This window comes from Bradyrhizobium sp. USDA 4510, assembly GCF_054059095.1.
Map to the genome: position 1 here is coordinate 9,162,761 of NZ_JBSSBT010000001.1, position 112,335 is coordinate 9,275,095.

The window sequence follows — 112,335 nt, forward strand, 5'->3', positions numbered from 1 at the left end:
GAGATGTATGTCATCGATGGCCTCGAGAACGGCCAGGTCGCGTTCTACACCAAGGCGCATCACAGCGGCGTCGACGGCAAGGCCGGTGTGGAGCTCGCCAAGGTGCTCTATGATGTCTCGCCCAAGATGCGCGAGGTGCCGCCGCCACGGCGCAAGCGCGCCTCCGGGCAATACCAGCTCGGCGTGACCGAGCTACTGCAGGCGGCGGCCAACAATGCGGCCCAGCAATACCGCAAGCTCGCGGAGCTGCTGCCGACGGCGGCCAAGGCGCTCGGCACCGCCGCCACCGTGATGGCCAGCCAGCGCTCACAGAAGGGGGAGCGCTCGCTCAGCCTTGGACTGGCTCCGAAGACGGTGTTCAACGATTCCATCACCAACCAGCGCTCCTACAGCACGATGTCGCTGCCACTTGCCGACATCAAGGTCCTGGGCAAACGTGTCGGCGGCACCGTCAACACCATCGTCATGGCGATGTGCAGCATCGCGCTGCAACGCTTTCTCGCCGAGCGCGGCCTGCTGCCCAAGGAAGCCCTGATCGCGATGGTGCCAGTCAGCCTGCGTGCCGAAGGCGACAAGGCGATGAACAACCAGGTCTCGGCGGTACGCGTCGACCTGGCGACCGATATCGATGACCTGCCGACCCGGTTCAAGGCAATCCACGCGTCATCCGAGGCGGCCAAGGCAGTCGTGCGCGAGCTCAAGCCGGTGCTCGGCGTCGATGTGCCGATCACGGGGTCGCCGTGGCTGATGACGGGGCTCGCCTCGCTGCTTGGCCGCTCCAACCTCGCCAGCCGCATGCCGGCAGCGGGCAACGTGCTGATCTCCAACGTGCCGGGACCGGGGCAGCACCTCTACATGGCCGGCGCACGGATGGTGCATTATTTCCCGGTTTCGATCCCCTATCACGGCAGCGCGCTGAACATCACGGTGCACAGCTATGCGGGACTGCTTGAGTTCGGTCTGACCGCATGCCGGCGCGTGCTCTCGCAGGACGAGTCCTACGAGATGATCGAGCACCTGCGCGCCGCCCTGCGCGAGATCGAGGCTCTGCCGTCGGTCGAGGCCGAGATCGTCGAGCTGCAACCTGCGGCTCAAGCGAAGGCGCCATCCGCGACCGCGGCGTCGGTGACGGTCATCCAGACCGACGAGGTGCCACCGGCCGCCGCAAACGACAAGGCGAGCCGGGCCAGCTAGGCGCGGAGGCCTTCAACGCTTCACATCGCCGGAGCCGGGACGCCACCGCGGTCTCCCGCCCGGCGCCGGAATCAAAAGAACATTTGGAGGAAACTAGGATGCACCCACCCGCCGCAAAGGGATCGCTGTCGGTATTGGAAAGTCCGGCGCATAAATCCCTGTTCTCGAAGATCGATTGGCGCCTGATCCCGCTTCTGCTGATCGCCTACATGATCGCCTATCTCGATCGCATCAATATCGGCTACGCGCAGCTGCAGATGAAGCAGACATTACCGTTCGACGATGCGGTCTACGGTCTCGGCGCGGGCATCTTCTTCGTCGGATATTTTCTGTTCGAGGTGCCGAGCAACCTGCTGCTGGAGAGGATCGGCGCGCGCAAGACCCTGCTGCGCATCATGGTGCTGTGGGGACTCGCGGCATCCGCCATGATGTTCGTGTCGACGCCGTTCCAGTTCTATGTCGTCCGGTTCCTGCTCGGCGTGTTCGAGGCCGGCTTCTTTCCCGGCGTAATCCTGTACTTCACCTATTGGTATCCGTCGGCGCGGCGCGGGCAGGTGATCGCCACCTTCATGTCGGCGACAACGATCGTGTCCGTGATCGCCGGTCCCTTGTGCGGCTCGATCCTGAAGTATTTCGACGGTGCCGGCGGCCTTCATGGCTGGCAGTGGCTGTTCCTCGTCCAGGGTCTGCCGGCGCTGATACTCGGCATCCTGGTCTACGTCCTGCTCGAGGACAAGCCCGCGCAGGCCGCGTGGCTCTCGAAGGACGAGAAAGCCCTGCTCGAGGACACCTTCCAGCACGATGAGAAGGACATCGAGAGCGAACCCTCGGGAACGTTCGGGCAGATGCTCAGGGACCCCAAGGTCTATGTGTTGTCGTTCGTCTATCTGCTGCTGCTCGGCGCGACCTACACGATGGTGTTCTGGATGCCGACCCTGATCCAGAGCTGGGGCGTCAAGGATTTGTTCCTTGTCGGTGTTTATGCCGCGATCCCGAATGCCGCCGGCGTCATCGGCATGATCCTGATCGGCCGTCACTCCGACAAGTGGCACGAGCGCCGCTGGCACTATGCCGCCTGCGTCGCGATCGCCGCGTTCGGCCTGTTCGTCACGACGATGCTGCAGGGCAACCTCGTCGGATCGATCCTTGCGCTGTCCTTTGCGGTGATCGGCATTGCGTCGGCGACGCCGCTGTTCTTCGCGCTGACCAGCGAATACCTCTCCACCGGTGCCGCCGCCGGCGGGCTTGCACTGATCAGCAGCCTTGGAAACCTAGGCCCGGCCATCAGCCCCTCGATCAACGGCCTGATCGTGCGGAGTACCGGCGACAACATCTACAGCATGTACTTCGTGATGGCGCTCTACGTGCTGTCGGGATTGCTGTTGCTGCTGTCGATGCGGCCTGCGCCCAGTGCGCGCCTGGCGATGGCGTGAGGACGAAACGAGCGGCCCGGCCCGCACGGAGCCGGGTCGCTCGACGCTCCGCGGGAATGCTGCCGGTGATCGAGCGAATATTGGGACACATGCGATGAGGATCGTTCTGCTGGGGCCGCCTGGCGCGGGCAAGGGAACACAGGCGAAGCACCTGGTCGAGGAGTACGACATACCGCACCTTTCGACCGGCGACATGCTGCGTGCTGCGGTTGACGCGGACACCAGTATCGGACGGAAAGTCAAGGATACCATGGTGAGGGGTGGGCTCGTTCCCGATCAGCTCGTGATCGCCGCGGTGATCGAACGCATCTCGCAAGCCGATGCCAAGCATGGCTTTGTGCTCGACGGCTTCCCGCGAACGATGGCCCAGGCGGTCGGCCTCGACGATCTGCTCGATACCGAGGGTCTTGCGATCGACCATGTCGTCGAGCTCAAGGCCGACGAGACGGTGTTGCTGGACCGGATCGAGACGCGGGCCCGCGAGGCGAGAGCGCAAGGTGGCGCGGTGCGCGCCGACGACAATCACGAGACGCTCAAGCTGCGTATCGATGCCTATAACGAGCAGACCGCGCCGCTGGTCGACTACTACCGATCGCGAAACATCCTTCGAACCGTCGACGGACTGCAGCCGGTCGATGCGGTCGCCTTCGCCGTCGTCAAGGCGATCGGCCAAGATCGGTCGGTGATGTGATGCCGACGACGCAAAGTCGCGACCCTCGGCTGTCCGGCTATCCCGACCGGATCGAGGTGCTGGAGCCATTGCGCAAGTCGCTTGGCGAGGTGAAGGAGACGGCCGACCAGTTCGAGCAGGCCCAGCTGTTGTTGCGGGCGATCGAACGGTTCTCGCGCAGATATGCTGCCGACCGGAACTGCGGCGGTGCACCCGCCGAGCTGGCGCGGCGGCGGCTTGTCGCACGCGCCGTTCGTGGATTGCGCAGAACCGTTCTGGCAACGAAGGGAGGCGCCTCATGTCGGCGAGCGGAAATGAAGGTCAATGCGCGCTGGTGACCGGAGCATCGGGCGGCATTGGGCTCGAGCTCGCGCGCGTGCTCGCGGCCAATGGCCTCAGCCTCGTGCTGCTGGCGCGCAGCCGCGACAAGCTGCAGAAGCTCGCGCGCGAGCTCGAGGCAAGTTATGGCGCCAAGGTGACCATCGTGGCCGCCGATCTGAGCGAGCCGGCGGCGCCGCAGGCGGTGTTCGATTCGCTTGACGACGCCGGCGTGCGGGTCGACCTGCTGGTGAACAATGCCGGTCTCTTGCTCGAAGGACGCGTCGGCACAATCGGCCTCGACGATCAGTTGCGGCTGCTGCAGGTCAATGTCGTGGCCATGACGGCATTGACCCGTCTGTTCCTCGCGCCGATGCTCGAGCGCAACAGTGGACGGATCCTGAACGTTGCGTCGGTCGCGGCCTTCATGCCGGTGCCGAATCTTGCGGTCTATGCCGCGTCAAAGGCCTATGTGCTGTCGTTCGGCGAGGCGTTGTCGCAGGAGTTGAGCGGCAGCAAGATCACGCTGACGACATTGTGTCCCGGCGTGACGGACACCGGAATGGTCCAGGGCACCAATCTCGGCAACATGCCAAGCATGATGATCATGGATGCGAAGACCGTCGCACAGGAGGGCTACCGCGCCTGCATGGCAGGCAAGCCGGTGCATGTCGCAGGGCTTGCCAACGAGCTGGCGGTCCAATGGATCAAGTATCAGCCGAGTTGGCTGCTGCGGGCCATCGGCGGTGTGTTCGGAAAGGCCGCACCGCCGAACTGACGTTTCGTGCTCGCCGGCAATGCACGGCTGCACGGGCCATTCTTGACCATCAACAACGGACGCTACCCATGGGACGTGACGAGCAGACCGTCGAACCACCCTCGCTCGCGCTGCTTGCCGCGGAAGGGCGCGGCTTTCTCGACATCCCGGCGCTGATTGCCGTGGCGGCGCCGCTTCTGGCGACCGCGCCGCGGGGGCAACGCCATCCGGTGATGGTTCTGCCCGGGTTGGGCGCCGATGACCGGTCGACCTTGGCCATCCGCTCGTTCCTCGAGTTCCTCGGCTATCAGGTTCATGGATGGGGCCGCGGCCGCAATGTGCGCGCGCCGGATGCTGACCTCGCCGCCGTGGTGGCGCGAGTCCTCGAACTCGAAAAGCAGGGCGGCTCGAAGGTCAGCCTGGTCGGCTGGAGCCGTGGCGGCATCATTGCGCGCGAGGTTGCCCGGCAAATCCCGGCGGCGGTGCGGATGGTCATCACGCTCGGCAGTCCTTTCGCGGCGCCGGGGGCGAGCAATGTTCGCGCGATCTGGCGGCTTCTGACCGGCCAGAAATACCAGCCGCCGACGGCCGAACGGATCAGCCGCCTCGCGCAACCGATTCCCGTGCCGTCAACATCGATCTATACCCGCACCGATGGCGTGGTGGCGTGGCGCGCCTGCCTGGAGCAGGAGGGCGGAGAGCGCGAGAACGTCGAAGTGAACACGACGCATTTGGGGCTTGGCTTTCACGCGCCGGCGCTGTGGGTGATTGCCGATCGCCTCGCCCAGCCGGCGGGAACCTGGAAGCCGTTTCGTGCGCCTCCGCAGGTCGGAATCTGGTTTCCGACAGCGACGCGCCGCGATTGAGATCGAAAGGGCGCAGCTGCCTGAGGCTACCGCGCAGCGCTTCCCGGTGACCGCATCTCGGCGACCATCATCCGCAGCAGCTGCATTGCGGCGGGCGGCAGCGTGCGTCCCTGACGGGAGACCACGTGGGTGCGGCCACGATGCAGCAGCGCGTTCTTCATCGGGAGCGCCACCACCTTGGCGGCATCAGCCTCCGTCATCGCAAGGCGCGACGCCAGCGCATAACCAAGTCCGGCGGTCACGTAATGGGCGAGCGCATCGAACGAGGCGGTCGTGAACGCGAAATTGAGGCGAACGCCTTCGCTGATCTCGGCGGCCTGGACATGCTGGCGCAGGCCGAAATTCGGATGCATCGCGGCGCCTGGGTAAGGCGCGAGGTCGGCGAGCCTGAGCGGCCGGCCCAGCTGGGTCAGCGGGTGCCCGCGCGGTACGATAGCCTTGATCGGGTGCGGCTGCGAATGATGCGAGCGCAGCCGATCGTCGCGAGGCGGATTGAACAGGACGCCGATATGCGCGCGTTCTCCCACGACTTGCTGGACGATCTCGTCGGTACTGCCGATGTCGAGGCTGATCGTGATCTTCGGGTGGCTTTGCATGAAGCGGCACAGGCTGCTCTTGGCCAGCCAGTCGACATAACCTTCGCCCGTCACGAGATCGATATGACCCGACTCAACTTTGCGAATGCTGTCTATCTGCGCCAGCAGCGCCTGTCGTTCGCCCTGCTGGCGCTGCAGGTAGGCGGCCAGCAGTTGGCCGGCGTCGGTCGGCGCGACGCCGCGGCCCCGTCGTTCGAGCAGGCGCGCGCCACATTCCTTCTCGAGCAGGCCTAGCGCCCGGCTGACCGCAGAGGCGTCCATGCCGAGCGCGCCGGCGGTGCCGCGCACGGAGCCGCTATTGAGCACTTCCATGAAATAGTGCAGTCGGCGCGGCTCCAGCTTCGCATTCATCGGCATGTCCTGATCGTTGCAAGTCGCGCAACGAATATTCAATGGCATGGCCATTTATGCAAGTACGTGAATGTGGGCGCGCGACAACGGATCAGCGTCGGAAATCGTATTCGCGATCCGGGATTGGCCGGCTCGCTCGCGCCCGCAGGTTTCGGCGAACTTCAAGGCGATCCTGCCGTGGCGGACCGTTGAGCCTTGGCGGTTTGGCATGGCGTCGAGACAGGATCGTCTGGATTTTTTCCCAGACGCTTCCAGCCTTCGGAACAGCGAAAACTCGAAGATTCGAACGTGTCGCCTGAAGTCCTGCCAAGCTTTCCGACGTGACCGGCGGCGGCCCCTCCCTCGTCGAACCAGGATCGTCTCTTCAAGTCCGTTGCATAAGCAATGTGTCGCTTGGCGCAGTATCTGTCCGGACTTCGTCCGCAGATCAGCCGCTTGCTCCAATCTGGCGGAACATCTCATGTCGCGCAATCGTGCCTTGACTCACTGAGTGCGGCGAGCAGGGTGCTCCACGCAAAGGTGATAGAAAAGTTGTCCATAACAACACAGACAGATTGTCCGTTGTCGTTCGATGCTCCTTCTGGATCGCCGGCATTGTTGCACACCGGAAATGGTCCATCTATTGCTCGGAACGCTTTCGATCGCTTCACGAAGTTGATTGTTTTGCGATGACAGATATTCGAATACTCACCGCAGAGCCAGGAGCGATCGAAGTGGCTATCTGCGCGCGTTGGCGCGTCAATTCATTTTCAATGCTTCGTACTTCCTTCGAGGAAGAGCTAGGATCATTGCAACAATTTGCTGCCGATCGGAGCCTTGGCGTGCTGCTCGTCGCGAAAGCAGATGGTGCGCCGATAGGCGCCTGCCTTTTGGTTGAGTCCGAGTTCGAGCCGAATCACGATGTCGCACCATGGCTCACAGGTCTGTTCGTTGTCCCCGAACATCGCAATGAAGGAGTGGGCACCATCTTGGTGCGGGCGATTGAGGATCAAGCGCGGCAGCGCGGATTTTCGCGGCTAAACCTCTATACGTCAGAGGCAACCGGCTTCTATGCGCGGCTCGGATGGTCGACCGCCGATCGCACCAATTGGAGGGGCGTCGATGCAACTCTCATGGTTCGAGATCTATGAAGCGACCTCACGGGCTTTGGGTTCGGCAGTCGCGCCACCCTCCTCGAGGCATCGACAATCCGCCGACGGTAGGTGCCTCGGAGAGGCCCCTGGTCCCAACTTGTCCGCCGCAAGGGACAAAATGTCTGCCTTAAAGGCGGCCATCGCGCTCTAATTCATTGAATTTGCGTCGTCTTGGGATTTGGCGTGCTCTTTGCTCTGGGAGTGATCGGGTCAATGATCGTATGGCCGCTCGGTCCGGGTTGATCCGGGCGCGACCATCGTTTGAGGACTGTCAAATGGCGCTCGCGCGAGATCCCGATGGTCAGTATGAGGTTCACCGTCATGGAATCTTTTTCGTGATGTACAAGGATAATTCCGAGGTCACGTGCATGATCGCGCGCAGAGCTCTCAACGTGATGCGCGTTCGGTTTCATCCCATTCCAAGCGCGGAGGAATTCTTCCTTATGCGTCGAGCGCGAATCGAACGCGCCGCCAGCGACAAGTTTGAAAACCGTCAGTCCAGCGCCACCCGCGTGGTTTCGCTCGATCGGTTCGACGTGGATTTCTGAGCCAAACTCAGCTTTATAAATGATGCTACAACTCGACAAAGCGGCCGCGTTCCCTGCTCCGTCACAGGGAAGTCCTCCCGGATACAAAGCATCGATGTCCACAGCGATCAGGTCCGGTTGTTGGACACTCGGCGTGCTCTCGGGCATTTCCCGAGCCAATCCAATTGTTCGATGGTCAAAGTATCTGCTCCGGCCTGCCCGAGGCAGCGAAACTCGGACTAGCGCAGCTTTGCAGTCCGGGCATGAGAAGCAGCCCCGGATGTCGGGGAGGCTGCAATGATCGTGCGCTCCAAGCCCGGCTTCTGGGACGTTGCGTTTGCCGTCAATGGATCGATCTTGCCGCGGATCGCGCCGCATCTGGTCGCGATTGCTCTGATCAGTGTGTTGGCGATTTTTGCTGCCATGGAGCATCCGGGCATCTTCGCGCGCATCAGTGCGGTTCCGTTCACGCTGATCGGCATAGCGCTGTCGGTCTTCATGAGCTTCCGAAACAGCACATGTTACGCCCGCTGGTGGGAGGGACGCGAACTCTGGGGCAAGCTGATCATCGCCAGCCGCTCGTTCGCGCGTCAGATCTCCACCCTCGAAGACGACGACCGGCGCGTCCTGCTCCGCGGCCTGTGCGGCTTTTGCTGCGGGCTAACGGCACGCCTTCGGGGTGAAGACGAAGTGGCGGCAATCAAACCGTGGAGTGAGATCGACGCTGCTTCAGGCGGTCCCAACCCCACCAATGCCGTGCTCAACCAGATCGGGCTGCATTGTTTGATGCTGATGAAGCGGGATCGGATCGAGCCGATCCACTACGCCGTTCTGGAAAGGCAACTCACCGCGCTTTCCGACGTCCAGGGCGGTTGCGAGCGCATCGCGTCCACCCCGGTGCCATTCGCCTATTCGCTGCTGCTGCATCGGACCGCGCTGATCTTCTGCGTGACGTTGCCGTTCGCGCTTGCCGGATCGCTCGATTGGTGGACGCTGCTGCCCGTCCTGCTCGTCGCCTACACCTTCTTCGGTCTCGACGCGCTTGGCCATCAGCTTGAGGCGCCCTTCGGGTTGGAGCCGAATGCGCTCCCGCTTGACGCAATGAGACGAGCCCTCGAGCGCGAGCTGCTCGCTCTGCTCGGTGAGCGCGATCTGCCCGCTCCCATGGAGCCTGTTCAGAATGTGCTGATGTAATGCTAAACAAGTGGCATAGCGCATGCTGACGGCGCGGTGGCGTCAGGGCTAGTCGCGCAGACGGACGCGACATGCCTCGCGTGGAGGGCGCGACCCCGGCCTGGGGTAGTCTAAGGGTGGCCGGGGCCGCGCTTACTCCGCGCTGGCGTACCGAATGTCATTCAATGCTCAACGGCACGGAAGGTGCCGAAAGTAACGCTCCCGCCGGAAAGGGCGAAGTGCGCTCTAATCGCTCCAACGATTCAGTGTGGGGTGGCGGCGGGTCGCCAGGAAAGATCATTGGACCAGACGTAGATGGCTATGGCTGCCAGACATAAGGCGATACCGATCCAGAAAATGGGAGAATGATGGATTGGTCGCCGATCTCTCAAGGCGCGCTTCATCTCGATCCCTCATTGGCGCGAACAATCAACGAGTTTCAACTCACGTGAGGTTAAACGAAAGCGGCGTTGAAGTCATTTGTCATCACGTGGCTCACGTCGTTCATTGCGTCAGGCAAATGTCTGTCGGCGCTGAACCCATCCCACGCCCAATAGTAACGCGTTCAGGCTGGTTGGCATCGGCGCCGCGCCGGCGCGGCAGTTCTCGGTGGACAACTTGGCCAAATCTGTCGTGACAAATTGTCCATTGCCGGTAGCCAAGACCGCCTAACTCATTGATATGACGATGCGCTCAGACTGGCACGCCTGTTGCTAACCTTTCCTCGATGCACGTTTCACGGTTGGGCAAAAGAAGGAGATGAAAATGAACTGGGATCGCATCGAAGGAAACTGGAAGGCTGCAAAGGGTGCGCTCAAGGCAACATGGGGAAGCTGACCGACAACGACATTGATGTCATCAACGGTGACAGAGAGCGGTTGGAGGGCAAGCTGCAAGATCTCTACGGCATTGACAAAAACCAGGTCCGCAAAGAGGTCGACAAGTGGGCCAAGGAAGCAAATTGGGATTGATCCCGATTGATTGACCCCGGCGGATCCACGGCTGCTGCGAAGCAGTATCGATGCCCGATTGTTCGTAGAGCTCGCGCGCAATTGGACGCCGAACGCCATCACAACAGGTCGCTGCGCAGCGCTGATCGGCGGAGTGCGGCTTCAAGACTCTCTTGGACTGCGGAGATCTGCGCCTCGACGAGTGTGCCAAGCTACGACAGGATACATGAGGAGATACAATGTCGAAGGACCACGACAAGGCGTCGCACGGATCGCAGGACGCGCGACGTCACAAGATCGATCATCAAACGCGAAACGAGTGGCTTCACAGAGACGCGGGCCTTCAGGATGCGTGGCGTGCTTCCGGCATGACGCGCGACGACTTCATCCGGCACAACGAAGGTCTGATCGACAAGGTGATCGTCGCCAACCTCGATGAGGATCGATAAAGCGAGCCGGAAACGCGGCCCAGCGTGCTGCGGGTGATCTTATTCAGGTCACTCAGCTGAAGACCCTACTGAAGATCTGGCAATTGCGGAGTTGATTTATGTTGGACGGTAAGCCGCGCTTCAAGACGTATCATCATCCCGCCGGCGGTTGGGGTGCCGCCGCAGCGACTGCAAAGATTCTTCTCGAGCAGAGTGTGGTGACGAAGGGATCGCGCGCGCTTCTGTCGATGAACCAACCCGGCGGATTCAAGTGCTCGAGTTGCGCGTTTCCCGACGCGGAATGCAAGAAAACGCTCGATTTCTGCGAGAACGGCGCCAAGGCGTTGGCGTTTGAGGCAACGAAGTTTCGGGTCACACGAGAGTTCTTTGAACGGCACACCGTGTCCGAACTCATGGAGCGGCCGGACTACTGGCTCGAGATGCAAGGACGTTTGACGGAGCCGATGCGCTATGATTCATCGTCGGATCGCTACGTGCCTTGCAGCTGGGACGACGCGTTCGCCCTGATCGGCAAGCATTTGCGGGCTCTTGAAAGTCCGCACCAGGCCGAATTCTATACATCCGGCCGCACACCCAACGAAGCGGCGTTTCTCTACTCGATATTTGTCCGGGAGTTCGGAACCAACAATTTCCCCGACTGCTCGAACATGTGCCACGAGCCGACCAGCCGGGGCTTGCCGCCCTCGATCGGTGTCGGGAAGGGCACCGTTATCCTCGATGATTTCGAGCACGCCGAAGCGATTTTCGTCATCGGGCAGAACACCGGAACGAATTCGCCGCGGATGATGAGCAATCTGGTCGAAGCGAGCAAGCGCGGGGTTCCGATCGTGGCCGTCAATCCGATGCCCGAACGTGCGTTGGTGCGCTTCGCCGATCCGCAGGATGTCATTCAGATGGCAACGTTCGGTTCGACCAAGATTGCCAGCGAGTTCGTTCATGTCCGCATCGGCGGTGACCTCGCCTTCCTCAAGGGGGTCATGAAGGTCATTTTCGAACGCGAGGAATCCGGCGAGAAGATCGTCGACTGGAAGTTTATCCGCGAGCATACCGTCGGCCTCGATGCGGTCCGGGACGACGCGATGGCGGAGACATGGCCGGAATTGGAGAGGGCCTCCGGGCTTGAGGAATCGCAGATTCGGCGATGCGCCGAAATCTACATTCGCTCGCGCGCGACGATCATCTGCTACGGGATGGGGATCACGCAGCATCAGGAGGGGTCGCGGCTGGTGCAGCAGCTGGTCAATCTGCTCCTGCTCAAGGGCAATTTCGGCAAGCCGGGCGCCGGAATATCGCCCATTCGCGGTCATTCCAATGTGCAGGGAGATCGCACCGTCGGCATCGATGAACAGCCGAGCCAGGACTATCTCGATCGTGTTCGCGATGTCTTTGGGTTCGAGCCGCCCCGCGAACATGGTCATCACACGATCGAGTCCGTCGCGGCGATGCAGGCGGGCACGGCGAAGGTATTCATCGGCCTCGGCGGCAATTTCGTTCGTGCCGTGCCCGATACCGAACGGTCGTACGCGGCGATGCGAAAGCTCGCGCTGACGGTCGCCATTACCACCAAGCTGAATCGCGGACATTTGGTTCATGGTCGTGACGCCTTGATGCTGCCCGTTATCGCGCGCTCGGAGATCATCCGGACGGCAGCCGGTGAGCAGTTCGTGACAATCGAGGACTCGATGTCGAACGTCACCGCGTCTCGCGGCGTGTTGCAACCGGCGAGCCCGCATCTCCTGCCCGAGGTGGAAATCGTCTGCCGGATCGCGCAAGCGACGTTGCCGAACAGCAAGGTCGACTGGAGAAGCTACAGCGAGGATTACTGCTTGATCCGCGACAAGATCGCGGAGGTCTATCCGGCGATCTACAGCGACTTCTCCGAGCGGATCGAAAGCCCGAGAGGCTTTCACCTCGACGTGCCGCCGCGCGAACTGGTCTGGCCGACGCCGAACGGCAAGGCGAACTTTCTGCTTCTGCCGGGTCTGGAAGTGAACGCATCCGTTTCAGATCCCGACATGCTGCGACTGGCAACCATTCGCTCGCACGATCAATTCAACACGACGATCTACAGCAACAACGACCGCTATCGCGGTGTCTACAATGACCGAATGGTTCTGTTCATGAACGCCGAGGACCGCGCGGCGCGAGGGCTCGAGGACGGCTCGGGCATTGCGCTCGAGACGATCAGCGATGATGGCATACAGCGGCGCGTGAGCGGACTGAGGGTATTGGACTATCCGATGCCGCGCGGATCGGTTGCGGGATATTACCCCGAGCTCAATCCGCTGCTGCCTCTCGACTACTACGACAAGATCAGCGGGACGCCGGCAGCCAAGTCCATTCCGGTGCGAGTTGTTGCCGCTTGTCGGCCGGATGCCGGAGACGAAGTGCCGGGACGCATATCCTGAGGCAAGGAGGGGACATTGCTGGACAATCTCGATGCGGTGATTCTGGCACGTGCCCAGTTTGCGTTCACCGTCTCGTTCCATTTCATATTTCCATCTTTCTCGATCGGGCTTGCGAGTTATCTGATGGTGCTCGAGGCGTTGTGGCTCAAGACGGGGCAAGGCGTTTATGCCAACCTGTTCCGCTACTGGCTGAAGATCTTCGCCGTTGTGTTCGGCATGGGCGTCGTCTCGGGGGTGGTGCTCTCATATCAATTCGGTACGAATTGGTCGGTATTCTCCACGCGAGCCGGGCCGATCATCGGGCCGCTGATGGCGTATGAGGTGATGACGGCCTTCTTTCTGGAGGCCGGCTTCCTCGGCGTCATGCTGTTCGGCATGAGCAAGGTCGGGAAAGGCCTTCATTTCTTCGCAACGTGCATGGTCGCGCTTGGCACACTGATCTCGGCAACCTGGATCATCGCCGTGAACAGCTGGATGCAGACGCCGGCGGGTTTCGCGATCAATGCGAAGGACCAGTTTGTGCCCGCCGGATCGTGGATGCCGATCATCTTCACCGCCAGTTTTCCGTATCGCCTCGTTCACACCGTGATCGCGGCCTATCTGACGACGGCGTTCGTGGTTGGCGGTGTGGGCGCCTGGCATCTGCTGCGAGACCGCAGCAATGCCGGCGCACGCAAGATGTTTTCGATGGCGATGTGGATGGCCGCGATCGTGACTCCGATCCAAATTCTCGCGGGTGATGCCCATGGCCTCAACACGCTGGAACACCAGCCCGCCAAGGTTCTCGCCATGGAAGGGCACTACGAACCCAGCCCCGATGGCGCGTCGCTTATCCTCTTCGGCTTCCCCAGCAACGAGACAGCGCAGGTCCATCATAAGCTCGAAGTGCCTCGCCTGGGGTCACTGATCCTCAAACACGATCCGGATGCACCTTTACCGGGACTCAGCGACTTTCCGCGGGATCAATGGCCGCCGGTACCGATTGTGTTCTGGTCGTTCCGGATCATGGTCGGCCTTGGATTTGCGATGCTCGCTGTCGGTATCTGGAGCCTGCTCGCGCGCTTCCGGGGAATGCTCTACGACTGGGCCTGGTTGCATCGCGCGTGCGTCGTCCTCGGACCGGCCGGCCTTGTCGCTGTGATCGCTGGATGGGTGACGACGGAGGTCGGTCGGCAACCTTTCACGGTCTATGGACTGTTACGAACGGCGGAATCACATTCGCCGCTGGCTGCGCCGGCTGTGGCGGCCTCGCTTGTCGCTTTCGTGCTGGTGTACTTCGCCGCGTTCGGCGCCGGCACCTATTATCTCCTGCGACTGATGGCGAAGCCGCCCGCGCCGGGCGAGAAGGAGCCGCCCAAGGTGCCGCAGCGCGCCGCAGGCATTACGCCGGCGGGCAGTGTCGGCGTGCCTCTGACTGCGGCGGAGTGAGGCCATGTCCAGCATCGACCTTACGACCTTCTGGGCTGCGATCATCGGATTTGCGGTGATGGCCTACGTCGTCATGGACGGGTTCGACCTTGGCATCGGAATTCTGTTCCCGAGCTTTGCGGTCGGCGACGAGCGCGACCAGGCCATGAATTCGATCGCGCCGGTCTGGGATGGCAACGAGACGTGGCTGGTGATGGGCGGCGGCGGTCTGCTGGCGGCGTTTCCGCTCGCCTATGCGATCATCCTTCCAGCCACCTATCCGTTGATGATCGCCATGCTGCTTGGGCTCGTCTTCCGCGGCGTCGCCTTTGAGTTCCGCTGGCGCGATCCAGGGCATCGGCCATTATGGGACATTGCGTTCTGGTTGGGCTCCCTGGTGGCCGCCTTTGCGCAAGGTGTTACTCTCGGGGCAATTCTGCAGGGTATCCACGTTGTCAATGATGCCTATGCCGGCGGCTGGCTCGACTGGCTAAGCCAATTCAGCATCCTGACCGGCGTCGCGGTTGTGATCGGCTATGCGCTGCTCGGCGCAACGTGGCTGATCTGGAAGACGGAGGGGACGAGCCAACGTCACGCGCGCCGTGCCGCCTTCTGGCTCGGCGCCGGCACGCTTTTGGCGCTGGGGGCCGTCAGCGCGGTGACGCCGTTTCTCGATTATGACTACTGGCGGCGGTGGTTCGCAATGCCCGGCGTCTTGTTGACGGCCCAGGTGCCGCTGTTGGTGCTGATCTCCGCGGTAACCTTCTTCTGGAGTCTGAAGCGAGAGTTCGAGCGGTTGCCGTTCCTCATGGCGCTGGCACTTTTCCTGCTGAGCTTCATCGGGCTCGGAATCAGCATCTATCCTTACGCCGTTCCACGCGCGATTACGATCTGGGATGCCGCGGCACCGGTCGAAAGCCAGTTGTTCATGCTGGTGGGCGCCTGCGTGATTATTCCGCTCATCCTCGCATACACAGGCTGGGCGTACTGGGTGTTTCGCGGCAAGGCCGGCACCGCAGGGTATCACTGATGCAGGCCCGGCTTCCGCTATGGCAACGGCTCGCGTGGATGGCCGCGATCTGGATCGCAAGCGTTGTGGCGGTCGGCCTCGTCTCGGGCGTGATCAGACAGTGGTTACGTTAAATCAGTTCCGGTCAGCCGGGTCATTTGACCGCCTCGTTTGTCGCGGAGCCGCAGGTTCCGTCGGAAAGCACCGCAGTCTCTGGCACGTTCCTGCATGACACATGCTCCGAATAGCGAACTGACCGCGCTCTGGACAATCGTGCTTTCGTTCTGGCAGCGAAGCGTCTTGGACCTAACCGTCGGACACTTCATGGTTTCGATCGTCATTCTCGCGATCGCAGTGCTGATCCGGCGGCTTTTCAGCCGCTTTATCGTCTCCCGTATCCACTCCTGGTCGTCGAGCAAGGTCGGCCTCAACCGCACGATCGTCGAGGCACTTGCTCCGCCGATTCAGTTTATTCCGATCGTCCTGGCCGTATTTATTATCGGCGAATGCGTGCTGACCAATCAGAGGCTCAAGGAGGGGCTCCTCCAGATTGATCGTTCGTTGACCGCATTCACAATCTTCTGGGCACTGTTCGAGGTGATCGGGCCCCTATGCGCGGTTCTGGATGGCCGGACGCCGATCTTCAGTCAGGCCATGATCGGCTGGACGGTCAGGGTCGGACGCGCCATCATCGTGGCGCTCGGTGCGACCGCCGTCCTGGAGGTCTGGGGCATTCACGTCGGGCCCGTACTGGCGAGCTTCGGCCTCGTCGGCGTCGCGGTGGCGCTGGGCGCCCAGAATCTGTTCAAGAATCTGATCTCCGGAATCTTCATCATTGGCGAGCAGCGCTTTCGGAACGGCGATTGGATCCTCGCCGAGGGCATCGTCGAGGGAACGGTGGAAACCATTGGTCTGCGGACAACGAAAGTCCGCCGGTTCGATCAAGCACCCGTATTCGTTCCGAATTCGTATTTGGCGGACAATGCCGTCACCAACTTCTCGCAGATGAGGTTTCGCCGCATTTCCTGGATCATCGGCCTCGATTACAGCACGACGATCGGCCAGCTCCGCGATGTCCGTGATGCAATCGAGGAGTACATCCTCGGCAGTCAAGATTTCGTTCATCCTCCTGAAGCCGTCGCGTTCGTACGTGTCGACAAGTTCAATGAATCGTCGATCGATGTCATGGTCTATTGCTTCACCCGCACCACGGTCTGGGGTGACTGGCTGAAGATCAAGGAGGAGCTGGCGTATGCCATCAAGGCGATCGTGAAAAAGGCGGGATCTGATTTCGCCTTTCCAAGTCAGTCGCTCTACGTGGAGGCCGTCCCGACAGGGATCGAGCTTTTTCCTCACAATACGGCGCCGAGCAGTGATCCGACGAACGGGACGGGGGTGGTGGGCAAGGCCGTTCCGAAAGGCGGCGTGGCATGAATCCCAGCAACATTCTTGCTTCGTGGACGCTCGTGCCGGCGAATTAGCCTTTCGGCGCTTCGGTCATTTTGTCCCAACGATTCCGGACAAAATGACCTTTCAGCGACATCGATTGCCATAACTGATTGAAATCACGTCGATTGCGGTCTGGCACGTCGATTGCGTTGTCGTCAGTTGCGAGAATGTCGTCGTCTGCATCGCGGGGCACGGCCCATGTGCAGCGAGTCACCAACAACTCAATCTCTGGGCAATTCATCATGGCGCAAACAATTGGAATGCCGGAACCGAGGCGGGCGTTCACGGGATTGATGACCGAAGCGCGAGGGAAGTGGGGTTGGTTCGTCGCCCTGGGCATTCTCTTTATTGTGCTGGGCTTCGGAGCTCTCAGCAATCTGCTGTTGGCGACCATCGCAACGATCTTCTACATCGGCGTCTTGATGATCATCGCGGGCGCCTTTCAGATCGTCCATGCGTTTAGGGTCAAAAACTGGCGCGGGTTCTTTCTTTGGGGTCTGGGAGGCTTTTTCTATGCTGCGGCCGGTACGACAATCGTTCTGGATCCAGCAATCGCTTCACTTGTTTTGACTCTCATATTGGCCGTTTGCACGATCGCGTCCGGCGTCATGCGCCTGTTGCTCAGCTTTAGAGCAAAGGGAGATCGCGGCTGGGGCTGGCTATTTGCCTCTGGACTGCTCACCGCGATCGCAGGATTGGCGTTTCTGTTAGGTTGGCCACTCAACAGTCTCTGGCTGCTTGGCCTGTTGTTGTCGATCGACCTGGTTTTCCAGGGCTGCACGCTGCTTGGTCTGGGCCTGCAGCTCCGCGGTACGCGGTAGACGGCCGGCTCGGGCGAGCGAAGAACGCCGCTTGTCCGGCCGACCTTCAAACGTCATATCAACGGCGAGATAAGAGAGCTGCCATGACTAATAACGGCCCGCCCAACGATCCTCATCACAGCAGACAGATTCACTCACACCGCCCTCAAGGAGGGACTCATCAGGCGGAGCAAGGTGTAGAGAAGGTGATGCCTGAGGGCTCTGCAAGGGAAACAACCTCCGGATCGCCAGATGCTGCGGACACGCCGCCAAGCGCCGCAGAAGACGTGCATGAGGCCATTGCGCGACTCGTGGCGGAGAATGTCGATCTCAAAGACCGGCTGCTTCGGGCGCTCGCGGATGCCGAAAATGTACGCCGGCGCTCCGAGCGTGAGTTGAACGACATGCGGCAATACGCCGTAACCAAGTTCGCGGGCGATATGGTCAATGTCGCGGACAATCTGGAACGTGCGATGTCCAGTCTTCCTGCGGAGCTGCGCGACAATGCCGGCCCCTTCAAGACGTTTGTCGAGGGGGTGGAGCTTACCGAAAAGGAGCTGTTGCGATCGCTGGAAGCGCACGGCGTCAAGAGGCTCGATCCGGCCGGAAGCCGGTTTGATCCTCACTTTCACGAGGCCATGTTCCAGGTCAAAGATCCGTCAGTGCCAAGCGGCACCGTCACGACGGTCGTGCAGGCCGGTTACGCGATCGGATCGCGTTCGTTGAGGTCCGCGAAAGTCGGCGTCGCGAGCTGAAATGCCCGCTCGCCTCCGGGCGTGCCGCGCGATGGCCTCGATGGCTTTAGCAGTGTCGGCTCGGATCGACTACCTGTGCTTGGGAAACGTCACGGTCATCACGCCGTCGTCGAAATACGCGTTTATCTTATGAGCATCGACCGAACTGGGTAATAGCATCGAGCTCAAGACTCTGATTGTCCGTTCGGCACCACGGCCGTCGTTCACCTGCCGCTCAGCGATGATGGTGAGTACACCACGCTCAACGGACACGTCTATGTCGTTTGCCGTTAGACCATGCAGCTCTGCAACGATTTGGAGTTCGTCATCTGTCTCGTTCACGTCAACATTCAGCATCGTGAACCATCCTGGTCGTACATGCGACGGCATAGCCCATCGACCGGATCAACCGGCAGCAATACGCGTGCCATCCGCGCGGCAAGTCATATCAACGGCTTAAGGTGTTGATCAGTGAGCCCGCAGACACTTTGTCAAAGTCGATCGGACAAGTTGTCTGATGCAAGTCTGGCGCGATCGCCACTTGTACGCTCTGGACGTCTCCAAAAATGGCGCTAGCATTGATCATGCAGGCTGGGGAGGTGTCGAGTGTCGAGCAACATCGAACAGGCCGCGTCCGAGATCGCTGACGTCCGACTTCTTGTGGAGCGATTGCGTCGCGTTGAGGCGTGGCGACGGAAGCGTTTCGAGCGTGCAATTCAGGGATCTAGACCAAGAAATGGTATTTGACCGATCGAACGTGATCAGGATTTCGCAGCTATACACAGCGGTTTCAGTTCGTCGAAGAGCTCTCGAAGCGGGGGGCGTCAAGCCTTGGCGTGGCTTGCAATAGGCGAATGATGGCTTTCGGCTTTCCATGCGTTGAACGGTTGATCGAGCCCGCCATGATCAGATCTTGTCTTGAAGCCAAGGCGCAAATTCTCCCCCGCCAACAACTGTGCGAGGACATGCCATGAATACCGGCCAGTCATCTTCCAATGCTCCTTCTGGCGATCTTTGGCCGGCTCTGTCCTGCCAGGCCTTCGAGCAGACGCGACATCTTCTCCACATGGTGTTGCAGGCGGTTGGCAAGCTCAAGCTGGCCGGACCTTTCCAGGCGCAATGGGCTGGGGTTCCGCTGTGGCTCGGCGCGAGAGGCCCGACCACAGGTCCGATCCCTTGCGCTGGCGGCGTCTACGAGGTCCGCGCCGACTTCGTCTCGCACGAGTTGCAGTGGTTCACGAGTTCGGGCGGATCGGGACAACTGCCGCTGGGCCCGACATCGGTCGCAGTGCTGGTCGACACATTCCTCGACCGGCTACGTCATGCGGGAATAGATGCTGCCATTACGCTCATGCCGCAGGAAGTGTCCAACCCGATCCCGTTCGACGAGGATAGGCAACAACGCCCATACGACCGCGACATGGTCAACGCCTGGTGGCGCATTCTTCTCAGTACGCAACGCGTCATGCAGGTCTTTCAGGGAAGGTTCACGGGCAAGACGCAACCCATCGGTCTGATGTGGGGGACGTTCGACATTCGTTTGCCGCTATAACGGCAAACCTGCATCACCGGCGCCGAACGCCGGTTTTGTCCGGCGCAATACAATGAATGCGGAGTTGATGGAGATGGGGTGGTGGCCGGGTGATCCCTCGTGTCCCAGACCCGCATTCTAGTCCTTCACCTATCCGCAGCCACAAAGTATCGAGAGTGCGAAGATCGGGCCAAGCGCTGCGCGATGGGACGCCGGCCTGGGCGAGTTTCTCCTCGATTACGACGACCTGCGCCAGTCCGGCGATCCTGACGGCGATCTGCTTGCCTTCCTGGAATCGACCTACAACGCCGGTGCGACCGCGGCGGGCTGGGAGTCCGCCCTGCTGGGCAGCGGTCATCCGGAGTAGATCTCCGATGGATGCATGCACGACGGCGGATGCATTGTCCATGGATGTGCACAGGCTTCCTTACGAGATGTTTCGGTGCACGTCGCAAACGATCAGGGCGGAGTCCGGGCGAGCCAGTGCGACGAGCGTGAGTCCCGCTTGCTCTGCGCGTTCGACCGCAAGGCTCGTAGGTGCTGAAATGGTGACGAGCATCGGACAGCCCGCGCGAACGGCCTTCTCAACAAGTTCATAGCTGCATCTGGCAGAGAGCAGCAGAAAACCACCGGACGCCGGGATGTCGGACAGCGCCAGCGCGCCGATCAGTTTGTCGAGCGCATTATGTCGACCGACGTCCTCCCGAACACACAGGATTGATCCGTCGGGGCGGCAGAATGCCGCCGCATGTGTTCCGCCGGTGGATCGGCCGAGCGTCTGATGGTGTTGTAGGGCGTTTAGCGCGTCAGCGATGGCTTCCCGGCTCGTGGTGATGAGCCCACGTATCGGCGGCAACGGGCGCAGCACCTGCTGGATATTTTCCAATCCGCACAGCCCGCAGCTGCTCTCCGAAACGCGCCTGCGAGCGCGCTCCAGTGCGATTGCCGTGCCTTCTGCAGGCAAGGTGAGCCGGATGATCCAGCCGCCTTCCGTCTCGTGGACGATGATGTCGCTGAGGTCCCGGACATGCTTGACAAGGCCCTCGGCCAACGCGAATCCCGCCGCGTAGTCGCGAAGGTCGGACGGCGTTGCCATCATCACGGCATAGCCTATCCCACAGACCTCGATTGCGACGGGCGTTTCAACGGGAACAGCACGAACGAGATCGCCGTCATTGCGATCGTTGAACGCAAGGCGTCGTGCCGAAATACTCAGGGTTTGGTTGGTCATGTCATTGCTCGCGCTAGCCGACGATCTGGACCGTTCGGGTGAACGTTATCGGAAGTCCCGTCGCAACATCCGTGCCACCCGGCTGACTGAACGACGTCAGTAGCTTACGACGCGGCTTCGGTGGATCGACGAACAACCCGTCCAGCGATAATCGACGATCTTTCCATAGCGTCGGTTGCAGCAGGACAGACCGAGGCCCGTCACGCGTGCCTAAGCCAATAGACACTTTGTCCGAGGCGCTCCGGACAAAATGTCCGACGTGTCGTGATCTCGCGGCGTAAGTCGTTGAAATCACGCGAGCTGTGATGTGGCACATCTGTTGCTCAACGGTATTGGCGCAGGGACGCAAACCGCACATTGTCGATCAATTAAAAAGTAGAGGAGCGCGACGTGGCAAAGGTGATCGGAATCGACCTCGGAACGACCAATTCTTGCGTCGCGGTCATGGACGGCAAGAACACGCGCATCATCGAGAACGCGGAGGGGGCGCGCACCACACCTTCCGTCGTGGCGTTCACGTCCGATGGCGAACGTCTGGTCGGGCAGCCGGCCCGGCGGCAGGCGGTGACCAACCCGACCAACACCATTTTTGCCGTGAAGCGCCTGATCGGCCGCCGCTACGATGATCCGACGGTCGAGAAAGACAAGACGCTCGTACCCTACAAGATCATCAAGGCGTCCAATGGCGACGCCTGGGTCGAGGCTGAGGGCAAGCCGTATTCGCCCTCCCAGATATCGGCTTTTATCCTGCAGAAGATGAAGGAAACAGCCGAGGCCAATCTCGGTGAGAAGATCACGCAGGCCGTCATCACTGTTCCCGCCTATTTCAACGATGCGCAGCGCCAGGCTACCAAGGACGCCGGCAAGATCGCTGGTCTCGAGGTCCTGCGCATTATCAACGAACCCACCGCGGCGGCACTTGCCTACGGTCTCGACAAGAAGAAGCAGGCCAAGATCGCCGTCTACGATCTCGGCGGCGGCACCTTCGATATCTCCGTTCTCGATATCGGCGATGGGGTGTTTGAGGTGAAGGCGACCAACGGCGACACTTTCCTGGGTGGCGAAGACTTCGACATGCGGCTGGTCAACTACCTCGCCGACGAGTTCCAGAAGCAACAAGGCATTGATCTGCGCAACGACAAGCTCGCCCTTCAGCGCCTCAAGGAAGCGGCCGAAAAGGCGAAGATCGAGCTTTCCACCGTCACCCAGACGGAGGTCAACCTGCCGTTCATCACGGCGGACGCCTCCGGCCCAAAGCATCTTCAGGTCAAGATCACGCGCGCCAAATTCGAGTCCCTGGTCGAGGACCTCGTTCAGCGGACGATCGAGCCGTGCCTCAACGCCCTGAAGGACGCCGGGCTCACGGCCACGGACATTGACGAAGTCGTGCTCGTCGGCGGCCAGACCCGTATGCCGAAGATCCAGGAGGTCGTGCAGAAGATCTTCGGCAAGGAGCCGCACAAGGGCGTCAATCCCGACGAGGTCGTCGCCGTCGGCGCGGCAATCCAGGCCGGCGTCCTGCAGGGCGACGTCAAGGACGTGCTGCTGCTCGACGTGACGCCGCTTTCACTCGGCCTCGAGACGCTGGGGGGCGTGTTCACCCGGCTGATCGAGCGGAATACGACGGTTCCGGCGAAGAAGAGCCAGGTCTTCTCCACCGCCGAGGACAACCAGAGCGCGGTGACGATCCGCGTCTTCCAGGGCGAGCGCGAGATGGCCTCCGACAACAAGTTTCTCGGCCAGTTCGATCTCGTCGGCATTGCTCCGGCGCCGCGCGGCGTACCGCAGATCGAGGTGACGTTCGACATCGATGCCAACGGCATCGTCAACGTTTCGGCCAAGGACAAGGGCACCGGCAAGGAACAGAACATTCAGATTCAGGCATCCGGCGGCCTGTCCGAGAGCGACATCGAAAAGATGGTCAAGGATGCCGAGGCGCATGCTGCGGAGGACAAGAAGAGAAAGGAAGCAGTCGAGGCGAAGAACGCCGCCGAGGCGCTGCTGCATGCAACGGAGAAAACGGTTGCCGAGCATGGCTCAAAACTCGCGGCATCAGATCGTAGCGCAGTCGAGAGTGCCATGTCCGATTTGCGCGAAGCGTTGAAGGGCGACGATGCCACGACGATCACCACGAAAGTGAATGCCTTGCAGCAGCACTCGATGAAGCTTGCGGAAGCCATGCAGAGTTCCTCGCACGCGGCTCCTGGTTCTGCACCGAGTTCAGGCGGCGACAATGTCGTCGACGCCGAATTCACGGAAATCGGCGACGACAAGAAGAATTCGAAATAGCACGCCCCCTGCAAGTGCGGGCGCGAGCTCGCGGCTACCAGTCGTGCTTTGCGCCGCCGTCGGGACGAAACTCCGGCTCTCAAGTGCTGGGATGCAATCCCGGTAACTTCCTTTTACTCCATCAGCAGAAGTCTTGAAGGCATCCCGCCTTCATTTTGTAGGAGCTTTCTTATGCGACGACGTTCGACGGTCCTCACTGGCTTTGCCGGAGCAATGCTGGCCGCCCTGGTATCAAGCGCGCAAGGCCAGCAGCCGGCCCAAAAGGTGCAAGTCGGCGTACTTGAATGCAAGGGTGGACCGAGCATTGGCTTTATCGTCGGCGCGGTAACCAATCTGGCGTGCGTCTTGCGGATCAACGGACTGCCCGAGGACTACTATATCGCCACGATTCAGAAGGTTGGTCTCGATATCGGCATTACCGAGAGCACCGCGCTTGCCTGGTCGGTGTTCGCGCCCGTTTCCCAGCCTGGCCGCGGCGATATCGCCGGGACTTATGTCGGCGTCGACGCGATGGCTGCGGCAATCGTCGGTGTGGGCGGCAATGTGCTGCTGGGCGGTTCGAACAACAGCATCGCGCTGCAACCCCTGAGCGTGCAGGCGGAAACCGGCCTGATCGTCGCAGCAGGATTGGAGAGCATGACGCTGCAGCCGGGTCGCTAGGGGTACCGAAATTGACACCGTTCGCCGCCGCGAACGGTGTCGTCATCACGCGAATAGCAACGCTTTCTCGCGAAGGTTCTCATATGTTGAAGCGACTGTTGACGACGACATCTCCCGTAGTTCTCGCCGTATTGCTGCTTGGAAGCGCATGCGTAATGCCGGCGGCCGCGTTGTCCCAGGAAGCAGCTTGCTCTCAAGTCACGGCGGTGGAAACGCCGCCGCCGCCGTTGCCTCGATACGAACAGCCCCCTGTGCCTGCGCCGGGCTATCTCTGGTCTCCGGGATATTGGTCGTGGGATGAGGATGCCGGTGACTACTATTGGGTGCCGGGAACCTGGGTGCAACCACCGCGACCGGGCCTGTTATGGACCCCGGGCTACTGGGGGCGGCTTGCGGGAGCCTACATTTTCCACCCGGGCTATTGGGGTGAGCGCGTCGGCTTTTATGGCGGCGTCAACTATGGCTTCGGCTATTCGGGCATTGGCTACGAAGGTGGCCGCTGGGATCGTGGCCAATTCTTCTACAACAGCACGGTCAACAACGTGCGGAGTGTGACGATTAGAAACGTCTATCAGAAAACCGTCGTCGTCAATGAGACGGTGAACAACGTCAGCTACAATGGCGGACGAGGCGGCGTCGAGGCTCGTCCGACCGCTGCGGACAGAGCCGTCGCCAAGGAACAACATTTCGCACCCACGCCGTTGCAACGCAAACACGTCGAGGTCGCGAGCCACGACACCCGTCTGTTTAACAGAGCAAACGCTGGCGCACCGCCCGTGATGGCTACGCCACGCCCATCGATCCTGAACGGGCGGGACATTGTTCGACCACACGCGCCCGCCGAGGTGATGCCGTCGAATACGGAAAAACATCGACCCGAAGAGCTGAAGGGCGCGCGTCCCCAGGACCCCTCGCGGCAGCGGCTCGAAGACGCTCGACGTCCAGCGGAGGGGTCCGCGCCGGCGCGCAAGTCGCCAGCGGATGAAGCCGGAAAAGCCGCACCTCGCGAACTTGAGCGTGAACGAACGCCGCGGCCCGAGGCGGCCCCAGGACCTCTTCCTCCGGAAGAACGAAAGCGTGAGGACATCCGCGTGCCGGAAGCACGGCCAGAGTCCACACCGAGGCCGGAGCCTCGCCCCGAACCCATGGCTCGTCCGGCGGCGCGGCCGGAAATCGAAGCCAGACCTGCCGCACCCGCTGCGAGAACAGAACCGCAGAGGGAGGAAATGGGAGCGCCTCCGCGCCGCGGGCCCCCGGAACAGCAGCGTTCCGGTGAAAGACCCGAGGAGCGGCGGCCCGAGCAACGCTAGGCGTGACGCGGACGATTGGAAGGCGATGACAACGAGTCTCGGAGGCAATGGACAACTCGACGACGGCAAGCCGCGTCTAACGGAAGACGACATCGTGCGGGCGCAGCTAGGTCCGCGCGGTGTTCCTGGAGCACCGGATCCCGCACGAATGACGCCTCAGCAACTGAAGAATTACCCCAAATACGTGGATCCCGGTCATGTTGAATAATCGGGACCCGGCTCGCGGCCGTTCCCCGCTACGGGAAAGGCCGATCTCTGCCATCTTCAAGTCGGGAGCGGCAATTGGCTAAGAACCCGTACGATGTGTTGGGAGTGTCCTCCTCAGCTTCGGCTGCCGAGATACAAAAGGCCTATCGCAAGCTTGCGAAGAAGCTGCATCCTGACCTCAACCCCGGCGACAAGGCTGCGGAGGAAAAGTTCAAAGAGGCGGCCGGCGCCTATGACCTGCTTAGCGATGCCGACAAGCGCAAGCGCTTCGATAATGGTGAGATCGACGCGACGGGAGCTGAGCGGCCGCAGCATCACTTCTATCGCGACTACGCCGATGCTGGAGACCCGCATGCTTACACGAGCGGGGCCGGCTTTGCCGACTTCATGAATTCGGACGATGCGCTTGCCGAGCTGCTAAGGCGCGGGCAGCGCGCACGCGCAAACCGGCGCGGTGAAGATCTCCATTATCGCCTGCCTATCGAGTTCGTCGAATCGATCAGCGGTGCAACCAAGCGAATCACACTGCCGGATGGCGGGACGCTGGAAGTGAAAATTCCCCCGGGCCTGGTAGATGGGCAGGTTTTGCGCTTGAAGGGCAAGGGAGCTCCCGGTGCCGGCAAAGGCGGACCAGGCGATGCCCTCATCGAAGTCGAGGTCATGCCGGATCGGCGCTTCATGCGGGACGGCGACAACATTCTGCTCGAAGTGCCGATCTCGTTGACCGAGGCGGTTCTGGGCGGTCAAATCCGGGTGCCGACACCGACCGGTGATGTTACGATGGCGGTGCCGAAGGGATCGAACACAGGCACGACACTGCGCCTCAGAGGAAAGGGCGCCCCGCGCCGAGGGGGAAGTGCCGGAGACGAATTGGTGAAGCTGACGATCGTCCTGCCGAAATCGCCGGATCCGGAATTGGAAGCGTTCGTCGAGAACTGGGCCAAGGGGAGAGAGTTCGATCCGCGCGAAGGCACCTTGTGATGACCCTCAACAAACAGGAATTTCTGATCTCGTCGGGACTGCGGGTGCAGACACTCGAGTTCTGGCTGGAGCAACGATGGCTGATTCCAACCGAGGCGGCTTCAGGCGCGCAATTCTCTGACGCGGACGTCGCCCGCGCGCACCTGATCCGCGATCTCAAGAGCGATCTAGGTGTCAACGATGAGGGGATCCACGTCATCCTCCATCTCATCGATCAGCTGCATGGTGTTCGACAGGCTTTCGCGCTGATGCGTACCGCACTTGACGACGATTCACGAACGGTTTGACAGAACGGGTGACCACGGTCGATCGGGGGACAGGCATTAGGGAGCAGCTATTCGATGGAACGCACGCTCGGCAACGGACCGATTGTTGGCTTGGTGCTTGAGGCCCTGGTCCGGCACGCTCCTCGTGAAGAACGTCTTGTCGTCCGATGACGTGTGGGCCTTGCTCCTTGAGGCGGCGACGCGCCTTGACGTTGACGGGGACCCGCAAACGCCGCAGGCAGCGAAGATCATGGTCGATGAGGATCTGGCACCCGTCTTCCTTGGTGACGACAAGAAAGCGTCGATCGATCCGCACTTCGGGAAGTCCTCGTTCATCTCGACACCGACCGAAGAAAAGTAACCCGCGCGCGAGCGTTAACGCGAGCGCGCCGTCGCCTTGGAGAACAACCCCAGCGATGGGTGGGGAACACTATGCCAACGTCAGGGCGTTTTCTCTATCGCCGAATTGACGGTCGCCGACAACGGCTTCAAGCGCTGGCTTGGGCATCCTGCGATGTTCGCGATCCAGCCGAGGAGCGGAATGGCTTATGGCCTGGCGTGGCCTGTGGTAGGCATATTGTTTTGCCTTCGCTTTTTTCATGGCGCTGGAGAAGGCCATCGCCCTGCGTTGAGATGGTGGTCGTCAAGAGCGGTGTCGGGAGAGATATGAATGTCTGAGGAAACCCCGCGTGACGTTGCCGAACCGGTGGTCGACCCGGAATTTGGACCTTGGCTTGCGCAAGCCTCGATTCTTGTCGTTGACGACGAACCCGGCATACGCAATTTCCTCGTCAAGCTCCTGCGACCTCGCTGCAGGCTGATCGAGGAGTCCGCGGACGCCAGGGATGCGTCGCGGAAACTCGATGGGCAGCATTTCGACGTCGTCATCCTTGACAATGTCATGCCTGGAAAGAGTGGCCTGGACTGGCTTGCGGAGCAGCGAGCGATCGGGTTCTTCACCGATGTCATCCTTATGACAGCCTATGCTGATCTGGATACAGCAATTGGCGCACTGCGCATCGGCGTCATCGATTTTGTGATCAAGCCATTTCGATCCAATCAATTGCTGAATGCGGTTGCGCGTTGCCTTGACCGGGCGAGACTGCAGCGGGAGAATTTCGTACTGCGCCATGAGCTGAAGTCGTCCTCGCAGCAGCTGTATCTGCGAAACAAGCTCCTCGGAGCATCCGCAGCAATTCAAAAGGCACGGGAGACTATCGCCCGGGTGGCGCCGTTGCCGACGCCGGTTCTGTTTACTGGCGAGTCCGGAACAGGCAAGGAGGTTGCCGCTCGATCGCTCCATTCGCTGTCCAACCGAGCGGACAAGCTGTTCGTGCCGGTCAACTGCGGCGCAATCCCTTCAGAAATGATCGAAAGCGAACTCTTCGGCCATGTGAGGGGGGCATTCACCGGCGCAGGGAAGACCCGAGAGGGTCTTTTTATGTTCGCGCAAGGCGGCACTCTTTTCCTGGACGAGATTGGCGAGCTCCCCTACCATCTGCAAAGCAAGCTGTTGCGTGTGCTTGAGGATCGTCGGGTGCGTCCCGTCGGCTCGGAGCGAGAGGTGCCGATCGACGCCCGGTATGTCTTCGCGACCAACGCCGATCTGCAGAAGCGGGTTGCAGCCGGCACCTTTCGCGCGGATCTCTATTTTCGCATCAACGTCATGCAGATCGATCTTCCGTCCCTTCGGGAGCGCGATCAGGATGTGCTCGAGCTCGCCGATATCTTCATGCGTGAGATTTCCGATCAGCTTGGTATGCCGCGCGTTCCAATCGACGTCGGAATGCGTACCTTCCTTTTGCAGTACGATTGGCCAGGCAACATACGGGAGCTGCGCAATCTGATTGAGCGGACGGTGATCCTCGGTGAATTCCGGGAGGACTATCTCAAGTCACGAGCCGAAAGATCGACCAGTGATGTCACACTCGCCGATGTGGAGCGGCGACACATCCTTTTTGTGCTTCGCGAGTCGAGAGGCGACCGTGAGGAAGCGGCACGCCGTCTCGGCATCTCGCGCAAAACGATCGATCGCAAATGCGCAAGTTGGCAACTCTGATAACGAGTTTTTCTCCAAGGGCCTCCGTGCGGTATCGCCTGCTGGCGATGGCACTCTTGCCGATGCTCGTCATTCTTCCGTTGCTTCTTGCGATCAGCATTTATCGCTGGAACGTGAGGTTCGACGCAGTATTGACGTCCAAGGTCCATGACGACCTGACGATCGCCAGGCAATATCTCGGACGAATTTTCGAGAACACGGAGGACTATCTGGTATCGTCGGTGAATTCCGCGCTCTTTCAGTCGATTGTGCAAACCCCGGGCTATGAGCGTGGAGCCCTGAGCGATTATCTCAAGGACATCGCGCAGGCTCGCGGCTTCGATTTTCTCTACATTATCGCTGACGATGGCGCGGTGATCGCGAGTGAATATCAGATGGCGGCCGCGCCACGATGGAATTGGCCCGTCATCAGCTCGGCGCTTGAGGGACGGGCACGAACCGCGATTGATGTGTTTCAATCCATGGAGCTCGCGGCGATCTCCGCCGATCTTGCGAAGCGCGCTCAGATCGACATCGTCGCGACACCCGGAAGCGCGCCGACCACGCGGACGCAGGAGAGCCGGGGGCTGGTACTGCAATCGGCGACGCCGGTTTCGCTGCCGAACGGACGAAAGGCCGCGTTGGTCGGTGGAATGCTGCTCAATCAGAACCTCGCCTTTGTCGACACGATCAATGATCTGATCTACTTCGGGGCGGGTTTGCCGGAAGGCAGTCGCGGGACCGTGACGCTCTTCCTCGATGATGTGCGTATCAGTACCAATGTGAGGATGTTCGAGGGGCAGCGTGCAATTGGCACGCGCGTCTCTGCGGAAGTTCGAGATGCGGTTCTCGATCGTGGCCAGACCTGGCTCGATGGCGCATTCGTCGTCAACGACTGGTACATCTCTGCCTATGAGCCGATCCGTGACAGCTATGATCGTCGCGTCGGAATGCTCTACGCCGGCTATCTTCGGCAACCGTTCACCGCAGCGAAGCGCGGTACGGTTCTGGAAATCGCGCTGGCATTTGCCGTCGCGGTTGCACTGACTGTTCCACTGTTCTTGACGTGGGCGGCAAGTATCTTCCGGCCTCTTGAGCGGATGACGACGACGATTTCGAAAGTGGAAAGCGGCGAACTAGGCGCACGAACGGGACCCGTCGATGGGCGCGACGAGATCGAGCAGGTTGCGGTTCATCTGGATCGACTGCTCGATCAGATCCACGAGCGCGACGCCCAGCTGCGGCAATGGAACCAGGAGCTCAACCAGCGCGTCGAGGAGCGCACAAACAAGCTCCTGCATGCGAACCAGCAGCTCGAAGCAACAACCAGGCAGTTGATCATGTCCGAAAAGCTCGCTGCAATTGGCGAAATCACCGCTGGTGTAGCCCATGAGATCAACAATCCCATCGCGGTGATGCAGGGCAACCTGGAGATCATCAGGGATATGATGGGCGCCAAGGCCGACGAAGCAAAAACGGAGTTTCGGCTCATCGACGAGCAGATGCATCGCGTCAGTGAAATTGTGACGAGGCTTCTGCAATTCGCCAAGCCGCAGGAGTATGCCGGCTTTACCGATCAATATGATCCAGCCGTCGTCGTCACCGACACGTTGCCACTCGTTCAACATCTGCTGAACAAGACAACGATCAGCATCGAAACGGAATATCACGCCTCACGCCTGGTCTCAATGAATCGCACTGAATTGCAGCAGGTGCTGGTCAATCTCCTTGTCAACGCAATTCACGCGACGTCCGGAGGCGGGCGTTTGACGATTCGAACCTTTGATCGGGATGAGGGCAGGCGCCGTGGCGTCATGATCGATGTGACGGACACCGGCGGCGGTATGACGCCGGACGTAATTCAGCGGATCTTCGATCCATTCTTCACCACCAAGAGGCGGGAGGGAACCGGCTTGGGGCTGTCCATCAGCCAGATGCTTGTAACCCGCCAGGGTGGTAAGATTTCCGTTGAGAGCGAACCCGGCAAGGGTACGACATTTACGGTCTGGCTGCCTGCGGAGGACTGATGGCGACCGAAGAGCCGGTGACATTTCGTCCCGCTGCAAAGACAAATTGTCCATCGGCCCCTGGCCGCGGTCATCAAGCGATTGATATCGCGTGAAGCCTCGCTTGGCATGGCTGTTGCTGGAATCGCCAAGGGCGGCAGGAGCTTCAACCGCGTGCAACAATGAGTCTGAGGTCAAGGAGACGCAGCGATGCCACGTCATCATGGGAAGATGCCCCCTGTTCCGCCGGCCAACCGTAGCCCGAAGGGCACCGGCGGTGACCCCGAAGTCAAGAAAGATACGTCGTCGAAGAAGCGCGAAGACAACTACGCGGAACAGGGTGATACAGCAAACATCCGCGAGAACACCACCAACGAGGGCTACTTCCAGGGACGCCGCATCAAATGATGCCAGGCAGGCCGATGTTTTCCGGCCGTTGGTGACACCTCCCAGCCTGGTGTGAAGAGCGAGGAGCTCCAGAAATGACCGTTGTGTCCAACCAGCAGCTATCGAAAGATATGCAGGCCAAGGCGCATCTGCTCATCAATCAGGTCGGTCTCATGCCGCAGGCACAGGATCGGCCGTTGGAAGCGGACGACCTGCTCTTTTATATCAGTGAGACGACGATGCCGATGGCGGCCTTTTTGCAAAACCACGGGCTGTTCATGGACGATCAGGGGCTGCACTTCGACTTTTCGCAATTCGATGCCATCCGCGAGGTCGCCGTCAAAGTCGTTGCTGAGCATGACGCTGGAAAGCTGGACGGCGTGTGGAAGCAATTCGATCTCTCTACCGACGATGACGCCGACTACAATGGCGAGTACATCCTGCTTGCCCTTGCCGCCCTCGCGATCATGTATGGTCAGGGGAACTAGGCGAGCTGGGCGCCCCGCTGTACCAGCGGCAGGGCGAGATCGCGAACGAGGGGATGCGTGATGACGCTGAATGAACTGGCTGATGCGCTGGAAAAGGTTGACGAGGAGGCGTTTGCCTCAATGCTGTTGGAGTACGAGCTCAATCACGATGATGAGCCCAAGGTCGTGAAGACGATGATCGTCGAGGCGCTACGTTTTGCGGACGCGCACGGATTTCGTGCAGCCCGGCCGTCACTCGATGAGGCCGACTAGCCGCGCCGTCGTCTCGATGTGTTGTTCCGAAACGCTTCCAGAGCTCGCTTAAAGAGCTCATACCGGAACTTTGCGTCCCTTAGCCCAATCTAGCGAAATAGCCGGCCATGGCTGACGTAGGTGAATGATCGACGCAGCCTGATCTGGGCGTGCCGGTTCTTGGAAGGCTAGACGTTCTCGAGGGTTATCGCCGATCGCCCTCATCGATTTCGACCATATCGGACGGTAGTTTTGACAGGCAATCTTTCACCCTCAGTTTGGTGAGTAGTGCCCCAAAGCGACACGCAGGACATTTTGTCCGTTTTGCTTTCGACAAGTTGTCCGATAGCGCTTCCCTCCTACGACGCAACTGATTGATATCGTAGAGCTTCCGATGTGGCACATGAGTTGCTCAGGATCAGGATTGGGGGCCGCAGCGGCAACGACTATCCGTCACGTACTGCCGGCCTCCGGCCCGATATCGGCAAGGATCGCATTTTGGCACCGCCGTTCACCCCCGAGAGAGGACCCCATGGCGTTTCATCCGTTGCATGACTGCATTCTGCTCGGAAGAACCGAGGTCGAAGAGAAAACAGCCGGTGACATCTGAACCACGAGATCCACGGCGACGCGCGTTTGTCGCAAGCACCAGGCGGTGCACCGTCGCGAATGTTCTCTCCAGAGGAGATGTCCATGTCCTTCACGCTTCCTGATCTGCCCTACGCGCATGACGCGCTCGCTCCCTACATGTCCGGGGAAACGCTGGAATATCACCACACGACAAGCACCACGCCGCGTATGTCAATGCGCTCAATGCCCTTATCAAAGGCACCGAATGGGAGGGAATGAGCCTGGAGGATGTCGTCATCGGCTCCTTTGGAAGCAACGTTCCTGTATTCAACAATGCGAGCCAGGACCTGAACCATACCTACTTCTGGAAATGGATGAAGCCGCATGCCGGAAGCGCGCTGCCGGGAATCCTGGAGCGGCAAATCAAGGCGGACTTCGGTTCGATCGAGAAGATGAAAGAGGAGTTCATCGCCGCCGGCGTCGGGCAGTTTGGCTCTGGCTGGTGTTGGCTTGCAGTGCAGAACGGCAAGATAATTGTTATGAGAACGCCCAACGGCGAGAATCCGCTCGTTTATGGTGCAAAGCCCATACTGGGCTGTGACGTTTGGGAACACTCCTACTATATCGATTACCGCAATCGAAGGGCCGACTACATTCGGGCGTTTCTCGAGCACCTCGTGAACTGGGAGTATGTCGAGGATCTCTTCAAGAGGGCAGCGTGACCGATGAAGCGCATATCGACTGGCACAACCGGACGCTTCACGCTCGTCGTGAAGCCCGAACATCTGGCCAACCGGTTCAAGGACAGCATCCTGCCGCCGGTGTTGGCGACACCGGTCATGATCATGGCGATGGAGAATGCTGCCCTCAATGCCGTTCGTGATTATCTCGAGCCGGGCGAGAGCGTGGTCGGCACCATGGTCAACGTGCAGCATCTTGCTGCGACTGTGGTTGGACAGACGGTTACCGCCATGGCCGAAGTCACAGCGGTCGACGGCCGCCGGATCGCATTTTCCGTCCGCGCCTCCGATGAAATCGAGGAAATTGGCAAGGGGACTCACGAGCGGATGGTCGTTGAGCTCGCCAAACTGCGAAAACGCCTTGACGAAAAGGTCGCGCGATCCGCGGCCACCCGCGCCACGCCGCGCTGAGACCGGGGCGCTTCATACTGCAGTCGTCCAGAGCCGGAATTGATCATCAACCATGGGCAATAGCCATGTTCGACCTCATCGTCCATCCCACCGAGGCAAAGCCGAAGGGATCAGGCAGAAGCTTCCAGGCGCGCAACACGCTGCGCCGACGCCGGCCGGATCGTAATTCCGTTCCTGACCATTGACGACAGACCGCGCGTTTGAAAGGGGCTCCATGAATTCCGAAAAATATACCGACCGCGCGAGGGGCTTTATCCAGTCGGCGCAGTCTCTGGCAACACGGGAGGGTAACCAACAGTTCACGCCTCTCCATGTGCTCAAGGTGTTGCTCGACGACAACGAAGGCTTGGCCGCCGGTCTGATTGATCGGGCGGGTGGAAACTCGCGGGCGATCCTGCACGCGACGGAAGCGGCTTTGGCAAAACTGCCGAAGGTGTCCGGTTCGGGTGCGGGACAAGTTTATATGGCGCCCGACACCGCGCGCCTGTTCACCGCTGCGGAGGAGCTAGCGGAAAAGGCGGGCGACAGTTTCGTCACCGTCGAACGCCTGCTGCAGGCCTTGTCCACGGACAAGAGCAGCGACGCGGCGAAGATCCTGGCGCAAGGCGGCGTCAATGCCCAGGCTCTTGGCACCGCGATCGATTTGCTCCGGAAGGGCCGCACCGCAGACAGCGCGTCAGCCGAGAATGCATATGACGCACTGAAGAAGTACGCCCGCGATCTGACGCAGGCCGCGCGTGACGGCAAACTCGACCCGGTGATCGGTCGCGACGAGGAGATACGTCGCACAATCCAGGTGCTGTCGCGCCGCACCAAGAACAATCCGGTCCTGATCGGTGAACCGGGTGTCGGAAAGACCGCCATCGTCGAGGGGCTCGCCTTGCGGATCGTGAACGGCGATGTTCCCGAGAGCCTGCAAGACAAAAAGCTGCTCGCGCTCGACATGGGCGCGCTGATTGCCGGTGCCAAGTATCGCGGCGAGTTCGAGGAACGATTGAAGGCCGTGCTCTCCGAGGTGACATCCGCGGATGGTGGTATCATCCTCTTTATCGACGAGATGCACACGCTCATCGGTGCTGGCAAGACAGACGGTGCGATGGATGCTTCCAATCTCCTCAAACCCGCGCTGGCTCGCGGCGAGTTGCACTGTGTGGGTGCGACCACGCTCGACGAGTACCGCAAGCATGTCGAGAAGGACGCCGCGCTTGCCCGCCGTTTCCAGCCGGTCTTCGTGTCGCAGCCCACGGTGGAGGACACGATCTCGATCCTGCGCGGCCTCAAGGACAAGTACGAGCAGCATCATGGCGTACGGATTTCGGACGCCGCGCTGGTCGCCGCCGCAACGTTATCCAACCGCTACATCACCGACCGCTTCCTTCCCGACAAGGCCATCGATCTCGTCGACGAAGCTGCCGCACGGCTCAAGATGCAGGTCGACTCCAAGCCGGAGGAACTGGATTCGCTCGACCGCGAAATCGTGCGTCTCAGGATCGAGCAGGAGGCACTCAAGAAGGAAAGCGATGCCGGGTCGAAGAGCCGTCTGAAGACGCTCGACGGGGATCTGGTCGATCTCGAGAAGCGCTCCGCCGACATGACGACGAAATGGCAGGCCGAAAAGAGCAAGCTCTCGGACGCCCAGAAGATGAAAGCGCAACTCGAGCAGCTTCGTACGGAACTGGCGAACGCGCAGCGAAAAGGTGAATACCAGCGGGCAGGCGAGCTGTCTTACAGCACGATTCCCGAACTGGAGAAAAAACTGGCTGCCGTCGAGGCCAGCGAGAGCAGTTCGATCAGCGAGACGGTCACGGCCGACAATATCGCCCAGGTAGTTTCGCGCTGGACCGGCGTTCCCGTCGACAAGATGCTCGAGGGCGAGCGGGAGAAACTCCTCCAGATGGAGGAGATGATCGCCAAACGCGTTGTCGGACAGACACAAGCGGTTCGTGCCGTGTCAACGGCCGTGCGACGGGCCCGCGCGGGATTGCAGGACCCGAACCGGCCGATGGGCTCATTCATGTTCCTTGGCCCGACCGGCGTCGGCAAGACGGAACTGGCCAAGGCCCTTGCGGAATTCCTGTTCGACGATGAGCACGCCATCCTTCGCATCGACATGTCGGAGTTCATGGAGAAGCACTCGGTCGCACGGCTCATCGGTGCGCCTCCGGGCTATGTCGGTTATGACGAGGGCGGCGTGCTCACGGAAGCCGTGCGGCGACGACCCTATCAGGTCGTCTTGTTCGACGAGATCGAGAAGGCGCATCCGGATGTGTTCAACGTGCTGCTGCAGGTGCTGGACGACGGACGCCTGACCGACGGCCAAGGGCGGACAGTGGATTTCCGCAACACGCTCATCATCATGACCTCAAACCTCGGAGCGGAATACCTCGTCAATCAGGTGGAAGGCGAAAAGACGAGTGCCATTCGCGACAAGGTGATGGAGATGGTCCGCGCGCATTTCCGGCCGGAATTTCTCAACCGCATCGATGCGATCATCTTGTTTCAGCGGCTGCAGAAGAACGACATGGGCCGAATCGTCGACATTCAGTTCGCGCGTCTCCGCAAGCTCCTCGACGATCGCAAAATTACACTGTCGCTCGACGCCAAGGCCCAAGCCTGGCTCGCCGAGAAGGGCTGGGACCCCGCCTATGGCGCCAGGCCATTAAAGCGGGTCATCCAGCGATATGTACAGGATCCGCTGGCCGAAATGCTGCTCGCGGGCGACGTCCGCGACGGCTCGACCATGCAGATCTCGTCGGGGAAAGACGGTCTGACATTCAACGGGAAGACAGTGAAGCCTCCGGATGAGGACGAAGCGATCTGAGCGTCAGGCTTGAGAAAGACATGGAACGAGCAGGTGCAATTCTTGAAGAAGCATCGGATCAAGGAAGGCATGGAGGTCGTCGGGTTTGACGGTGTGCAGATCGGTGTCGTCGATAGCACCGAGGGCGACCGTATCAGGCTGAAGAAAAGCGAAACTGGCGGCGGCCGGCACAGACGACATCACCACTATATCGGCATGGATTTCGTCGACAGCGTCACGGATCACAAGGTGCGGCTCTGCTCTGACGCCGATATCGTCGAACTCTTTGAGGAAGAAAAGTCGGGCCGCCCGGTCAAGTGATTTGGTTGCGCGTGGTCCGCGGTTACGCAGTCGATATGGATTATGGCTCGCGTGACCGCTGCAATGGATTTCAGGGAGAAAGGTATGGCCATGAACAAGATCAACGGCGGTATGGAAGTAATCGGCGCTGACGGAGTGCATGTCGGCACGGTCGATCAGGTCGAAGGTGATCGTATCAGGCTCAGGAAGAGCGACAGTTTCGGGCACCACAAAGGACATCAGCACTATATCGAGCTGGGATTCGTCGCCGGCGTCGAGGGTAACAAGGTGCGCTTGTCCGCCAACGCAGACATTGCGGTGACACTGGAAGAAGAGCCGTCAGGACGTCCTGTCGATCTTGGATAGCCGGGATAGTGCAGCGGGACCGCTGCGGCCGCTGTTGTCTGGGGCAAGACGTTTCGATTTCACAGAGGCGACAACGGGCTCGACGCTGCGCGAGCCCGTTGCGCCCGCAGCGTGGACAATTTGTCCATGCTCGATCGGACAGTTTGTCAGATCCGGTCGGTCAGGTCGGCGTAAGCTCTTGATATCTCGATGCACCCAAATTGGCATGGCGGTTGCTCCGTAGCCGATGAATGGCTCGATAGAGCAAGAGGGAAAGCATCGACGCGATGGAAGAATACGATCTCTACATCAATGTGAAGAAGCCGGCGATCGGGATCTACGTCCGCAAGGGCGCGCAGCTCCCGGACCTCGCGGACAAGGGCGACTGGGTTTTTGACGGGACCTCCGCTCAGGATCTTTTGCCGCCGAGCGTGATCGAAGGTGTCAAGGCCGATGGCCATGCCTTTCGGGACATGGATTGACCGGCCCTCGGCCTGATTGGTCGGAGTGAACATCTCAAGGGATGCCAGCGGCCTTGTGTGTTCGTTATCCCGATCGCCCTGCCGGTGATTTCCGCACGACGCCTCGTTCGAGAAGCTCGTCGATGCCAACGACCGCTGGCCGCGCCGAACGCGCGGGCCGTGTTCAGCCGGACGGGCCAGCCCGGAGCATCAAGTGCGCCGAGCAGGCCGCCAAGGAGTGATTGTGTCAGCTGTCGTCCCACAACCCGTCGTCGCAAGACTGACGCGTGCCGCGATATTTCTCGTCGTCCGGATCAATCCCGGAAAGGACAGCGAGAATGCGGTGCGCGGTCTATGTGCCCTTCTGTCGGCACTCCTGCGAGCCGTCGGATTTCGCGATCCGGAAGCGCGGCTATCATGTGTGATGGCTCTCGGCTCCGATGCCTGGGACCGACTGTTCGGTGATCCGCGGCCCAAGTATCTTCATCCTTTCAGGGAAATCCATGGGGTGCATCACGCAGTCTCCACGCCGGGCGACATCCTTTTTCATATCCGGTCTGTCCGCATGGATCTATGCTTCGAGCTCGCCTCACAGATCATGTCCCGGCTGGGCAAGGCTGTGACGGCGATCGACGAGGTTCATGGGTTCAAATATTTTGACGATCGCGATTTGCTTGGATTTGTCGATGGAACCGAGAACCCGTCCGATCAGGACGCGGTTGACGCGACGACCATCGGACAGGAGGACCCTGCATTCGCCGGCGGAAGCTACGTCATCACCCAGAAGTATCTGCACGATCTGCAGCGCTGGAATGCGATATCAACCTCGGAGCAGGAAAATATCATCGGTCGTCACAAACTGTCGGACATCGAGCAGGACGATGCGGCCAAGGCGCCCTATGCACATAATGTTCTGACGACGGTCGTCGAAGACGGCGAGCAGCTTGAGATCGTGCGCGACAACATGCCTTTCGGTGAGATCGGCAAGGGTGAATTTGGCACGTACTTCATAGGCTATGCGCGCTCGCCCCACCGGATCGAGCAGATGCTAGAGAACATGTTTGTCGGTCGGCCGCCCGGCAACTACGACCGGCTGCTGGATGTCAGCCGCGCCGTTACGGGGGCGCTGTTCTTCGTACCGTCAGCGACATTTCTTGACGACGTTTCGCCTGAAGACAATGACGCCGCGGCAGCCAGCGGGGAAGCGCCGGTTTGCGCTGAGCAGCGTGGAGCAGGCTCGTCAGATACAGCTCGCACATATCCGCCCGTCAACGACGGGTCGCTTGGAATTGGGTCTTTAAAACAAGAAGGCGAACCATGAATAATCTTCACCGCCAACTCGCTCCCATATCCGACGCGGCCTGGGCTCAAATCGAGGAGGAGGCTTCCCGTACCCTGAAGCGGCACCTTGCCGGGCGGCGCGTGGTCGACGTCCCCGAAGCCAAGGGGAGTGGCTTCTCGGCGGTGGGCACTGGCCATGTCAAACAACTTCCGGCTCCAGGCGAGGGAATGATGGCGCAACAGCGCGAGGCGAGGGCGCTCGTCGAACTGCGCGTTCCATTCCAGCTCTCGCGTCGGCAGATCGATGACGTTGAGCGTGGCGCCCTGGACGCCGACTGGACGCCGGTCAAGGATGCTGCCCGCAGAATCGCATTTGCCGAAGACCGCGCGATTTTCGATGGATATGCGGCTGCAGGGATCGAGGGCATTCGCCAGGCCAGCAGCAATGCAGGATGCATTCTTCCGACAAATGCGAAAGCCTATCCCAGTGCCGTCGCGCAAGCGGTCAGTGAACTCAGACTTGCCGGCTGCAATGGGCCATATGCCCTCGTCCTTGGGGCAGAGGCGTACACGGGCGCCAGCGGCGGAAGTGACGAAGGATACCCCGTTTTTCACCACCTCGAACGGATCGTCGACGGCGGCGTTGTCTGGGCGCCTGCCATCAGCGGCGCCTTTGTCCTGACGACGCGAGGAGGTGATTTCGAACTGGATATCGGCCAGGACCTCTCGATCGGCTACCTCAACCACACCGACACAACGGTCGATCTCTATTTCCAGGAGGCTTTTACCTTCCGGGTGCTGACCACTGAAGCTTCGGTGGTACTCGCCGCAGCCGAGAAGCAAATGTTGAAATAACGAGTCCTGCTGGCCATGTCAGGTAGACAAGGAGTTAGCAATCAATGGACAACCTGGCCCGGCGGCTGCCTTCTTGATCTTTCTCACTGTTGCCTTGTGATTCTTCTCTCTCAAGCTGCCCGCCATCCTCATAGTTGAGATCTCAGGGGCGCTGCCCCTCGCGCGCGCCAGGGCACGCTCTCACACCCCTGTAGGCTGGCCGATCGAAGTGATCGAGTTCAGTGCGAGTGGAAAGGCGCCAAAGAAATTTGGACCGAACGCCTATCGGTTCGGAGCTTCCCTCACGCTAAGCGTGGTTCTTCCCAGGCGGGGATGGACGCTGGTCAAGCAGACAAAGAACTACGCATATCTCATACCACCCGAAGATCAGCCAGGCCCCAACTTCCGTATCTCAATAGCAGTTCCACCCGCTTCAGAATGCTTGGCCATCGCGAGTAGGTGTTACGCTCGTGCCGAATCCTGGGCATACCAACTTGGCGAGTGGCCGGCATGGTATCTCCATGAGCGAAACCGCGACCAGCGCCGCTTATGGCGTGACCCGATGACAACAGAGACAGTATCAGAGTTGCATCCAGCCCTCCGGAATCCAGCCTTTCCATCGGTGAGTGGGGTATCTGGGAGATGCACGTCACCGGGGTGGCTGGGCACTTCGTGATCGGACGCGCCCCTCCTACTAGCACTACTTTGGCAGATTGTTGATTTTGCCGCGTTTTATAGGATTCCCGAATCAATTTTTCAATGATTCATGGGTGGTCGGCTCTTGGAGGGCTGACCATGCCCGGATGGGAAGACGAACTCGAACGCTGGCTGATGCCGTTCTTGGACCGGCTGGGTCATAAGACCCGGCAGCGGATGTGTCCTCTGTATGTTGCGGGATTGATCGGTCCGGGCGATCGCAAGAGCGTTCAGCCGATGGCGGAACGCCTTGCCGCGAGCAACTACGACCAGTTGCACCATTTCATTGCGGACGGTGTCTGGGACGCGACGCCGCTGGAGACAGAGCTGCTCAACCAGGCGGACCGACTTGTCGGCGGCAGGGATGCGGTGCTGGTTATTGATGACACCTCACTTCCCAAGAAGGGTGAGCGCTCGGTCGGTGTTGCGGCTCAATACGCGTCGGCTCTCGGTAAAACGGCAAATTGCCAAACGCTGGTGTCTTTGACGCTTGCTCGCGGCGAAGTGCCCGTGATGGTCGCGTTACGTCTCTTTCTGCCTGACAGTTGGACAAGCGACATATCTCGTTTGAAGCGCGCTCGCGTGCCAGTCGAACATCGAACGGCACGGTCCAAGCCCGAGATTGCTCTAGCCGAGATTGACCGCGCGATGGCAGCCAACGTGCGCTTTGGATGTGTGCTGGCGGATGCAGGATACGGCCTCAGCGCACCGTTTCGACAAGGGCTAACAGAGCGCGGGCTGACCTGGGCTGTCGGCATCCCTCGGCACCAGAAAGTGTATCCGGTCGATGTGAAGCTCATTTGGCCGATTACCAAGGTCCGCGGAAAACCACGAAAGCACCACGTGCCCGATATCTTATCGATTGCCGCAGAACAAATGCTCGCCAGCGCCAAATGGAAAACCGTGAGTTGGCGTAGCGGGACGAAAGGTCGGCTGAAAGCCCAATTTGCTGCTCTCCGTGTCCGGACCGCCGACGGCCCTCCGCAGCGGATATGGGATAAAGGTCAGCAGCATCTCCCAGGCGACGAAGCCTGGCTCATTGGCGAGCAACGTGCGTCCGGGGAGAAGAAATACTATCTGGCCAATCTTCCGGCGGCGACGGATCTGCGCACGCTGGCCGCCACCATCAAGGCACGGTGGATTTGTGAGCAGGCGCATCAGCAGTTGAAGGAGGAACTTGGACTTGATCACTTCGAAGGGCGATCATGGCAAGGTCTTCATCGCCACGCCTTGATGACAATGATTGCCTACGCCTTCCTGCAACATCGTCGCCTCGCATACGCGGGGCGGAAAAAAAAGAATCAACGGGCCTCCGCCTCAGCCAACCATGCCAGCCGTACGTCACGCCATCGTCGATCTCATCCTTCGGCCGCCGTCTCAGCAGTGCCCATATTGCCGAAAGCAAATCCGTGAAAAACAGCGGCGAAAACACAATCTGCCAAAGTAGTGCTAGGCCGTGTACTCATAAACCGGCGGCGAAGTCCGCGTGGCTTCAATACGGACCTCCTTTGCGCAACCGCAGAAAATATCGCGATGGGCCAACAGCCAACGATGTTAGCTCAGTTCAAAAAGGCGCACATCGCCGCCCGCGCGGTCGATGATGATTCCAGTGCATTTAGCCGGCTCTGGGACGTCGACGACGCCTTGTTTTGCCGAAAAGCTTCACGTCACCGACCGTCACTGTTGGTCTCTCCATCTCCTTGCCTAGCAATTGCGACAGCACCCGCCGTGCGTTGGCAGCGCAGTCGATGTCGTCAGGCCTCGCTTCGATGTCCTTGATAAGCGCAACCAGTTGCTCCTTGCTCTGCGCGAGCCGCGCCTCCAATCTCCCGATATCCGCCACCTTGCGACGGAGTGTGTCGATTAGCACAGGATGATCCCACTGCTCGAGATCGGACGGCAGCAGCGAACGAATTTCGTCGAGGCTGAATCCAGCGTTCTGCGCAGTTGTGATCAATTCGAGCATCAGCACCGCCTCCGGAGGATAGGTCCGATAGCCGTTCGGCAGCCGTTCGACCGTCTTCAAAAGCCCGGCGCGCTCATAGAAGCGGATCCGCGAGTTGGTCAGCCCGGTTCGCTTCGCCAGTTCCCCGATATTCATCGCGAACAATCCTCGAAAAAGGGTTGACCTTCAACTTAACTCAAAGGTTATGGTCTGTCTAACTTTCTGCTGGAGATCCATAATGTCGCTGTTTTCCCCACTGGCGCTGCCTAGTGGCGCCGTGATCCCGAACCGCGTCGCCAAGGCGGCGATGGAAGAGAACATGGCCGATGCCGATCATGCGCCATCGGCCGAACTGATCCGCCTGTACCAGGCCTGGGCCGCGGGCGGGTCGGGCCTGATCATCACCGGCAATGTGATGGTCGATGCGCGCGCGATGACCGGTCCGGCCGGGGTCGTGCTGGAGGACGATCGCTTCCTCGATCGCTTCAAGACGTGGGCGAACACCGCACGCTCGGGCGGCGGCCAGGTCTGGATGCAGATCAATCATCCCGGCCGCCAGATGCCGGCGGGACTCGGACAGGAGACGTTGGCGCCATCCGCGATTCCGCTCGACCTTGGCGCGCAGTCCAAGGTCTTCCCGATGCCGCGTGCGATGACAGCGACCGACATTGCCGAGGTGGAACGCCGCTTCGTGGCCACCGCAGCCCTCGCGGAACGCGCGGGCTTCACCGGTGTCGAGATCCACGCGGCGCATGGCTATTTGCTGAGCCAGTTCCTGTCGCCGCTCGCGAACCACCGCACGGATCAATGGGGCGGCAATCTGGAGAATCGCGCACGCTTGCTGCTCGATATCGTGCGCGGCGTGCGGGCGACGGTGTCGTCTGGCTTTGCGGTGTCGGTCAAGTTGAATTCGGCCGACTTCCAACGCGGTGGCTTCTCGCCGGAGGATGCTCAGGCCGTGGTTGCGATGCTTGCGCCGCTCGGCGTCGATCTCGTGGAGCTATCGGGCGGCAGCTACGAGGCGCCTGCCATGATAGGCTCGGCGCGCGACGAACGCACACTGGCGCGCGAAGCCTATTTTCTCGAATTCGCGCGCGAGATCGCCGCGGTCGCAACGATGCCGTTGATGGTCACGGGCGGCATCCGGCGCCGTGAAGTGGCGGAAAACGTGATCAAGAGTGGGGTGGCCATGGCAGGAATCGCGACCGCACTCGCGATCGAGCCGAACCTGCCGCACAACTGGCGGCTCGGCAAATCGGACGCTCCAAAGCTCAAGCCGATCACCTGGAAGAACAAGCCGGTCGCGTCTTCGGCGTATATGGCCGCCGTCCGCTACCAGTTAGTCCGCCTTAGCCGAAACCGGCGCAGCGCGCCTAACGTATCGCCGGTCTGGGCGTTGCTTACCTCGCAGATGCAGGCAAAGCGCAGCGCGCGCCAATATCGCCGCTGGGTGACGGAACGAAAGGCGGCGGCTTGATGGCAGATCGCCGGGATCGCAACCAGCGGAGGGAACCGCAATTAATGCTTGAGCTTAAACTGGACTTCAACGTTACCATCCCGTCCGCTGGCGGGACGAGCGGCATACCATGGGCCGTCCGCCGGCCTCGCTTATCGACGAAAGTCATCGTTCATGGCTAAAGACCTAACGGAAGTCGAGTTCGCCGGTCACAAGGTCATGGTGCCGAAAGGCGGCTACTATGACCGCTTTCGCTCCAATCCCGAGCTCGACGAGGTGGCAAAAGATCCAACCGCCGGCAATATCGATTTCTTCCGGCGCATCCCGAAAGTGATGGTTCCGTCGCGGATCGGCCCGACGTGGGCGCCCAACTTCTACTACCGCACCAGCAACGTGCAGGCTTTGATGCTCGCGCCGCTCAAGAAGCTGCGTTCGATGTTGCCGTCGCCGCTTGAGCCGCTGCATGCGCTGCCCGGATACGGACTCGTAGCGCTCACTTTCTTCTCCTACGCGGTCTGTGACAACGATCCTTATAACGAGGTATCGGTCGCCATCGTCATCCGCCGGCCAGGCGCGCGTGGACCACACGTGCTGGAACTGCTCGACTCGATACGGCGGCAGAGCTTCTTCGCGCATGTGCTGGCGTTGCCGGTAGATACCGAGATCGCCCGCGTGCGCGGAGTCTATGGCTATCAACTACCGAAATGGCTGACCGATATAAGGCTTGATGTCTCGTCGAACGGCATCACGGCCAGCATCGCAGCGACCGACGGAAAATCGGACGTGACGTTGACCGCACCACTGCCGACGCTTCGCCGGATAACATCGCAGTCGCGCCTCTCAACTAACACGTCGATCGGGCTGGTGGATGGCGAGTGGCGGCAGACACAGTTTGTTACCAACCCTATCGAACTCGCACAGACGCTGTTTCCGCGCGATGTTAAACTGTCGCGCGCCGGCGGTCCGATCAGCCAGTTGCTGAACGGGTTAGGCGTGGGCACCATCTTGCGGTTCGATGTCGTCAAAGACGCGCAGATGGTCTTGTACCTGCCGCGTTCATTGAACGCTCTGCCCGCGATTTGAAAGCGACATCACCGGATTGGGCCTGTCAACAAAGGAGAAGTCGTCATGGCATTTGTTAAAACAAAGGACGGGACCGACATCTTTTACAAGGATTGGGGGCCAAAGGACGCGCAGCCTATCCATTTCCACCACGGCTGGCCGCTCAGCGCCGACGACTGGGACAACCAGATGCTGTTCTTTCTCAAGCAGGGTTTTCGCGTCGTCGCGCACGACCGGCGCGGCCATGGACGGTCAAGCCAGGTCAGCGAAGGCCACGACATGGACCACTATGCCGCCGATGCGTCGGCGGTCGCCGAGCATCTTGATCTTCGAAACGCCATCCATATCGGCCACTCGACAGGTGGCGGGCAGGTTGCGCGCTATGTTGCGCAGCATGGCCAACCACAAGGGCGCGTCGCCAAGGCGGTGCTGGTCAGCTCAGTGCCACCCCTGATGGTCAAAACCGACGCGAATCCCGAGGGGACGCCAATCGCCGTGTTCGATGGTTTCCGCGCGGCGCTTGCCGCCAACCGCGCTCAGTTCTTCCTCGATGTGCCCGCCGGTCCCTTCTACGGATATAACCGGCCGGGCGCCAAGCCCTCGCAGGGGGGCATCGAGAACTGGTGGCGGCAAGGCATGATGGGAAGCGCGAAGGCTCACTACGAAGGCATCAAGGCGTTCTCGGAAACCGACCAGACCGCGGATTTGAAGGCGATCACCGTCCCGACTCTCGTGATGCAGGGCGACGACGACCAGGTGGTCCCCTACAAGGCGGCAGCGCTCATGCAGGACAAGCTGCTGCAAAACAGCAAATTGATCATTTATCCCGGTTTCTCGCACGGGATGCTCACGGTCAACGCAGATGTGATCAACGCCGATCTTCTCGCGTTCATCCGTGGATGAATGACGCGCGCCGGACTATCTCCGGCGCGCTCCTTTCTTCGGGCTTTTCGAAGGTATTGCAACAATGAGTAGGCGTGTTCTCCATGTCGTCAGCAACGTCGCCTACTATGACGATCGGTCGCACCCGACCGGGTTGTGGCTGTCCGAACTGACGCACGCCTTCGATGTCTTCGCGGAAAAAGGTTACGAACAGAGGATCGTGAGCCCGAAGGGCGGATCGTCTCCGCTCGAACCTCGCGCGCTCAAATGGCCGCTCCTGGACGCCTCGGCAAAGGCGTGGCTGGCGAACAAGAGCCGCATGGCGCTTCTGTCGGCGACGGCGCGGCCTGATGAGATCGACCCAGCGGATTACGATGTGATCTATTTCACCGGCGGTCACGCAGTCATGTGGGATTTTCCGGACAGCGAAGGGCTGCAAGAGATCACTCGCGTCATCTGGGAGCGTGGCGGCATCGTCTCCGCCGTCTGCCACGGCTATTGCGGCCTGCTCAACACAAAACTCTCGGATGGCAAGCTGCTGGTCGCCGGCAAGCGCATCACCGGTTTTTCGTGGCGCGAAGAAGTGCTGGCCGGAGTTGCGAAATACATGCCCTATAATGCTGAGGCCGAGATGAAGCGGCGCGGAGCGCGCTACCACGCGTCCCCGCCGAATTTCGGGCGGGCAGCTCGGCAGTCAACGTCAGTCCTGATCTGCTTTGGATTTGCGTGCGCGCCGTCGCTCTTGCGGGCCATCTGCTCAATTTCCTAGTTTGGAATAACGGAAGTCGCCGTGAACGTCTGTTCTCCCGATACCAACAGAAATACCAACAAATCGAACGGCTGGGATCGGATGAGAACAAACGGTGACGATCACCGAGTTATGCAGAAGTGCCTATTTTTCAAGGGTTTGAAGCGCCGCGCGGACGGCTGCGAACGCTTGCGAATGGATGCGAACAGCCCAGTTGGTGCCCCTGGCCGGAATCGAACCAGCACTCCTTGCGGAACTCGATTTTGAGTCGAGCGCGTCTACCAGTTCCGCCACAGGGGCATTCGCAACGGTCCCGGCCGGGAAGGCCGGGGTCGCGAAGCGCGGCGGACTATAGCGGGCGGCCCGTCATGGTCAACCCGCACGGGCGGGATGTCCCGCGCCCCGGCAGCGGAATTTCCGGTGGGCGTGACCCCGAGGACGACGCAAGGCCGTTGCCGTCCGTATGGCAGTCACGGAAGAGTTTGCCCGGCGGCGGCAGCCGCTGCCACCGTCCCCAAGCCTGGCCGCGGCTGCGGCAACCTACTTCGAGACGGAGGCGCGAGCGTAACGGTATTGTCCGGTTCGTCGATCTCGATGACGTACATGAACGCAGGCTGCTCAATCCGAGCCTTTTCTTTTCCGATGAGCTGCAGGCGGCGATGACCCAGTGGGGCCTGCGCGTTCCCATGCATCACCGACTGAACGCGATCTGACCGCGGCGGACGGTGGCCGTCACGGTCAACCCGCGCGGATGTGATTGTCCCGCGCCTCGACAGCGGTATTTTCACGCGATACGACCGCAATCGACGACCTTGGAGCAGGGCCCATGACCCTCCCGAACGATGCTCGCAGGAGGACCGACGTGACGATTGCCACCGCCCATCCGTCGCATGCTTCCGCCGCCGGCAATCCGGCGCTGACCTCGGCGCTGGCGATTGCCGTGATCGCGGCGGCGACCCTGGCCGGCGCCTGGTTCTTCCAGCTCGTGCTGGAGATCATGCCCTGTCCGCTCTGCCTCGAGCAGCGCTATGCCTATTACCTCGCGGTGCCGCTCGGCGCCGTGGTGGCGCTCGCGGCCGCCCGCGACGCGCCGCGTCCGGTGCTGCTCGCGGGCCTTGTGATCCTCGGCCTCGCCGCGCTCGCCAATGCCGGGCTCGGCACCTATCACGCCGGTGTCGAATGGGGGTTCTGGCCGGGGCCGACCGATTGCACCGGCCCGATGGTGGATTTCGGCAAGGCCGGCTCGCTGCTGGACCAGCTCGACAAGGTCAAGGTGGTGCGCTGCGACGAGGTGCAGTGGCGCTTCCTCGGCATTTCGCTCGCCGGCTACAACGCGCTGATCTCGCTCGTGATGGCCGCGATCGCCGGTTGGGGCGTGATGAAGGCCGCGAGGGCCTGAGGTCGGGCCGTACGGTTTTCCCGTTATCCGTCATGCCCGCGCAAAGGCTTCGCCTTTGCCGCTGGAGGAGGCCGCGAAGCGGCCCTCTCGAAGCATGGACGGGCACCAGCCGGGCCGTTCATCCTTCGAGACGCGCGGAGCCTGTCATCGGGCCGCGCTTCGCGCGGACCCGGTGGCGCTCCTCAGAGTCTGACTCATAAATCACCCAACCTTAGCTGCAGCCGCGAGTCTGCGGGTCAGGAGCCTGATGTGTGCAATCAGCAGCCAGGCAGCTTCGGTTGCCACCGTCGCCTCGAAGTCCTTGGCGAGGCGGCGGCATCTGCCGAACCAAGCGAATGTGCGTTCAACCACCCACCGCCTCGGCAGAAGCTGGAAGCCTTTGACGCCTTGAGGCCGCTCGACGATCTCGACAGTCCATGGACCGCAGTCTGAGAGCGCGTCGAGGAGTTGATTTCCGCGGTAGATCCGGTCGGCAAAGACGTGGCGCAGCCGGGGGAAGTTCATCCGCACGTTCTTCAGCAGCGGTACGGCGCCATGGCAGTCCTGAACGTTGGCCGGATGAACATGAACCCCAAGGAGGAGGCCATTGGTATCCGTCACGATGTGCCGCTTGCGGCCGTAGATGCGCTTGCCTGCATCGTAGCCGCGCGGTCCGCCAGCTTGCGTGGTTGGCGCACTTTGACTGTCGATCACGGCTGCCGTCGGCTTCGGTGTCCGTCCAAGCTTTTTTCGCGCCCGTCGGACAAGCACGCTGACAATCCTCTGCCACCGGCCTGCATCTATAAAAATAGCCCTGCACCGTCGAATAGGGCGGGAACTCCTGCGGCAACGCCCGCCACTGGCAGCCGGTCGAAACGATATAGAGGATCGCTTCGATCACACGACGCAGCTCCGTCTTACGCGGCCGGCCGCGCCGGTTCGCTCGCGGCAACAGGCGTCTGATCACCGCCCACTCCGCATCGGTCATATCGCTTGCATAACGCAGATCGTCCCGCCGATATTGCTCCCGAGTGATCTTGGTCCAGGGCATCGTGCTCTCCCTCGAATCTTTGCAAATCCGATGGAATCACACCCCACTGAGATCACTCACCCATTTTTCAGTCAGGCTCTCAGGATGACGGGACAAAGGGGGCCTAATCGTCGACGTCGTCCTGCGGCCGGCCGAACAGATGGATGATGCCCGGCGTCGAGATGGTGACGAACAGGAAGCGCGACAGATGATGCGCGCCGACGAAGATCGGGTCGATGTGCAGCGTCAACGCCAGCGCCAGCATCGCGTCCATCGCGCCCGGCGCGAAGGCGACCACGACGTCCGCGAGCCGCACATGGGTGGTGAAGCCGATCACCGCGACGAACACGGCCGAGATCAGGATGGCAATCGCAAACGAGCCGAGCCCGGCATTGACGTGACTGAGCAGCGTCGAGGTCTTCATCCGCGCGAAGCGGGTGCCGATGATGGCGCCGATGCCGACCAGCGCGACGTTGCGGAGCCAGGGCGGCAGGCCGCCATCGACCAGCCCGGAGCCGTGCAGCAGGCTGGAGGCGAGCATCGCGCCGAACATCCAGCTGGCGGGGAATTTGATCCAGCGCAGCAGCAGCGAGACGCCGATCGATAAGGCGACCAGCGCGACGAGGCCGAACGGCGAGGCGACTGAGGTTGGCAATGGCGGCGGCGCTGCATGCGTCACCCCGGTCAGCGCCAGCACCAGCGGCAGCGCCGCGGTCAAGATGATCACGCGCATGGTCTGCACCACCGCGATCGCCGCGACGTCGGCGCCCTTTTCCGCGGCGAGGATCGTGATCTGCGACAGCGCGCCCGGGCTGCCGGCAAGGAAAGCCGAGGTCTGGGTCCCAGCCATGGATGCGTTGCAGATAGAGGCTCGAGCCGAAGGTCGAGCAGAACGTCGCCAGGGCCAGCAGGCCGATGGTGAGCGGATAGGAGCTCATGTGCTGCAGCAATTGCTGCGACATCAGCGAGCCGAGGGAGATGCCGAGCAACAGCAGCACCGATTGCGTCAGCACCGCCGGCACCGCGAGCGGCCGTCCGGCCAATGCGGCGATCCCGACCGCGACCATCGCCCCCGAGATCAGGCCGCCCGGCAATTCTGCCCACAGAAACAGCAAGCCGCCGACGGTGCCGATGACGAGGGTCTCGAGCCCGTTCAGGACTTTGCTGCGGTCGGGAATGGCCGTTGCCATCGAAGCGCGGATCAGGGTCACGCCGCCTTATGGCAAATTCGCGTGAACGCGACAAATGCATCTCGCGATTGCAGCATTGCGCCGCGGCTCGCCCGGCGCACGGATTTTTCACCCTTCGAAACGCGCCGGGGATTGCGATCAGTGTCGCCACAAACTCGTCATGACCGGGCAGAAGCGCGAAGCGCGTGTTCGCGCAGGTGTCCCGGCCATCCACGTCTTTTCCACGTGCCAGCCAACACCCATGATGCCCGGCATAAGGCCGGGCATCACGGGTTCGTCGAGCGATCGAGCGCATTTGCGATTGCCCTCCCCGATGGGGAGAGCGAATCGCATCAAGCCTGTCCGGACGTTACTTCGTCGCCGCGGGCGCAGCGGCGGCGCCGTCCGACTTCTCCTTCTTGCACTCGGAGCGGAATTTCTTGCGCTCCTTGCCGTGCAGCCCCTTGGCGTCGGCTTCCTTCGAGCATTCCAGCGACTGGGCGGTGCGCGGCTTCTTCTCGGCCGGCGCCTTGGTCTCGGCCTTCGGAGCGGCGTCCTTGGCGGCGGGCGCGGCCGTTTGCGCGAAAGCTCCGCCCATCAGCAGCAGGGAGGCCAGGGCGGTTGCGGACGCGAGCGTGGAAATCGTCTTCATGGGGCACCTCGTGAGGTAAAGAGGGCCGAAACGTCGCGCGACGATGCTGAACCGTGGATGAACATGCAGCGGTCCCGCCGCCACAATATTTTAACGCACAGGCGCGCTGGCGCGTTGTCGCAAGTCGGGGTTGAGCTAGGATAATGGTCTTACGCCAATGCTCCCCACGGGAAACCAACGGGAAACCAGGGATGACGGGAGACCAGGGATGACCATTCAGACCAGATTGTTGTGCGTGCTTGCGGTGTCGGGCTTTGCAGCCTTTGCGGCGAGCGCGCCGGCGCAGGCCCTGACCGCGCAGGAATGCAGCGCCAAGTACCAGGCGGCCAAGTCGGCCGGCACCCTCGGCGGCCAGAAGTGGAATGATTTCCGCAAGGCGCAGTGCGGAGCCGACGCGACCCCGGCTGCGGCGCCCGCCGCTCCGCCGCCGGCAGCCGCCGCGCCCGCTCCGGCCGCGCCGAAGGAAGCCAAGCAGGCGCCCGCCGCGGCACCGGCGGCGCCGGCAGGACCCGCCGTATTTCCGAACGCCATCGATCCCAAATACGCCAAGGAGTCCGAAGGCAAGGGACGCATGCACACCTGCGTCGACCAGTACAACGCCAACAAGGCCACCGGCGGCAATGGCGGCCTGAAGTGGATCCAGAAGGGCGGCGGCTATTACAGCGAATGCAACAAGCGCCTGAAGGGCGCCTGAGCGAGCCGACCGAGTTTGGCGAGCGGCCGGCGTAAGCCGGCCGCTTTCCGTTTACACCGGCTCTATTGGCTGCAACTCTCTCTACGGGTTTTCCGTCAGCAGCTTGTCCGCCGACTGCGCCAGCAATTGCGCGCGCTTGCGCGGGCCGCGCTCGAGAAACAGCAGGCTCTGGCCGAAGATGAAGCAGTAGAACAGGAAGGCCTGCGCATCGGCCTCTTCAGTCGGCAGCCCGGTGGCGCGATAGAGCTGGGCGACATTCTTCAGCCGCGCGGCATCGACGCTCGCGGCGGCGGCGGCAGCGGCCTCATCGGTGCGCGCCCATTGCCGGATCGCGAGCTCGACCGCCATCGCCTCGGTGTTCATGCGCTCCGAATACAGCGTGATGATCGCCTTCAGCCGCTCGCGCGCGCTGGCGCCGTCGAGCGCGGTGTGCTTCTCGATCGATGCGATGCGGCCGTCGCGCCAGCGCGTCAGCATGGCCTCGAGCAGCGCGGCGCGATCCCTGAAGCGGCGGTAGAAGCCGCCCTTGGTGACGCCGAGATTCTTCGCCAGTACCTCGACCCGCACGCCGTCGACGCCGCTATGCGCGAGTTCGGCGAAGCCGGCCGCGACCCAGACGTCGCCTTTGCTTTCAGTCATGCGATCTCCGCGCATCCATAGTGCGCGATGGGATCGTCATCGCGCATTAATCGCTTGTTTGTGCATGATCTCCGCGCAAACGCGTTGCGTTTGTCGCGAGGGAAAACCGCTTCGCACTTTTCCGGATCATGCTTTGATACGGTACCGTATTGCTAGCCTGCTTCGTCCCTGATACGCTACCGTATCAAAAATCGAAGGAGGGATCCGATGGAGGGCGAGGCGACCTATCGCGGCACGGTCTATCCCTGGCACTGCGACCATATCGGCCACATGAACGTCATGTGGTATGTCGGCAAATTCGACGAGGCGAGCTGGAACATGTTCGCGCGGCTCGGCCTGACGCCGAGCTATCTGCGCGAGTCCGGCCGCGGCATGGCCGCCGTGCAGCAGAACATCTCCTACAAGCGCGAGCTGCTCGCCGGCGACCTCGTCGAGGTCAAGAGCCGGCTGGTCGAGTTCCGCGACAAGTCGATCCGTATCCTGCACGAGATGCGCAATGCGGAGACCGGCGAGATCGCAGCGACCTGCGAGATCGCGGCCGTGCATATCGACCGTGCCGCGCGCAGATCGACGCCGTTTGCGCCGGCGATCCGCTACGCGGCGATGCCGCATCTTGTGCCGTCCGAGCCCGCAATCGCGTAACCGCCATGCCCCGCTTCGAGCCGAAGAATCCCGATTACCGTGCGGTCGCGACCGATACATTCGCACGCCAGCGCGCGATGCAGACGCTTGGTATCTCAATCGCGCGGATGGAGCCCGGCGAGGTCGATCTCGCGATGCCCTACGCGCCGGAATTCTGCCAGCAGAACGGCTTCGTGCATGCCGGAATCATCACCGCGGGCCTCGACAATGCCTGCGGCATCGCCGCCTTCACGCTGATGCCCGAAGGCTCCGACATCCTCACCGTGGAGTTCAAGACCAACCTGCTGGCGCCGGCGCGCGGCGAGCGGTTCGTGTTCCGCGGCGTCGTGGTCAAGCCCGGCCGCACGCTGACCGTCTGCGACGGCCGCGCCTATGCGATCCAGGACGGCGCCGAGACGTTGGTCGCGACCATGAGCGGCACGCTGATGGCGCTGGCACGGCGGGAGTCGTAGAAGGCTAACTCTCTCCCCGTCACCCTGAGGTGCGAGCCTTGCGGCGCAAGGCACACACCTCGGGAGGACGGAGCTGGTCGAAGCGCGTGTTGCTTTCGCAGGGACGACGATTGTGGATGCAGGCCGCGCCACACACCCCGTGTCGTCCTGGCGAAAGCCAGGACCCAATACCCCGAATCTCAATTGTTGCGCTGGCTGGGGCCACGATCCCGGTCATCACCGAGCGCGGTGGTTATGGGTCCCTGCTTTCGCAGGGACGACAAGCGGGGATGACGGTCTGAGAAAGTGTGACGGATTTGAAGGCGGCGGCGCCCAAGATCTGCGCATGCATCCAAGACCCACGCATTGACAAGGTCCCGCCACACCGACCTGATAGGCGGATGTCTCGCGTGAGCTTCCTGCCATGATCGCCAGCCTCAGCCTGATCCTGCTCTGCCAGCTGGTCGGCGAGGTCGCCGTGCGCGCGCTGGCGGTACCGGTGCCGGGCCCGGTGGTTGGCCTCGTGCTGCTGCTGTTGCTGCTGTTGGCGCGCGACCGCTTTCCGGCGCTGGCGCGCGGGCCGCTCGGCGATGACGGCGTCGAGAGCGCGAGCCGCGGCATGCTTGCCAATCTCTCGCTGCTGTTCATTCCGGCCGGCGTCGGCGTGGTGCAGAAGCTCGATCTGCTCGCCGAGCACGGTATCGCGGTCCTAGTGATCCTCGCGGTGTCCGTCATCGTCACCCTGCTGGCGACGGTTGCGACCTTCGTTGCGGCGAGCAGCCTGCTTTCGAGCGAGGAGGAGAGGCCGTGAACGACAATTCGTTCTCGCTCTGGGTCTATCTCTCGCAGTCGCCGCTGCTCTGGCTGACGGTGACGCTGTTGACCTATGCGGCGGCCGACGCGGTGTCGCTGAAGACGAGGCGGCACCCGCTCGCCAATCCCGTGCTGCATTCGGTGTGGATCATCGGCGTATTCCTGCTGCTGACCGGGACCTCCTACACCACCTATTTTGCCGGTGCGCAGTTCGTGCACTTCCTGCTCGGGCCGGCGACGGTGGCGCTCGCGGTGCCGCTCTACGAGAATCGCCGGCGGGTCGCGGCGGCGATCCTGCCGATGCTGGTTGCGCTCGCGATCGGCTCGCTGACGGCGATCGTCTCGGTGGTGCTGCTGGCGCAGGCGTTCGGGCTGCCGCGCGACGTCATCCTGTCGCTGGCGCCGAAATCGGTCACCGCCGGCGTCGCGATGGGCATCAGCGAATCCCTGCATGCCGATCCCTCGCTGACCGCGGTGTCGGTGATCCTCACCGGCATCATGGGGGCGATCATCGTCACGCCCCTGATGAACTTCACCGGCATCACGGACTTCCGTGCCCGTGGCTTTGCGGCGGGCATCGCCGCCCATGGCATCGGCACCGCGCGCGCCTTCCAAGTCGACGAGGTCGCCGGCGTCTTCGCCGGGATCGCGATGAGCCTGAATGCGCTGGTCACCTCGCTGCTGGTGCCGCTGGCTGTGACATATCTGCTGCGCTGAGCGTGATCCGGAAAAGTGGGAACCGGTTTTCCCTCGCGACAAACGCAACGCGTTTGCGTGGAGATCATGCTGATATAGAGAGTTCGGCTGCAGGGCAGTTTTGTGCTATTGGTATGGCGTTGAGCAGCAAATCCTTCTAGGGTCGCCGGCTCAAACGCGAGTCTGTTCCCCTTGGTCTTCTCCGCAACTCAAAGCGTGCTTGGGCTGGCATCGGGCATGCTGGTCGGTTTTTCGCTGGGCCTGGTCGGCGGCGGCGGCTCGATCCTTGCCGTGCCGTTGATGGTCTACGTGGTCGGCGTGCCGGAGCCGCATGTCGCGATCGGCACCTCGGCGATCGCGGTCGCCGCCAACGCCGCGGTCAATCTCTCCAACCACGCCCGCGGCGGCACCGTGATCTGGTCCTGCGCGCTGGTGTTCGCGCTGTCGGGCATGCTGGGCGCATTCGGCGGCTCCATCCTCGGCAAGATGCTGGAGGGGCAGAAGCTGCTCGCGCTGTTCTCGCTGGTGATGCTGGTCATCGCGGGCCTGATGCTGAAGAACCGCGCGCGGGTCGGGCTGACCGACGTCAAGATCTCGATGTCCAACATGCCCGCGATCATCGGCCTCGGACTTGCCACCGGAACCATGTCCGGCTTCTTCGGCATCGGCGGCGGCTTCCTGATCGTGCCGGCGCTGATGCTGGCGACCGGGATGCCGATCATGAACGCGGTCAGTTCCTCGCTGGTGGCCGTCACCGCGTTCGGCATGACCACGGCCCTGAGCTATGCGTGGTCCGGGCTGGTGTCGTGGGGCCTGGCGGGGCTATTCGTCGCCGGCGGCATCGCGGGCGGCCTGCTCGGCACAAGCAGCGCCCGCCACCTGTCGGAACGGCGCGGCGCGCTTAATATCGTGTTTGCGACTGTGATTATCGTGGTGGCGATCTATATGCTGCTGCGTAACATCAATGTGTCCTGAACGAAGAAGGGCGCAGAGCTCTTGCGAAAGCCAGCCATGAACCAAATGACGAAATCGCCCCTGATCAACGCCGGTGCCACCCGCCGCGGCGCGCTCGGCCTGTTCGGTGCCGGCATCGCGCTCATGGCCGCGGGCGCCGCACGCGCCGAGGACGACAATGTCCTGACCGAGGAGCAGGTGCTGCGCGATCCGGATATTCCTGACATCGGCAACCCCAAGGGCGACATCACCATCGTCGAATGGTTCGACTACAACTGCCCCTATTGCCGCAAGCTCGCGCCGGAGCTGCGCCAGGTGGTGCAGGACGACGGCAAGGTCCGCCTCGTGCTGAAGGATTGGCCGATCCTCGGACCGGTCTCCAAGGTCGCGGCGCGGATGGCGCTGGCGGCGAAGTACCAGAACAAGTTCGACGTCGCGCATGAGGCGATGATCTCGGTCAATTCGCGCATCACCGAGCCGCGCATCGCCGAATTGCTCTCGGGCGCCGGCCTCGACATGGACCGCCTGAAGAAGGATCACGACGCCAACGCCAAGGCGATCGATGCGATCCTTTCCCGCAACAACGAGCAGGCGCTGGCGTTCGGCTTCAACGGCACGCCGTCATTCATCGTCGGCAAGTACCGCGTACCAGGCGTGCTCAGCATGGATCAGTTCGAGCAGGTGATCGCCGACGCCCGCAAGGCCAATATGGGTCGCAAGACCGAGCAGAATTGATCGCGCTTCCTGCAACGAAAATGGCCTCTCCGGCGAGAGGCCATTTGCTTTTGTGTCGGCTTGAAAACAATCGTTACTTCGCCGCGATCTTGTCCCACTGCTCGCGGGTGCGCGTCTTCAGCAGGTTCCAGTCATGCGCTGCGACGTCCCAATTGACGATGGTGCGCGTGTCCTGCGCCACCTCGCCATTGGCGACGCTCGATGTCCGCATGGAATCGTAGACGTAGACGCCGCATATCAGCAGCAGCGCGCCCAAAATCATGCCGAAAAAGGTCCGCATCGCTCAATCCCTCCGGTGTCGGAAGCATAACGTCGCCGGGCTCGCTGTGGTTCCGGCGATCGATCAACTGCGCGCGAACGCCCGCATCACGTAATCGATGAACACGCGCACGCGCGGCGAGAGCTGGCGGTTGCGCGGATAGAGCAGGTTTACCGGCACCGATGGCGGCGGGCATTGCTGCAGCACCGGGATCAGCGTGCCGTTTGTCAGATCGGCTTCGGCGTGGAAGCGCGGCACCTGCACGAGGCCGAGGCCGAGTTTGGCGCTCGCCAGGTAACTCTCGGGGCCGGTCACCGACATCGGCGCCGGCAGCGGAAACTGCTTCAGCGCGCCGTCGATCACGAACTCGATCGGCCGCAGGCGTCCGGTCGTCAGCGAGCGGATGCCGATCATGCGATGGCCATCGAGTGCGAACGGGTCGACCGGTGTGCCGAAACGCGCAAGGTAATCCGGCGTCGCGCAAGTCAGCCGCTCCAGCATCGTGACCTGCCGCGCGATCATGTCGCTGTCGGGCAGCTTGCCGAAGCGCAGCACGCAGTCGACGCCTTCGCGGATCAGATCGACCCAGCGGTCGCTCTCGCTCATGTTGATCTCGATATCAGGATATTCGGCGAGGAAGCCCGGCAGGTTCGGCAGCAGGAAGTGCCGCGCCAGTGTGCCCTGCACCTCGAGCCGCAGCAGCCCCTTCGGCCGCGCGCCGCCGAACGCGCCCTCGGCGTCTTCGAGGTCCGCGATCAGCGACAGGCAGCGGCGGTAGTGCGCCTCGCCATCGAGCGTCGGGCGGACCGTGCGCGTGGTGCGCTCGAGCAGCCGCACGCCGAGCCGCGCCTCCAGCCCCTTCACCGCGTCCGTCACCGTCGAGCGCGGCAGCCCCAGATCCTCGGCGGCGAGCGAAAAGCTGCGCCGCTCGACCACCCGGGTGAACACGCGCATCGCGTCGAAACGGTCCATCTATTATCCGGTATTAACGAATAGTGATGTCGGATCATGTACGATTATCCGGCAGGTGCCAAGACATAGTGTCCTCCCAACGAACGCGGCGCGGCCGCACAACCTGATGGGAGACTGAAAATGACCAACCAAACCAACAAGGTAGCTCTGGTGACGGGTGCCTCGCGCGGGATCGGCGCGGCGGTGGCCGAACGCCTCGCCAAGGACGGCTTCACCGTCGTCGTCAACTACTCCGGCGACGCCAAGTCCGCCCAGGCGGTGGCCGACAGGATCGAGGCCGCCGGCGGCCGGGCACTGACCGCGAAGGCCGATGTCAGCGATGCCCACGCGGTGCGCGGCATGTTCGACGCGGCGGAAGCCGCCTTCGGCGGCGTCGACGTGCTGGTCAACAATGCCGGCATCATGAAGCTCGGCAAGATCGCCGACAGCGACGATGCCGCGTTCGACCAGCAGGTCGCGGTCAATTTGAAGGGCAGCTTCAACACCATGCGCGAGGCGGCGCGCCGCCTGCGCAACGGCGGACGCATCGTCAACTTCTCAACCAGCGTCGTCGGCACCAAGCTCGAGACCTACGGCATCTATGTCGCGACCAAGGCCGCGATCGAGTCGTTGACGGCGATCCTGTCCAAGGAGTTGCGCGGCCGCGGCATCACGGTGAATGCGGTCGCGCCCGGGCCGACCGCGACCGACCTGTTCCTGCACGGCAAGTCGGACGAATTGATCGACCGCTTCGCCAAGATGGTGCCGCTGGAGCGGCTCGGCACGCCCGATGACATCGCCAATGTCGTGTCGTTCCTCGCCGGCCCCGACGGCTCCTGGATCAACGGCCAGGCGCTCCGCGCCAATGGCGGCCTGGTCTGACGCCCGCACATCTCCAACCCAACTCGCATTCAACCGACTTCACAAGGATACGTGTCATGAAACAGGTCATCGTCATCACCGGCGCTTCGAGCGGCTTCGGCCGCCTCACCGCCAACGCGCTCGCCAGGGCCGGCCACACCGTCTATGCCTCGATGCGCCACACCACCGGCCGCAACGCCTCCGCGGTCGCCGATATCGAGGAGTTCGCGCGCGACAACAAGGTCGACCTGCGCGCGCTCGAGCTCGATGTCGGCTCGCAGGCGTCGGTCGATGCGGCGATTGCGCAGATCGTCGCCGAGGAAGGCCGCCTCGACGTCGTGATGCACAATGCCGGCCACATGGTGTTCGGCCCGGCGGAGGCGTTCACGCCCGAGCAGCTTGCCGAGCTCTACGACGTCAACGTGCTGTCGACACAGCGCGTCAATCGCGCGGCGCTGCCGCAACTGCGCAAACAGGGCAGGGGACTCGTGGTCTGGGTGTCGAGCAGCTCTTCGGCCGGCGGCACACGCCGCCCTATCTCGCGCCGTATTTCGCGGCCAAGGCCGGCATGGATGCGATGGCCGTGATCTATGCCCGGGAGCTTACGCGCTGGGGCATCGAGACCTCGATCATCGTGCCCGGCGCCTTCACCGGCGGCACCAACCACTTTGCGCATTCCGGCCGTCCCGCCGACGAGGCCCGCGTCGCCGAATATGAGGCTGGTCCCTATGCCGGCTTCGGCGAGGAGATCATGAAGGCGTTCGCGGCGATCGTGCCCGAGGATGCCGACGCCTCGTCGGTCGCCGACGCGATCGTCAAGGTCGTCGATACGACGTTCGGCAAGCGGCCGTTCCGCGTCCACATCGATCCGACGCAGGACGGCGCCGAAGTCGCATTCGGCGTGATCGACCGCGTCCGCAACGAGATGCTGCACCGGGTCGGCTTCTCCGACCTGCTCAAGCCGCGAGTGAACGGGTAATCTTCTCCCCGCAACGTCATTGCGAGGAGCGACAGCGACGAAGCAATCCATCTGCCCGCGTGCTCGGTGACAATAGATTGCTTCGCTTGGCTCGCAATGACGGGATACGATCCCTCAGGTGCTGTCGGCTCGCTCACCATTCATCCACTGCATGATCTCCGCATTGATCTCGCGCGGATAGGTGTGGCTGAGATCGTCGATCTCGCGATAGGTCACCCTCGCGCCGGCGGCCGACAGCAGGCCTTGGGTCTGCCGCGCGGTCTGCACCGGGAACATCCAGTCGAGCCGGCCGTGGGTGATGAAGATCGGCAAGCCGCGCAGCCGTTCCGCGTCGGCGATCTCCGCCATCAGCGGATGGAAGGTCGCGGCAACGGGCGCCAGATGCGTGAAGCGCGAGGCGCCGTCGAGCCCGCTCACATAGCTGAAGGTGCCGCCGTCGCTCATGCCGGTGAGCAGCGTGCGCGTCTCGTCGACCGTCCAGTGCGCGCGCACCTGGTCGATGATGCGGTTCAGGTTCGGCGTGTCGGTGTCCTCGCCCATCAGCGCCCAGGTCTGGCCGGTCGCGGTCGGCGCCACCAGGATGGCGCCGCGGCTGCGCGCATCGCGCAGCCAGCTCCACAGGAAGCCGCGGCCATTGCCGCTGCCGCCATGCAGCGCCATCACCAGCGGCCAGGCGCGGTCGGGCGTGTAATACTCCGGCACGTACATCGAGAAGCCGCCGCGGCTGCCCGGCTCGTTGCGCTCGTGGAAGATTCCGGTGTCGGCGTTGGGCTTGGCCGCGAGCTTCGCCTGCAGCTCGGTATCCTCGCGCAGATCGGGCGCGATGAAGAAGCCGCTGACCGGCGGCAACTCGGTCAAGGGATAGAGCGCCTCCTGCGCCCGCGGCAGATAGCGCAGCGCGCGGAATACGTTGACCAGATCGCCTTCGCCGTTCTGCACAGCGCGCAGCCCTGCGTAGCCGGCGAGCGCCGGTTCGATCGCGGCTTCCAGCGCGGTCTTGATGTGCGCGAATCTCTCCGGCCAGTCGGCGAGCCGCGGCCGCACCGCCTGCAAGGCCTCCTCCGGCTCGCCCGCAATCTGCATCACGCGATCGAAGTCCGGCGGATTGAGGTTGCGCGCGACGAAGGACAGCGATTCCAGCGTCTGCAACAGCGGCGGCAGCACGGCCACGATGTCGTCAACCACCGCCTCGCTCATCGCCGCTGCTTCTTCCCTTTGCCTCAATGAAGCCGCGGCGCCTTCAACAGCTTTATGCGGTCGATCGAGGTCAGCGTGACGTCGAAGGTGACGCCCTCGTGATAGATGGTCAGCGGCACGTCGACGCCGGCCGCGCCGAGCGACCAGAGCTTGCGGTAGAAGCCGGCCTGGCTCGTCACCTTGTCGCCGTCGACCGCGAGGATCACGTCGCCGGTCTTCAGTTCGGCGCGCGCCGCCGGTCCCTTGCTGGCGACGCCGACCACCACGAGGCGGTTGTCGATCTCGGTCGTGAACATGCCGAGCCACGGCCGCGCCGGCTTGTCGACCCGGCCGAACTTGCGCAAATCGTCCAGCACCGGATTGAGCAGATCGATCGGCACGATCATGTTGACATGCTCGGCGTGGCCCGAGCGCTCGCGTTCGAGCTGCAGCGAGCCGATGCCGATCAGCTCGCCGGCATTGTTGATCAGCCCGGTGCCGCCCCAGTTCGGATGCGACGGAGAAGTGAAGATCGCCTCGTCCAGCAGATACTCCCAGTAGCCGGCGAATTCCTGCTTCGCCGCGATCTGGCTTGCGACCGAGCGCGTGCGGCCGCCGGCGCCGCCGAGCACCACATTGTCGCCGACCTGCGTCGCCGCGGACGAGCCGATCCGCAGCGGCTCGAGATCGACCCGGCCGAGCGCCTGCACCAGGCCGAAGCCGGATTCGAAATCGAAGCCGAGCGCGTGGCCCTCGACCGCGCGGCCGTCGCCGAGATGCAGCCACACCGTGGCGGCTTCAGTGATCAGATAGCCGATCGTCAGCACCAGCCCGTCGTCGATCAGGACGCCATTGCCGGCGCGCTCGGTGCCGAGCGTCTCGGCGCTGAAAGCATCCGGCGGAATGATCGAGTGCAGCCCGACCACACTCATCAGCGCGCGATCGAGATCGTAGCGGTAATCTTCGGGGCGAGGCTGAAAGGCCGCGGGCACTTTCCATTCGGTCGTGGAGGGCATCAAGGGATCTCCTGGCGTGCAGGGCGCTGGAACCTCAAGGTAGACCGAGGTTCTGCCGGCAGGGAAGATGGAATGATATACCTTGCAGGGCAGCCTGCACAGCTCATGTGGCGTGCAGACCTGCCCCTCGCAAGATAATTGAACCTATTCGGTTTTTGCCGCACGCGCCGGCATGATGCGGAAGGCGCGGTTGTCCTTGATCCACGCGGCGCGCTCGTCGCGCAGCATGGTGCGGCGAACCTTTCCGGAATCGTCGCGCGGCGCGGTGCCGACGCGCTCGAAACTTTCCGGATGCTTGTAGCGGCTGAGCCGGTCCTTCAGGAAATCGCCCATGCCGTCGGCGATCGCTTGCGCATCGGCGCTGTCGGCGAGCTCGAGGATTGCATGCACGCGCTGGCCGAATTCCGGATCGGGCAGTCCGACCACGACGCAGGAGCGCACCTCGGGATGCTCGCTGACCGCGGCCTCGACCTCGGCCGGATAGATGTTGGCGCCGCCGCGCAGAACCATGTCGGCGAGCCGGTCGCCGAGATAGAGATAGCCTTCTTCATCGAGTCGGCCGATGTCGCCGAGCGACTCCCAGCCATCCGGCCGCCGCTTCGGCGTTGCGCCGAGATAGTGATAGGTCGAGCCGGCGCCGTCATTGGGCAGGAAATAGATTTCGCCGGTCTCGCCGGGCGCGACGTCGTTGCCGTCCTCGCCGATGATGCGCAGTTTCGCGGTCTCGCCGATCTTGCCGACCGAGCCCTTGTGCGCCATCCATTCGGTGCCTGAGATCACGCAGGCGCCCTGCCGCTCGGTGCCGCCATAGAGCTCCCAGATCCGCTCGGGGCCGAGCCATTCGATCCATTTCTCCTTCAGCCAGGGCGGCATCGGCGCTGCCATGTGAAACACGATGTTCAGGCTGGAGACGTCGTAGCGGTTGCGCACCTCCTCGGGCAGCGCCCAGATCCGGTGCATCATGGTCGGCACGAAGTTCACCCATTGCACGCGCTCGCGCTCGATCAGCCGCAGCGTCTCCTCGGCGTCGAACTTCACCATGCCGGTGACCCTTCCGCCCCCGAACAGCGCAAAGTGCGAGAGGATGAATGGCGCATTGTGATACAGTGGCCCCGGATTGAGCAGCGAGGTGTCGCGCGCAATGCCGAGCGTCGCCTCGGCCGTGGTCTCGATCACCGCGGGGTTGTGATCGAGGATCACCTTCGGCCGCCCGGTCGAGCCGCCGCTCGTCATCGCCTTCCAGTAGCGCGCGACCGGCGCATCGAGCGGCTCCTCGGAGAATCCGTCCGGCACGAAATTCACCGGCAGCGAATTCGGCGCATTCCAGTCGGCCTCGCCGCCGACCACCAGCGACGGTTTCAGAATCTCGAGCACGGCAGCGGCCTCGCCGCGCGGCAGCCGCCATGACAGCGAGGTCGGCGTCGCGCCGCACTTCCACACCGCGAAGGTCGTCTCGAAGAACGCGTTGCTGTTGGGCAGCCCGATCGCGACGAAGTCGCCGGGCTTGACGCCCTTGGCGGCGAAGGCGCGCGCCCGTGCATTGGCGCGGCGCTCGAGCTCGAGCCAGGTCAGCGCATCCGCGCCATGACTGATGGCGATCGCATCCGTGGGCTTGCGTTCGGCATACCAGCGCGGCACGTCGGCGAGGGGGATCAGCATGGTCGTTTCCGTCGGAAAAGGCGGCTTGAAGCGCTCTTGTTGCAGGGATGTGGCCAAGGCCACGGCCGCCACTTCACCAAGAGTGCAGTCTCCGTGTCAAGCCGATGGCTGCCGACGCGGCCGGTATCCCGCTGATGGAATTGCAGAATCCCTGTTCGCTAAAAGCCCCGTCAAGATTCCGGTAAAGTTCAAGCGATCGCGCTAAGCCAGGCTTTACGGGGGGCCGGCATTGTGGCCGTTGCGGTTCTGTGCCGGGCGCGTCGAGCGACGTGCACGGCGTGCAATGTCTTTCAATGACCAATGGCTTCAAGGACGGCGACGATGGCGAGCAATGGAGCACGGACCAAGGTCAGTCGCGAGCCGCGGCGCCAGCTCAACAATCGTGCGGCCTGGATCACGGTCGACAACGGCGCGACCGAGAGCGAATGCGCCGTGGTCGACATTTCGCCGGGCGGCGCCAAGATCACCACCGAGGTCGAGTTCGAGGTGAATGACCGCCTCGCGCTGACGCTACTCGCTGATCATGCCAAGCGCTATCCGTGCGAGGTGGTCTGGCGTCGCGGCAAGACCTACGGGCTCAAATTCGTGACGGCCGAAGCCGAGCCGGTTGAACCGGCCGCGGAGCCGGCCGGCGCGACCTAGCGCGGCGTTCATCAATCAATGATCGAATGGACGTTCGGCGCAGGCCATCGCCGATCACATCGGCCGCGCGTTCAATTGTTCACGCAGGACTTCCCGCGCAAGCGTCGCTCGCGTCATCGCCGCTGCGGATTGTCGGCATTGCCGGTGGTGGTGCCCGTCGGGCCTCCCGGAAGCGCCGGTGCGGCGCTGCCGCCGCCGGTGCCCGAAGACGGTGCGACGCGCTGGCCGGACTGGGTCGGGAGCGCAGTGCCGCCGACGCCGTTCGACGGTGCGGCGCGGTCGCCAGGCCTCGGCGGCAGCGGGGTGCCGCCGGTGTTCTGCGCGAGAAGCGGGGCCGGTGCGAGGATGAGGCCGGCGGCGACGACGATGGCAAATTTGGTCTTGAACATGTGCTGGTCCGAGATGGCGCGGTGAGGCTTGAGCGACAGGCACAGCCGCGACGGAGACGAGACATCCGCCAAGCCCGCGAGATTGCGATACCAACATAACGTCCGCCGCATTTGATGCGTTCCCGGAAGCCTCGCCAGGACGAAGCAAATATCCGTGTAATGAACGGTCTCCACCGATCGCGGCGACGCCTCGCCGGTGTTGCGGATCTTTCGACATGAAGTTTGGACATTCATGTCGCGAGAATGCGGACGTGTGACTCACTGACCTTGCCACACACTCAATGTCGTCATGGCGAAAGCCAGGACCGATTACCCCAAATCTCAATTGTTGCGCGACGCTGGGGCCACGATCCCGTCCAGGATCAAGTGGGATGGTTATAGGTCCTGGCTTTCGCCAGGACGACGAACGGATAGCGCCGTGTGCCCGTCCTCACGGGTTCACGCAAACACGGCAATGACGACTGGTTGGCCAGGCGCCGTCGTCCTAGCGTTCTGTCAGCTTCAGCTCGATGCGGCGGTTGCGCTTGTAGGCCTCTTCGGTCTGCGCGGTGTCGAGCGGCTGGAATTCGGCAAAGCCGGCGGCGACCAGGCGCTGCGCCGGCACGCCGAGCGAGACCAGGTACTGCACCACCGAGATCGCGCGCGCCGAGGACAGCTCCCAGTTGGACTTGAACAGCGGGCTGTTGATCGGCCGCACGTCGGTGTGGCCGTCGACGCGCAGCACCCAGGCGATCTCGGGCGGAATCTGCTTGTCGAGATCGATCAGCGCGCTCGCGACAGTTTCGAGTTCGGTCTTGCCCTCGGGCAGCAGCGTCGCCTGGCCGGTGTCGAAGAACACTTCCGACTGGAACACGAAGCGGTCGCCGACGACGCGGATATCGGGACGGTTGCCGAGGATCGCACGCAGCCGGCCGAAGAATTCCGAGCGGTATTTCGACAGTTCCTGCACCCGCTGCGCCAGCGCGACATTGAGGCGCTGGCGCGAGATCGGCGATGCGGTTCTGCGATTCCTTGTCGCGTTTCTCGGAGGCGTCGAGCGCCTCCTCGAGCGCGGCGAGCTGGCGGCGCAGCGCGCTGATCTGCTGGTTCAGCAACTCGATCTGCGCAAGTGCGCGCGACGATACGGCCTTCTCGGACTCCAGCGCCTTGTTGAGTTCGTTGGCGCGGCCCTGCGCGTCGCTGCCGGAACTCGCGAGCCCCTCATAGAGTCCCTTCATGCGGTCGCGCTCGCCTTCGGCGGAAGCGAGCCCGGCGCGCAGCTGCGCCACCTGGTCGTCGAGCGTCAGCTTGGAGAGCTTCTCCAGCGACAGCAGGTCGTTGAGCTGGGCGATCTTGGCGGTGAGCTGTTCCAGCGCCTTGTCCTTGCCGGTGACCTCCTGCGACAGGAAGAACTGCACGACGAGGAATACCGACAGCAGGAACACGATCGACAGCACCAGCGTCGACAATGCGTCGACAAAGCCGGGCCAGTAGTTGAAGCCGGATTCGCTGCGGCGCGAGCGGGCGAGGGCCATGGGTGTCTCCTTGGGCTTGCTCCCCGGCTAGCTTTTCTCGGGCTGGCGGGCGAGGCGTTCGAGCAGCCGCTTGATCTCGCGGTTCTGCTCGCCCTGGCCGTCGGCCCATTCCCGGATCATCTGCTGCTCGGTGCGCATATGCGCAACCAGTCCCTGGATCGCCTCGGCAAGATTGGCCATCGCGGCCGTGGTGCTGCGGCCGCCGCCGCCTTCCTCGAGCGCGGTGCGGAGCCGATCGATCGCGCCCTGCATGTCGCCGGAGACGCCGGCTTCATCGCCGGAAATGCCGCGCACGGTGCCGGCGAGCCAGTCCTCGAGGTCGGTGTAGAAGCGGTTCTGGGCCTGGCTCGACTGCAGGTCGAGGAAGCCGAGGATCAGCGAGCCGGCGAGGCCGAACAGCGAGGACGAGAACGAGATGCCCATGCCGCCGAGCGGCGCGGCGAGGCCCTCCTTCAGCGTATCGAACAGCGCGCCGGAGTCGCCGCCGACCTTGAGCCCGTCGATCACCTTGCCGACCGAGCCCACCGTCTCGATCAGGCCCCAGAAGGTGCCGAGCAGGCCGAGGAACACCAACAGGCCGGTCATGTAGCGCGAGATGTCGCGGGCTTCATCGAGGCGAGTTGCGATCGAATCGAGCAGATGTCGCATGGTCTGCTGCGAGATCGACATCCGCCCCGAGCGTTCGCCGCCGAGGATCGCGGCCATCGGGGCAAGCAGCGTCGGGCGGCGCTCGATCGCAAGGCCGGGATCGGCGATGCGGAAATTGTTGACCCAGGCGACCTCGGGATAGAGCCGGATCACCTGGCGGAACGCCAGGATGATGCCGATCAGCAGCACCGCCCCGATCAGGGCGTTCAGCCCCGGATTGGCAAAGAAGGCGGTGACGATCTGCTTGTACAGCACGACCCCGACCAGGCCGCAGAGCACCAGGAACACCAGCATCCGCACCAGGAAGATACGAGGCGAGGACAGCTTGCTCAATTCGATCTCCATGTCGGAGCGGGAAGGAGGCATTGCCGGGTCATCCGTTCGCGAAGGCCGCATCTGCGAGCAATATGGCACAGCGGCGGAGTGAGGAAAGCCGATTCCAGGGGCAGCAAACAGGACCTTGAGTTGGAATCTCGTGGGCCGTTGCCGCTTTGCACGGCTTTCCGACCGCTCGGCGCATCACCATCCGCTGAACTGCACACCCCACCCGCAGATCGCGAAATGAGGTCGGCTTGCACGCGTCATTCGGTGAGGCGAACGCGACGATGGTGATTCGGTCCGATTGTCTCGATGTTGCAAGGTGCGGCATTCCGCGCAGGCAAAATGGCGGGGTTCCCGCTCACGCAGACCTTAATGCATTCCCACAGCCTGCGATGGAACCCGCTCACAATGCGGTGACAAGACAAAAGATGCCGCGAAATCAGAGTGATAGCATTCTGTGACATTGAGCCGCCCAAAAACGCATTGCGTCGCAGCAAGCAGATTTTATTTTCATCGCAGCAACGCGAGCGGTGTCGCCGTGACACCGCCGTTCGTTTGTTCAAACCTTTCAGGGGCGATTATCTCAATGTCTGGACTTCGCGCGCAATCGGCATGCATTGCTCTGATGCTGGCCGTGACGGCGCCACTGCTTGCAGGCTGCGACGAGCCGAACACCGCAACCGCCGCCGTGCAAGCACCCGAGCCGGACGTCAGTGTCGTCACCGTGAAGCCGCAGGCGCGCGCGATGCTGCGCGAGCTGCCGGGCCGCATCGCGCCGACCCGTGTTTCCGAGGTACGCCCGCGCGTCTCGGGCATCGTGGTCAACCGCATGTTCCATCAGGGCAGCGAGGTGAAGGTCGGCGATCCCCTGTACCAGATCGATCCGCGCCCGTTCGAAGTCGAATTGCAGTCGACCGAGGCGGCGCTGGCGCGCGCCAAGGCCGTGCTCGAACAGGCCGCGCTGCAGGCCCGCCGTATCGCCACCTTGACCAGCCAGCGCGCGGCGCCGGAAGCCGAGAACGAAAAGGCGATCGCGACGCTGAAGCAGGCCGAAGCCGACGTGCAGGGTCGCGAGGCCGAAGTCGCGCGAGCCAAGCTCAATCTGGATTATGCGACGATCCGCGCGCCGATCGACGGCACCATCGGCGCGGCGCTGGTCAGCGAGGGCGCGCTCGTCGTGCAGAACGACGCCGCGAGCCTTGCGACCATCCAGCAGCTCGATCCGATCTACGCCGACTTCCAGCAGTCCGTGACCGAGATGAACCAGCTCCGCCGCGCCTTCGAGAGCGGCGATCTCGACCGCATCGCGCCCGACGCGATGAAGGTGCGCCTCGTGCTCGACGACGGCTCGATCTACCCGCTGCCGGGCAAGCTGCTGTTCTCCGACGCCAAGGTCGACGCCTATACCGGGCAGGTGACGTTGCGCGGCGAGTTCCCGAACCCGCATCGCATCCTGCTGCCGGGCATGTATGTGCGCGTGCTGATCGAGCAGGGCATCGACAGCGATGCGATTGCCGTGCCGCAGCAGGCGATCCAGCGCAATGGCGGCGGCGGCAGCGAGGTGTTCGTCGTCAAGGCCGACAATCACGTCGCGGTGCAGCCGGTGCGCACCGGCTCGCTGCAGGGTGGTTCCTGGTTCGTGACTGACGGCCTGAAGGCCGGCGACAAGGTCGTCGTCGAGGGGTTCCAGAAATTCGCCGCCGGCGACAAAGTCCGGCCGCAAGCCTGGCGCGAGGTCGACGCAGCTGCAGCACCGACGGATCCGCACCAGACCGCGCACGCAGTGCGGTGATCCGGCATGCCTAGCTTCTTCATCGACAGGCCGATCTTCGCCTGGGTCGTCGCGCTGTTCATCTGTCTGATCGGCGCGATCTCGATTCCGCTGCTCGCGGTCGCGCAATATCCGATCATCGCGCCGCCCTCGATCTCGATCTCGACCAGCTATCCCGGCGCGTCGCCGGAGAACCTCTACAACAGCGTGACGCGGCTGATCGAGGAGGAGCTCAACGGCGCCGCCAACATCCTGAACTTCGAATCGACCTCCGACTCGCTTGGCCAGGTCGAGATCATCGCCAACTTCAAGCCGGGCACCGACACCAGCCAGGCTTCGGTCGAGGTGCAGAACCGCCTCAAGCGCGTCGAGGCGCGGCTGCCGCGCGCCGTGATCCAGCAGGGCATCCTGGTCGAGGAAGCCTCGTCCGCCGTGCTGCAGATCATCACGCTGAACTCGACCGACGGCTCGCTGGATGAAGTGGGCCTCGGCGACTTCATGATCCGCAACGTGCTGGGCGAGGTGCGCCGCATCCCCGGCGTCGGCCGCGCCACGCTGTATTCGACCGAGCGGTCCTTGCGGATCTGGATCGATCCGGCCAAGCTGGTCGGCTACGGCCTGTCCGCCGACGACGTCAACAAGGCGATCACCGCGCAGAACGCCCAAGTCGCCTCCGGCAGCATCGGCGCCGAGCCGAGCACCGATACCCAGAAGATTTCCGCGCAGGTGCTGGTGAAGGGCCAGCTGTCCTCTCCCGACGAGTTCGGCGCCATCATCCTGCGCGCCAACGCCGACGGCTCGACGGTCCGCCTGCGCGACGTCGCGCGGATCGAGATCGGCGGCCTCAGCTACCAGTTCAACACCCGCCTCGACGGCAAGCCGACCGCCGGCCTCTCGGTGTTGCTGTCGCCGAAGGGCAATGCGCTGGCGACCGCGAGCGCGGTCGAAGCCAAGATGAAGGAGCTGTCGCGCTTCTTCCCGGCCAACATCTCCTACGAAATCCCCTACAACATCACGCCGGTGGTCGAGGCTTCGATCAAGAAGGTGTTGACGACGCTGGTCGAGGCCGTGGTGCTGGTGTTCGTCGTGATGTTCCTGTTTCTGCAGAACATCCGCTACACCATCATCCCGACCATCGTGGTTCCGGTGGCGCTGCTCGGCGCCTGCGCTACGCTGATGATCGCGGGCTTTTCGATCAACATGCTGACCATGTTCGGCATGGTGCTGGCGGTCGGCATCCTCGTCGACGACGCCATCGTCGTGGTCGAGAACGTCGAGCGCATCATGGCGGAGGAGGGCCTGCCGCCGAAGGAAGCCACCAAGAAAGCGATGTCGCAGATCACCGGCGCCATCATCGGCATCACGCTGGTGCTGATGGCGGTGTTCGTGCCGATGGCGTTCTTCCCCGGCTCGGTCGGCATCATCTACCGGCAGTTCTCGGTCACCATGGTGGCGGCGATCGCGTTCTCGGCGCTGCTCGCGCTGTCGCTGACGCCGGCGCTGTGCGCGACGCTGCTCAAGCCGGTCAAGAAGGGCCACGGCCATGCCAGCAAGGGCGTGTTCGGCTGGTTCAACCGCGTGCTCGACACCAGCCGCGCGGGCTATACCCGCACCGTGCAGGGCTCGCTGAAGCGCACCGGCCGCCTGATGCTGATCTACCTCGTGCTGTTCCTCGGCGTCGCCTACGGCTTCGTGCGGCTGCCCGGCGGCTTCCTGCCGGTCGACGACCAGGGCTTCATCACGACCGACGTGCAGACGCCGTCGGAATCGTCCTATGCCCGGACCGAAGCCGCGGTCGAGCAGGTCGAGAAGTACCTCAAGGACCGCGCCGGCATCGAGAACGTCACGTTCCTCACCGGCTTCAGCTTCCTCGGCCAGGGCATGAACACCGCGCAGGCCTTCATCACCCTGAAGGACTGGTCGGAGCGCGGCCCGAAGGATTCCGCCGCCGCCATCGTTGCCGACATCAACCGCGATTTGTCGTCGATCCGCGACGCCAGGATCTCGGCGTTGCAGCCGCCGCCGATCGACAACCTCGGCAATTCCTCGGGCTTCTCGTTCCGCCTGCAGGACCGCGGCCAGAAGGGTTATTCGGCGCTGATCGCCGCGTCCGATCGCCTGATCGCGGAGGCCAATGCCAGCCCGATCCTGCAGAAGGTCTATGTCGAAGGCCTGCCGCCCGCGCCGCAGGTCAATCTGATGATCGACCGCGAGAAGGCGGGCGCGTTCGGCCTCACCTTCGAGGATATCAACAACACGATCTCGACCAATCTCGGCTCGAACTACATCAACGACTTCCCGAACCGCGGGCGCATGCAGCGCGTCATCGTGCAGGCCGACAAGACCAGCCGCATGAACGCGGACGACATTCTCAACTACAACGTCAAGAACAGCCGCGGCCAGCTGGTGCCGTTCTCGGCCTTCGCCACCATCGAGTGGACGAAGGGGCCGACGCAGATCGCGGGCTTCAACTACTATCCGGCGGTGCGCATCTCCGGCGAGGCGCGGCCGGGCTTCACCTCGGGCGATGCGATCGCCGAAATGGAGCGGCTCGCCGACAAGCTGCCGCGTGGCTTCGGCTATGAATGGACCGGCCAGTCGCTGCAGGAGAAGCTGTCGGGCTCGCAAGCGCCGTTCCTGCTCGCGCTGTCGGTGCTGGTGGTGTTCCTGCTGCTCGCCGCGCTCTATGAGAGCTGGACCATTCCGCTCGCGGTGCTGCTCACCATTCCGCTCGGCATTCTCGGTGCGGTGGTGGCGGCGACGATGCGCGGGCTCTCCAACGACGTCTATTTCACCGTCGGTTTGATCACCATCATCGGTCTTGCCGCCAAGGACGCGATCCTGATCATCGAGTTTGCCAAGGATCTGCGCGCGCAAGGCAAGCCGCTGGTCGAGGCGACAATCGAGGCGTGCAGCCTCAGATTCCGCCCGATCCTGATGACCGGTCTGGCCTTCGTCTGCGGTGTGCTGCCGATGGCGATCGCGACCGGCGCCGGCGGCGCCAGCCAGCAGGCACTCGGCACGTCAGTGATGGGCGGCATGATCGCGGTGGTGATCCTCGCGCTGCTCCTGGTGCCGGTGTTCTTCGTCAGCGTGCAGCGCGTGCTGGCCGGCGATCGCGAAACGGCGCCGGGGCAGGGTGAGGTATATGGCCCGCCCGCGCCGGCAAGGATCGGTCACTGACATCAGGGACCGGTGCTGCTCAGATCAGCAGCTTGCTTTCGCAAGCTGACCAATCCAGATTGCAGCTCTGGATTGAACGGGAAGCGTTTGGGCAACCCGGGGATTGAGGGCATGCGATGCGGCCGAGCGATATTGCGATCTCGAATTATCGCTCGATCCGGCGGCTCTTCATGCCCATCCAGCCGCTGTCCGTCTTCGTCGGCGAGAACGGCGTCGGCAAATCCAATCTCTACAAGTCGCTGTCGCTGTTGCGGGATGCTGCGACCGGCCGGATCACGCGCACGATCTCCGACGAAGGCGGGTTGAACTCGGTCTACTGGTCGGGCCTGCGCAAGCGCGGCGAGGATGCAAGGCTGCGGTTGGAGGTCAGGTTCGATCACGTCAAATACGCCATCGAGCTCGGGCATCCCGGCCCGCTTGAGGCGGCGTTTCCCGGCGAGCCGATGATCAAATCCGAACGCGTCGAGGCGATCCACGGCAAGCGCAAAGTCCTGATGATGGAGCGGACCAATTCACACGTCAGCGTCCGCGGCGAGAGCGGCGCCTGGAGCGAGCACAAGAATGCGGTGCTGCCATCGGAAACCGTGCTGGCGGATTTCCCCGACGGCAAGGCGTGTCCCGAGATCGATTTGATCCGAAACGCGCTGCAGAGCTGGCGCTTCTATCACGATTTCCGCACCGATCCGGGCTCGCCGATCCGAAAGCCTTGCCTGGCGATCACGACACCGTCGCTGAGCGCCGATGGCAGCGACCTGGCCGCCGCCTTGGCAACGCTCAGCGCGATCAGGCAAGATGCGGTGGACATGCAGGATGCGATCGAGGACGCGTTCCCGGGCGCCGAGCTCCAGGCATGGGCGGAAAACGGACGGTGCGAATTCGAGCTGCAGCAGGCTGACGTGCCGCGCCCGTTCAAGGCGCACGAACTATCCGACGGCACGCTGAAATATATCTGCCTGCTCGCCGTGTTCATGGGCTATCGGCTGCCGCCGTTCATCGCGCTGAACGAGCCCGAGACCAGCCTGCATCCCTCGCTGCTGGCGCCATTGGCGCGGCTGATCGCCAAGGCATCGCGCCGTGCCGACATCTGGATCGTCACCCATTCGGAGCCTCTGATGGAAGCGCTGCGCAGCGAAAGCGCGGTGCCGCTGCGCCGGGTGATCAAGACGAAGGGCGCCACCACCATCGAGGGCCTGACCGCGGGCGGTGAATTTCGTGACCGCGAGGACGACCAGGATGACGATGACGACGACGATTAAATCGCGCCGTCGCGTTACTGCCCGAGCGGCTTCAGGATCTTGATCAGCTCGCCGTGCACGAACTCGTTGCCGCAGACGATGTGGCCGGTCTGCAGCGGGTCGTCATTGCCCTGGATGCCGGAGACGGTGCCGCCGGCTTCGCGGACCATCAGCAGGCCGGCCGCGACGTCCCAGGCCTGCAGATTGCGCTCCCAATAGCCGTCGAGCCGGCCAGCAGCGACAAAGGCGAGGTCGAGCGAGGCGGCGCCGAAGCGGCGGAAGCCCGCGACCTTGTTCTGCAGCGCAGCCATCTCCTGCAGCGCCAGCTGGTGACTACCGCGGCCGATATGCGGCAGGCCGCAGGCGACAACGCATTCGTTGAGCTGGCGGCGGCCGGCGACGCGCAGCCGCTGGTCGTTGAGGAAGGCGCCCTTGCCGCGCTCGGCGATGTAGAGCTCGTCATTGGCGGGATTGTAGATCACGCCGGCGATCACGGTGTCCTCGCGCTTCAGCCCGATCGAGATCGCGAATTGCGGGATGCCGTGCAGGAAGTTGGTGGTGCCGTCCAGGGGATCGACGATCCAGGTGTGGCTCTTGTCAGAGCCTTCGCGCTTGCCGCCTTCCTCGCCGAGGAACCCGTAGCCGGGCCGGGCCTTCTCGAGGTCGGTGTAGAGCATCTCCTCGGCGCGCTTGTCGGCGAGCGAGACGAAGTTTGCCGGCCCCTTCAGCGACACCTGGAGATGTTCGATCTCGCCGAGGTCGCGCTTGAGGCTGCGGCCGGCGCGGCGCGCGGCCTTGACCATGACATTGATGAGAGCGGAATAGAGCATGATGGAAGCTGGTGGCTTTCGAGCGTTGGAAATCGATCGGGCAGCGTAGCAAGACCCTGCCCGTCATCCTGAGGAGCGCGGAACGCGCGTCTCGAAGGATCGACGGCCCGGTCCGGGGCCGTGCATCCTTCGAGGCTCGCTCCGCTCGCACCTCAGGATGACGGGAAACGGCCTGTGGCGCCCTGGGTTTCGGACTGGGTGCCCTCTGGAAGTGGCGCCGTCAAGGCGTCATTTGACGTTGTTTCCGATCCATTTTCGCGCGGCTGCCTCGGCCTTGGCGCGGTCTTCCGGGCTCATATCGGCGAGGATGTCGTCGAGATCGGGGTCGCCCTTGCCGGCGGTCTTGGCGACCGTGTGCCATTTCAGCGCCTCGACCTTGTCCACCGGGGCGCCGGCGCCGGTCGCCAGCACATGGGCGAGGCGGTTTTGCGCGATCGCGCTGTTCTGCCGGGCCGCCTTGCGCAGCAGCGCCACCGCCGCCGGCACGTTCCGCGGCGTGCCCGAGCCGTTGTAGAGGGCGATGGCATATTCGACCTCGGCATCGACATTGTCGGCCAGCGAGGCGGCCTGCAGCAGCCGCGCCGCCTTCTCGAGGTCCTTCGGCACGCCGGTGCCTTCCTTGTAGAAGGTCGCGAGCGCGTATTGCGCCTCGGGGCTGCCGGCGTCGGCGGCCATGCGCAACAGCTCGGCGGAGCGGCGGAGGTCCTGCGGCAGGGTCTGGCCGTCGAGATAGAGCAGCGCGAGATTATAGGCCGCCTTCGGCTCGCCGAGCTTGGCCGACGACGCCAGCAGCTTGACCGCGGCATCCTTGTCCACGGCGCCGCCGCGGCCGGCGATCTTCATCATGGCGAGCGCGAACATCGCCTCGCGGTCGCCGGCATCGGAGGCGCGCTTGTACCACTCGTCGGCCTTGACGTAGTCGCGCTTGACGCCGAGCCCATTGGCATAGAGCTCGCCCAGCATCGTCATGGCCTTGGCATCGTTGTTGTTCTGCGCGCGCGCGGTCGCGAGATCGAACGCGGTCTTGTACATGCCGCGCTGATAGGCGCCGTAGACGAGGTCGACATTGGGATCGTCGACGGCCTGGGTCGGGGTCGGCGAGGGCGTCGGAGATGCGGCAGGCTTCGGCGTCGCTGAGGCGGCGGGCTTGGGCGCCGGCTTCTTCGCGACCGGCGAATGCACCTTCGGCTTCGCAGCGTCCTTCTTCGCGGGCGGCGTCTGTGCCGGCGGCGTGATCGAGAGCTGCGCCATCGCGCCGCTCGCCAGCATCGTGCAGCCGAGCGCAACACCTATCGGACGCAGGCATTTCATTCCGGCGTCATCCCTCGGCCCTTCCGTCGGCCTTGGCCTTGCCGAATGTGCCGGCATGCGCCCGCGCAATCGCGTCGCCGATCTCGGCGAGCGCCGCCTTGGCGCCGCGCGGATCGGACCAGATGAAGTTTCCGACCAGCACGAAATCCGCGCCGGCCGCCGCGAACGTCTCGGCTTCCTCGCGCGAGGTTGCAAAGCCGATGCAGGGCGGCTCGAACAATTCGTCCCACCACTCCAGCCGCTCGGCGATGGCCTCGCGCGAGGGCCGCTGTCCGTTGGCGTCGGGCTCGCCGAACAGCACATAGTCGGCACCAGCTTCGCCCGCGGCCATGGAATCGTGGCGGGTCGCGAGCCCGCCGACGCCGACAATGCGGTCGGGTTTCAGCGACGGCACCGCCTCTTCCATCGCGGCGACGCCGGTCAGATGCGCGCCGTCGGCGCCGGCGCGGGCCACGATATCGGGATGGCCGTCGATCAGCAGCGCCGCGCCGGCGTGCTGGATCGCAGGCGCCAGCGCCTTGATGGTGGAGATCATGCTGCGCGGATCGCTCTCGCGCAGCCGCACCAGCACGGCCGCGACATCGGCCGCGGCAAGCAGCTCGGTGAGCTCGGCCGCAAGCCGCGCAGGCTCATCGACCGCCGGCGTTGCCAGATAGAGGCGCGGCGTCGGCCGCGGCGGAACGGGCTTGGTCGCCAACTATGCCGCCTGTTTCTCGAGGCCGGCTTCCCAATTGCCGGTGCTCGCGAGCCCGTTCATCCGGGCGCGATGCGAGAAGGCGCGCTGGCCTGCGGGGACGTTGTCGGGCTTGCCGGACCACGCCTTCTGCGGCGCCGCCTGCAGCGCGCGGCCGTAGGAGAAGGTCAGCCGCCAGGGCAAATTGCCGATCTTGTTCATGGCGTCGAGATGCGCGGTCGCTTCCTCGTCGCTCTGGCCGCCGGAGAGGAAGGCGATGCCGGGCACCGCGGCCGGCACGCAGCTCTTGAGCAGGCGGATGGTCTTCTCGGCGACTTCCTGCACCGGCGCCTGCTTCGGGCACTTCTTGCCCGAGATCGCCATGTTCGGCTTCAGGATCATGCCTTCGAGCGCGACGCGCTGCACCCGCAATTCCTGGAAGGTGCGGTTCAGCACGCGCTGCGTCACCTCGTAGCAGCGGTCGATGTCATGATCGCCGTCCATCAGCACCTCCGGCTCGACGATCGGGACGATCTGCGCGGCCTGGCACAGCGCGGCGTAGCGCGCCAGCGCATGGGCGTTGGCACGGATCGCGGTCTGGGTCGGGATTCGCGGTCCGATATCGATCACGGCGCGCCACTTCGCAAAGCGCGCACCGCGCTCGTAATATTTCTTCAGCCGCTCGGCGAGCTTGTCGAGGCCGACGGTGACGAGTTCGCCTGGGCAGTTCGGCAGCGCCTGCGTGCCCTCGTCGACCTTGATGCCGGGGATCGCGCCGGCCTGCTCGATCAGCTTGACCAGCGGCGTGCCGTCCTTGGCATTCTGCCAGATCGTCTCGTCGTAAAGGATGACGCCGGAGATGTACTTGCTCATCGCCTCCTGCGAGCGGAACAGCATCTCGCGATAGTCACGGCGATTGTCCTCCGTCGAATCGACCTTGATGGCGTCGAACCGCTTCTTGATGGTGCCGGAGGATTCGTCGGCGGCGAGAATGCCCTTGCCCGGGGTGACCATGGCAAGCGCGATTTTGTTGAGGTCGGAGAGGTTCATCGGGGCGTCCTCCAGAGCCATTGCCTTTGCAAACCAAAATAGGCGGTTCTCGGGCAAATGCCTAGAAAACGTTCGTCGCGGCTGAGATCGCGCGTAGATTTGGCTTGTTCTGTTCACCTCGCCCCGCTTGCGGGGAGAGGCACAGGCCACCTTCGGCGGCCGTCGGCAAAGAACGCCGAAGTCGAGCTTCGGCTATGTTGCATCGCTAGATGCAATTCGGGTGAGGGGGTACAGGTCTAGCCGCATTCGCGGCTCGTGGAAGCAGCCCCTCACCCCAACCCTCTCCCCGCGAAGGGCGGGGAGAGGGAGAGATACGTCAGGCGACCTTGGGGTCGAGCTGGCCCGCGGCGTAGCGCTTGGCCATTTCCGCGGTGGTCAGCACCTTCTTGATCTTGCTGGCCTGGCCCGCGGTGTTGAACTCCTGCAGGCGCTGCTTGCACAGCTTGGTCATCGCCTCCATCGCGGGCTTCAGGTACTTGCGCGGATCGAACTCTTCCGGATTGTCCTTCAGCACCTTGCGGATCTGGCCGGTCATCGCCATCCGGTTGTCGGTGTCGATGTTGATCTTGCGCACACCGTTCTTGATGCCGCGCTGGATCTCGGCGACCGGCACGCCCCAGGTCGGCTTCATCTTGCCGCCATTGGCGTTGATGATCTCCTGCAGCTCCTGCGGCACCGACGAGGAGCCGTGCATCACCAGATGCGTGTTCGGCAGCTTGCGATGGATTTCCTCGATCACGTTCATGGCGAGGATGTTGCCGTCGGGCTTGCGGGTGAACTTGTAGGCGCCGTGCGAGGTGCCCATCGCGATCGCCAACGCGTCGACCTTGGTCTCCTTGACGAACTTCACGGCCTCGTCCGGGTTGGTCAGCAGCTGGTCGTGCGACAGCTTGCCCTCGGCGCCATGGCCGTCTTCCTTGTCGCCCATGCCGGTCTCGAGCGAGCCGAGCACGCCGAGCTCGCCTTCCACCGAGATGCCGCCGAGATGGGCCATGCCGGTCACGGTCTTGGTGACGCCGACATTGTAGTCCCAGTCGCCGGGGGTCTTGCCGTCGGCCTTCAGCGAGCCGTCCATCATGACCGAGGTGAAGCCGGCCTGGATCGCGGTCATGCAGGTGGCGGGCTCGTTGCCGTGGTCGAGATGCACGCAGACCGGGATCTGCGGGTAGATCTCGGTGACGGCGTCCATCATGTGCTTGAGCATGACGTCGTTGGCGTAGGACCGCGCGCCGCGCGAAGCCTGGATGATGACGGGCGCGTCGACCTCGGAGGCTGCCGCCATGATCGACAGCGCCTGTTCCATGTTGTTGATGTTGAAGGCAGGTACGCCGTAATCATGCTCGGCCGCGTGGTCGAGGAGTTGCCGCAACGTTATGCGAGCCATTCCATTTCTCCCTGTAGTGCAAGTTCGTGGATGTGAAGCGCGATGAGCTCATTTTCATCGCGCTTTTGCTCTTTGTTTGAGCATGATCTCTTCGGAAACCCGCTTCACACTTTTCCGGATCATGCTCTGGATCAACGGTTTTTCAGAACTTCGACGCCCGGCAGCGGCTTGCCTTCCATCCATTCAAGAAACGCGCCGCCCGCGGTCGAGACGTAGGAAAAATCGCCGCCCACGCCCGCCTGGTTCAGCGCCGCGACGGTGTCGCCGCCGCCGGCGACCGAGATCAGCTTCCTGGCCTTGGTGCGTTCGGCGGCATGTTTGGCCGATACCACGGTGCCGCGGTCGAACGGCGTCAGCTCGAAGGCGCCGAGCGGGCCGTTCCAGACCAGCGTCGCCGCGTCGTCGATCGCGGCATGGATGCGCGCGATCGATTGCGGACCGACGTCGAGGATCATGCCGTCGGCCGGGATCGCATCGAGGCCATAGGCATGGGACGGCGCGTTGGCGGCAAACTGGTTGGCGACGACAGCGTCGACGGGGAGGATGATGGCGCAGTTGGCCGCGTTGGCCTTCTCCATGATCCGCAGCGCGGTCGGGGCAAGATCCTTTTCGGCGAGCGACTTGCCGACGGCGACGCCCTGCGCGTGCAGGAAGGTGTTGGCCATGCCGCCGCCGATCACCAGCGCGTCGACCTTGCTCACGAGATTTTCCAGGAGGTCGATCTTGGTCGAGACCTTGGCGCCGCCGATGATCGCGATCACCGGCTTGGTCGGCGCTTCCAGCGCCTTGCCGAGCGCATCGAGCTCGGCCTGCATGGTGCGGCCGGCATAGGCCGGCAGCTTGTGGCCGAGGCCTTCGGTCGAGGCGTGGGCGCGATGCGCGGCGGAGAAGGCGTCGTTGACCCAGATGTCGCCGAGCTTGGCGAGCTCTGCAACGAAGCCGGCGTCGTTCTTCTCTTCCTCCTTATGGAAACGCGTGTTTTCCAGGCAGAGGATGTCGCCGTCCTTGAGGGCCCCGACAGCGGCGGCCGCGGGCTCGCCGATGCAGTCCTCGGCGAAGGCCACCGGGCGCTTGATCACTTTCGACAGCGCTTCCGCGACCGGCTTCAGCGATTCCTTGGGATCGCGTCCCTTGGGGCGGCCGAAATGGGCCAGCAGGATCACCTTGCCGCCCTTGTCGGATATTTCGGTGATGGTGGGGGCCACGCGCTCGAGCCGGGTGGCGTCGGTGACGCGGCCATTTTCCATGGGGACGTTGAGGTCGACGCGCAGCAGCACGCGCTTGCCCTTCACGTTGACGTCGTCGAGGGTGCGGAACGATTTTGTCATGGGGGGTGTCGAACTCCTGGGGTCATTCCGGGGCGATGCGGAGCATCGAACCTCAGATGCGCAATTGCGCATCGGGGAATCTCGAGATTCCGGGTCTGGTCCTGCGGACCATCCCGGAATGACGGAGCGGCAAACACGCAGATGCCCGGCGGTGAGCCGGGCATCGCGAACAGTCGAACTTAAACCAGCTTGCCGATCGCGACGGCGGTGTCCGCCATACGGTTCGAGAAGCCCCACTCATTGTCGTACCAGGACATCACGCGCACGAAGTTGCCGTTCTGCACCTTGGTCTGGTCCATGTGGAAGGTCGACGAGTGCGGATCGTGGTTGAAGTCGATCGAGACGTTCGGCGCGTTGGTGTAGCCGAGGATGCCCTTGAGCTGCTGCTCGGACGCACGCTTCATCGCCTCGTTGATCTCCTTGACGTCGGTTGCGCGCTTGGCGACGATCTTGAGGTCGATCACGGAAACGTTCGGGGTCGGAACGCGGACCGAGACGCCGTCGAGCTTGCCCTTCAGCTCGGGCAGCACGAGGCCGATCGCCTTCGCGGCACCGGTCGAGGTCGGGATCATCGACATCGCCGCAGCGCGGCCGCGATAGAGATCCTTGTGCAGGGTGTCGAGCGTCGGCTGGTCGCCGGTATAGGCATGGATCGTGGTCATGAAGCCGGTCTCGATGCCGACGGTGTCGTTCAGGACCTTGGCGACCGGCGCGAGGCAGTTGGTGGTGCAGGAGCCGTTCGAGATCACCAGGTGATCCTTGGTCAGCGTGTCGTGGTTGACGCCGTAGACGATGGTGGCGTCAGCACCGTCGGCGGGCGCCGAGACCAGCACGCGCTTGGCGCCGGCTGTGAGGTGCGCGGAGGCCTTGTCCTTCGCGGTGAAGATGCCGGTGCATTCCAGCGCGACGTCGACGCCGAGCGCCTTCCACGGCAGCTTGGAGGGATCGCGCTCGGCCGAAACCTTGATCTTGTTGTCGCCGAGGCTGATCGTGTCGCCGTCGACCGTGACGGTGCCGGGGAAGCGGCCGTGCACGGAATCGAAGCGCAGCAGGTGTGCGTTGGTCTCGACCGGGCCGAGGTCGTTGATGCCGACCACCTCGATGTCCTTGCGGCCGGACTCGGCGATGGCGCGCAGAATGTTGCGGCCGATACGCCCAAACCCGTTGATCGCGACGCGGATTGCCATGCTCGTCTCCTCTAATGCTGTTGTTAGCCCCGCGGGAGCGCTCCCACGAGGTTTTTACGGCGGAACGCCCGGTTCGGCCGGGCGCGTACGGAAAAGATGGAGCTTAGGTAATCCTTTTTTGCGACAAGCTCAACCTTGGCCGACAGGTGTCAGGCCAGCGTCAGACGCGCTTCGTGGCAGCGTTAACGACGGCTTCAGCAGTAATGCCGAAATGCGGGAAAAGGTCCTTCGCCGGGGCGCTGGCGCCGAATCCGTGCATGCCGATGAATTCGCCGTCATGGCCGATCACGGCATCCCAGCCCCAGCGCACCGCGGCCTCGATCGCGATCTTGACTGGGGCGTTGCCGATAATGGCATTTTGCCGTTCGGCGGGCTGTGCCAGCAGCAATTCCAGCGACGGGACCGAGACCACCCGCGTCGCGATGCCGCGTCCGGCGAGCTGCTTCTGCGCCTCGACCGCGATCTGGACCTCGGAACCCGACGCGAACAATGACACTTTTGCGTCACCCTGCGCCGCGACCAGCTCATAGGCGCCGTGGCTGCACGGGTTGTCGTTCGGCGCCGTGGTGCGGAGCTGCGGCAGGTTCTGGCGAGTCAGCGCCAGCACCGTCGGTCCGTCGACGCGGTTGAGCGCCAGTTCCCAGCACTCGGCGGTCTCGACCGCGTCACAGGGACGGAACACGCGCATGTTGGGCATCGCGCGGAGCGCGGAGAGATGCTCGACCGGCTGGTGCGTCGGGCCGTCCTCGCCGAGGCCGATCGAGTCATGGGTCATGACATAGACGACGCCGGTGCCCATCAGCGCCGACAGCCGCATCGCGCCGCGCGCGTAGTCGGTGAATACCAGGAAGGTGGCGCCGTTCGGCGCGAAGCCGCCATGCAGGAAGATGCCGTTGAGGCACGCCGCCATGCCGTGCTCGCGGACGCCGTAATGGATGAAGCGACCCTTCGGCGTCTTGGCGCCGAACGCCGTCGCCGACTTCGCCTTGTTGTTGTTGGAGCCGGTGAGGTCGGCGGAGCCGGCGACGAATTCCATCGGCATCGCAGCCGCAATCACCTCGATCGCGGCTTCCGACGATTTGCGGGTCGCGACGTTGAGCGGATTTTCCAGGAGTCCCTTCTTGAAGGCGCGCAGCCCCTTGGCGAGCGACTGCGGCCGCTCGTGGCGAATGCGGCGTTCGAACTCGGCGCGCTTGCGGCTGCCGAGCTGCGCGAACTGCTCGTCCCAAGCCTTGTGCTCGGCGGCGCCGCGGGCGCCTGCCTCGCGCCAGGCCTTCAGCACATCGTCGGGCACCGAGAACGGCTCGAGCGAGATGCCGAGCTTCTCCTTGGCCGCCTTGAGCTCGTCGGCGCCGAGCGCTTCGCCATGCGCCTTGGCGGTGCCGGCCTTGTGCGGCGCGCCGTACCCGATCGTGGTCTTGCAGGCGATCATCGAGGGCTTGTTGGATTTCTGCGCGCGGGTGATTGCAGCGGCAATCGCCTGCGGATCGTGGCCGTCGATCAATTCGGCGGCCCAGCCTGCGGACTTGAAGCGCTTCACCTGATCGACGGAATCGGAGATCGAGGTCGGGCCGTCGATCGAGATGCCGTTGTCGTCGTACAGCACGATCATCTTGTTGAGCCGCCAGACACCGGCGAGCGCGATCGCTTCCTGCGAGATGCCCTCCATCAGGTCGCCGTCGGAGGCAAGCACATAGGTGTGGTGGTTGACGATCTTCTTGCCGAACTCGGCGGCCAGCATCTTCTCGGCGAGCGCCATGCCGACCGCGGTCGCGATGCCCTGGCCGAGCGGACCGGTGGTGGTCTCGATGCCCTTGGTGTGGAAGTTCTCGGGGTGTCCCGGTGTCAGCGATCCGAGCTGGCGGAAATGCTTGAGCTGGTCGAGCGTCATGTCCTTGTTGCCGGTGAGGTACAGCAACGAATAGAGCAGCATCGAGCCATGGCCGGCCGAGAGCACGAAGCGGTCGCGATCGGGCCACGCCGTGTCGGCCGCATCGAATTTCAGGAATTTCGTGAACAGGACGGTCGCGATGTCGGCGGCGCCCATCGGCAGGCCGGGATGGCCGGAATTCGCCTTTTCGACGGCGTCCATGGCAAGGCCACGGATCGCATTGGCCATACGGGTGTGATCGACCTGCGTCATGATGAAAAGTCCGCCTAAAATGAGGAGCTGATGCTGGACGCATCGGGCGGGCAGCCGCGATACGCGCGTGGATGGCCTTACGGGTTGGGGGTGGATTAGCACCTCAATTCCGCAAGTCCAAGGCGATGGAACGCCTCAAAACGGGGAAAAGTTGCCCGAAATCGCCCTATTTCATTCAACGGTGCATAGTTCTGCGCCGCCGTTGCGCTGGGCTCGCTTGCCACGTAAATTTCGTCCCGTAAACGCTTGCCGAACCGCCTGTTTTGCCGTGCGGCAGGCCTGTCTTCCGCAGGCTACCAAGGCCAACCGACTTGAAAGGTCCACGCCGCGTGTCATGAGTGATCGTCTCGCCAACGGGTCTGGCAATACCGAGGCACCGCTTGCCGATATCGATGCTGCGACCAAGCGGCTGATGGCAGCGCTTGATGCGCTGGAAAGCTCGGTGGAGCGGCGCCGCGAGGCTGACCGCGACGAGAACGAATTGGCGAGCCGCATCCAGGCGCTCGGCGCCGATCGCTCCAGGCTTGCCGACGAGCTCGACGGATCGCTGGTGAAGACGCGCAAGCTCGAGCGCGCCAATCGCGAGATCGCGGAAAAACTCGACGCGGCAATCGGCAGCATTCGCGCCGTGCTCGACGGCGGAGACAGCAGATGAGCCACATCAACGTCACCATCAATGGCCGGCAATACCGGATGGCCTGCGAGGAGGGCCAGGAGGTGCGGCTCCTAAAGCTCGCGGAAAATCTCCAGCAGCGCGTGGAATCGCTGCGCGGCAAGTTCGGCGAGATCGGCGATGCGCGGCTGACGGTGATGGCGGCGCTCACCGCCTGCGACGAACTGGTCGACGCCAGCGCACGCATCCGCAGCCTCGAGGAAGAGGTCGAGCAGCTGCGCAACGCGCGCGTTGCCGCCATCGACCGCGCCCGCGCGACCCAGACCGCGGTCTCCAACGCGCTCAACGCCGCCGCGGAGCGGATCGAGCGCACCACGCAGGTGCTCAACCGCACCATCGGCGGCGGCATCGCGATCGGGTGATCTATATTTTCCGGCATCGGGTGATCTTATCCTCCCCTGGAGGGGGAGGATCGACGCTCATGAAATGAGCGGCGAGGTGGGGTGACGGTCTTTCCACACGTGTAGCGCCCGCGTTGAGAGATCACCCCACCCCGGTTCGCATTCCGCTACGCTTCATGCGTACCGACCCTCCCCCTCCAGGGGAGGGTGGAGAGAAGTGCATGAGTCTCGGCTGCGTCTTCCTTACCGCTGGCGGATTGGGGCAACGATGGCTAGATTAGCCCCCGCGAAGCTGCGTCGTGCGTCAGGAGCCATATATCCCCGGGGCCTTATCGATCCTTTAGGGAACTGTCCCTGGCCGGGTCCGTGGACCCGGACATATGGTGCCCACCTACTTTCGTAGGGAACTCCGGGATCGAGCGCTCCAACGGCCTCTGCGGCTTCGCACTGATTTTTGCTGTTGCCTTGTCGTCGCGCTGCGGCGGTTGAATTGTCTAGCAGTGTTGTGCCCCGCGATACGGGTCGTCCAGCGCACCGCGGCCTGGCCTTAACGAAAGCTAGCGTCTCTGGGATGATGGATCGTCCGTTGTCGCGGACGACGACAGCGGAAGATGGATCATGCACGCATCTCCATCGAAGGCCGAGCTCCGGGCACTTGCTCTCGCCAAGCGCGATGCGCTGAGCGACGAGCAGCGCGCGACGGCTGCCGAAGCGCTCGCCAAGCGCGGCGCGCCGTTCGAGATCGCGCCGGGCATGATCGTCTCGGGCTATGCGCCGATCCGCAGCGAGCTCGATCCGGCGCCGTTGATGAAGAAGCTTGCCGACAGGGGCGCGCGGCTCGCGCTGCCCTGCATCAATGCGCGCGGCCAGTCGCTGACCTTCCGCAGCTGGTCGCCGCAGGACCGGCTGATGCTCGGGCCGCTCGGCATTCCCGAGCCGTCGCCGGCCGCCGCCGAGGTGCATCCGGACGTGATGCTGGTGCCGCTCGCGGCATTCGACAAGCTCGGTCACCGCATCGGCTACGGCGCCGGTTATTACGACTATACCTTCGCGCATCTGCGCAAGGCCAAGCATGTGATCGGGGTCGGACTTGCCTTTGCTGCACAGGAAACCAAGGCGATTCCGGCGCTGTCGCACGACGTCCCGCTCGATTTTGTGCTAACGGAGCGCAAGACGTTCGATTTCCGGAGTAGCTAGCCTTGCGAATTCTCTTCGTTGGTGACGTCGTCGGCAGGACCGGCCGCACCGCCATCGCCGACCACCTTCCCGGCATGATCAGGGACTGGTCGCTCGATCTCGTGGTCGTCAATGGCGAGAATTCCGCCGGCGGCTTCGGCATCACCGAGGCGATCTATCAGGAGCTGCTCGACGCCGGCGCCGATGCGATCACGCTCGGCAACCACGCCTGGAATCAGAAGGAGGCGCTGGTCTTCATCGAGCGCGCGCCGCGCCTGATCCGCCCGCTGAATTTTCCGCGCCATTCGCCCGGCCGCGGCGCCACGCTGGTCGATACCAAGAGCGGCAAGCGCGCGCTGGTCCTCAACGCGATCGGCCGCGTCTTCATGGAGCCGTCCTCGAACGATCCGTTCAGCGCCATCGAGCGCGAGCTCGAGGCCTGCCCGCTGCGCGAGGGCTGTGATGCCATCGTGCTCGATTTCCATGCCGAGGCGACCAGCGAGAAGCAGGGCGTCGGCTTCTTCTGCGACGGCCGCGTCAGCCTCGTGGTCGGTACCCATACCCACGTGCCGACCGCCGATCATCAGGTGCTGCCGGGCGGCACCGCCTATATGAGCGATGCCGGCATGACCGGCGACTATGACTCGGTGATCGGCATGCAGAAGGAGGAGCCGCTGCAGCGCTTCCTCACCGGCATTCCCTCCGGCCGTTTCGAGCCGGCGGGCGGCGTGGCAACACTGAGCGGCATCGCGGTCGAGACCGACGATGCGACCGGGCTCGCGGTGAAGGTCGCGCCGGTGCGCGCCGGCGGGCGGCTCGAGCCTGCGGTGCCGGGGTTTTGGACCTAGCGAGGAAACGTAGCCCCGGATGCAGCGAAACGAAATCCGGGAATCTCTCCGCGGTCGCATTGATCCGGATTGCGCTTCGCTGCGTCCGGGCTACGAACTACGACTGCCGAAAACCCATCCGGAATGCGCCCCAGTGGCGGCCGTTCACGACGATCGGCGATGACAGGTCCTTCATCAGCACGAAATTGCCGCCGCCCATGTCGCGGCGATAGGTTTGCAACAGGAACGGTTTTGTGTTGGCCGCGACCTTGCTCACCGCGCGATCGTTGAACAGGCGGCGGTTGCGGCAATTGGCGTTGTTCCACACCGGGTCCGGCCCCTGCGGCTGCCGGTAGTTCGGATTGTGGGTCGGCAGATAGCCGCTGCGCGCCCAGGCGACGCAGAACACGATGCGCGGATCGCTCTTCTGGATCGGATCCTGGATCGCGGGCAACACGCGGTCGGTGAAGGCGACGTAGTCGGTGAGATACTGCTTCGGATTGGTGCCGGCGATCTCGCGATAATTCTCGTCCATCAATTGCGCGAGCGTGATCTCGCCGCGCGCCACGGCATTCTCGAGCAGCTCCGAGATCTGCCTTGCGGTGTCGATCACGACGCGGATCAGCGGCGTGTCGCTGGTCTGCACGCCGCTGTCGGCGATGGTCACGATCAGGCTCTCGGAGAGCTCGAGCAGTTTCGCGACGCGGCTGTCGGCGTGCTTGAGGTCGCGCGAGGAGAGATCGACGCCCTTCGCCAGCTCGTTCAGCTCCGCGATCACGCTGTCGCAATGGCCGAGATTGGAGGTCGCGGCGCGCGCCACGCTGCCGATCTCGGCGCCGACGGATGAGAAGCCTTCCTGCACGCGCATGATGATGCCCGAAATCTGCTGGGCGCCTTCGCCGGCGCTCTTGGCGCGCAACGAGGCATCGCTGCTCTCGCCGATCAGGCTGCCGATCTGGCCGTCGAGATCGCGCACGGTGTCGGAAATCTGATGCGTCGCCTGGCGGGTTGCTTCCGCAAGGTTCTTGACCTCGCTCGCGACCACGGCAAAGCCGCGGCCGGCATTGCCGGCGCGCGCCGCCTCGATGGTGGCGTTGAGCGCCAGCAGATTGGTCTGCTTGGCGATTGCCTCGATCGAACCGGAAACCTTGGCGACCTGGCTCAGCGCGGAGCCGACCGCGGCGAGCCGCGCTTCGATCCGTCCGACCGCCGCGACGAGCTCCGCGATATGGCTGACCGCGGTCTCGACCACATGGCGCGACTCCGCGATCTGGCCGACCGCGGCGGATGCGGTCGTTTGCACCGCCTGCGATGCGTTGGCGATGTCGTGATTGGCGGCGACCATCGTCTCGGCCGTCGTCTGCAAATGATGGAAGCGCTCGGACTGGCTGCTGACGCGGTTCGCGACCTCCTGGACGTTGCCGGCGATGTCGGCGAGTTCCACCCCGAGGCCGCCGATGCGGTCGGCGAGCTGGTCCACCAGCCGCTCGGCCAGCGTTCGGTCCGATGACGTATCCAGAACTGCAAGCTGCGCGGCCGACATGTCGACGCTTCCTCCGTTACAGCGGCTCGTCGGCCGCCGCAGCATTCCCCATTCCAACCCTAAAGCGTGATTCGCGCTGCCGGTCTTGCCTGAGCGCGCACTGTGTAGCCCGGATGCAGCGCAGCGAAATCCGGGACTCCTGCCCGTGGAAACATGCATCCCGGATTACGCTTCGCTGCATCCGGGCTACGAAGCGTTCAAAGCTTGTAGGCGGTGCGGAACCCGCCCCAGTGCCGGCCGCGCACGCGGATCGGTACGTCGATCTCGCGCATCATCACCGTGTTGCCGCCTCCCATGTCGCGCGCATAGGTCTGGATCAGATAGGCGCGCTGGTTGCGGCCGGCGGCGAGGCCCGCGGCGTCGTTGAAGATGCGGCGGTTGCGGCTGTTGGCGGTGTTGTATGCCACGTCGCCCGGCCGCTGCGGCTGCGAGTAGAGCTTGTTGTGGACCGGCAGATAGCCGTTCTGGTCGATCATCACGCAGAATGCCATTCGCTTGTCCCTGGCGAGGAATGCGTCCTGGAACGCCGGCAGGGTGCGCTCCGCCCAGTCCAGCATTTTGGTGCGGTACTGCACCGGGTTGGTGCCTGCGATCTCGACATAGTCGGTGTCGAACATGTCGGCGATTGTAATCGCGCCGCTCGCCAGCCCGTTCTCGAACATCTTGCTCAGCGTGCTGCCGGCTTCGATCGCGCGGGTGACGAGCTCGGCGTTCTCCTCGTGGATCGCCCACATCCGGTCTTCGATTTTTTCGCGCAGCTCGGCCGTTGCCGCCTCGAAGCGGGCCTGGCTGCCTGCCTTGGAGCGCTCGCCGACCCGGATCCGGCACGCGCCGATCTCCTGCAATGTCGCGTTCAGGGTCTCCTGCACCGGCAGCTTCCCGGCATCGGGTCCGCCGATCAGAATGCCGTCCATCGCGATCTCGTAGACCGGCGCGGTGACGAGGCCGCGCGCGGTCGTGATCTCGATCTTGAGGCTGCAGGGCAGGCGCTCGTTCTTGCGCGGATCGCCGCGCTCGTCCTGGCGCAGCAGCACCGCGCAGCGCGCTTTCAGCTTCTGGGCGAAGGCGGTCACCGCCTTGCCGGCCCTGGCGACATTGTCGCCATGCGCGGCGGCTTCGCGCGTTGCACTGTCGATCTCGCCGGCGCTGGTGCCGACCGAGACGATGAAGTGCGAGGCGGAGGCGGCGTTCTGGCCCATCTCGCCGGTGATTTCATTCTGCTCGGCAACCGCGCCGTTGACGTTCTCGAACACCGGGCGGATCTTTTCGATCGCCTGGGAGATGCGATGCACCGCGTCCGCCGATCCGGTGGCGTCCTTCTGCAACGCCTCGATCTTGCGGGTGATCTCCCCGGTCGCGCTCTGGGTCTGCACCGCCAGCGCCTTGACCTCGGTTGCGACCACCGCAAAGCCCTTGCCGGCGGCACCGGCGCGCGCCGGCTCGATCGTCGAGTTCAGCGCGAGCAGCGTGGTCTGCCGCGCGATCTGTGCGATCAGATTGACGACGTTGCCGATCGCGGCCGAAGACTCGCGCAGGCGATCGACATTGGCGGTGGCCTCGCGCGCCGCGGCCGCGGCGTCGTCGGCGAGCTGGCTCGCGCTGCGCACCTGCGCCCTGATGCCCTCGGCGGAATGGGTGAAACGGTCGGCGGCTTGCGAGAACGTCGTCGCGGTGCTTTGCGCATCGCTGCTGCGGCCGGTCAGCGCATCGGTGCGGGCGCGGATCGTAGCGAGCTTGGCAGCCGTTGCCTCGGCGCCGTCGGCGACCGAGCTCGCGGCGCGTTCGAGCTGGCGGATCATCGCGCCGAGCTCGAGTTCCAGCAATTCCAGGATCTCCTTGGAGGAATCCTTGGCCGAATCAGTCTCGGTCGAGACCTCAGGGGCTGCGGCCGCGGTTGGAACCTGCGGCGCGACGGCCGGCGCACCCGGCTCCGGCACTTGCTTTCGAAACAAACCGAACGCCATGTGGGCTCTTTGGGGCTGTGGAAAGTTGCGGCGGGACGGGGCGATCCTCGCACCCGGGCATGAAGTCATGGTTAACAAGTGCCTCATATTCCGGCTTGCGGTAGTATTCCTCCGCCGGAGGGCCCCGCCGATCCTTTGATTTTGACCGTGAGGGGCCTATAAGGCCGCGTTTTCCATCCCTGTTCAGACCCTAAGCTCCGAAGAGACGTCGCATGGCCGGCCATTCCCAATTCAAGAACATCATGCACCGCAAGGGCCGGCAGGATGCCCAGAAGTCGAAGCTTTTCGGCAAGCTGGCCCGCGAAATCACCGTGGCGGCCAAGCTCGGCACCCCGGACCCGGCGATGAATCCGCGGCTGCGCGCCGCCGTGGTCGCGGCCCGCGCCGAGAACATGCCCAAGGACAATATCGACCGCGCCATCAAGAAGGCCGCCGGCAATGAAGGCGAGAACTATGACGAGATCCGCTACGAGGGTTATGGCCCCGGCGGCGTCGCCGTCATCGTCGAGGCGCTGACCGACAACCGCAACCGCGCCGCTTCCGATATCCGCTCCTTCTTCACCAAGTCGGGCGGCAATCTCGGCGAAACCGGCTCGGTCGCCTTCATGTTCGACCGCACCGGCATCATCGAATACGACGCCAAGGTCGCCTCCGACGACGCCATGCTGGACGCCGCGATCGAGGCCGGCGCCGACGACGTGGTCTCCAGCGAAGGCGGCCACGAGGTCTACGCCTCGCAGGACACTTTCCGCGAAGTCGCAAAAGCGCTGGAAGCGAAGTTCGGCGAGCCGCGCAAGGCGGCGCTGACCTGGAAGCCGCAGAACACCGTTTCGGTCGACGACGAGACCGGCGAAAAGCTGCTGAAGCTGATGGACCTGCTCAACGAGCATGACGACGTGCAGAACGTGTTCGCCAATTTCGAGGTGTCCGACGCACTGATCGCGAAGATGGGCGGGTAGTTTGCTTTGTCATTGCCGAGCTTGACCCGGCAATCCATCAAAAAGCAAAGGCTTCTATGATCGATGGATGCGCGGGTCAAGCCCGCGCATGACGATTGCGGCTATTGTGCTTTCCCGGGTATGAGGCTCCGTTTGTGTTTCGTTCTCCCGGCGCAGGCGGTATCACTAGCCCATGACATCCCAGCCGATTCGCTCTCCCGTCCGCATCATCGGTATCGATCCGGGTCTCCGCCGCACCGGCTGGGGGGTGATCGAGACCGAAGGCAATCGTCTCGTCTATATCGCCTGCGGTTCGGTCGAGCCGCCGGACGATCTGCCGCTGGCGAGCCGGCTGCTTGCAATCCATGAGGGGCTGGCCGCCGTGCTCGGCGATTACAAGCCTGTGGAGGCGGCGGTCGAGCAGACCTTCGTCAACAAGGACGGCGTTGCCACCCTGAAGCTCGGCCAGGCGCGCGGCGTCGCCATGCTGGCGCCCGCAATGTTCGGTATCTCGGTCGCCGAATACGCGCCGAACCAGGTCAAGAAGACCGTGGTCGGCGCCGGACATGCCGAGAAGAACCAGATCCAGGTGATGCTGAAAATCCTGCTGCCGAAAGCCGAGCCGCCGTCCGCCGACGCCGCGGACGCGCTCGCGGTCGCGATCACCCACGCCCATCACCGCCAGAGCACCGCGCTGCGGCTCAGGGTGGCGAGCCTATGATCGGCAAGCTGAAGGGCCTGATCGATTCCTATGGCGAGGATTACGTGATCCTCGACGTCGGCGGCGTCGGCTACCAGGTGCATTGTGCGAGCCGCACGCTGCAGGCGCTGCCGTCGCCGGGCGGCGCCGCCGTGCTCTCGATCGAGACCTATGTCCGCGAGGACCAGATCAAACTGTTCGGCTTCCGCAGTGATCACGAGCGCGAATGGTTTCGCTTGCTGCAGACCGTGCAGGGGGTCGGCGCCAAGGTCGCGCTCGCGGTGCTCGGCACGCTGCCGCCGACCGATCTCGCCAACGCCATCGCGCTGCGCGACAAGGCGGCGGTGGCGCGGACGCCGGGAGTCGGGCCGAAGGTCGCCGAGCGCATCGTCAGCGAATTGAAGGACAAGGCGCCGGGCTTTGCGGATGTCGATCCCGCGGTGGTGCAACTGTCTGGCGCGATCGACAACAACCGCGCGCCGCGTCCTGTCACCGACGCGATCTCGGCGCTGGTCAATCTCGGCTACGGCCAGCCGCAGGCCGCCGCCGCCATCGCCGCCGCCTCGCGCAGCGCCGGTGAGAAGGCCGAGACCGCGCAGCTGATCCGGCTGGGGTTGAAGGAACTGTCGAAGTGATCAGTGGATTGGAGCGCCTCTGTTCTTCACCTCGCCCCGCTTGCGGGGAGAGGTCGGATCGCATCGCCGATGCGATCCGGGTGAGGGGGTACAGGTCTCGACACACATTGCGCTCGCGGAAGCAGCCCCTCACCCCAACCCTCTCCCCGCAAGAGCGGGGAGAGGGAGAACAATCTCGTGTTAGTCTCGCATCATGAATACGCCCTCGCGCATGGTCTCGCCTGAACGCCGCTCCGACGATGTCGGTGACACCGCGCTGCGGCCGCAGTCGCTGACGGAGTTCGTCGGTCAGGCCCAGGCACGCAAGAATCTCTCGATCTTCATCGAGGCTGCGAAGAAACGCGGCGAGGCGCTCGATCACGTGCTGTTCGTCGGTCCCCCCGGCCTCGGCAAGACCACGCTGGCGCAGATCGTCGCGCGTGAGCTCGGCGTCGGCTTTCGTGCCACCTCCGGCCCTGTCATTGCGAAGGCCGGCGATCTCGCGGCGCTGCTGACCAATCTCGAAGAACGCGACGTGCTGTTCATCGACGAGATCCATCGCCTCAGCCCGGCGGTCGAGGAAGTGCTCTATCCCGCGATGGAGGATTTCCAGCTCGACCTGATCATCGGCGAGGGTCCGGCGGCGCGCTCGGTCAAGATCGAATTGTCGAAGTTCACGCTGGTCGGCGCGACGACGCGCGCAGGCCTGCTCACCAATCCGTTGCGCGACCGCTTCGGCATTCCGATCCGGCTCAATTTCTACACCGAGGAAGAGCTCGAGAAGATCGTCACCCGCGGTGCCCGCGTGCTCAATATCGGCATGAGTCCTGATGGCGCCAACGAGATCGCGCGCCGCGCCCGCGGCACGCCGCGCATCGCCGGCCGCCTGCTGCGCCGGGTGCGCGACTTTGCCTCCGCGGCGGACGCCGATTCCGTCGACCGCGGCATCGCCGACCGGGCGTTGAGCGCGCTCGAGGTGGACAGCGCCGGGTTAGACGCGATGGACCGGCGCTATCTCACCACCATTGCCTTGAACTATGGCGGCGGGCCGGTCGGCGTCGAGACCATGGCGGCGGCGTTGTCGGAGCCGCGCGATGCGATCGAGGACATCATCGAGCCCTATCTGATCCAGTGCGGCTATCTGCAGCGTACTCCGCGTGGCCGGCTTCTGACCTCGCACGCCTTCCGCCATCTCGGCCTCGCCGAGCCGAACCGCGATCCCTCGCAGTTCGGCCTGTTCGGCAGCAATGGCGACGAGGACTGACGCATGATCCGGAAGAGGGCGAAGCGGTTTTCATGCTCGAACAAAAGCCCTCCGCTCTCGAAGACGTGAAGAGACGTGTTGATGCGGCGCGTCGCGCCGCCGGTAACCTTGCCTGCTAACCATTGCGGCATCTCTGCAGGCTGTCTGCACAAGCACGGCCCAATTTCGCTCCAATCAAAGGGCCTATGATAGCCCAGAGTGTTTTCGACAAGCGCCAGGCATCACCGATCACACGTCCATGATTTCACGTCGTCATTTTCTGCGCGGGTTCGGCGGATTGACCGCCGCCACCGCTTCGACCGCGGCCTATGGCTTGAGCGAGCCGGTCGTCCGCCTCGCGCTCACGCGCTACGATCTGTCGCCGCGGCAATGGCCGGCGGATTTTCCGCTCAAGATCGCCGCGCTCGCCGACATCCACGCCTGCGATCCCTGGATGTCGCTCGATCGCATCGCTGAGATCGTCGAGCGGACGAACGGTCTGAACCCCGACATCATCGTGCTGCTCGGCGACTATGTCGCCGGGCTGCGCCACGTCACCCGCTTCATTCCGGCCTCCGACTGGGCCGCGGTGCTGAAGGGCCTGAAGGCGCCGCTCGGCGTACACGCCGTGCTCGGCAACCACGACTACTGGGAAGACAAGGCGGTACAGCGCCTGGGGCGCGGCATCCCGCTCTCGCGCCGCGCGCTGGAAGGGGCGGGGATTCCGGTCTACGAGAACGACGCGGTGCGGCTCGCCAAGGACGGCCGTCCGTTCTGGCTCGCCGGTCTCGGCGACCAGCTCGCCTTCATGGCGGCGCGGCCCTATCGCCAGGTCACGCGCATCGGCGTCGACGATCTCAACGCGACGCTTGCCAAGGTCACAGACGACGCGCCGGTGATCCTGCTCGCGCATGAGCCCGACGTCGCGCTCCGGGTGCCCTCGCGCGTCGCGTTGCAGCTGTCCGGCCACACCCATGGCGGACAGGTCCGGCTGCTCGGCTGGTCGCCGGCTGTACCGGTGAAGCACGGCATGCGGCTCGCGTATGGCCATATCAAGCTGAAATGCGACGTCGTCGTCTCCGGCGGCCTCGGCTGCAGCATCATGCCGTTCCGCCTCGGCGTGCCGCCCGAGATCGTGCAGGTCACGCTCGGCGCAAAGGGGCCAGTGGTGTCCTGAGCGCGCTTGCGTGGGCGAGAGCTGCGCATCGGATGCGGGCCGACGGCGGTTCCGTCGAAAGTAACTGCTGTATCCGTTCCGGTTCCGGAGTGGCGCCTTTCGACATGGCCGCGATGAAGGATGGTAAGTTGCCGCATATTTCTGTGGGCGGTACCCTTCACCCTAAGGTAGCGGGAGGGATTGCGCAAAATGCAGGATTGGTATCCCAAGAAGCTCGTCGTCGGCGTTCAGGGGACGACAGGCACCTACGAGTTCATGAAAACCGTTTTCGGCCGGGAGCAGCCGTTCCGTTACGCCGAATTTGGAATCTACATGGCGGATACCGCAAGAAACGTCTGCCAGCTGTTTCCCGAGTGTGAGCTGCATCTTTTCGATTTCAACGATGCGGTCCAGCGCGCGGAGACAAAGCTCAGCGCCTACCCCAACAAGATCTCATATTTCGGCAACACCCAGAAGTTCAACGATTCCTACAACTGGTCTCTCATGAAGCTGATCAGGCAGTATGAGGGCGCTCCGATCTATGATTATTGCTTTCTCGACGGCGCGCACACGGTCGCAGTCGACGCTTTGAACTACTTCTTGTGCGACAAACTGCTCAAGGTTGGCGGTTACATGGATTTCGACGACTATGAATGGCGTCTGAGGGGATCGTCACTCGATCCGACGAAAATTCCGGCAATCGGCGATCAATATACCGATGAGCAGATCGACGCTTTTCAAGTCAAGATGATCGTTGACGACCTGGTCAGAACAGATCATCGGTACCAAGAGGTCGTCAGAAACAAGGTATTCCAGAAGGTCGCCTGATCCAGATCGCCAGCCGATCCCAAGATTTCCCGACCGTGCTTGCGTCGGCCGGCGATTTTGCGCAATACGAACCAAAGTGTTGCGCAATCGGGGGCTGCAAATGACCTCACCCATTCTCGACGGCCAGATCCGCGAGGGCCGCCACCATATGCAGGTCCGCGTCTATTACGAAGACACCGATTTTTCCGGCATCGTCTATCACGCCAATTACCTGCGCTTCATGGAGCGCGGCCGCACCAATCATCTCCGCCTGATGGGCGCCGAGCAGCAGGCGCTGTTCGATGAAGCGCAGGAGGTGACCGGCGGCTTCACCTTTGTCGTGCGCTCGATGACGCTCGACTTCCTCAAGCCGGCGCGGATGGACGACGTGCTCGACGTCGTGACTTGGCCGATCGCGGTGAAGGGCGCCTCCATCATGCTCGCTCAGGAAGTCCGGCGCGGCGATGACGTGCTTGTGAAGGCCGAGGTCCGCGTCGCCTTCATCAGCGGCGGCCGCGCGCAGCCGATCCCGAAGGCTATTCGCGCGCTGATGAAGGCCGATCTGGCTTAGAGCGTTTTCGAGCGAAGTGGGTACCGGTTCGCGTGAAGAAAACGCGTCAAAACACGAATCCGGAGCCCCGTTCCGATACAATCGGAACGGAATAGGCTCCAACTATCGGGCGATAGGAAACGCCCCATCGACTCTTTGGGACGCAGCGCTAGATTGCGCTGTAAACAACGAGGGATCGCCAATGTCACGCCCGCCGCTGCCACCCTTCACCCGCGAGACCGCCGCGCAGAAAGCGCGCATGGCGGAGGACGCCTGGAATTCGCGCGACCCGGTTCGGGTTGCCGGCGCCTATACCGAGGACAGCCGCTGGCGTAACCGCTCCGAGGTGTTTCAGGGCCGCGAAGCGATCGTGGCCTTCCTGACCCGCAAATGGGAAAAGGAGCAGGAGTATCGCCTGATCAAGGATCTCTGGGCGTTCGACGGCAACCGCATCGCGGTCCGCTTCCAGTACGAATGGCACGATGCCGGCGGCAACTGGTTTCGCTCCTACGGCAACGAGCAGTGGGAGTTCGACGAGCACGGCCTGATGCGCCGCCGCGAGGCCTCGATCAACGACATCGCGATCTCGGAGAAGGACCGCCGCTTCCATTGGCCCGCCCCGGGCCCGCGTCCGGCCGACGTGCCGGGCCTGGGGCACGAGCCGTTCTGATCGGCTCTCCGTAGCCTTGTAGCCGGATGGAGCGAAGCAAAATCCGGGACGATCTCTCCTGTTGTGCGGTCGATCCCGGATCGCGCTGCGCTCCATCCGGGGCTACGGGTCGTTGTGGTGACTCATCGAAAACGTTTGCGCGTCTCGAAGAGGGCTGATTTATGCTGGTCGGCGATTGCAACCTCACCGCGTCCGCCGGATCCATTACATGCCAATTGAACGTTCTACAGCCGTAGTGCTGGCAGGCCTCTTGCTCGCGACTGCTCTCATCCTTGCCCAGCCCGCGGCTGCGCAGAGCAGCGCAGACCATTCCGCAAAATGGGGGCCGCTGTTTCGCTCTCAGGTCACCAAGTGTTGGCGTAAACCTGCCCCCGTTGGGGACGAGGCAGCGAACATAAAGTTGGTTCTCGAGATCAGGCTGACGCGCGAGGGCTCGCTGGCGGAGCAACCGTCGGTGTCGTCGCAGAACAGTCCGGCCGTGTCAGACTACTCCCAAGCCTATCGCAAGAGCGCGCTGCAAGCGATCACGCTATGCCAGCCATATTCCTTGCCGGCCGAATACTACGATGAATGGAAATACTTCATGCCGGTGTTTCTAGAGATGCCGTCCCCTCCCGGCGCAGGGGTGTCCGGGGAATGATTCACTGTGTCGCGGTGCATGCTCGGCAGGACCGAGGCAAATCGGTCTTTTCTGGTTGTCGAGACACAGAGGGCCGAGCATGCGATATCGCGGTAGCATTTTTGGAAGGCTGCTTGAACCGATCAATCGACGGCAGTTTCAGACGGTTGTGGATCGTCTGGACGGGGATGCCTACGACAAGTCGTTCAGGAGCTGGGATCATCTGGTGGCGCTGATCTATGCCCAGCTTAGCGGCAACAGCAGTCTGCGCGGGGTGGTGACTGGCTTCAACGCCAATTCGCAGCATCACTATCACTTGGGAACCGGCAAGCTGTCGCGCTCGACGTTGTCCGATGCCAATGCCCGCCGTCCGATCGGCATTTTCGCGCAAACCTTTGCGGCGCTGTCGGCGATGGCGCGTCGCCAGCTGCGGAGTGAAGGCATGGAGATGGTGCGTCTGATCGACGCCAGTCCGATCCCGCTCGGCAAGGTCTGCAGTTGGGCGACGTGGAACGGCCGCATCCGCGGCATGAAGCTGCATGTCGTCTACGACCCAAGGAGCGATGTCCCGACCTGCGTCGAGATGACGGCCGCGAACGTCAATGACATCGAGATCGGCCGACAGACCCCAATCCAGCCCGCCACCACCTATGTGTTTGACAAGGGCTATTGCCGTTTCGACTGGTGGCAGAAGATCAATGATAGCAAGGCTTTCTTCGTTACCCGGGCGAAGACGAGCATCCGTCTTCGCTCGCTCAGGCATCGCGCCATCCGCAAGCGTAACGGGGATGGCTTCGAAATCCTTGCCGATGACGAGGTGAAGCTCACCAGCAAGGGCGATTCGCGCCTTCCAATCCCGCTCCGCCGCATCAAGATCAGACGCGAGAAAGGCGGCAAGATCACACTCCTGACCAACGACCTTGCCCGTAGCGCCGTCGAGATCGCCGCCCTCTACAAGAGCCGATGGCAAATCGAGCTGCTGTTCCGCTGGATCAAGCAGCATCTCGATATTCGCAAGTTCCTCGGCGCCAACGACAACGCGATCCGCCTTCAGGTGCTCGCTGCGATGATTGCCTACCTGCTGCTGCGCATCGCCGCTCACACCAACTGCATCAAAATGCTCCCGCTCAGGTTCGCCGAACTCGTCGGCCAGCTCCTGCTCACGCGTCGATCCCTCGCTGCCATCGACAAACCTCCGCCCATCAACCCCAGCCGTCGGAAATCAACCATCTCACCTGACCAGATGGAGCTCCGCTATGCCTGAATTTCCCCGGACACCCCTGCTCCCGGCGGGAAGGGGAAGCCTGCAGCCGGGGAGCTCGATAAGCGCAAGCTTTCAATTTGCCGAGGATGCTGACCGCGGCACCCCTTCACCTCGCCCCGCTTGCGGGGAGAGGTCGGATCGCATCGCAAGATGCGATCCGGGTGAGGGGGTACAGGTCTCACCGCATTCGCAACTCGCGGAAGCGGCCCCTCACCCCAACCCTCTCCCCGTAAGAACGGGGAGAGGGAGAGAAGACTGTGCCTCCGTCGTAAGAAGCCTTACGCCGCCGCCTTATGCCGCGCGATCTCGGCCTTGTAGAGTTCGAACTCCTCCGCGATCGCCTTCGCGACCGAGGGACGGGCGCGCAGGCGCTCGTAATAGGCCTTCAGCGCCGGCCATTTCGCGAGCTCGATCGGTGGCGTTGCCATGGTCCAGTTGATCACGGTGACGAGATAGGCGTCGGCGACGCTGAAATGATCGAGCAGATAGTCGCGGCCCTTCAGGTGCTCCTCGAGATAGTCGAGCCGCGAGACGTATTTCTCCACGGCATAGGTCTTGGCCTCCGGCGGCGCCTTCTTGTCGAGCAGCGGCAGGAACAGGCCCTTGTGCAGCTCGGTGCCGATGAAGCACAGCCACTGATGCAGCTTTGAACGCTCGGCATTCGACGCCGTGCCGATGCCGGCGCGCGGAAACTGGTCGGCGACATATTGCAGGATCGCGGCGTTCTCGGTCAGCACGACGCCGTCGTCGGTGCGCAGCGTCGGCACCAGGCCGAGCGGGTTAACCTTGTTGAAGTCGGAGCCGTCGTTGCGCACCGCCTTGGTCTTCGGATCGACCTCGAGATAGTTGGCCGGCTGGCCCGCTTCATAGAGCGCGACGCGGGTCGCCATCGAGCAGGCGAGGGGCGAGAAATAAAGGTCCATGGGTGCCTCCAGGGTCTGGCGCGGGGGTCCGGCCGTTGTTGATTTTTTTGTACTGTCTTGGATAATATTGGTCGCGTCAAGAAATTAAATGCGAAATGGTACAAAAAAGTAAAAGGCCGCCAACTGCTGCCAAAATCGCGGGGCCGATCGCGCCGAAGCGCCGCGGGCGGCCGCGCGCCTATGAGCCCGATGTCGCACTCGGCAAGGCGCTCGATCTGTTCCGACGCGACGGCTTTGCCGCGACCTCGCTCGATGATCTGAGCGCTGCGACCGGCATGAACCGGCCGAGCCTCTATGGCGCGTTCGGTGACAAGCGCGAGCTCTACATCAAGAGCTACCAGCGCTATCGCGATGATGCGCGCGCCGCGATGGTCGATATCTTCCGCGCCGACGCGCCGCTACGCGAGCGGCTCGAGCGCATCTATCGCATCGCGCTCGACATCTATCTGTCCGGCGAGTCCGGCCCGCGCGGTTGCTTCACGGTGATGACGGCGGCGTCCGAGGCGGTGTCGGATCCGGGCATCCGCACCATGGTGGTCGAGGGCCTGACCGAGCTCGACAAGGCGTTCGGCATCTGCTTCCGCCATGCCAGGGAACGCGGGGAACTGCCTGAGGAGACCGATCCGGCGTCGCTGGCGCATCTGGCGTCCGCCACCATCCACACCATCGCGATCCGCGCCCGCGCCCGGGTGCCGCGCAAGGAGCTCGAGGCGATCGTGAAGGGCGCCATCGACGTGCTGTGCGGCGCGAAATAGCCGTCCAAATTTTCTCGCCAGGCAAATGTCGGGCGCTGGCTTTCCCGCCCGTCTTCCGTAAGGTCCCCCCACTCACGGAAGCGGAACATCATGGGAAAAGTCAGGACTTCAGCATTCTCGGTATCGATCGACGGATTCGGCGCGGCGCCGCGTCAGAGTCTCGAAAATCCATTCGGCGAAGGCGGCATGGTGTTGCCCGGCTGGTTCCTCCAGACACGGACGTTCCGCCAGACATTCGGCCAGGACGGCGGCACCACCGGCCTCGACGACGAGATCGCGCGCAAGTCGATGGAGGGGATCGGCGCCTGGATCCTGGGCCGCAACATGTTCGGCCCGATCCGCGGGCCGTGGCCGGATCATGCCTGGAAAGGCTGGTGGGGCGACAATCCGCCGTACCACACGCCGGTGTTCGTGCTGACCCATCACGCGCGGCCCGACATCGAGATGGAAGGCGGCACGACGTTTCACTTCGTGACCGACGGCATGCTCGCGGCGCTGGAGCGGGCGCGCGCGGTTGCCGGTGACAAGGACATCCGCGTCGGCGGCGGCGTCTCGGTGGTGCGGCAATTCCTGCAGGCGCGTCTGCTCGACGAGCTGCAACTGGTGCTGCCGCCGGTCGTGCTCGGCGCCGGCGAGAGTTTGTTCGCGGGCCTCGATCTGCCTGCCCTCGGCTACGCCGTCGTCGCGCATGTCGCGAGCTCGCACGCGACCCACGTCACCTTCGCGCGCAAATCCTAAACCGCTCACGCCTGCGTCAGCAGCGTCACCTCAATTCCGGCATCGAGAAGAGCGTCGAGCTCGCCTCCGACCGGCTCGCCGAACTCGTTGCCGGGATGGGCGGCGGCGCTAATACCCCCGCTTGCGATCGACGAGGTTTTCCAGCGCGCCGCCGGCCTCGAAGCGCGCGATCTGCTGCGCGACATATTTCGAGATCTCGTCGGCGTCGGTGTCGGCGGCGTTGTGCGGCGTCAGCACCACCTTCGGATGGCTCCAGAACGGGCTCGCCTCGGGCAGCGGCTCGGTCTCGAAGACGTCGAGCGAGGCGGCGCCCAGCGTGCCGTCATCGAGCGCGCGCAGGATGTCGGCCTCGTTCTGCAGGCCGCCGCGGCCGGCATTGATGATGACGGGCGCGCCGAGCGGGCTCTCGCGGTTCAGCTTCGCGAACGCGTCGCGGTTGAGCACGTGCCTTGTGTCCGGCGTCAGCGGCAGCAGGCAGACCAGGATGTTGGTCTCGCGCAGGAATGCGTCGAGCCCGTCCGCGCCGTGATAGCAGGCGATGCCGTCGATCCGCTTCTCGCTGCGGCTCCAGCCGACGACGCGGAAGCCGAGCGCGCGCAGTGCCAGCGCCGCGGCGGCGCCGAGCGTGCCGAGCCCCATGATGCCGACGGTGATCGCGCTCGCCGCCCACTGATAGTCCGGCGCCCAGCGCTTCACCCGCTGCGACTCGCGCAAATAGAGCTCCTGGCGGTGATGCATCAGCACGTGCAGCACGACATATTCGGTCATGCGGTCGGTGAGATCGGAGACCGCGACCCGCACCAGCGGCACGTCGGGCAGCGAGCGATCAGCCATCAGCGCGTCGACCCCGGCGCCGAGATTGAAGATGACGCGCAGGTTCTTGAATGCCGCGAGCTCGCCCGGCTTCGGCTTCCACACCGCGGCGTAATGCACCTCGGCGGGATCGAGCGCGCCGTCCGGCAGCAGCACCACGCGGCGGTCCGGGCAGACCGCGTCGAACCGCGCCTTCCAGCGCCCCGACGACCAGTTTTCCGAGCCGCCATTGATCAGCAGCGCGAGCGCGCCCTTACCCATCCCGATACCTCCAACGTCTATGTGATGCATGTCACAGAGCGGGTCCGGCCCGCTCATATGTCCTGCCATCAACAGGGGAGAACTTCCATGCGCAAACTGATCCGGGCGTCGGCTTTCATCCGCGCCGCCGGCGCCACGGCCCACGCCCGTGCTCGTAAACGCTGACACGCCGGCTGAGGCTCAACCGACCGTTGCTCCAACGCAGGGCGAGGCCCGGTCGGCCCGATCGCAGGCTCAGGCGCAACCCGTGGCGTCTCCGCGGCAGCAGGCGTCCCGTCCGATGACGAGGAGCCACGTCCGCCATCGCGAGAGCGATGAAGCCAAGGCGCGCTGGATCGCCGCCCGCTACGGCGTCTATCGGCAACCGCACGTTCATCGCCGCCGCGACAAACGTCCCGTCCGTCGAAGCGCGCCATGGAGCCGCGATCAAGATCCACCGTTGGCATCCGGAACCTAAATTTCTTTCGCGCCCCCTGTCGGCAGCGGGCATAATCGTTCGTTCTTGCAATGAACGGAGATGCCTTTTCGATGCTGTACGCCATCCTCTGCTATCATGACGAAGACATGGTCGGCTCCTGGAGCAAGGAACACGACGCCTCCGTCATGCAGAAACTGTCCGTCGTGCAGGACAAGCTCGCCAAGCAGGGCAAGCTCGGCCCGGTGGCGCGGCTGTTGCCGACCACCGCGGCCACCACGCTGCGCAAGGAAAACCCGCCGCTGGTGCTGGACGGCCCGTTCGCCGAAACCAAGGAACAGCTGCTCGGCTTCTATCTGGTCGAGGGCAAGAACCTCGACGAGGTGCTCGACATCGCGCGCGACCTCGGCGAGGCCAATCCCGGCGGCACCTATGAGATCCGCCCGGTCGGCTACTTCAATCAGGGAGGTACCAAGGCGTGAGCGTGACCGACACCGCCTGGATCGATGCTGCGTTGACGTCCGCGCGTCCCCAGGCGGTCGGCGCCCTGCTGCGCTACTTCCGCAATCTCGACACCGCCGAGGAGGCGTTCCAGAACGCCTGCCTGCGGGCGCTCAAGAGCTGGCCGCAGAACGGCCCGCCGCGCGATCCCGCGGCGTGGCTGATCATGGTCGGCCGCAACGTCGCGATCGACGAGGTCCGCCGCAACAAGAAGCAGCAGCCGCTGCCCGACGACGACCAGGCGATCTCCGACCTCGACGACGCCGAGGACGAGATCGCCGAGCGGCTCGACGGCTCGCATTACCGCGACGACATCCTGCGGCTGCTGTTCATCTGCTGTCACAAGGATCTGCCGGCGACGCAGCAGATCGCGCTCGCGCTGCGCATCGTCTCAGGTCTCACGGTGAAGCAGATCGCGCGCGCCTTCCTGGTCTCGGAAGCCGCGATGGAGCAGCGCATTACGCGGGCCAAGGCGCGCGTCGCCGATGCCGACGTGCCGTTCGAGACGCCTGGCGCGGTCGAGCGCAGCGAGCGGCTCGCCTCGGTCGCGGCGATGATCTATCTGATCTTCAACGAGGGCTATTCGGCGAGCGGCGACACCGCCGAAATCCGCGCGCCACTGTGCGAGGAGGCGATTCGTCTCGCCCGCCTGCTGCTGCGGCTGTTCCAGAGCGAGCCGGAGATCATGGGGCTGACGGCGTTGTTGTTGCTGCAGCATGCCCGCGCCGAGGCGCGCTTCGATGCCGATGGCCAGGTGATCCTGCTCGACGACCAGGACCGCAGCCTGTGGAATCAGAAGCAGATTGCCGAGGGCCTCGCGCTGATCGACAAGGCGATGCGCCACCGCCGCAGCGGGCCGTATCAGGTGCAGGCGGCGATCGCAGCGCTGCACGCCCGTGCGGAAAAGCCCGAGGATACCGACTGGACCCAGATCGATCTGCTGTACGGCGCGCTCGAGGTCATGCAGCCGTCGCCGGTGATCACGCTCAACCGCGCCGTTGCGGTCTCCAAGGTAAAGGGGCCGGAAGCCGCGCTCGAGATGATCGAGCCCTTGGCGCCGCGGCTTGCCAACTACTTCCACTATTTCGGCGTCCGCGGCGCCTTCCTGATGCAGCTCGGCCGCAACGAGGACGCCCGCATCGCCTTCGACCGCGCCATCGCGCTCGCCAACACCACAGCCGAAGCCGCCCACATCCGCATGCATATCGACCGCCTGATGCGCGACAGCCAGCCGCGCAACGCGAAGGCGAAGTAGCGGTCAGCAACAGCGCACCGGCATACTCGCTGCACCTCCCCCGCGAGCGCAGGGCTATCGCATATGGCTGGCGGTCATGACGACGTGGAAACGTCGCGTACAGAAGCGCGCGAATGCCGTATGCCCCCGGGGGGCGAGCGTGCGTCTGCGCGATTTCGGAATATTGGAAAAATATCCCTGAGTTGCCCGACGTGTCAAGCAGCCCGGTCGGCCGCCGGCTACTTTGCATGGGGTTGTTTTCGATATTTTGGCAACGCGCCTCCCCCGCGAGTGCAGGGCAATCGCATATGGGCTCGATAGCTCCACAAACTCGTCATGCCCGGCCTTGTGCCGGGCATCCACGTCTTGGTTCGGGAGAGGGAGCTTGTCGCAGCTCTCAATCGACTCTGCCTGACTTCCGAAAAAATCTTCGCCCGCCTTGTCGGCCGCGTACTCCGCCGTTCGTCATGAAGGCAGAGAGCATCACCAAGCGTTACGGAGCCTGTCATGCCGACGACCGTCGACACCGAAGTCTCAAAGCCCGCCCGCATCACCGGCCGTGTCATGAGCGGCATGGTCGTCCTGTTCCTGCTGTTCGACGGCGCGATCAAGCTGGTGCCGTTGTCGGTCGTCACCGAGACCATGGACAGGATGGGCTTCGGCGCGAGCGATGCGCTGGCGCGCAGCCTCGGCATCATCACCATCGTCTGCACGCTGCTCTACTCGGTGCCGCCGACCTCGATCCTCGGCGCCATCCTGCTCACCGGCTATCTCGGCGGCGCGATCGCATCGCATGTGCGGATCGGCAGCCCGCTGTTCACCCACACGCTGTTCGGGCTCTATCTCGGCCTGATGCTGTGGGGCGGGCTCTATCTGCGCGACGGCAATCTGCGCGCAATGCTTCCATTTCGCCGGTGAGGTATTGTTCAATCCATCCCTGTGGAGACTGACATGTTCGAGACCATTGCCATCATCGCGATTGTCCTCGGCGTCGCGATCGCCGTCATCCTCATCCTCGCGGTAACCAAGCCGGGCACGCTCCGCGTCACGCGTGCGATCTGCATCGACGCGCCGGCCGAGCGGATATTTCCATTGATCGACGATTTCCATCAGTGGACGCTCTGGTCGCCCTACGAGAACCGGGATCCGGCCATGAAGCGCATCTACAGCGGCGCCGGTGCGCGGGCAGGGTGCGGCCTACGCCTGGGACGGCAACAAGAATGTCGGCGCCGGCCGCATGGAGATCCTGCAATCCTCCGCGCCGTCGAAGATCGTCATCAAGCTCGACTTCATCAAGCCGTTCGAAGGCCACAACACCGCCGAGTTCACAATGCTGCCGCAGGGAAATGCGACCAGCGTCACATGGACCATGTATGGTCCGGCCGTCTTCATGTCGAAGGTGATGCAGGTGTTCATGAACCTGGATCGCATGATCGGCAGGGATTTCGAGGTCGGTCTCGCCAATCTGAAGAAGCTGACTGAAAAGTAGCGCGTTTTCGAGCGAGGTGGTTACCGGTTCGTGTCGGGAAAACGCGTCAAGATGACAATCCGGAGCCCTCGTTCCGGTACCACCGGGGCGAGGCTCGAATGACCCAAGGGAGCATGCAATGCAGGTCAACCCCTATCTCTCCTACGACGGCAATTGCGGCGCCGCGCTGAAATTCTACGAGAAGGTTCTCGGCGCCCGGATCGAGGACACCTTCCCCTACGGCGAGGGCAGTGCGGAGATGCAGACGCCGCCCGGCTGGAAAGACAAGATCATGCACGCCCGCCTCACGATCGACGGCGAGATCATCATGGCCTCCGACGCCCCGCCCGGCCACTTCCAGAAGCCGCAGGGCTTCCACGTCGCGTTGCAGGTCGAGGATCCCGCGGAAGCCGAACGCCGCTTCAAGGCGCTGTCCGAGGGCGGCACGGTGACGATGCCGTTCGGCAAGACCTTCTTCTCCAACGGCTTCGGCATGTGCGTCGATCAGTTCGGCATCCCCTGGATGGTGAACTGCCCGCAGGGGATGTAGGCCGCGCAGGTTCTGTTCGCTCGCGCTCACGGAGATTGTGCGTGCCGGCTATCCACGTCATTGCGAGCCCACGGGTCGCGCGTAAGCGCGCCTGATGACAGGCTCCGCGAAGCAATTCATCGCTCCGCAAGCGGGGACATGGATTGCTTCGTCGCTTCGCTCCTCGCAATGACCGTGTAATTTGCCGCTACCTGCACCGCGGATAGATCGCCGCGAGCTCGCGGCCGCGCAGCAATAGCAGGCGCGAGGTCAGGCCGCCGCGGCGGGCGATCCAGCCGCGCACCGGTGCCGGATAGGCTTGCAGCACCGCCACGGACGCTTCCGGCTCTGCATAGGTGCGGCCGCGCTGGTCGATCGAGCGCGCGGCGTGGAAGCCGAGCACGGCGCGCCGCGTCACGCAGATGCGGTCGCCCGGCACCATCGAGAGTACCAGGGTGCAGGCGGACAAGCAGGGCCCGTCGATCACGACGCGCTCGCCCGACTCGCGCACCTTGTCGAACAGCTCGATGAACGGGCCGACCTGCCCGCCGGGGCTGGCGAGGATACGAACATCGGCTTGCGCGCAGCTAACCGTTGCGCAGAGAGCTGCCGCCGCGACAAGTATTTTCATGCGCGCAATCCCTGCCACGATGCGATCGAGGTGCCGCCGCATCTGAAGCCGGAAGGCTCGCGCCGGAATGGGGCATCGTCAAGACCGATGTCCCGGTTGCGACAGCACGTGGCTCAGGCCGCGCGGTTCTTGAGCGACCCCCACGATCGCAGTGAGCACGGCGCCGGCAACGCCGCCGCCGGCGACCTGGCCGATGATGCTGCCGATGTCAGGCGTCGCGCCGGAATTGGCGAGCAGCGGGATCAGCATGCCCAGAAGCTGTCCGCCCGCACCGCCGCCGATGGCGCCTGCGATGGTGTTACCGAGCGTGCCGAGATCGATGTTCTTGGCCGCTCCCGCCGCGACATTGCCGCCGACGGCTCCGCTGATGACCTGAATGATCAGATTGATGAGAACGCCCGACATGAGGTGATTTCTCCCCGGTATCTGGTTCAGCACGGCTGAGACGCCAGCCGGCGTCCCACCGCCGCGAAGGTTAGGCCTCCAACGTGCAGAGGTCATGCTACACACGCGAAGATTGTCAACCCGCGCCGACGCTATGCACCGGCTTTTTTGAGGGAACCCTCCGGCTCTCCCGGGAGCCTCAGTCAGCGTCGGAGACGCCGGCCTCGGCAAAGGTCGCCATGCCGCCATGACAGGCGAGCGCCGCGCGCAACAGCAGGATCGCAACCCCCGCGCCGGAGCCTTCGCCGAGCCGCATGTTAAGGTCGAGCAAGGGGGCGAGCTCGAGCTCGCGCAGCAATTCGCGGTGGCCAAGCTCGGCCGACACATGTCCGGCGCGGCAATGCGCGAGGCTATCGGGCGCAAGCCGCGCCAGCGGCAGCACCGCCGCTGTCGCCACGAAGCCGTCGAGCAGCACCGGAATGCAGCGTGCGCGCGCTGCCAGCACGGCCCCCGCGATCGCCGCGAGCTCGCGTCCGCCGAGCGACATCGCGGTGACGAGCGGATCGTCGATCGCGCCGCGATGCAGCTTGAGCGCCGCATCGATCGTGGTGCGCTTGCGTATCAGCCCGGCATCGTCGACGCCGGTGCCGCGGCCGGCCCAGCGCACTCCGCGCCCGCCCATCAAGGCGGCGCACAGCGTCGCGGCGACCGTGGTGTTGGCGATGCCCATCTCGCCGACCACGAGCAGATCGCATTGCTCGGGCACCGTGCGCCAGCCGGTATCGAGCGCGACGAGGAAATCGGCGGCGTCCATCGCCGGTCCGGTCGTGAAATCGCGGGTCGGGCGCGCCAGCTCGAGCGGCTCGACGCGCAGCTCGGCGCCGGCAAGCCTGGCGATCTGGTTGATCGCAGCGCCGCCGGCGGCGAAGTTCGCCACCATCTGCGCGGTGACCTCGGAGGGATAGGCTGAAACGCCGCGCTCGGCGATGCCGTGATTGCCGGCGAACACGGCGATCGTGACGTGGTCGAGCCGGGGCATCTCACGCCGCTGCCAGCGCGCCAGCCAGATCGTAACCTCCTCCAGGCGGCCGAGGCTTCCCGGCGGCTTGGTCAGGTTCTGCTGGCGCTGCGTGGCGGCCGCGGCACTGGCCTCGTCGCCCTGCGGCAGGTCGCGACAAAAGCCGCGGATGTCGTCTAGAGTACTGAACTGCATGCGATTCCCTCGTCGAGCGGGCCGCAAGCTAATGCATGATCCGGAAACGTGTGAAGCGGTTTTCCCTCGCGACAAATGCGTAGCATTTGCGCGGAGATCATGCCCTAACAAGAAGCTAAAGCGCGATCAGATCGAGCCCGATCTCGTCGCGCTTTAGCCCAATTTCCAGGCCTTCACCATGAATCAATGGCTCGACGATCTCCGGACCGCGACCGCCTTCCTGACCCGCCTGCCGATGCCGCATCCGGACGGCGCGCGGACGGAGAGCTTTGCGCGGGCGCAGCGGCTGTTTCCCCTGGTCGGGGCCGCCATCGGGGCGGCGATCGGCCTGTTTTGCCTGCTGCTGCGGGCGATCGGTGTGCCGGATCTCGCCGCGGCGGCGCTCGCGCTCGGCGGCGGTGCGCTGCTCACCGGCGCGCTGCATGAGGACGGGCTCGCCGATGTCGCCGACGGGTTCGGCGGCGGCCGCGATGTCGCGACCAAGCTCGAGATCATGCGTGACAGCCGGCTTGGCACTTACGGCGCGCTGGCGCTGGTGGTGAGCTTTGCCGCCAAGCTCGCGGCTCTCGCGGCAATTCCGAATGGTCTCGTGGTGCAGAGCCTGATCGCGGCGCACGCGCTGGGCCGCGGCGTGCTGCCATGGATTGCGATCAGCCAGCCTTACGCGCGCAAGGACGGGCTCGCCGCCAATGCCGGAAGGCCTGATGGGACCATTGCCGTGGTCGCGGCCGGCATCGCGCTGCTGATCGCAATCCTCGCCTTGCCGTTCAGCAGCGCGCTGCTGGGGGCGATCGCGGCCGCTGTGAGCGCGCTGGTCATGGCGCTCGTGGCAAAGCGGCAGATCGGCGGCCAGACCGGCGATGTGCTTGGCGGTGCGGAGCAGGTAGCGGAAACCACGATCCTGGTACTGCTCGCGGCGCGGTTAGGTTAGAGCGTTTTCGAGCGAAGTGGAGACCGGTTCGCGTGAAGAAAACGCGTCAAAATGAAAGCGTGAGCGGAACATGGATCGCGAAACGCGTTTCTGGCTGATCCGTCATGCGCCGGTGGACGGTCCGCGCGGCGTGATCCACGCGCCGGATGCGCCCGCCGACCTCGGCGATGCCGCGGCATTCGCGTCGTTGCAGGCGAGACTGCCGGCCCACGCTCGCGCGGTCTGCAGTCCGGCGCGGCGCACCCGTGAGACCGCAGCAAAGCTCGGTCTCACGGCAACGGAGGACGACGCCTTTCGCGAGCAGGATTTTGGCGATTGGACCGGCCGGCGTCACAGCGAGATCGAAGCCGAGCTCGGCGCGGCCTATCGCGCGTTCTGGCAATCGCCGGGCAGCAACCGGCCGCCGCGCGGCGAAAGCTTTGCCGATCAGATCGCGCGGGCGCGGGCAGGGCTCGCGCGTCTGCCGTCCGGCGACGTCGTACTGGTCGTGCATTCCGGCACCATTCGCGCGATCCTTGCGATCGCGCTCGAGCTTGCCCCGGAGCTCGCGCTGCGCTTCGTCATCGATCCGCTGTCATTGACGCGGATCGACCGGCTGCCGGATGCCTGGCGTGTGGTCGCGGTGAACGGGCGCTGATAGCGCAGTGACTCTGCTTTACCTCGCCCCGCGTGCGGGGAGAGGTCGGAACGCATCGACAGATGCGTTCCGGGCGAGGGGGAGTCTCCGCGAGGCTAACTGGTACTGCGCGCGCGGAGAGGGCCCCTCACCCAAACCTTCTCCCCGTAAGAACGGGGCGAGGGAGTGCAGTCCCGTCGCGGTGTGACATTAGTTCGTTCGATCAACCGTTACCCATTCCGTCGCGCGCCGCGCAGGGTCGGCAGGCCGATGCCGGCGGCGTCGAAGCCGCCGTCGACGGCGAGGATCTGTCCGGTGATGTAGCTGGCGCGATCCGAGCACAGGAAGAAGATCGCTTCCGCCAGCTCCTCCTCCAGCCCATAGCGGTTGAGCGGGATGGCGTCATGATAGTCGGCGCGGATCTCCGGCGTGTGGACGGCCTTGGCCATCGCGGTCTCGACCGGCCCGGGCGCGACGCCGTTGACGCGGATGCCGAGCGAGGCGAGTTCGACCGCGAGCTGCTTGGTGAGATGCGCGAGGCCGGCCTTGCTGGTGCCGTAAGCCGAGCGCAGCGTCGAGGCGCGCACCGCCGAGATCGAGGTGATGTTGACGATTGCACCGCCGCCATGTTCCCGCATTAACGGCGCGGCCGCCTTGGTGCACAGGAACGGGCCGGTGAGGTTGACCGCCATGATCCGGCTCCAGTCGGCGTCCGAGGTCTCCAGCACCGGCGTGAACACGGCAATGCCGGCATTGTTGACCAGCGCGTCGAGCCGGCCGAACCGGTCCGTGATCGCAGAGATCGCGGCTGCCACGCCAGCGGCATCTGATACGTCGCAGGTGAGCGCCAGCGTGTCGTCGGGCTGCTTCAGCGCCGCGACCGCCGCGCGCAGCAATTCGCCCTCGATGTCGAGCAGCGCGACGCGCCAGCCGTCGGCGAGAAAGCGTTTCGCCGCGGCAAGCCCGATGCCACGCGCGGCGCCGGTCACGAGTGCGACTTTGGGGGAAGCGGAATTCATCGGATGGTCCATCGGTTCGGGCAGGAAGTCCCGACCGTCTGCGACCTTTACTCCGACGTGTCAACCCGACGGCGACACGCGGCATGCTCTCTCTCCGTCACCCTGAGGCGCGAGCGTAGCGAGCCTCGAAGGGTGCACGGCCACCAGCCGGGGAGTGTGGAGTATCGGCTTCCTACGGCACGCCGACCCTCTCGCCGCAATCCTGAAGAGCCCGCAAAGCGGCGCGTCTCGAAGGATGCACGGCCCCCAGCCCGGGCCGCCCATCCTTCGAGGATCGCACCGTGGCTTACGCTGCGAGTTCGGCAGAGGCGCGCTGCATGTTGGTGGACATGTCCTGCGTCACGATGCTCTGCTCCTCGACCGCGGCGGCGGTGGAGGTGATGTATTCGTTGACGCCGGCGATCGCCGCCTTGATCTCGGACAGCGAGCTCACGACTTCGGCGGCGATCGAGTTCAGCGCGTCGATTTCCGAGGAGATCGTGTCGGTCGCCTGCTTGGCCTGATTGGCGAGGCTCTTCACCTCGGAGGCAACCACCGCGAAGCCGCGGCCGGCTTCGCCGGCGCGCGCCGACTCGATCGTGGCGTTGAGCGCCAACAGGTTGATTTGCCCGGTGATGCTCGAGATCATCTCGACGATGCCGCTCATCGCCTGAGCTGCCGCATTGAGCTTCTGCGCCTGTCCGTCGGCAGCCTCGACCCGGCCGGTGGCGACCGCGGCGTTCTGCTTCGACTTGGTCATGGTTTCCGAGATCTCGCGGATCGAGGCGCTCATCTCCTCGCTGCCGGCGGCGACCGCCTCGATCAGGCCGCGCGCGCTGTCGGCCTTCTTGCGGCCGATCGCCTGCGCGGTGATGTCGGTGGCGTACTTCACCACCTTGTAGGGCTTGCCGTTGAGATCGAGGATCGGGTTGTAGGAGGCCTGGATCCAGATCTCGCGGCCGCCCTTGGCGATACGCTTGTATTCGGCGGCCTGGAATTCGCCGCGGTTCAGCGCGCCCCAGAACTCGCGGTAGCCGGCCGCGCTCGCCTCAGTGGGCTCGACAAACATGCTGTGATGCTTGCCCTGGATCTCGGCAAGCGAATACCCCATCGCGGCGAGGAAGTTCGGGTTCGCGGTGCGGATCGTGCCATCCATGTTGAACTCGATCACCGCCTGCGACTTGCCGATCGCATCGATCTGGCCGTCATTGTCGGCGGTTTTCACCTTCTGCTGGGTGACGTCGGTGGCGAACTTGACGACCTTGAACGGCTTGCCGCGATCGTCGAGGATCGGGTTGTAGGTGGCGAGGATCCAGATTTCCTTGCCGCCCTTGCCGAGCCGCTTGAATTCGCCGGCCTCGAACGTGCCCCGGTTCAGCCGTGCCCAGAAGTCGCGATAGGCCGCGCTGTCGCGGTCGGCCGGCGGCACGAACATGCTGTGGTGCTTGCCCTGGATCTCGGCGAGCGAGTAGCCGAGCGCGCTTAGAAAATTCTCGTTGGCATTGACGATGGTGCCGTCCATGTCGAACTCGATCACCGCCTGCGCCCGGCCGATCGCGGCGATCTTGCCGGCATCCTCCATGCTGTGGATCTTCTGTGCGGTGATGTCGGTGGCGAACTTGATCACGCCGACCGGCTTGCCACCCTTGTCAAGGATCGGGTTGTAGGAGGCCTGGATCCAGATCTCGCGGCCGCCCTTGGCGATGCGCCTGTATTGCGCGGCCTGGAATTCGCCGCGGTTCAGGTCGGCCCAGACCGCGCGATAGTCCTGGCTGTCGCGCGTGGCCGGATCGACGAACATGCTGTGGTGCTTGCCCTTGATCTCATCGAGCGTGTAGTCCATCGCATTCAGGAAGTTCTCGTTGGCGTCGACGATCGTGCCGTCGAGCTTGAACTCGATCACCGCCTGCGACTTGCCGATCGCGGCAGTCTGCGCCAGCGCATTCTCGATCTTGGCCTTGTTGCTGAAACTGAACATCAGGGCTCCGTGAAGGTCCAAATAAAAGGGATGGGGAAAAGCGGATCGCGGCAACTCACGGAAAGGTTGCAGCGAGCCGTTTAGCATCGGTAAAGCCTGTTGCTCGCGCGCGCTTGGCACGAACTGCATAACGCCAAGT

General features: G+C 63.4%; 107 protein-coding genes, 1 tRNA gene, 1 other RNA gene and 9 pseudogenes (1 of these 118 running past the window's edge). 83 read left to right on the top strand and 35 right to left on the bottom strand.

Annotated elements, in window-relative coordinates:
- The 6 genes from ACVMDN_RS42585 to ACVMDN_RS42610 all read left to right on the top strand — a co-directional run.
- On the top strand, positions 1–1,194 hold the 3' portion of the coding sequence (locus ACVMDN_RS42585; RefSeq protein WP_083714891.1) for a WS/DGAT/MGAT family O-acyltransferase. The gene continues 354 nt to the left of window position 1, outside the view; only the last 1,194 of its 1,548 coding nucleotides appear in the window; its start codon lies beyond the left edge, outside the window; the stop codon is at positions 1,192–1,194.
- A gap of 98 nt (positions 1,195–1,292) precedes the next feature.
- Positions 1,293–2,627, top strand: a complete 1,335-nt coding sequence (locus ACVMDN_RS42590; RefSeq protein ID WP_076825165.1) for an MFS transporter — start codon at positions 1,293–1,295, stop codon at positions 2,625–2,627.
- A gap of 94 nt (positions 2,628–2,721) precedes the next feature.
- Positions 2,722–3,318, top strand: a complete 597-nt coding sequence (locus ACVMDN_RS42595) for an adenylate kinase (RefSeq protein WP_076825163.1) — start codon at positions 2,722–2,724, stop codon at positions 3,316–3,318.
- Positions 3,318–3,635 (top strand): hypothetical protein, encoded by a 318-nt coding sequence (locus ACVMDN_RS42600; RefSeq protein WP_076825161.1) that lies wholly within the window; start codon positions 3,318–3,320, stop codon positions 3,633–3,635. The genes ACVMDN_RS42595 and ACVMDN_RS42600 overlap by 1 nt, the downstream gene beginning before the upstream one ends.
- Positions 3,596–4,393, top strand: coding sequence for an SDR family NAD(P)-dependent oxidoreductase (locus tag ACVMDN_RS42605; protein ID WP_076825159.1), 798 nt, complete (start codon positions 3,596–3,598; stop codon positions 4,391–4,393). The genes ACVMDN_RS42600 and ACVMDN_RS42605 overlap by 40 nt, the downstream gene beginning before the upstream one ends.
- The gene (locus tag ACVMDN_RS42610; RefSeq protein ID WP_229189848.1) at positions 4,339–5,238 is read left to right on the top strand and encodes an esterase/lipase family protein; all 900 of its coding nucleotides are present in this window, start codon (positions 4,339–4,341) and stop codon (positions 5,236–5,238) included. The genes ACVMDN_RS42605 and ACVMDN_RS42610 overlap by 55 nt, the downstream gene beginning before the upstream one ends.
- Positions 5,239–5,264: 26 nt before the next feature.
- Here the strand turns inward: ACVMDN_RS42610 and ACVMDN_RS42615 are convergent, their stop codons facing one another.
- Positions 5,265–6,239, bottom strand: coding sequence for a LysR family transcriptional regulator (locus ACVMDN_RS42615; RefSeq protein WP_456843679.1), 975 nt, complete (start codon positions 6,237–6,239; stop codon positions 5,265–5,267).
- A gap of 614 nt (positions 6,240–6,853) precedes the next feature.
- Between ACVMDN_RS42615 and ACVMDN_RS42620 the strand changes: the two genes are divergently transcribed.
- From ACVMDN_RS42620 to ACVMDN_RS42665, 10 genes and pseudogenes are all read left to right on the top strand, one after another.
- Complete coding sequence (locus ACVMDN_RS42620) at positions 6,854–7,315, top strand: GNAT family N-acetyltransferase (protein ID WP_083714890.1); 462 nt, start codon at positions 6,854–6,856, stop codon at positions 7,313–7,315.
- Between the two features lie 341 nt (positions 7,316–7,656).
- Positions 7,657–7,866, top strand: a complete 210-nt coding sequence (locus ACVMDN_RS42625) for a hypothetical protein (RefSeq protein ID WP_410469738.1) — start codon at positions 7,657–7,659, stop codon at positions 7,864–7,866.
- A 276-nt stretch (positions 7,867–8,142) separates the two neighbouring features.
- Positions 8,143–9,039, top strand: coding sequence for a bestrophin family protein (locus ACVMDN_RS42630; protein ID WP_076825152.1), 897 nt, complete (start codon positions 8,143–8,145; stop codon positions 9,037–9,039).
- Between the two features lie 744 nt (positions 9,040–9,783).
- A pseudogene (locus ACVMDN_RS42635) lies at positions 9,784–9,989 on the top strand (CsbD family protein).
- Between the two features lie 218 nt (positions 9,990–10,207).
- Positions 10,208–10,417, top strand: a complete 210-nt coding sequence (locus ACVMDN_RS42640; RefSeq protein ID WP_076825150.1) for a hypothetical protein — start codon at positions 10,208–10,210, stop codon at positions 10,415–10,417.
- Between the two features lie 98 nt (positions 10,418–10,515).
- Positions 10,516–12,825 carry an FdhF/YdeP family oxidoreductase gene (locus ACVMDN_RS42645; RefSeq protein WP_076825148.1) on the top strand — a complete coding sequence of 770 codons (2,310 nt, stop codon included), beginning with the start codon at positions 10,516–10,518 and terminating at the stop codon, positions 12,823–12,825.
- Between the two features lie 15 nt (positions 12,826–12,840).
- On the top strand, positions 12,841–14,253 hold the full coding sequence (locus ACVMDN_RS42650; RefSeq protein ID WP_076825146.1) for a cytochrome ubiquinol oxidase subunit I: 1,413 nt from the start codon (positions 12,841–12,843) through the stop codon (positions 14,251–14,253).
- A gap of 4 nt (positions 14,254–14,257) precedes the next feature.
- On the top strand, positions 14,258–15,262 hold the full coding sequence (gene cydB / locus ACVMDN_RS42655; RefSeq protein ID WP_076825144.1) for a cytochrome d ubiquinol oxidase subunit II: 1,005 nt from the start codon (positions 14,258–14,260) through the stop codon (positions 15,260–15,262).
- Positions 15,262–15,375: a DUF2474 family protein gene (locus tag ACVMDN_RS42660; RefSeq protein ID WP_076825142.1), complete on the top strand. Its 114-nt coding sequence runs from the start codon at positions 15,262–15,264 to the stop codon at positions 15,373–15,375. Before cydB ends, ACVMDN_RS42660 begins: the two co-directional genes overlap by 1 nt.
- Positions 15,376–15,565: 190 nt before the next feature.
- Positions 15,566–16,675 (top strand): mechanosensitive ion channel family protein, encoded by a 1,110-nt coding sequence (locus ACVMDN_RS42665; RefSeq protein ID WP_200844596.1) that lies wholly within the window; start codon positions 15,566–15,568, stop codon positions 16,673–16,675.
- A gap of 43 nt (positions 16,676–16,718) precedes the next feature.
- Here the strand turns inward: ACVMDN_RS42665 and ACVMDN_RS42670 are convergent, their stop codons facing one another.
- Positions 16,719–16,976, bottom strand: a complete 258-nt coding sequence (locus ACVMDN_RS42670) for a hypothetical protein (RefSeq protein ID WP_194295313.1) — start codon at positions 16,974–16,976, stop codon at positions 16,719–16,721.
- Between the two features lie 7 nt (positions 16,977–16,983).
- On the opposite strand from ACVMDN_RS42670, the gene ACVMDN_RS42675 reads away from it, so the two are divergent.
- Positions 16,984–17,511, top strand: coding sequence for an HdeD family acid-resistance protein (locus ACVMDN_RS42675; protein WP_083714899.1), 528 nt, complete (start codon positions 16,984–16,986; stop codon positions 17,509–17,511).
- 83 nt (positions 17,512–17,594) lie between these two features.
- Complete coding sequence (grpE, locus tag ACVMDN_RS42680; RefSeq protein ID WP_246786852.1) at positions 17,595–18,245, top strand: nucleotide exchange factor GrpE; 651 nt, start codon at positions 17,595–17,597, stop codon at positions 18,243–18,245.
- Positions 18,246–18,314: 69 nt separating this feature from the next.
- On the opposite strand, the gene ACVMDN_RS42685 is transcribed toward grpE, so the two are convergent.
- On the bottom strand, positions 18,315–18,581 hold the full coding sequence (locus tag ACVMDN_RS42685; RefSeq protein ID WP_057016361.1) for an Hsp20/alpha crystallin family protein: 267 nt from the start codon (positions 18,579–18,581) through the stop codon (positions 18,315–18,317).
- Positions 18,582–19,290: 709 nt separating this feature from the next.
- Here ACVMDN_RS42685 and ACVMDN_RS42690 point away from each other — a divergent pair.
- Positions 19,291–20,122 (top strand): annotated as a pseudogene (locus ACVMDN_RS42690) (DUF5996 family protein).
- 60 nt (positions 20,123–20,182) lie between these two features.
- On the opposite strand, the gene fdhD reads toward ACVMDN_RS42690, so the two are convergent.
- Positions 20,183–20,986, bottom strand: coding sequence for a formate dehydrogenase accessory sulfurtransferase FdhD (fdhD, locus tag ACVMDN_RS42695; protein WP_076825133.1), 804 nt, complete (start codon positions 20,984–20,986; stop codon positions 20,183–20,185).
- Between the two features lie 390 nt (positions 20,987–21,376).
- On the opposite strand from fdhD, the gene dnaK reads away from it, so the two are divergent.
- From dnaK to ACVMDN_RS42800, 21 genes and pseudogenes are all read left to right on the top strand, one after another.
- On the top strand, positions 21,377–23,275 hold the full coding sequence (gene dnaK, locus ACVMDN_RS42700; protein ID WP_076825131.1) for a molecular chaperone DnaK: 1,899 nt from the start codon (positions 21,377–21,379) through the stop codon (positions 23,273–23,275).
- A 171-nt stretch (positions 23,276–23,446) separates the two neighbouring features.
- Positions 23,447–23,935 (top strand): DUF992 domain-containing protein, encoded by a 489-nt coding sequence (locus ACVMDN_RS42705; protein WP_057016357.1) that lies wholly within the window; start codon positions 23,447–23,449, stop codon positions 23,933–23,935.
- Positions 23,936–23,946: 11 nt separating this feature from the next.
- Positions 23,947–25,245, top strand: coding sequence for a YXWGXW repeat-containing protein (locus ACVMDN_RS42710; RefSeq protein WP_200844597.1), 1,299 nt, complete (start codon positions 23,947–23,949; stop codon positions 25,243–25,245).
- A gap of 25 nt (positions 25,246–25,270) precedes the next feature.
- On the top strand, positions 25,271–25,453 hold the full coding sequence (locus tag ACVMDN_RS42715) for a hypothetical protein (protein WP_076825127.1): 183 nt from the start codon (positions 25,271–25,273) through the stop codon (positions 25,451–25,453).
- Between the two features lie 74 nt (positions 25,454–25,527).
- Positions 25,528–26,433, top strand: a complete 906-nt coding sequence (locus ACVMDN_RS42720) for a DnaJ C-terminal domain-containing protein (RefSeq protein ID WP_076825125.1) — start codon at positions 25,528–25,530, stop codon at positions 26,431–26,433.
- On the top strand, positions 26,433–26,720 hold the full coding sequence (locus tag ACVMDN_RS42725) for a chaperone modulator CbpM (RefSeq protein ID WP_076825123.1): 288 nt from the start codon (positions 26,433–26,435) through the stop codon (positions 26,718–26,720). The genes ACVMDN_RS42720 and ACVMDN_RS42725 overlap by 1 nt, the downstream gene beginning before the upstream one ends.
- A 136-nt stretch (positions 26,721–26,856) precedes the next feature.
- Positions 26,857–27,060, top strand: a complete 204-nt coding sequence (locus ACVMDN_RS42730; RefSeq protein ID WP_194295312.1) for a hypothetical protein — start codon at positions 26,857–26,859, stop codon at positions 27,058–27,060.
- Between the two features lie 309 nt (positions 27,061–27,369).
- Positions 27,370–28,758, top strand: a complete 1,389-nt coding sequence (locus ACVMDN_RS42735) for a sigma-54-dependent transcriptional regulator (protein WP_076825120.1) — start codon at positions 27,370–27,372, stop codon at positions 28,756–28,758.
- Positions 28,737–30,764 (top strand): sensor histidine kinase, encoded by a 2,028-nt coding sequence (locus ACVMDN_RS42740; protein WP_076825117.1) that lies wholly within the window; start codon positions 28,737–28,739, stop codon positions 30,762–30,764. The genes ACVMDN_RS42735 and ACVMDN_RS42740 overlap by 22 nt, the downstream gene beginning before the upstream one ends.
- Before the next feature lie 189 nt (positions 30,765–30,953).
- On the top strand, positions 30,954–31,151 hold the full coding sequence (locus ACVMDN_RS42745; protein ID WP_057016351.1) for a hypothetical protein: 198 nt from the start codon (positions 30,954–30,956) through the stop codon (positions 31,149–31,151).
- Between the two features lie 74 nt (positions 31,152–31,225).
- Complete coding sequence (locus tag ACVMDN_RS42750) at positions 31,226–31,618, top strand: hypothetical protein (protein WP_141340224.1); 393 nt, start codon at positions 31,226–31,228, stop codon at positions 31,616–31,618.
- A gap of 60 nt (positions 31,619–31,678) precedes the next feature.
- Positions 31,679–31,870: a hypothetical protein gene (locus ACVMDN_RS42755; protein WP_057016349.1), complete on the top strand. Its 192-nt coding sequence runs from the start codon at positions 31,679–31,681 to the stop codon at positions 31,868–31,870.
- 672 nt (positions 31,871–32,542) lie between these two features.
- Positions 32,543–33,141, top strand: a pseudogene (locus tag ACVMDN_RS42760) (superoxide dismutase).
- A 3-nt stretch (positions 33,142–33,144) separates the two neighbouring features.
- The gene (locus ACVMDN_RS42765; protein WP_057016348.1) at positions 33,145–33,570 is read left to right on the top strand and encodes a thioesterase family protein; all 426 of its coding nucleotides are present in this window, start codon (positions 33,145–33,147) and stop codon (positions 33,568–33,570) included.
- Between the two features lie 214 nt (positions 33,571–33,784).
- A complete protein-coding gene (gene clpB / locus ACVMDN_RS42770; protein WP_456835790.1) occupies positions 33,785–36,391 on the top strand; it encodes an ATP-dependent chaperone ClpB in 2,607 nt (868 codons plus the stop codon).
- A gap of 33 nt (positions 36,392–36,424) precedes the next feature.
- Positions 36,425–36,691 carry a DUF2171 domain-containing protein gene (locus ACVMDN_RS42775; protein ID WP_456835789.1) on the top strand — a complete coding sequence of 89 codons (267 nt, stop codon included), beginning with the start codon at positions 36,425–36,427 and terminating at the stop codon, positions 36,689–36,691.
- A gap of 84 nt (positions 36,692–36,775) precedes the next feature.
- Positions 36,776–37,036 carry a DUF2171 domain-containing protein gene (locus ACVMDN_RS42780; protein ID WP_233475597.1) on the top strand — a complete coding sequence of 87 codons (261 nt, stop codon included), beginning with the start codon at positions 36,776–36,778 and terminating at the stop codon, positions 37,034–37,036.
- 266 nt (positions 37,037–37,302) lie between these two features.
- Entirely contained in the window at positions 37,303–37,497 is a 195-nt protein-coding gene (locus ACVMDN_RS42785) for a hypothetical protein (protein ID WP_038387850.1), read from the top strand.
- Positions 37,498–37,720: 223 nt separating this feature from the next.
- Positions 37,721–38,797 carry a Dyp-type peroxidase gene (locus tag ACVMDN_RS42790; protein ID WP_076825231.1) on the top strand — a complete coding sequence of 359 codons (1,077 nt, stop codon included), beginning with the start codon at positions 37,721–37,723 and terminating at the stop codon, positions 38,795–38,797.
- Positions 38,794–39,612, top strand: a complete 819-nt coding sequence (locus ACVMDN_RS42795) for a family 1 encapsulin nanocompartment shell protein (RefSeq protein ID WP_076825110.1) — start codon at positions 38,794–38,796, stop codon at positions 39,610–39,612. The genes ACVMDN_RS42790 and ACVMDN_RS42795 overlap by 4 nt, the downstream gene beginning before the upstream one ends.
- 738 nt (positions 39,613–40,350) lie before the next feature.
- Entirely contained in the window at positions 40,351–41,700 is a 1,350-nt protein-coding gene (locus tag ACVMDN_RS42800) for an IS701 family transposase (RefSeq protein ID WP_076828966.1), read from the top strand.
- A gap of 202 nt (positions 41,701–41,902) precedes the next feature.
- On the opposite strand, the gene ACVMDN_RS42805 is transcribed toward ACVMDN_RS42800, so the two are convergent.
- The gene (locus ACVMDN_RS42805) at positions 41,903–42,388 is read right to left on the bottom strand and encodes a MerR family transcriptional regulator (protein ID WP_076824976.1); all 486 of its coding nucleotides are present in this window, start codon (positions 42,386–42,388) and stop codon (positions 41,903–41,905) included.
- A gap of 82 nt (positions 42,389–42,470) precedes the next feature.
- On the opposite strand from ACVMDN_RS42805, the gene ACVMDN_RS42810 reads away from it, so the two are divergent.
- From ACVMDN_RS42810 to ACVMDN_RS42825, 4 genes and pseudogenes are all read left to right on the top strand, one after another.
- Positions 42,471–43,709: an NADH:flavin oxidoreductase/NADH oxidase family protein gene (locus ACVMDN_RS42810; protein ID WP_076824977.1), complete on the top strand. Its 1,239-nt coding sequence runs from the start codon at positions 42,471–42,473 to the stop codon at positions 43,707–43,709.
- Positions 43,710–43,862: 153 nt separating this feature from the next.
- Positions 43,863–44,771: an acetoacetate decarboxylase family protein gene (locus tag ACVMDN_RS42815; RefSeq protein WP_076824978.1), complete on the top strand. Its 909-nt coding sequence runs from the start codon at positions 43,863–43,865 to the stop codon at positions 44,769–44,771.
- Positions 44,772–44,816: 45 nt separating this feature from the next.
- Positions 44,817–45,653, top strand: a complete 837-nt coding sequence (locus ACVMDN_RS42820; protein ID WP_076824979.1) for an alpha/beta fold hydrolase — start codon at positions 44,817–44,819, stop codon at positions 45,651–45,653.
- Positions 45,654–45,717: 64 nt separating this feature from the next.
- Positions 45,718–46,287: pseudogene (locus ACVMDN_RS42825) on the top strand (type 1 glutamine amidotransferase domain-containing protein); the annotation flags it as partial.
- Between the two features lie 308 nt (positions 46,288–46,595).
- On the opposite strand, the gene ACVMDN_RS42830 reads toward ACVMDN_RS42825, so the two are convergent.
- Positions 46,596–46,680, bottom strand: a tRNA-Leu gene (locus ACVMDN_RS42830).
- Between the two features lie 68 nt (positions 46,681–46,748).
- Here ACVMDN_RS42830 and ACVMDN_RS42835 point away from each other — a divergent pair.
- Positions 46,749–47,093, top strand: a complete 345-nt coding sequence (locus tag ACVMDN_RS42835) for a hypothetical protein (protein ID WP_158074160.1) — start codon at positions 46,749–46,751, stop codon at positions 47,091–47,093.
- Positions 47,094–47,206: 113 nt separating this feature from the next.
- Positions 47,207–47,779, top strand: a complete 573-nt coding sequence (locus tag ACVMDN_RS42840; RefSeq protein ID WP_076824981.1) for a disulfide bond formation protein B — start codon at positions 47,207–47,209, stop codon at positions 47,777–47,779.
- A 201-nt stretch (positions 47,780–47,980) separates the two neighbouring features.
- Here ACVMDN_RS42840 and ACVMDN_RS42845 read toward each other — a convergent pair.
- The 3 genes and pseudogenes from ACVMDN_RS42845 to ACVMDN_RS42855 form a co-directional block, all read right to left on the bottom strand.
- Positions 47,981–48,809 (bottom strand): annotated as a pseudogene (locus ACVMDN_RS42845) (IS5 family transposase).
- A gap of 103 nt (positions 48,810–48,912) precedes the next feature.
- A pseudogene (locus ACVMDN_RS42850) lies at positions 48,913–49,999 on the bottom strand (AbrB family transcriptional regulator).
- Positions 50,000–50,327: 328 nt separating this feature from the next.
- The gene (locus ACVMDN_RS42855; protein ID WP_076824983.1) at positions 50,328–50,609 is read right to left on the bottom strand and encodes a PsiF family protein; all 282 of its coding nucleotides are present in this window, start codon (positions 50,607–50,609) and stop codon (positions 50,328–50,330) included.
- 208 nt (positions 50,610–50,817) lie between these two features.
- Between ACVMDN_RS42855 and ACVMDN_RS42860 the strand changes: the two genes are divergently transcribed.
- Positions 50,818–51,303: a hypothetical protein gene (locus tag ACVMDN_RS42860; protein ID WP_076824984.1), complete on the top strand. Its 486-nt coding sequence runs from the start codon at positions 50,818–50,820 to the stop codon at positions 51,301–51,303.
- An 81-nt stretch (positions 51,304–51,384) separates the two neighbouring features.
- On the opposite strand, the gene ACVMDN_RS42865 is transcribed toward ACVMDN_RS42860, so the two are convergent.
- Entirely contained in the window at positions 51,385–51,942 is a 558-nt protein-coding gene (locus ACVMDN_RS42865; protein WP_028342569.1) for a TetR/AcrR family transcriptional regulator, read from the bottom strand.
- A gap of 207 nt (positions 51,943–52,149) precedes the next feature.
- On the opposite strand from ACVMDN_RS42865, the gene ACVMDN_RS42870 reads away from it, so the two are divergent.
- The 6 genes from ACVMDN_RS42870 to ACVMDN_RS42895 all read left to right on the top strand — a co-directional run bounded on the left by ACVMDN_RS42870 (position 52,150) and on the right by ACVMDN_RS42895 (position 56,213).
- Positions 52,150–52,584 carry an acyl-CoA thioesterase gene (locus tag ACVMDN_RS42870; protein WP_057016296.1) on the top strand — a complete coding sequence of 145 codons (435 nt, stop codon included), beginning with the start codon at positions 52,150–52,152 and terminating at the stop codon, positions 52,582–52,584.
- A gap of 5 nt (positions 52,585–52,589) precedes the next feature.
- Positions 52,590–53,036, top strand: a complete 447-nt coding sequence (locus tag ACVMDN_RS42875; protein ID WP_076824994.1) for a PaaI family thioesterase — start codon at positions 52,590–52,592, stop codon at positions 53,034–53,036.
- A 403-nt stretch (positions 53,037–53,439) separates the two neighbouring features.
- The gene (locus ACVMDN_RS42880) at positions 53,440–53,826 is read left to right on the top strand and encodes a CidA/LrgA family protein (RefSeq protein ID WP_057016185.1); all 387 of its coding nucleotides are present in this window, start codon (positions 53,440–53,442) and stop codon (positions 53,824–53,826) included.
- Positions 53,823–54,545, top strand: coding sequence for an LrgB family protein (locus ACVMDN_RS42885; protein ID WP_057016186.1), 723 nt, complete (start codon positions 53,823–53,825; stop codon positions 54,543–54,545). The genes ACVMDN_RS42880 and ACVMDN_RS42885 overlap by 4 nt, the downstream gene beginning before the upstream one ends.
- Positions 54,546–54,761: 216 nt before the next feature.
- Complete coding sequence (locus tag ACVMDN_RS42890) at positions 54,762–55,499, top strand: sulfite exporter TauE/SafE family protein (protein WP_051003131.1); 738 nt, start codon at positions 54,762–54,764, stop codon at positions 55,497–55,499.
- 36 nt (positions 55,500–55,535) lie between these two features.
- Positions 55,536–56,213: a DsbA family protein gene (locus ACVMDN_RS42895; RefSeq protein ID WP_194295311.1), complete on the top strand. Its 678-nt coding sequence runs from the start codon at positions 55,536–55,538 to the stop codon at positions 56,211–56,213.
- Between the two features lie 73 nt (positions 56,214–56,286).
- Here the strand turns inward: ACVMDN_RS42895 and ACVMDN_RS42900 are convergent, their stop codons facing one another.
- Both ACVMDN_RS42900 and ACVMDN_RS42905 read right to left on the bottom strand, forming a co-directional pair.
- Positions 56,287–56,493 (bottom strand): hypothetical protein, encoded by a 207-nt coding sequence (locus tag ACVMDN_RS42900; protein ID WP_016841536.1) that lies wholly within the window; start codon positions 56,491–56,493, stop codon positions 56,287–56,289.
- Between the two features lie 63 nt (positions 56,494–56,556).
- Positions 56,557–57,444: a LysR family transcriptional regulator gene (locus ACVMDN_RS42905; RefSeq protein ID WP_076824997.1), complete on the bottom strand. Its 888-nt coding sequence runs from the start codon at positions 57,442–57,444 to the stop codon at positions 56,557–56,559.
- Between the two features lie 120 nt (positions 57,445–57,564).
- Between ACVMDN_RS42905 and ACVMDN_RS42910 the strand changes: the two genes are divergently transcribed.
- Both ACVMDN_RS42910 and ACVMDN_RS42915 read left to right on the top strand, forming a co-directional pair.
- Complete coding sequence (locus ACVMDN_RS42910; protein WP_076824999.1) at positions 57,565–58,305, top strand: SDR family oxidoreductase; 741 nt, start codon at positions 57,565–57,567, stop codon at positions 58,303–58,305.
- A gap of 56 nt (positions 58,306–58,361) precedes the next feature.
- Positions 58,362–59,263: pseudogene (locus tag ACVMDN_RS42915) on the top strand (SDR family oxidoreductase).
- A 114-nt stretch (positions 59,264–59,377) separates the two neighbouring features.
- Here ACVMDN_RS42915 and ACVMDN_RS42920 read toward each other — a convergent pair.
- The 3 genes from ACVMDN_RS42920 to ACVMDN_RS42930 form a co-directional block, all read right to left on the bottom strand.
- A complete protein-coding gene (locus tag ACVMDN_RS42920; protein WP_076825001.1) occupies positions 59,378–60,460 on the bottom strand; it encodes a carboxylesterase family protein in 1,083 nt (360 codons plus the stop codon).
- A 23-nt stretch (positions 60,461–60,483) separates the two neighbouring features.
- Positions 60,484–61,455, bottom strand: a complete 972-nt coding sequence (locus tag ACVMDN_RS42925; RefSeq protein ID WP_057016190.1) for a S1C family serine protease — start codon at positions 61,453–61,455, stop codon at positions 60,484–60,486.
- A 144-nt stretch (positions 61,456–61,599) separates the two neighbouring features.
- A complete protein-coding gene (locus ACVMDN_RS42930; RefSeq protein WP_076825041.1) occupies positions 61,600–63,114 on the bottom strand; it encodes an AMP-binding protein in 1,515 nt (504 codons plus the stop codon).
- 321 nt (positions 63,115–63,435) lie between these two features.
- Here ACVMDN_RS42930 and ACVMDN_RS42935 point away from each other — a divergent pair, with 321 nt between their 5' ends.
- Entirely contained in the window at positions 63,436–63,756 is a 321-nt protein-coding gene (locus tag ACVMDN_RS42935; RefSeq protein WP_076825009.1) for a PilZ domain-containing protein, read from the top strand.
- A gap of 113 nt (positions 63,757–63,869) precedes the next feature.
- On the opposite strand, the gene ACVMDN_RS42940 is transcribed toward ACVMDN_RS42935, so the two are convergent.
- The 3 genes and pseudogenes from ACVMDN_RS42940 to ACVMDN_RS42950 form a co-directional block, all read right to left on the bottom strand.
- On the bottom strand, positions 63,870–64,256 hold the full coding sequence (locus ACVMDN_RS42940; RefSeq protein WP_456828064.1) for a hypothetical protein: 387 nt from the start codon (positions 64,254–64,256) through the stop codon (positions 63,870–63,872).
- Positions 64,257–64,629: 373 nt separating this feature from the next.
- A pseudogene (locus tag ACVMDN_RS42945) lies at positions 64,630–65,659 on the bottom strand (peptidoglycan -binding protein).
- A gap of 27 nt (positions 65,660–65,686) precedes the next feature.
- Positions 65,687–66,673 (bottom strand): hypothetical protein, encoded by a 987-nt coding sequence (locus tag ACVMDN_RS42950; RefSeq protein ID WP_057016194.1) that lies wholly within the window; start codon positions 66,671–66,673, stop codon positions 65,687–65,689.
- A 541-nt stretch (positions 66,674–67,214) separates the two neighbouring features.
- Here ACVMDN_RS42950 and ACVMDN_RS42955 point away from each other — a divergent pair.
- The 3 genes from ACVMDN_RS42955 to ACVMDN_RS42965 all read left to right on the top strand — a co-directional run bounded on the left by ACVMDN_RS42955 (position 67,215) and on the right by ACVMDN_RS42965 (position 72,838).
- Positions 67,215–68,420 (top strand): efflux RND transporter periplasmic adaptor subunit, encoded by a 1,206-nt coding sequence (locus tag ACVMDN_RS42955; protein WP_141341973.1) that lies wholly within the window; start codon positions 67,215–67,217, stop codon positions 68,418–68,420.
- Between the two features lie 6 nt (positions 68,421–68,426).
- Positions 68,427–71,582: a multidrug efflux RND transporter permease subunit gene (locus ACVMDN_RS42960; protein ID WP_057016195.1), complete on the top strand. Its 3,156-nt coding sequence runs from the start codon at positions 68,427–68,429 to the stop codon at positions 71,580–71,582.
- 116 nt (positions 71,583–71,698) lie between these two features.
- Entirely contained in the window at positions 71,699–72,838 is a 1,140-nt protein-coding gene (locus ACVMDN_RS42965; protein ID WP_141341970.1) for an AAA family ATPase, read from the top strand.
- 14 nt (positions 72,839–72,852) lie between these two features.
- Here the strand turns inward: ACVMDN_RS42965 and ACVMDN_RS42970 are convergent, their stop codons facing one another.
- The 8 genes from ACVMDN_RS42970 to tkt all read right to left on the bottom strand — a co-directional run bounded on the left by ACVMDN_RS42970 (position 72,853) and on the right by tkt (position 82,723).
- Positions 72,853–73,647 carry an inositol monophosphatase family protein gene (locus tag ACVMDN_RS42970; protein WP_076825014.1) on the bottom strand — a complete coding sequence of 265 codons (795 nt, stop codon included), beginning with the start codon at positions 73,645–73,647 and terminating at the stop codon, positions 72,853–72,855.
- Between the two features lie 228 nt (positions 73,648–73,875).
- On the bottom strand, positions 73,876–74,958 hold the full coding sequence (locus ACVMDN_RS42975) for a tetratricopeptide repeat protein (protein ID WP_076825015.1): 1,083 nt from the start codon (positions 74,956–74,958) through the stop codon (positions 73,876–73,878).
- A gap of 7 nt (positions 74,959–74,965) precedes the next feature.
- Entirely contained in the window at positions 74,966–75,655 is a 690-nt protein-coding gene (locus ACVMDN_RS42980) for a thiamine phosphate synthase (RefSeq protein ID WP_076825016.1), read from the bottom strand.
- Positions 75,656–76,681, bottom strand: a complete 1,026-nt coding sequence (locus ACVMDN_RS42985; RefSeq protein ID WP_076825042.1) for a class I fructose-bisphosphate aldolase — start codon at positions 76,679–76,681, stop codon at positions 75,656–75,658.
- A 316-nt stretch (positions 76,682–76,997) separates the two neighbouring features.
- On the bottom strand, positions 76,998–78,065 hold the full coding sequence (gene fba / locus ACVMDN_RS42990) for a class II fructose-bisphosphate aldolase (RefSeq protein ID WP_057016199.1): 1,068 nt from the start codon (positions 78,063–78,065) through the stop codon (positions 76,998–77,000).
- A 131-nt stretch (positions 78,066–78,196) separates the two neighbouring features.
- Complete coding sequence (locus tag ACVMDN_RS42995; RefSeq protein WP_141341967.1) at positions 78,197–79,393, bottom strand: phosphoglycerate kinase; 1,197 nt, start codon at positions 79,391–79,393, stop codon at positions 78,197–78,199.
- Positions 79,394–79,572: 179 nt separating this feature from the next.
- Positions 79,573–80,580 carry a type I glyceraldehyde-3-phosphate dehydrogenase gene (gap, locus tag ACVMDN_RS43000; RefSeq protein WP_016842563.1) on the bottom strand — a complete coding sequence of 336 codons (1,008 nt, stop codon included), beginning with the start codon at positions 80,578–80,580 and terminating at the stop codon, positions 79,573–79,575.
- 160 nt (positions 80,581–80,740) lie between these two features.
- On the bottom strand, positions 80,741–82,723 hold the full coding sequence (tkt, locus tag ACVMDN_RS43005; protein WP_076825019.1) for a transketolase: 1,983 nt from the start codon (positions 82,721–82,723) through the stop codon (positions 80,741–80,743).
- A 334-nt stretch (positions 82,724–83,057) separates the two neighbouring features.
- Here tkt and ACVMDN_RS43010 point away from each other — a divergent pair, with 334 nt between their 5' ends.
- The 5 genes from ACVMDN_RS43010 to ACVMDN_RS43030 all read left to right on the top strand — a co-directional run bounded on the left by ACVMDN_RS43010 (position 83,058) and on the right by ACVMDN_RS43030 (position 85,761).
- Complete coding sequence (locus ACVMDN_RS43010; protein WP_018269681.1) at positions 83,058–83,378, top strand: DUF4164 domain-containing protein; 321 nt, start codon at positions 83,058–83,060, stop codon at positions 83,376–83,378.
- Positions 83,375–83,758, top strand: a complete 384-nt coding sequence (locus ACVMDN_RS43015; RefSeq protein ID WP_028332812.1) for a cell division protein ZapA — start codon at positions 83,375–83,377, stop codon at positions 83,756–83,758. Before ACVMDN_RS43010 ends, ACVMDN_RS43015 begins: the two co-directional genes overlap by 4 nt.
- 265 nt (positions 83,759–84,023) lie before the next feature.
- Positions 84,024–84,184: non-coding RNA, 6S RNA (ssrS, locus tag ACVMDN_RS43020), on the top strand.
- A 171-nt stretch (positions 84,185–84,355) separates the two neighbouring features.
- Positions 84,356–84,934 carry a 5-formyltetrahydrofolate cyclo-ligase gene (locus ACVMDN_RS43025; RefSeq protein ID WP_057016202.1) on the top strand — a complete coding sequence of 193 codons (579 nt, stop codon included), beginning with the start codon at positions 84,356–84,358 and terminating at the stop codon, positions 84,932–84,934.
- Between the two features lie 2 nt (positions 84,935–84,936).
- A complete protein-coding gene (locus tag ACVMDN_RS43030) occupies positions 84,937–85,761 on the top strand; it encodes a TIGR00282 family metallophosphoesterase (protein ID WP_076825021.1) in 825 nt (274 codons plus the stop codon).
- 97 nt (positions 85,762–85,858) lie between these two features.
- On the opposite strand, the gene ACVMDN_RS43035 is transcribed toward ACVMDN_RS43030, so the two are convergent.
- Both ACVMDN_RS43035 and ACVMDN_RS43040 read right to left on the bottom strand, forming a co-directional pair.
- The gene (locus ACVMDN_RS43035; protein ID WP_076825022.1) at positions 85,859–87,283 is read right to left on the bottom strand and encodes a methyl-accepting chemotaxis protein; all 1,425 of its coding nucleotides are present in this window, start codon (positions 87,281–87,283) and stop codon (positions 85,859–85,861) included.
- Positions 87,284–87,480: 197 nt separating this feature from the next.
- A complete protein-coding gene (locus ACVMDN_RS43040) occupies positions 87,481–89,247 on the bottom strand; it encodes a methyl-accepting chemotaxis protein (protein ID WP_076825024.1) in 1,767 nt (588 codons plus the stop codon).
- Positions 89,248–89,459: 212 nt separating this feature from the next.
- On the opposite strand from ACVMDN_RS43040, the gene ACVMDN_RS43045 reads away from it, so the two are divergent.
- From ACVMDN_RS43045 to ACVMDN_RS43090, 10 genes are all read left to right on the top strand, one after another.
- Positions 89,460–90,206: a YebC/PmpR family DNA-binding transcriptional regulator gene (locus ACVMDN_RS43045; RefSeq protein ID WP_028332817.1), complete on the top strand. Its 747-nt coding sequence runs from the start codon at positions 89,460–89,462 to the stop codon at positions 90,204–90,206.
- A gap of 172 nt (positions 90,207–90,378) precedes the next feature.
- Positions 90,379–90,906, top strand: coding sequence for a crossover junction endodeoxyribonuclease RuvC (gene ruvC, locus ACVMDN_RS43050; protein WP_076825026.1), 528 nt, complete (start codon positions 90,379–90,381; stop codon positions 90,904–90,906).
- On the top strand, positions 90,903–91,520 hold the full coding sequence (gene ruvA / locus ACVMDN_RS43055) for a Holliday junction branch migration protein RuvA (RefSeq protein WP_038386561.1): 618 nt from the start codon (positions 90,903–90,905) through the stop codon (positions 91,518–91,520). Before ruvC ends, ruvA begins: the two co-directional genes overlap by 4 nt.
- A 193-nt stretch (positions 91,521–91,713) precedes the next feature.
- Positions 91,714–92,763 carry a Holliday junction branch migration DNA helicase RuvB gene (gene ruvB, locus ACVMDN_RS43060; RefSeq protein WP_057016206.1) on the top strand — a complete coding sequence of 350 codons (1,050 nt, stop codon included), beginning with the start codon at positions 91,714–91,716 and terminating at the stop codon, positions 92,761–92,763.
- Positions 92,764–93,001: 238 nt separating this feature from the next.
- Complete coding sequence (locus ACVMDN_RS43065; RefSeq protein WP_141341961.1) at positions 93,002–93,919, top strand: metallophosphoesterase; 918 nt, start codon at positions 93,002–93,004, stop codon at positions 93,917–93,919.
- A gap of 189 nt (positions 93,920–94,108) precedes the next feature.
- Positions 94,109–94,726, top strand: coding sequence for a hypothetical protein (locus ACVMDN_RS43070; RefSeq protein ID WP_076825032.1), 618 nt, complete (start codon positions 94,109–94,111; stop codon positions 94,724–94,726).
- Between the two features lie 100 nt (positions 94,727–94,826).
- The gene (gene ybgC, locus ACVMDN_RS43075; protein ID WP_076825034.1) at positions 94,827–95,276 is read left to right on the top strand and encodes a tol-pal system-associated acyl-CoA thioesterase; all 450 of its coding nucleotides are present in this window, start codon (positions 94,827–94,829) and stop codon (positions 95,274–95,276) included.
- Positions 95,277–95,457: 181 nt separating this feature from the next.
- Positions 95,458–95,925 (top strand): nuclear transport factor 2 family protein, encoded by a 468-nt coding sequence (locus tag ACVMDN_RS43080; RefSeq protein WP_076825036.1) that lies wholly within the window; start codon positions 95,458–95,460, stop codon positions 95,923–95,925.
- Between the two features lie 400 nt (positions 95,926–96,325).
- Complete coding sequence (locus ACVMDN_RS43085) at positions 96,326–96,565, top strand: hypothetical protein (protein ID WP_456843680.1); 240 nt, start codon at positions 96,326–96,328, stop codon at positions 96,563–96,565.
- A 79-nt stretch (positions 96,566–96,644) separates the two neighbouring features.
- The gene (locus ACVMDN_RS43090; RefSeq protein WP_057015126.1) at positions 96,645–97,808 is read left to right on the top strand and encodes an IS4 family transposase; all 1,164 of its coding nucleotides are present in this window, start codon (positions 96,645–96,647) and stop codon (positions 97,806–97,808) included.
- A 278-nt stretch (positions 97,809–98,086) separates the two neighbouring features.
- On the opposite strand, the gene ACVMDN_RS43095 is transcribed toward ACVMDN_RS43090, so the two are convergent.
- Entirely contained in the window at positions 98,087–98,731 is a 645-nt protein-coding gene (locus tag ACVMDN_RS43095) for a glutathione binding-like protein (RefSeq protein WP_076827742.1), read from the bottom strand.
- A gap of 95 nt (positions 98,732–98,826) precedes the next feature.
- On the opposite strand from ACVMDN_RS43095, the gene ACVMDN_RS43100 reads away from it, so the two are divergent.
- Positions 98,827–99,486 (top strand): TetR/AcrR family transcriptional regulator, encoded by a 660-nt coding sequence (locus ACVMDN_RS43100; RefSeq protein WP_141342872.1) that lies wholly within the window; start codon positions 98,827–98,829, stop codon positions 99,484–99,486.
- A gap of 90 nt (positions 99,487–99,576) precedes the next feature.
- Positions 99,577–100,224 (top strand): dihydrofolate reductase family protein, encoded by a 648-nt coding sequence (locus tag ACVMDN_RS43105; RefSeq protein ID WP_076827738.1) that lies wholly within the window; start codon positions 99,577–99,579, stop codon positions 100,222–100,224.
- 108 nt (positions 100,225–100,332) lie between these two features.
- Here ACVMDN_RS43105 and ACVMDN_RS43110 read toward each other — a convergent pair whose 3' ends face one another.
- Positions 100,333–101,298: a 2-hydroxyacid dehydrogenase gene (locus ACVMDN_RS43110; protein WP_076827737.1), complete on the bottom strand. Its 966-nt coding sequence runs from the start codon at positions 101,296–101,298 to the stop codon at positions 100,333–100,335.
- A 528-nt stretch (positions 101,299–101,826) separates the two neighbouring features.
- Here ACVMDN_RS43110 and ACVMDN_RS43115 point away from each other — a divergent pair.
- From ACVMDN_RS43115 to ACVMDN_RS43135, 5 genes and pseudogenes are all read left to right on the top strand, one after another.
- Entirely contained in the window at positions 101,827–102,195 is a 369-nt protein-coding gene (locus ACVMDN_RS43115) for a YciI family protein (RefSeq protein ID WP_028332829.1), read from the top strand.
- Positions 102,192–103,469: an RNA polymerase sigma factor gene (locus ACVMDN_RS43120; protein WP_076827735.1), complete on the top strand. Its 1,278-nt coding sequence runs from the start codon at positions 102,192–102,194 to the stop codon at positions 103,467–103,469. The genes ACVMDN_RS43115 and ACVMDN_RS43120 overlap by 4 nt, the downstream gene beginning before the upstream one ends.
- Positions 103,470–103,955: 486 nt before the next feature.
- A complete protein-coding gene (locus ACVMDN_RS43125) occupies positions 103,956–104,366 on the top strand; it encodes a DoxX family protein (protein WP_076827733.1) in 411 nt (136 codons plus the stop codon).
- Between the two features lie 33 nt (positions 104,367–104,399).
- Positions 104,400–104,937: pseudogene (locus tag ACVMDN_RS43130) on the top strand (SRPBCC family protein).
- A gap of 118 nt (positions 104,938–105,055) precedes the next feature.
- Complete coding sequence (locus ACVMDN_RS43135; protein ID WP_028343957.1) at positions 105,056–105,466, top strand: VOC family protein; 411 nt, start codon at positions 105,056–105,058, stop codon at positions 105,464–105,466.
- Positions 105,467–105,653: 187 nt separating this feature from the next.
- Here the strand turns inward: ACVMDN_RS43135 and ACVMDN_RS43140 are convergent, their stop codons facing one another.
- The 3 genes from ACVMDN_RS43140 to cobT all read right to left on the bottom strand — a co-directional run bounded on the left by ACVMDN_RS43140 (position 105,654) and on the right by cobT (position 107,673).
- Positions 105,654–106,076, bottom strand: a complete 423-nt coding sequence (locus ACVMDN_RS43140; protein WP_057016263.1) for a S49 family peptidase domain-containing protein — start codon at positions 106,074–106,076, stop codon at positions 105,654–105,656.
- Between the two features lie 78 nt (positions 106,077–106,154).
- On the bottom strand, positions 106,155–106,481 hold the full coding sequence (locus ACVMDN_RS43145) for a hypothetical protein (RefSeq protein ID WP_076827729.1): 327 nt from the start codon (positions 106,479–106,481) through the stop codon (positions 106,155–106,157).
- A gap of 178 nt (positions 106,482–106,659) precedes the next feature.
- Positions 106,660–107,673 carry a nicotinate-nucleotide--dimethylbenzimidazole phosphoribosyltransferase gene (gene cobT / locus ACVMDN_RS43150; RefSeq protein WP_076827727.1) on the bottom strand — a complete coding sequence of 338 codons (1,014 nt, stop codon included), beginning with the start codon at positions 107,671–107,673 and terminating at the stop codon, positions 106,660–106,662.
- Between the two features lie 178 nt (positions 107,674–107,851).
- Between cobT and cobS the strand changes: the two genes are divergently transcribed.
- Positions 107,852–108,604 carry an adenosylcobinamide-GDP ribazoletransferase gene (gene cobS / locus ACVMDN_RS43155; RefSeq protein ID WP_076827725.1) on the top strand — a complete coding sequence of 251 codons (753 nt, stop codon included), beginning with the start codon at positions 107,852–107,854 and terminating at the stop codon, positions 108,602–108,604.
- A 70-nt stretch (positions 108,605–108,674) separates the two neighbouring features.
- A complete protein-coding gene (locus ACVMDN_RS43160; RefSeq protein WP_057016219.1) occupies positions 108,675–109,241 on the top strand; it encodes a histidine phosphatase family protein in 567 nt (188 codons plus the stop codon).
- A 209-nt stretch (positions 109,242–109,450) separates the two neighbouring features.
- Here ACVMDN_RS43160 and ACVMDN_RS43165 read toward each other — a convergent pair whose 3' ends face one another.
- The gene (locus ACVMDN_RS43165) at positions 109,451–110,239 is read right to left on the bottom strand and encodes an SDR family NAD(P)-dependent oxidoreductase (RefSeq protein WP_028341382.1); all 789 of its coding nucleotides are present in this window, start codon (positions 110,237–110,239) and stop codon (positions 109,451–109,453) included.
- Between the two features lie 286 nt (positions 110,240–110,525).
- On the bottom strand, positions 110,526–112,196 hold the full coding sequence (locus tag ACVMDN_RS43170; RefSeq protein ID WP_076827723.1) for a methyl-accepting chemotaxis protein: 1,671 nt from the start codon (positions 112,194–112,196) through the stop codon (positions 110,526–110,528).
- Between the last annotated feature and the right edge of the window lie 139 nt (positions 112,197–112,335).

Bases quoted from the DNA above. Each gene is read 5' to 3' on its own strand.
- ACVMDN_RS42590 (WP_076825165.1), top strand. From the start codon at position 1,293: ATGCACCCACCCGCCGCAAAGGGATCGCTGTCGGTATTGGAAAGTCCG.
- ACVMDN_RS42595 (WP_076825163.1), top strand. From the start codon at position 2,722: ATGAGGATCGTTCTGCTGGGGCCGCCTGGCGCGGGCAAGGGAACACAG.
- ACVMDN_RS42600 (WP_076825161.1), top strand. From the start codon at position 3,318: ATGCCGACGACGCAAAGTCGCGACCCTCGGCTGTCCGGCTATCCCGAC.
- ACVMDN_RS42605 (WP_076825159.1), top strand. From the start codon at position 3,596: ATGTCGGCGAGCGGAAATGAAGGTCAATGCGCGCTGGTGACCGGAGCA.
- ACVMDN_RS42615 (WP_456843679.1), bottom strand. From the start codon at position 6,239: ATGGCCATGCCATTGAATATTCGTTGCGCGACTTGCAACGATCAGGAC.
- ACVMDN_RS42620 (WP_083714890.1), top strand. From the start codon at position 6,854: ATGACAGATATTCGAATACTCACCGCAGAGCCAGGAGCGATCGAAGTG.
- ACVMDN_RS42625 (WP_410469738.1), top strand. From the start codon at position 7,657: ATGTACAAGGATAATTCCGAGGTCACGTGCATGATCGCGCGCAGAGCT.
- ACVMDN_RS42630 (WP_076825152.1), top strand. From the start codon at position 8,143: ATGATCGTGCGCTCCAAGCCCGGCTTCTGGGACGTTGCGTTTGCCGTC.
- ACVMDN_RS42640 (WP_076825150.1), top strand. From the start codon at position 10,208: ATGTCGAAGGACCACGACAAGGCGTCGCACGGATCGCAGGACGCGCGA.
- ACVMDN_RS42645 (WP_076825148.1), top strand. From the start codon at position 10,516: ATGTTGGACGGTAAGCCGCGCTTCAAGACGTATCATCATCCCGCCGGC.
- cydB (WP_076825144.1), top strand. From the start codon at position 14,258: ATGTCCAGCATCGACCTTACGACCTTCTGGGCTGCGATCATCGGATTT.
- ACVMDN_RS42660 (WP_076825142.1), top strand. From the start codon at position 15,262: ATGCAGGCCCGGCTTCCGCTATGGCAACGGCTCGCGTGGATGGCCGCG.
- ACVMDN_RS42665 (WP_200844596.1), top strand. From the start codon at position 15,566: ATGGTTTCGATCGTCATTCTCGCGATCGCAGTGCTGATCCGGCGGCTT.
- ACVMDN_RS42675 (WP_083714899.1), top strand. From the start codon at position 16,984: ATGACCGAAGCGCGAGGGAAGTGGGGTTGGTTCGTCGCCCTGGGCATT.
- grpE (WP_246786852.1), top strand. From the start codon at position 17,595: ATGACTAATAACGGCCCGCCCAACGATCCTCATCACAGCAGACAGATT.
- ACVMDN_RS42685 (WP_057016361.1), bottom strand. From the start codon at position 18,581: ATGCTGAATGTTGACGTGAACGAGACAGATGACGAACTCCAAATCGTT.
- fdhD (WP_076825133.1), bottom strand. From the start codon at position 20,986: ATGACCAACCAAACCCTGAGTATTTCGGCACGACGCCTTGCGTTCAAC.
- ACVMDN_RS42705 (WP_057016357.1), top strand. From the start codon at position 23,447: ATGCGACGACGTTCGACGGTCCTCACTGGCTTTGCCGGAGCAATGCTG.
- ACVMDN_RS42715 (WP_076825127.1), top strand. From the start codon at position 25,271: ATGACAACGAGTCTCGGAGGCAATGGACAACTCGACGACGGCAAGCCG.
- ACVMDN_RS42725 (WP_076825123.1), top strand. From the start codon at position 26,433: ATGACCCTCAACAAACAGGAATTTCTGATCTCGTCGGGACTGCGGGTG.
- ACVMDN_RS42735 (WP_076825120.1), top strand. From the start codon at position 27,370: ATGTCTGAGGAAACCCCGCGTGACGTTGCCGAACCGGTGGTCGACCCG.
- ACVMDN_RS42740 (WP_076825117.1), top strand. From the start codon at position 28,737: ATGCGCAAGTTGGCAACTCTGATAACGAGTTTTTCTCCAAGGGCCTCC.
- ACVMDN_RS42745 (WP_057016351.1), top strand. From the start codon at position 30,954: ATGCCACGTCATCATGGGAAGATGCCCCCTGTTCCGCCGGCCAACCGT.
- ACVMDN_RS42750 (WP_141340224.1), top strand. From the start codon at position 31,226: ATGACCGTTGTGTCCAACCAGCAGCTATCGAAAGATATGCAGGCCAAG.
- ACVMDN_RS42755 (WP_057016349.1), top strand. From the start codon at position 31,679: ATGACGCTGAATGAACTGGCTGATGCGCTGGAAAAGGTTGACGAGGAG.
- ACVMDN_RS42765 (WP_057016348.1), top strand. From the start codon at position 33,145: ATGAAGCGCATATCGACTGGCACAACCGGACGCTTCACGCTCGTCGTG.
- clpB (WP_456835790.1), top strand. From the start codon at position 33,785: ATGAATTCCGAAAAATATACCGACCGCGCGAGGGGCTTTATCCAGTCG.
- ACVMDN_RS42780 (WP_233475597.1), top strand. From the start codon at position 36,776: ATGGCCATGAACAAGATCAACGGCGGTATGGAAGTAATCGGCGCTGAC.
- ACVMDN_RS42785 (WP_038387850.1), top strand. From the start codon at position 37,303: ATGGAAGAATACGATCTCTACATCAATGTGAAGAAGCCGGCGATCGGG.
- ACVMDN_RS42795 (WP_076825110.1), top strand. From the start codon at position 38,794: ATGAATAATCTTCACCGCCAACTCGCTCCCATATCCGACGCGGCCTGG.
- ACVMDN_RS42800 (WP_076828966.1), top strand. From the start codon at position 40,351: ATGATTCATGGGTGGTCGGCTCTTGGAGGGCTGACCATGCCCGGATGG.
- ACVMDN_RS42805 (WP_076824976.1), bottom strand. From the start codon at position 42,388: ATGAATATCGGGGAACTGGCGAAGCGAACCGGGCTGACCAACTCGCGG.
- ACVMDN_RS42810 (WP_076824977.1), top strand. From the start codon at position 42,471: ATGTCGCTGTTTTCCCCACTGGCGCTGCCTAGTGGCGCCGTGATCCCG.
- ACVMDN_RS42815 (WP_076824978.1), top strand. From the start codon at position 43,863: ATGGCTAAAGACCTAACGGAAGTCGAGTTCGCCGGTCACAAGGTCATG.
- ACVMDN_RS42820 (WP_076824979.1), top strand. From the start codon at position 44,817: ATGGCATTTGTTAAAACAAAGGACGGGACCGACATCTTTTACAAGGAT.
- ACVMDN_RS42835 (WP_158074160.1), top strand. From the start codon at position 46,749: ATGGTCAACCCGCACGGGCGGGATGTCCCGCGCCCCGGCAGCGGAATT.
- ACVMDN_RS42840 (WP_076824981.1), top strand. From the start codon at position 47,207: ATGACCCTCCCGAACGATGCTCGCAGGAGGACCGACGTGACGATTGCC.
- ACVMDN_RS42855 (WP_076824983.1), bottom strand. From the start codon at position 50,609: ATGAAGACGATTTCCACGCTCGCGTCCGCAACCGCCCTGGCCTCCCTG.
- ACVMDN_RS42860 (WP_076824984.1), top strand. From the start codon at position 50,818: ATGACCATTCAGACCAGATTGTTGTGCGTGCTTGCGGTGTCGGGCTTT.
- ACVMDN_RS42865 (WP_028342569.1), bottom strand. From the start codon at position 51,942: ATGACTGAAAGCAAAGGCGACGTCTGGGTCGCGGCCGGCTTCGCCGAA.
- ACVMDN_RS42870 (WP_057016296.1), top strand. From the start codon at position 52,150: ATGGAGGGCGAGGCGACCTATCGCGGCACGGTCTATCCCTGGCACTGC.
- ACVMDN_RS42875 (WP_076824994.1), top strand. From the start codon at position 52,590: ATGCCCCGCTTCGAGCCGAAGAATCCCGATTACCGTGCGGTCGCGACC.
- ACVMDN_RS42880 (WP_057016185.1), top strand. From the start codon at position 53,440: ATGATCGCCAGCCTCAGCCTGATCCTGCTCTGCCAGCTGGTCGGCGAG.
- ACVMDN_RS42890 (WP_051003131.1), top strand. From the start codon at position 54,762: ATGCTGGTCGGTTTTTCGCTGGGCCTGGTCGGCGGCGGCGGCTCGATC.
- ACVMDN_RS42895 (WP_194295311.1), top strand. From the start codon at position 55,536: ATGAACCAAATGACGAAATCGCCCCTGATCAACGCCGGTGCCACCCGC.
- ACVMDN_RS42900 (WP_016841536.1), bottom strand. From the start codon at position 56,493: ATGCGGACCTTTTTCGGCATGATTTTGGGCGCGCTGCTGCTGATATGC.
- ACVMDN_RS42905 (WP_076824997.1), bottom strand. From the start codon at position 57,444: ATGGACCGTTTCGACGCGATGCGCGTGTTCACCCGGGTGGTCGAGCGG.
- ACVMDN_RS42910 (WP_076824999.1), top strand. From the start codon at position 57,565: ATGACCAACCAAACCAACAAGGTAGCTCTGGTGACGGGTGCCTCGCGC.
- ACVMDN_RS42920 (WP_076825001.1), bottom strand. From the start codon at position 60,460: ATGAGCGAGGCGGTGGTTGACGACATCGTGGCCGTGCTGCCGCCGCTG.
- ACVMDN_RS42925 (WP_057016190.1), bottom strand. From the start codon at position 61,455: ATGCCCTCCACGACCGAATGGAAAGTGCCCGCGGCCTTTCAGCCTCGC.
- ACVMDN_RS42930 (WP_076825041.1), bottom strand. From the start codon at position 63,114: ATGCTGATCCCCCTCGCCGACGTGCCGCGCTGGTATGCCGAACGCAAG.
- ACVMDN_RS42935 (WP_076825009.1), top strand. From the start codon at position 63,436: ATGGCGAGCAATGGAGCACGGACCAAGGTCAGTCGCGAGCCGCGGCGC.
- ACVMDN_RS42940 (WP_456828064.1), bottom strand. From the start codon at position 64,256: ATGCGGCGGACGTTATGTTGGTATCGCAATCTCGCGGGCTTGGCGGAT.
- ACVMDN_RS42950 (WP_057016194.1), bottom strand. From the start codon at position 66,673: ATGCCTCCTTCCCGCTCCGACATGGAGATCGAATTGAGCAAGCTGTCC.
- ACVMDN_RS42955 (WP_141341973.1), top strand. From the start codon at position 67,215: ATGTCTGGACTTCGCGCGCAATCGGCATGCATTGCTCTGATGCTGGCC.
- ACVMDN_RS42960 (WP_057016195.1), top strand. From the start codon at position 68,427: ATGCCTAGCTTCTTCATCGACAGGCCGATCTTCGCCTGGGTCGTCGCG.
- ACVMDN_RS42965 (WP_141341970.1), top strand. From the start codon at position 71,699: ATGCGGCCGAGCGATATTGCGATCTCGAATTATCGCTCGATCCGGCGG.
- ACVMDN_RS42970 (WP_076825014.1), bottom strand. From the start codon at position 73,647: ATGCTCTATTCCGCTCTCATCAATGTCATGGTCAAGGCCGCGCGCCGC.
- ACVMDN_RS42975 (WP_076825015.1), bottom strand. From the start codon at position 74,958: ATGAAATGCCTGCGTCCGATAGGTGTTGCGCTCGGCTGCACGATGCTG.
- ACVMDN_RS42985 (WP_076825042.1), bottom strand. From the start codon at position 76,681: ATGAACCTCTCCGACCTCAACAAAATCGCGCTTGCCATGGTCACCCCG.
- fba (WP_057016199.1), bottom strand. From the start codon at position 78,065: ATGGCTCGCATAACGTTGCGGCAACTCCTCGACCACGCGGCCGAGCAT.
- ACVMDN_RS42995 (WP_141341967.1), bottom strand. From the start codon at position 79,393: ATGACAAAATCGTTCCGCACCCTCGACGACGTCAACGTGAAGGGCAAG.
- gap (WP_016842563.1), bottom strand. From the start codon at position 80,580: ATGGCAATCCGCGTCGCGATCAACGGGTTTGGGCGTATCGGCCGCAAC.
- tkt (WP_076825019.1), bottom strand. From the start codon at position 82,723: ATGACGCAGGTCGATCACACCCGTATGGCCAATGCGATCCGTGGCCTT.
- ACVMDN_RS43010 (WP_018269681.1), top strand. From the start codon at position 83,058: ATGAGTGATCGTCTCGCCAACGGGTCTGGCAATACCGAGGCACCGCTT.
- ACVMDN_RS43015 (WP_028332812.1), top strand. From the start codon at position 83,375: ATGAGCCACATCAACGTCACCATCAATGGCCGGCAATACCGGATGGCC.
- ACVMDN_RS43025 (WP_057016202.1), top strand. From the start codon at position 84,356: ATGCACGCATCTCCATCGAAGGCCGAGCTCCGGGCACTTGCTCTCGCC.
- ACVMDN_RS43035 (WP_076825022.1), bottom strand. From the start codon at position 87,283: ATGTCGGCCGCGCAGCTTGCAGTTCTGGATACGTCATCGGACCGAACG.
- ACVMDN_RS43040 (WP_076825024.1), bottom strand. From the start codon at position 89,247: ATGGCGTTCGGTTTGTTTCGAAAGCAAGTGCCGGAGCCGGGTGCGCCG.
- ACVMDN_RS43045 (WP_028332817.1), top strand. From the start codon at position 89,460: ATGGCCGGCCATTCCCAATTCAAGAACATCATGCACCGCAAGGGCCGG.
- ruvC (WP_076825026.1), top strand. From the start codon at position 90,379: ATGACATCCCAGCCGATTCGCTCTCCCGTCCGCATCATCGGTATCGAT.
- ruvA (WP_038386561.1), top strand. From the start codon at position 90,903: ATGATCGGCAAGCTGAAGGGCCTGATCGATTCCTATGGCGAGGATTAC.
- ruvB (WP_057016206.1), top strand. From the start codon at position 91,714: ATGAATACGCCCTCGCGCATGGTCTCGCCTGAACGCCGCTCCGACGAT.
- ACVMDN_RS43065 (WP_141341961.1), top strand. From the start codon at position 93,002: ATGATTTCACGTCGTCATTTTCTGCGCGGGTTCGGCGGATTGACCGCC.
- ACVMDN_RS43070 (WP_076825032.1), top strand. From the start codon at position 94,109: ATGCAGGATTGGTATCCCAAGAAGCTCGTCGTCGGCGTTCAGGGGACG.
- ybgC (WP_076825034.1), top strand. From the start codon at position 94,827: ATGACCTCACCCATTCTCGACGGCCAGATCCGCGAGGGCCGCCACCAT.
- ACVMDN_RS43080 (WP_076825036.1), top strand. From the start codon at position 95,458: ATGTCACGCCCGCCGCTGCCACCCTTCACCCGCGAGACCGCCGCGCAG.
- ACVMDN_RS43090 (WP_057015126.1), top strand. From the start codon at position 96,645: ATGCGATATCGCGGTAGCATTTTTGGAAGGCTGCTTGAACCGATCAAT.
- ACVMDN_RS43095 (WP_076827742.1), bottom strand. From the start codon at position 98,731: ATGGACCTTTATTTCTCGCCCCTCGCCTGCTCGATGGCGACCCGCGTC.
- ACVMDN_RS43100 (WP_141342872.1), top strand. From the start codon at position 98,827: ATGGTACAAAAAAGTAAAAGGCCGCCAACTGCTGCCAAAATCGCGGGG.
- ACVMDN_RS43105 (WP_076827738.1), top strand. From the start codon at position 99,577: ATGGGAAAAGTCAGGACTTCAGCATTCTCGGTATCGATCGACGGATTC.
- ACVMDN_RS43110 (WP_076827737.1), bottom strand. From the start codon at position 101,298: ATGGGTAAGGGCGCGCTCGCGCTGCTGATCAATGGCGGCTCGGAAAAC.
- ACVMDN_RS43115 (WP_028332829.1), top strand. From the start codon at position 101,827: ATGCTGTACGCCATCCTCTGCTATCATGACGAAGACATGGTCGGCTCC.
- ACVMDN_RS43125 (WP_076827733.1), top strand. From the start codon at position 103,956: ATGCCGACGACCGTCGACACCGAAGTCTCAAAGCCCGCCCGCATCACC.
- ACVMDN_RS43135 (WP_028343957.1), top strand. From the start codon at position 105,056: ATGCAGGTCAACCCCTATCTCTCCTACGACGGCAATTGCGGCGCCGCG.
- ACVMDN_RS43140 (WP_057016263.1), bottom strand. From the start codon at position 106,076: ATGAAAATACTTGTCGCGGCGGCAGCTCTCTGCGCAACGGTTAGCTGC.
- ACVMDN_RS43145 (WP_076827729.1), bottom strand. From the start codon at position 106,481: ATGTCGGGCGTTCTCATCAATCTGATCATTCAGGTCATCAGCGGAGCC.
- cobT (WP_076827727.1), bottom strand. From the start codon at position 107,673: ATGCAGTTCAGTACTCTAGACGACATCCGCGGCTTTTGTCGCGACCTG.
- cobS (WP_076827725.1), top strand. From the start codon at position 107,852: ATGAATCAATGGCTCGACGATCTCCGGACCGCGACCGCCTTCCTGACC.
- ACVMDN_RS43160 (WP_057016219.1), top strand. From the start codon at position 108,675: ATGGATCGCGAAACGCGTTTCTGGCTGATCCGTCATGCGCCGGTGGAC.
- ACVMDN_RS43165 (WP_028341382.1), bottom strand. From the start codon at position 110,239: ATGAATTCCGCTTCCCCCAAAGTCGCACTCGTGACCGGCGCCGCGCGT.
- ACVMDN_RS43170 (WP_076827723.1), bottom strand. From the start codon at position 112,196: ATGTTCAGTTTCAGCAACAAGGCCAAGATCGAGAATGCGCTGGCGCAG.